This window comes from Stenotrophomonas sp. SMYL41 (assembly GCF_036319965.1).
In the GTDB taxonomy this organism is placed as follows: domain Bacteria; phylum Pseudomonadota; class Gammaproteobacteria; order Xanthomonadales; family Xanthomonadaceae; genus Stenotrophomonas; species Stenotrophomonas maltophilia_R.
On sequence record NZ_JAWIRX010000013.1, the window covers coordinates 54,527 to 149,094 of the forward strand.

A 94,568-nucleotide genomic window follows, 5' to 3' on the forward strand; every position below is an offset into this window, starting at 1 on the left:
GCGCGGCATCAAGCCACTGAAGGCATTGTGCGCGCGGTTGAAGATTCCCACCGAGCACCAGCAGCTGGCAGAAGCGGTCTGCCGCGAACACTTGAACGTGCACCGCATCGACGAACTGCGCGATGCCACCGTGCTGGAACTGCTGGGCCGCTGTGATGCACTGCGCCGGCCAGAACGCGTGGCTCGTATCGCACTGTGCTGCGAGGCCGACAAACGCGGCCGGCTCGGCTTCGAGGACGCCGCTTACCCACAGGGCGAGACGCTCAAGCGGCTGCACCAGGCGGCACTGTCAGTGCAGGCGCGGGACCTGGATACCACGCATCTGAAGGGCCCGGCCATCGGCGAAGCGCTGGCCAAGGCGCGGGTGAAAGCCATCGCCGCTGCCCGCTGAAGCACCTGGTAGTGCCGGCCGCTGGCCGGCACCCAGGCAATCCCTGGACTCAGTGCGCCATGCCGCGGGTGATCGCTGCCGCACGCTGCTTCAGCTGGGCCACGGCATCGGGAATCATCTCCATGCCCACGTCCAGGCCCGGGTTCAGCACCAGGCCGACGCCATCGCCGATACCGGCCAGCAGCGCGTGCACCGCGATCGGCATGGCATGCGCGAACTGCGGCAGCTGCTCGTGCCACAGGCCGGCGCGCTCGGGGGCGGTGAATACCGCGAACATCGGCTCGCCGCTCTCGCTGGTCAGCACCAGCGGCGAGATGCTCTCGTCCCAGGCGCCGTCTTCGCCAATGGCCTTGTCCAGCAGCACGAACGCCGTCGAGGTCAGCAGGCCGTCGAGGAACTGCGATGCGGTCAGCGTGCCGTCCTGGGCCTGCAGCAGGCGCACCTCGAGGTCGTTGAGGGGTTCGAACGGGGTGTCGTGGTCCATGGTCGGTTCCGGTACGTGATTGCAGGCTGCAACTTTAGCAGGCCGGGGGTGAGGCACGGCAGCGCATCGGCAGGGACTCGCGGGGCTTCAGTGGCCGATGTACCAAAGCGCCCAGCGCTCACCGGCCTGGGCCCCGCCATAGGGATTCGGGGCCGTGCGGAAGTCTTGATAGCCTTGGGAGGAAAGCATGGCGGGCAGGATACGGCCGGCCGCAGATGCGACGAACCCTGCTACCCCCTGAACCGTTCGACGGTGGAATTGTTAAGACCTGCTTCGACAGTCTGACGAAATGGTCAATGTGTCCAATTCGCTTGTGACCGTGTGCCGGCGCAGCTCCACTCAATCCTGGAAGGACGTTGAGACTGGCGTGACCAGGAGCTTTGAGCACGGTTGGAGCGGGTCGTATAGTCGGATGACGTAGAGCAATGGAACGCCGATGAACGCTACCTCGCAAGGCCTCGTGCCACAGGCATGCATGGATGGAGGCCAAGGAAGCTGGCAGCACGAGCGGCGCAACCTGTCGCATGTGCCCCGTAACGCGGTACATCGCGCCGTCTTCCTCGGCCATCCCTCCTGTCCAGCCGATCAAGGATCAGGGCAATCCTGCCGGTATCCTCACGCGCAGAGAACCGTGCCCCGCAGTAACCCTGAAGAGGCGCCCCCCCGTAGTACCTCAATCAGCGACACGGACCGCTCATGCTGAAACCCTCCCCCCCCCTCACTCACGTTGTGTTGATCGCCTTGATCACACTGGCCGTTTCTGGATGCAACAAGGAACGCTCATACCCGGTCTATCGCGAGAATCCGGCACCCAAGGATGCGCTACCGATTGTGATTCGGGTCCACGATGCACCTGTGGAGCTCGCTCTCCCGAAGGTTTTCGTCTCCTACGAGATAGATCCGCTCTGCCTCCCGCCGATCAACAACTACGAGGGTGTGCAGTACGCCCCCCAACGGCAGTCAGTAGAGTTCCCAGTACAACGTGTCAGTGCAACCGAGTTCAGCAGCACCGTGTTCGAGGACGGCATGGCAGTCGCTGACTATTACGGGCGCGGGCCATGCGAATGGAAACCCAGCATCATTCGAGCTTCATTCCCAGTCATTTCCGAGGGACACGAAGGCTTCATATCAGTTGCCGTCCACCATCTCGAACTGAAGAAACTACTCACGTCGATTTCGTACGCAGACAGTCAAATGACCCTGCAAACAGCGAGTTCGACGCCGGGGTGGGTGCGAACGCAGTCCCAGTATGGCTACGACAGATTGTCTGATATCGAGAAGCAGAAGTACTTTCCCATAGAGATATCGTCTCCTTCGAAAGGATTCGTCCCATGAGACCTCTAACCAATGCAGCCCTGGCCAATGCAGCCTACTCCCCACCGTCACATCCAGCCCCAGGTGATAAGGAATCGCTGCGCGTTGATGGTGAAGACTTCGAAGTTCTAGGGCGACGTGATGCAGCCAGCGGCTATCAAGGCGGTGTGTACCGGAACATCAAGACCAACGAGATCATCATCGCCCATCGAGGCACCGAGTTTGATCGCCAGGCCATACTTGATGGCGGCGTCGACGCAGCGATGGTCAGCGCCAGAGTCAACGCACAGATTGATGATGCCCTCGTACTGACCAAGCAGGCAATCAAGCAAGCTGAGGAAAACGGATATGGTCCGGTGTACGTCACTGGACATTCCCTAGGCGGCGCACTCGCGCAGATCACTGCCCACCACTACAACCTCCCGGGCGACGCCTTCAATCCCTACGGCGCTGCCGGGTTGGCGTATCGCCTGCCTGAAGGCCAGCCGGCCAATGCGGCGCCCTTCACCAACCATGTGATGGCGGGCGACCTGGTTAGTGCGGCCGGCCCTCATTACGGCAAGGTTGAGATGTACGCGCTGCCCAAGGAACTGGAGGTCCTGCGCAATGCCGAGCAGGGCCAGCGCATCGCCTCGCTCGGATCGCTTGGGATGAAAAGCGGCCATGTCATGTCCGCTGCGGTTGCGGTCCAGTTGGGTGATTCCCATCGAATGGTTCACTTCATTGACCGTATGACCGACAAGGGTCCAGTGCAGTCCGTGCTGGACGACCCCGAGGCGCGGATCACAGATGCGGAGGACCTGCGCCGGATAGTGGAGTATCGCAAAGACATCCACCAGTTGCGCCTGGGAGCGACCGTACTTGTCGGCGGTGGCCCTGGACTCCTGCGCGACGGGGTCAATTACCTTCGCGGCACCGAGGAAGCCGGAGCATACGTCCGTCGCGAAGCCGAAGCCGTGCAGCGCGCAGAAAACCCATTGAAACCAGGGGAGCGTTTGGTCCAAGAGGCGACCGAAATGGGCTCGCCCTCTCTGAGCAACCCAGGCTTCGCTCCCAAGAGCTCATTGCAGGAGAGCATCGAATCAACCTTGGACAAGGCAGGCCTGGATCCCAGAACGGAAGGCCACCCAGACCATGCGCTCTACCGGCAGATTCGCGATGGTGTATCGGCCGTGGATGCCAGGCACGGGCGCAGCTTCGATGAAACCAGTGAGCGTGTGACGGCCGGCCTGCTTGCAACGGCCAAGCGCAGCGGCCTGGAACGCGTCGATCATGTTGTCTTGGGCAACACCCCCAGCGATGGTTCAGGCCCTCGCATGTTCGTCGTGCAGGGAGCGCTCGACAATCCGGCACACCTGCGGGCATCGATTGCGGTCAGCGAGGCCGTCAATACACCCGTAGAGCAGTCGCTCGCCAAGGTCGAGCAGATTTCGCAGGCACATCAGGTCGCTCAGCAAGAGCAAACCCAAGAGCAGACCCGAACAGCGATGCGCATGGGCTAGGCCAGCGTGAATTGCTTGGCTCCACCCGAGGCTAGCGCCCACTGGAACGGCCTGCTGAGGCTATGTCGGCCCCCCTCTCCCTAGGAGGAATACAGGTTCCGCCACATCCATCCGGCCACCGCCAGCCCAGCGACCACCACCAGCATCAGCGGCAGCCCGAAGCGGTGCCGCCACGGGATCGGCACCCCGCCCAGCTGCTGGTCCATGGTCTCGGTATCGAGCACCCAGCCGTGCTCGCAGCGGGTACAGGCCAGTTCGTAGCGGCGCTGGTAGGTGAAGCCAAACAGCAGGTCGATGCGCGCCATCTTGTAGCGTAGCTGCGGGGCGAACTCGGTTTCCGCCTGGCAGCGCAGGCAGTGGTGCGCTTCGGTGGGGCCGACGATCACCACCCGTTCCTGTTGGCCGATCAGGATCATGGGTCAGCGCGCCTGGCAGGCGGGCTGGGCCAGCAGCCAGGCCTGCGCGGCGGCCACGGTAGCTGCATCACCTTCGATGCGCTGGTCCGGTTCGATCTTCAGCCCATCCCCCTGGCCGTTGCGGTCCTGCATCACGCTGGTGGTCAGCAGCAGCGCGCTGCCATCGACCAGCGGCCGCATCACGTTGGCGGTGGAAAGCCCCGAGGTGGCCAGGCCAAAACTGCGCGTCTGCGGGCGACCGCGGAAGGCAAGCACGGTCGCTTCGCCGGAACTGGCGGTGCGCGGCCCGGTCAGTACGGCCACGGGCGCTCCCGGGTGCTTCAGCAGATGGCCGGGCCCGCCAAGATCAATCCGCACGCGCCCGCCGAGGCGCACGCTGGTCGTAGTCAGCTGCCAGCGCGAAGGACCGTCCACAGTGGCGAAGGAACCCACGTCCTCTTCGGCGCCGGGCGTGGTCCGCAGCAGCGGCGCCGCGCCCAGCAGCATCGGCCACATGTTGCCGCCGGTGTTGCCACGCAGATCAACGATCCAGCCGCAACGGAGGCCGCTGTCCTGGTCACGGATGATCGCCTGCCAGCGCTGCGCACGTTCCTTCATCTGCTGATGCGCGGTAGGGCCCTGCATGACACCGTAGCCCCCGATCTCCACCCGACCGATGCGCGGGTCCAGTGATTCAGCCGGGGCAGTCGTTGCGCCCGAGGCTGGCGCCGATGCGCCATTGGCGCGTGCCAGGCGCTCTGCCTTCGCCTGCAGCTGCTTCGCGCTGATCCAGGCACCATGCCCTCCGGAACTGCGGCCGGTGGCCTCCCGCAGCAGCTCGCGGGTCTTGGCCGGATCGTTCTGCGCCGCCTTCAGGCGCGTACGGATGGCGGGCCAGTCCACGCGGTCGCGGTGCAGCGATTCCTTCTCAAGCATGTCCAGCAGCTGGGCCTGCGCCTGTGCTGTCGGCAGGTCGATGGCATCCGGGGCGGCGGCCTGTGCGCTGCTGCAGAACAAGACACCCAGTGCAGCGGCCATCACGCGGAGATCAAGAGGCATTCGACGTTCCTTCGTCGTGGATGAGTACCGCAGCATACGCGTTCGCCACCATCGTTGTGTGCCGGCTTTGGCATGCGCCGTGCGGGAGGCGATTTACAGTTGCTCATGGAAGATGCGCTGACCGAAGCCATCGAGCAGGCGCCCATCCGCATTCTTCGCGCGGTTGCGCGGCATCGCACACAACCACGCAGCCGATGGTCAGGCGTGGCGCGAACGGCAACTCAGCGAGGCGCGTGCCCGGGAACTGGCCGAGGCCACGCGGTGCCTCACGGCGGTATCCGCCTGTGGGGGTGTGTTCCTGGCGGCGCAGCCGGCCCGCGAGATGGAGGATGCGCCGGCGCAGTGCCCGCCGCAGGTGGAGGAAGGCCTGCTGCACGCGGTGGTGGTGCTGGCCGATCATGCGGGTGGGCCGGAGGCGCCGGGTGCGCGCGCGGCATCGTGACGCCGCTGGATTCGTGTCGACCAAGGTCGACACCCACCAGAGCGGATTATGGCGCCGGTTGGAATCCAGAGCGGATCGGCGCGTCGGTTGGAACCCGGAGCGGATCATGGCTGTGATGGGGTGAGTGCCGACCCAGGTCGGCACCTACCCAAGCCTGCGGTTGTCACCAATCCGCGCGCAGGCCGATGTTGCCTTCAATGATGCGGCGCTTCTCGTTGCGGTCGCTGCCCAGCTCGCGCGTGTAATCGGCCACGGCATAAGCGCTGATGGTGCGATTGAAGCGACCTACCACACCCACACCGGCTTCCAGCGCGCGCGAGCGCTGCGAATTGACGATCACGTCGTCGTCGAAGCGGATCCGATCCTCGCCGGAACGGCCATGCCAGTAATTGAGCTTGAAATACGGCTGCCAGCCGTTGTCGGCCAACTGGTAATCACCGGCCAGGCGCAGGCCCACGCGGCCGGTCCAGGCGTTGTCGTTGTCGAAGCGCACGCTCGAAACTTCATCGCGGCGGTCATCCAGCGCGGTGCGTTGCCAGATCACCTGCACCTGCGGTTCCAGCCACCACGAGGACTGGCCAAAATGCAGCAGCGGCTTTCCCGCTTCCACCGACGCACTGGTGCCGTCGCCGCTCAGGCCGAAGCCGAGCCCACGCGAGGAACGCACGCGGCCGTCGTAGCGGCTCTGCATCGCCACCGCGTCGATGTACCCCCCGCTGCTGTCGGTGAGCGTCCAGTACAGGCCCACGTGCTTGTCGTCCAGGCGGTTCTGGCCCACCTGCACGTTCTCCCACCCCAATGCCAGGCCGGTGGTCTTGCCCTGCGCGCGGGTGCGGCCGACGAACACGCCGATCTGGTTGCGATGGTTGTCAGAAGCAGCAGCCCACACATCCAGACCGGCCTGCAGGCCCATCACATCGCCATCGAAACCCGGCTGTGCATCGCCCTTCCAGTGGATCTCGCTGCTCTGGCCCACCAACCGGCCCCAAGCGGTGCGGAATGCGCCCTGGTTGTACAGCAGGCGTTGTTCGCCCTGCCGCTCGTGGAACGTGCCGAGACTGGCCAGCGAAGTCTCGCGCAGCAGTGGCGGCACCACGGCGTAAGCGGCGGTCTCCACGCGGTACAGCGGTACCACTGCGCCTTCGGCCGGGCGTGCACCCGGCGTCGGCGGTTGCCCGGTACCGGGCAATGCACCGCCGGCCACAGGCACGTCCGGCACTGCCGGATCGCTGGGCGGCGCCACCGGTGCCGGTTCCGGCGGCGGCGGTGGCGGCGCGGTCTCGCCCGCGGTCAGGTCCGGATCGGTGGCGCCTTCGGGCGGCGGCGGCGGTGCCGGGGTGATCGGCGGCGGTGGGGCTACCGGCGGCGTCAATGGCGGTGGCGTGGCACTACCGCCGCCGTTGGGTGCCGGCGTCGGCCCGGTCACCAGCGTCGAGCGCAGGTACCAGTTCTCGCTGGTACCGGCGCTGACACCGCCCTTGAACAGGAAGTACTCGTAGGCACCGGCCGCGACCGGTGCAAACAACGAAAACGCGCCCGGCGCGGTGCGGCCACCATTCAAGGCCTGCACCACCAGGATGCCATCGGCCAGCGTGGCCGCGCCGCTGCCGCCAGCATTGAGCACACCGATGCCGGTAGTCCCGGTGGCAGTACCGCCATCGATCACCAGGCGGTCGCTGGTGGAATCGTCCGCACCCAGCACGGTGCGCAGGTACAGGCCACCGCCATCACCGCGATAGTTGCCACGCACGGTGAACACATCGCCAGCGCCAGTACCGGTCAGGTCGATACGCCCGGCATTGACCATCTCCACCAGGGCACCACCGTTGAGCGGACGGATGGCGTGGCCACCACTGCCCGCGTAGACGGTGCTGGTGTCATCTACGGTCAGCGTGCCAGTGCCGGATGCGCTGTCGCCGAGCACCAGGTCGCCATCGAAGGCCAGTTCGGTGCTGTTGGCCAGGCGAATCGTCTCCCAGTTCTGGAATCGGCCCACGCCCTCGGTCTTGACGTTGCTGAAGTTGAGCTGGTCGATGCCGCTGCCACCGTCGAACAGCGGCACTGCACCGAGGTTGCCCTGGTTGAGGTTGCTGAAGTTGGCCACGTCGTTGTCCGGGCCCATGTCGATCGCGCCGTAGACGATGCCGCCGCCATTCCAGTTGAAGGTGTCGTCACCGGTACTGAGCAGCACCTGGCCGCGCACGGTGCCATCGGTGATGGTCACGCTGTCGGCGCCGCCACTGACGCTGATGTTGCCGCCGATATACGCCGTACCCGAGATGATGATGGTGTCGGTATCGAAGCCGGTCACCACGTTGCCGTCCACGGTGCCGCCGGACTGGTCCCACAGGTTCTTGTCCAGCTTCATGTTGACGCGGCCGATGCGCCCACCGGTCATCCACGCCTGGTCGCCATCCTCGAACGCGCCGATGATGCGGCCAGCGCTCATGCGGAACGTATCGATATTGTCGCCCTGCTGCAGCGCGCCGATCGTGCCGCCACTCATGACGAAATCATCGCGGCCACTGCCCTGCGCCACCACGCCGGTGACGGTGCCGCCAGTGACGGTCATCTGGTCATCGCCGCTGCCCTGGTCGACGCTGTCGATGGTGCCATTGCTCAGCAGCAGCACATCGTTGCCATCGCCCTGCAGGACGCCGCCGGAGATGCTGCCTGCCTGCATCTCCAGGCGATCATTGCCGGCGCCGAACTGCACGCCGCTGCGCCCACTGATCGTTCCGCTGTTGACCAGCACGCTGTCGCCTGCGCCAACGAACTGCAGGGCAGTGTTGTTGCCGGTGCTGATGCTGCCGGTATTTTCGACGCGGCTGCCACCGCCCAGCTGCACCGCCACACCGCCCGCCGAACTGATCGCGCCCTGGTTTGACAACAGGTGGCCGCCTGCGCCGACCAGGGCGATGGCCGATCCACCACCGCTTTGCTGCAACTGGGCACCGTTGGCGACGTTGACGGTGATGCCGGCCGCGCCATTGGCGGTGACGGGAACGGTCTGCGGATTCGGCGCGTTGGCGTCGCAGGTGACCGTCTGGCCGGCGGCCGGGGTGGCATTGTCACAGCCGGCCCAGGCGGCACTGGCGGTCAACAGCATGACGGACGGGACGGCCAGGGCCTGCAGCAGGGAAACAGTGAGGCGGCGTGGACGGAAAGCGCGCGGGGCGGCACGGGACATACAGTACTCCTGTACAGGGGATCAGGAACTGCAGAACTGCGCGGGCAGTGTGACGTGTGGTGAACGGTTTCGATAGGTGAATTTGCGTGCCACTTATCACAGTTCAGATTCGAACCTGATCGGGCATCACTTCGCTTCTACCTGGCTGAAATCGTTCATCTTTGCAGCGATCATGAATCAGTGGAGAGCATTTGCGCATGGCGTCATCTACCGGACATTCCACTTCCACCGCGCCACCTCCATCGCGTTCGCCCCGTGTACAGGCCGAACCGCGCCATGCATGGATGACGCGCCATCAGATCTTCAGATAGATCTTCCGCCGGTCCAGCCACCACGCCACACCCCACCACAGTGCGACGAACGCCAGCGCCTGCAGCATTGACGCCAGTTCCAGCGCCTGCGGCATCACGTTGGCCAGCTGCTGCCAGATCCAGCCCCAGGCGCCGGTCGCCATCAGCACCACCGACATCGCCGATGCCCCCAGATACGCGGTGATCGCGTTGACCCCGAAGCGCCGGCCCAACGCCGGCCAGCCCTTCTGGTCGATCAGCACGTGCCCCAGCCACAGCGCCAGCGCGGCCAGGCCGCCGGTCCACAGCACATAGCTGGGCGTCCATAGCTGCTTGTTCAGCGGCAGCACCGTAGCCAGCAGCAGGCCCAGCACAGCAGTCGCCACACCCAGGCCGGCCAATGCTGCCGGACGCCCGTTGCGCAGCAGGCCACCGGCCAACAGGCCGAGTACGGTGCTGGCCAGGGCGCCCAAGGTGCTCAGCAATCCTTCCGGATCATGACCGAGCCCGGTATCGGCGTGCCACTGGTAGATCCACGGTGCGAACAGCGTGGTATCCAGGCGGCTGGCCGGGTTGGTCCATGGCGCCAGATCACCGATACCCAGCAGCAGCACGGTATACCCCACCAGCAGCGTGACCAGCACGGCCGCCTGTGCGCGCGGGCGGGCATACACGGCCAGCACGCCCACCAGCGCCGCACATGCCGCAATCCGCTGCAGCACGCCCCAGATGCGGAAGTGAGGGGTGTGCAGTGCCCACCAGATCAACAGGTGCAGCAATGCGCCGGCCAGCAGGATGCGCAGTGCACGCTCCAGCACGCCGCGTACCAAGGCCGGCCGTGCCAGCGCATCCAGCGCGCGTGGTGCCACGCTGAACGCCATCGACACGCCGACCAGGAACAGGAAGAACGGGAACACCAGGTCGGTAGGCGTGCAGCCGTGCCATTCCGAATGACGCAGCGGCGCGAACACCGCACTCCAGTCGCCCGGGTTGTTGACCAGCAGCATTGCCGCCACGGTGATGCCGCGCAGGGCATCGATCGAGCCCAAGCGGCGCGGCGGCATGCCATTCATCAGGCGGCCTCGTACTGTCCGGCAATCCAGGTGCCGCGCACCTGCAAGGCGTCATCCAGCTGCACCAGGTCGGCCTGGTAGCCCTCGGCGATGTGGCCGAGGCGGTCGTCGACGTTGAGGAACTGCGCCGGGTAGGTCGAGGCCATGCGTGCGGCTTCGGCCAGCGGCTGGCCGAGCAGCTGCACGGTGTTGCGCACGGCGGTGGCCATGTCCAGCGCAGAGCCGGCCAGCGAACCGGCGGCATTGCGCACCACGCCATCGATGGCAGTGATGGTTTCGCCATACAGCACGTAGCTGGGATCATCCGCACCGACCGGCGGCATCGCATCGGTCACCAGCAGCAGGCGGCCGCGCGGCTTGGCCGCCAATGCCACGCGCAGGCTGGCCGGATGCACATGCACGCCATCGACGATGATGCCGATCCAGCTGTCGCGGTCTTCCAGCGCAGCGCCCACCGCGCCGGGCTCACGGCCCTGCAGCGGCGACATCGCGTTGTACAGATGGGTGAAGCCACGCACGCCGGCATCCAGGCCGGCACGGATTTCCTCGTACGTTCCAGCGGTATGGCCAGCGGCAACGATCACGCCACGCTCGACCAGCGCACGGATGGTCTCCAGCGGCACGCGTTCGGGCGCCAGGGTCAGCAGGGTCACGCCGTTGTCGAGCGATGCGGCCAGCGTGATCTCCTCTTCGTCCGGCACGCGGAACTTGCTGGCATCGTGCGTGCCCTTGCGCGCCGGCGCGATGTACGGGCCTTCCAGATGGATACCGATCACACCCGGCACACCCTGCTCGATCGCATCGCGCATCGCGCTGATGGCTTCGCGCATCACGCCCACGTCGTCGCTGATCAGCGTCGGCAGCATCGCGGTGGTACCGAAGCGGCGGTGCGCCTGCGCGATGGTGCGCAGCGACGCCACGTCCGGCGTGTTGTTGAACAGCGCGCCGCCGCCACCATTGACCTGCACGTCGATGAAGCCGGGCAGCAGCCAGCCACCGCCCAGATCGACCTGCTCGGCCGCCTGGCCCAGCTGCGGCGCTGCATCGGGCAGCAGCGCGCTGATGCGGCCATTCTCGATCACTACCGCCAGATCGTCGCGGAACTCATCGCCCGCAAGGATGCGGGCGTTGCGCAGGACCGTTGCCATTACACCGTCTCCGTAACCTTGTTCAGGTGCGGCGGCAGGTCCGGGTTGAAGCCACGGCGCAGCGCCAGCGCATTGATCGCGCGATAGAAGCTCTGCACGGTCAGCAACGGTGCGCACAGCGGATGCGGCGCGGCAGCCACCGGCAGGTTGCCACCGGCACCGGCCATCCACACCTGCGCGCCGCGCGAAGTAAATTCTTCGACCACCGCACGGGTACCGGCGCCGGTCTCGTCCGGCTGGGCGAAGGCCAGCACCGGGAAACCGCGATCGACAAGGGCCATCGGGCCATGCTTGACCTCGGCCGAGCTGTAGGCTTCGGCATGCAGGCTGCACGTTTCCTTGAACTTCAATGCCGCCTCCTGCGCCGCGCCCAGGCCCAGGCCACGGCCGAGCACGAACAGGTTGGTGGCATCGACCAGGCCCTCGGTCACCGCACTCCAGTCGCACTGCCAGGCCTCGCGCATCGCGTCCGGCAGCAGATCCAGCGCCGCACGCAGGCTGCTGTCCTGCTTCCAGTACGTGGCCAGCTGCAGCAGTGCCGCCAGCGAAGCCAGGTAGCTCTTGGTGGCCGCCACGCTCTTCTCGGCACCGGCATGCAGCGGAATGACCGTATCGGCCAGCTGCGCCAGCGGCGAATCCTCGACGTTGACCAGCGCGACCACGCGCGCACCGGCGGCCTTGGCAGCTTCCGCATTGCGCAGCAGGTCCGGGCTCTTGCCCGACTGCGAGATGACGATGAACAGCGCACCACGCAGCTGCAGCGGAGCAGCGTAGACCGACCCCACCGACGGCGAGGCCGAGGCAACCACCAGGCCCAGCTGGGTCTCCAGCAGGTACTTGCCATAGGTGGCGGCATGGTCGGAGCTGCCGCGTGCGCAGGTGACCACGAACGGCGGCGGCGCGGCGCGCAGGCTGGCGGCCAGGGTTTCCATGGTGGCGTGGTTGCGCGAGAACTGGCGCGCGACCACGTCGGCCGCTTCAGCGGCCTCGGCGAACATCAGGGTGGACGTGGGGTCTGACAGCGACATGGCAGGCTCAGGCAGGATCGGAAGGAAGGGGGCGTGCGCCGGCCGGACGCATCGGCGCGGTCGAACCGCGCACCACCAGCTGCGGCACGAAGCCCTGGTTGTGCAGCGGTGCCGGCGCATCGTCGTAGGCATCGCTGCGCAGCTGCGCGATCAGCAGGCGCGCAGCGTGGCGGGCGATGTCCTCGGTGGCCTGCTTGGCGGTGGTCAGCGGCGGCCACGACTGGCGGGAGAACGGGCTGTCCTCGAAACCGGCAATCGACAGGTCATACGGCACGTTCATGCCGGCCGACTTCGCGGCGGCCAGCACGCCGGCGGCGATTTCGTCGTTGGAACCGAAGATGGCGGTGGGCGGCTCGCGCAGCGCCAGCAGGCGGCGCGCGCCTCGGAAGCCATCGTCGAAGGTGTAGTCGCCCTGCACCACCAGGTGCTTGTCCACGGTCATGCCGTAGTCCTTCAGCGCGGCTTCGTAACCGGCATAGCGCTCGCCCGAGGACCGGTGCGAGATGCCGCCCCAGAGGAAGCCGATGCGCTGGTGACCCAGCTGGATCAGGTGCTCGGTGATCTCGTAGGCGGCTTCGCGGTCGTCGACGAATACGCAGGCACCGTCGGCGGGGTCTTCGGTGGCCGCAATGATGCGCACCAGCTTGATGCCACGCGCGGTCAGCGCCTGGATCAGGTCGCGGCGCTCGGACATCGGCGCGGTCAGCACCAGCCCGGCCAGCCGCGAACGCTGCACCCAGTCGGCCAGTTCATCGGCCAGCAGCGGCGAGCTGGAATCGCAGGGATGGATCTGCAGGCCGAAGCCGGTTTCGCGGCAGGCAGCGAGCACGCCGTTCTGCACGCCGATGATGTGGTACGGGTTCGGGTTGTCGTAGACCAGCCCGATCACGAAGGTGGTGCCGCTGCGCAGGTTGCGCGCGGACGGATCGGGCTCGTAATCGAGCTCGGCGATGGCACGCAGCACCCGTGCACGGGTGGCCTGCATCACCGAAGGTTCGTTGTTGATCACCCGCGAGACCGTCTTCAGCGAGACCTTGGCCTTCTCCGCAACGTCCTTGATGGTCGCTCTGCGCATGGGTTTTCCCTGGGGTTGGCTGCCGTCCATCATCGCCGATCAGGCCTTGTCCTGCGGCAGGCCGGCGCGATGGCCGATCACCGAGTAGAACAGGATGTACAGGTAGCACGGCACCATCAGCAGCACGAACACCAGCTGGAAGTCGATGTGCTGCTTGAGCACGGCGAACAGCTGCGGAATGATCGCGCCACCGGCGATGCCCATCACCAGCAAGGCCGAGCCGGTCTCGGTGAAGCGCCCCAGGCCGCGGATCGCCAGCGGGAAGATCGCCGGCCACATCATCGCGTTGGCGAAGCCCAACAGGGCCACGAAGGCCACCGATACGTAGCCGTGGGTGGCCCAGGCGCCCAGGCAGAACACCACGCCCAGCACGGCAGAGAAGGTCAGGTAGCGCGACTGCGAAACGACCTTGGGGATCAACAGCAGGCCGACCACATAGCCGACCAGCATCGCGCCAAGGGTAAGCGAGGTGAACATCTTGGTCTGGTCCAGCGGCAGGTCGAAACCATGGCCGTAGGTACCGATCGCATCACCGGCCATCACCTCCACGCCCACGTAGACGAACAGGCACAGCACGCCCAGCCACAGGTGCGGGAACTGGAAGATGCTGCGGCGCTCGGCGGCACCGGCAGCCGCCGGCGTGGCGTTGGCTTCGGACGACTTGATTTCCGGCAGCGGCGAGAACAGCACCGCCACCGCCAGCACCACCAGCAGCGCAGCCATCGCCAGGTACGGGGTGTGGATCTTGGCGGCAAACTCGTTCAGCAGCGCGGCCTTGGTGACCGCATCTGCCGCCTGCACCTGCGCATCGAGGTCACCGATGCCGTGCAGCACCAGCGTGCCGATCAGCACCGGCGCCAGCATGCCGGCGATCTTGTTGCAGATGCCCATCAGCGCAATGCGGCGTGCCGCCGTCTCGATCGGGCCGAGGATGGAGATGTAGGGGTTGATCGCGGTCTGCAGCAGCGCCAAGCCGCTGCCGATCACGAACAGGCCGCCGAGCGCCCCCGGATACCAGCGCTGGGTGGCGAACTCACCGAACAACGCGGCACCACCGGCCATCACCAGCAGGCTCAGGCTCAGGCCCTTCTTCATGCCGGTGCGGCGCAGGATCCACGAGGCCGGCAGGGCCAGGAAGAAGTAGGACAGGTAGAACACCATCAGCACCAGGAAGGCGCCGACCTCGCTGAGTTCGAAGGCGAGCTTGACGAAGGTGATCAGCGGGCCGTTGAGCCAGGTGAAGAAGCCGATCAGGAAGAACAACACGCCGACGATGGCGATGGAGGTGGCCACGTTCGGGCGCGCGCTTGCAGCGGGGACGGCGGACATCAGGAGGGCTCCTGCGGCGACGGCCGCAGAACGCGGCGTCGGAGAGTGGCTGGGAACAACGTTGTCACATTCTTTCGATGGACAACCGCGGTTTGTCAACTTCCGTGCACGCCCCCATCAACCTCGTGCTGCACTGCGCAAGCCGATTGCCGCGCACCGCACTGAATGCGCGATAGCCCTTGAACCCCATGCGGCAACGGCTCCCGTGTGAATCCAGCACTCACGTCATGTAAACGTTTACTGCCTGCCGCATTCGTTGCGGCGCAGCAACGAAAGTGTCACGAACTCGTTGACATCGTTGTCAGCAGGGTTACAGACTCCGCCCCAATCGCCGCCCCCGATCCCGGGGTCGGCCCCACCTGCAGCAGGAGCCCGCGTGACCGCCAGCCACCCCGCCCCGGCCCATGTCCTGTCCCGCGTCGCGCCCTCGTTCCTGGCCGCGGACGTCGGTGGCACCCATGTGCGCGTGGCCCGGGTCCAGGCCAGCGGTGATGCCGCCCACCCGGTGCAGGTGCTGGAGTACCGCAAGTACCGCAATGCCGACCACGCTGGCCTCAGCGCGATCCTGTCCGACTTCCTCGGCGAAGGCCCGCGGCCCACGCATTGCGTGGTCGCCAGCGCCGGCTACGCCCGCGAGGACGGCACGGTGATCACCGCCAACCTGCCGTGGCCGCTGTCGGCGCGCCAGGTGGAAGCCGACGTCGGCCTGCAGCGGGTCTACATCGTCAACGACTTCGAAGCGGTGGCCTATGCCGCCGCGCAGGTGGACGCCAGCGGCGTGCTGCACCTGTGCGGGCCGGATACCGCCGCGCGTGGCCCGACCCTGGTGGTCGGCCCCGGTACAGGCCTCGGTGCGGCCCTGTGGATTCCCACTGCACATGGCCCGGTGGTGCTTCCCACCGAAGCCGGCCAGCCAACCCTGGCGGCCAGCACCGAACTGGAAATGGCCATCGTCCGCCACATGCAGCGCGACCGCGCGCACGTGTCGATCGAGCATGCGATCTCCGGCCCAGGCCTGATGAACCTGTACCGCGCGGTGTGTGCGCTGCAGGGCCAGGCGCCGACCCTGGCCAGCCCCGACGCGGTCACCGCTGCGGCAATGGCCGACAGCGATGCACATGCGCGCCAGGCGCTGGATGTGTTCTGCGGCCTGCTCGGCAGCACCATCGGCGACATGGCGCTGTTCTACGGCGCCCATGGTGGCGTCTACCTGGCCGGCGGCATCCTGCCGCAGATCCGCGAGTACCTGCACGCCAGCACCTTCGTCGAACGCTACCTGCAGAAGGGGCCGATGGGCGAAGCGCTGGCACGCATCCCGGTGAAGGTCGTCGAGCACGGCCAGCTGGGCGTGGTCGGCGCTGCCAGCTGGTACCTGCAGCAGTCGGCCGCCTGACACCGCAACAGGCTTCAACGCAATCGCAGCACGCTGTACGTGGCACGCCAACGCACGGGACTTCGCCGCCGCCCCGCGCCTGTCATCGCAACCGCAACCGAACACCGCCGCCGGCATCCAATCGAGTGATGAGGAGAGACATCATGAACACCCGCAAGACCCTGCTTTCGGCCGCCATCGTCAGCTGCATCGCCTTCAGTGCGCACGCGCAGCAGGCCGCCCCGACCGCCACCGACCTGGACACCGTGACTGTCACGGGCATCCGTGGCTCGATGGAAAAGTCGCTGGACACCAAGCGCGAAGCCAATGCGCGCGTGGAAGTGGTCACCGCCGAAGACGTGGGCAAGCTGCCGGCGCACAACGTCGCCGACACCCTGCAGCGCCTGCCGGGCGTGAACATCAGCTCGTCCAGCGCCGACGAAGGCGGCTTCGACGAAGCCGACCGTGTCAGCCTGCGCGGCACCAGCCCGAGCCTGACCCAGACCCTGATCAACGGCCACACCGTCGGCTCGGCCGACTGGTTCGTGCTCAGCCAGGGCAACAACGTCGGCCGCAGCGTCAGCTACTCGCTGCTGCCGTCGGAACTGGTCAGCTCGGTGGAAGTGAACAAGTCCTCGCAGGCCAAGCTGCAGGACGGCGGCACCACCGGTACCGTCAACATCATCACCCGCAAGCCGCTGGAATTCTCCAAGCCGTTCACCGCTGAAGGCTCGATCGGCATGGTGCGTTCGGACCAGGCCAAGTCGAACGACCCGCAGCTGTCGGCCCTGTTCAACTACAAGAACGACGAAGGCACCTTCGGCGTGATGCTGCAGGCCTTCAGCCAGAAGCGCGAGCTGCGCCGCGAAGCGCAGGAAATCCCGGGTGGCTTCTTCACCATTGAAGCCAATGATCCGGTCGCCCAGACCAATCCGGATCTGGTCGGCGTTCAGGTCCCGGGCCTGCTGGGCTCCACCCTGTTCGAACAGACCCGCAAGCGCACCGGCGGCTTGGTTTCGCTGCAGTTCAAGCCGACCGATGACCTGAGCTTCGTACTCAGCGGCTTCAGCTCCAAGTTGGAAGCGAACAACTACAATCGCAACTTCATGATGTTCGGCAACAGCTTCGGCAAGTCGCAGGCACCTGATCCCGGATACGTGGTCAAGGATGGCGTGCTGACCCAGGCCAGCTATGCAGGCAAGCCGGGCACCAACTACGCGGTGTACGACATGATTTACCGCGAGTCGACGGCCAAGACCAACTACATCACCCTGGATGCCGACTGGCAGGTCAGCGACAACCTGACCGCGAAGTTCCAGGCCGGTACCACCAAGGGCACTGGCGAAACGCCGCGCCAGTACATCGCCGAGCTGTTGACCGCAAACGGGGGTGGCGCCAGCTGGACCACTCATGGCAACGGCTCGCCGGTGGATTGGAATGTGGGGGGCGACATCAGCCCCGCCGGCGCCAGCTGGGGCGGCACCTGGGGTAACCAGCAGGTCACTGCAATCGACAAGGAAAAGTGGGCCAACGTTGATTTCAGCCAGTATTTCAACGCGGGCGTGTTGAGCTCGATCGATTTCGGCGCACGCTACGCCGACCACACGCGTGAAGCAAAGTCGCCGGAAGGCGCCACTCCCGGCAACATCTGGGACGCCCTGCGTGGCAGCCCGACCGCCAACTATCCGGGTGGCTTCGCCGACGATATCGGCGGCAACTTCCCGCGCAACATCTGGTACTACACCCCAGCAGCGCTGCGCAATGCGGTGACCAACAATTCCGAATGGCTGTCCGGCAACGATGGTCCCGACGGCCGCCACAACTACGGCGCGGAATGGAAGGTGACCGAGAAGAACTTCGCTGCCTACGTGCAGGGCAACTTCAGTGGCGACCGCTGGAGCGGCAACGTCGGCCTGCGCTACGTCAATATCAAGCAGGATATCGACACTTACGCCACGGCGACAGGTTCGACCGTGCCGGACGTGAGGAGCCTGTTCGGCGCATGGACCCGCGAGGCCTTCGAGAACAAGCACAACCGCGTGCTGCCGAGCGCCAACTTCAAGTACGATCTGCGCGACGATCTGGTGCTGCGCCTCGCCGCCTCTCAGACCCAGACCCTGCCCGACTACTCCGCACTGGGTGCGTCTTCGTACGGCTCGGATCTGAACCGCAAGGGCGGCGGCGGCAATCCGAAGCTGAAGCCGGTGATCTCGACCAACTTCGACGCCAACCTGGAGTGGTACTTCATGCCCCGCGGCATGCTGTCGGTTGGTGCATACTCGATGCGCCTGAAGGACTACGTGGCCTTCAGCACCGAGAAGCAGATGCTGTTCAGCGAGCTGACCAACCAGCTCGAGGAGTACGACATCTCCCGTCCGAAGAACGCCGACGGCAAGGTGCGCGGCATCGAAGTGGCCTACGAGCAGCCGATCGGCGAGTACTTCGGCGTCAACGCCAACTACACCTACGCCGATGGCAGCACCGAACACACCTGGGCCGACGGAACCGACAACCTGCTGGGCACTTCGAAGAACACCTACAACGTGGGAGCCTACTTCGAGAACGACACCTTCGGTGCGCGTGTCAGCTACACCCGCCGTTCGTCGTTCCTGATCGGCCTGTCCGGCGCCAACCCGTACTACCAGGATGACTTCGGCACGCTGTCGGCATCGCTGAGCTACAAGGCCACCGACTGGCTGAGCATCAGCTTCGATGCGCTCAACCTCAACAACCCGACCTACAAGTACTACCAGACCGCGGCCATCCCGACCTCGTTCTACAGCAACGGTCGCCAGTACTACCTCAACTTCCGCTTCAAGTACTGATCCAGCGGCGGCAACATCGCCGAGTCGTGCACGCACGCCGGGCCTGGGTCATTCCGGGCCCGGCGTTTTTCATGTATAGCGTTCATCGCACCGTTCCAAGGAGTCGTTCCGATGGTCAAGCCTTCCCGCGCCCGGATGCGCAGCGCACTGCTGCTGGGCAGCCTGCTCGCGATGTTGCCGGCGCTGCCGGCACTCGCCGCCGATCCCACGCCCGCCGCTGAAGCACCTGGTCCGCAGCTGCGTGCCGGCAGCCTGATGCTGATTCCCGCCCCGGCCACCGTGCAGCCCGGCCAGGGCAGCGGCATCACCGTGCGCGCCGATACCGTGCTGCGCGCCGAAGGCGAGGCCGCACAGCGGGTCGCCACCCAGTTCGCCGACCTGCTGGCCCGCAGTGGCGGCCCGCGTCTTGCACTGGCCAAGGGCAAGGCTGCTGGCAAGTCGGGCAGCATCCGCTTCCAGATCGTGCCCACCTTCCGCGACAGCGGCGAAGGCTACACGCTGGAAAGCACCGCGCAGGGCGTGGTGATCCAGGCTGGCAACGAAACCGGCCTGTTCTATGGCGCCACCACGCTCGCCCAGCTCGCCACCGGCGGCAGCAACGGCGTGCTTCCAGCGGTGCAGATCCAGGATGCACCGCGCTTCAGCTGGCGCGGTTTCATGCTCGACTCGGCACGGCATTTCCAGAGCCTGGACGAGATCAAGCGCGTGCTCGACACGATGGCCGCGCACAAGCTCAACACCTTCCACTGGCACCTCACCGATGACCAGGGCTGGCGCATGGAGATCAAGCGCTACCCGAAGCTGACCGAGGTGGGCAGCTGCCGCCTGCCGGCCGGCGACGGTGGCATCGACCCGGTCAGTGGCCAGGAGCACCCGTACTGCGGCTTCTACACGCAGGAGCAGATCCGCGAGGTGATCGCCTATGCCGCCGCGCTGCATATCCAGGTCATTCCAGAAATCGACGTACCCGGCCACGCGACCGCAGCGATTGCCGCGTACCCGGAACTGGGCTCGATCAGCACCCCGCTGAAGCCGATCAGCGAATGGGGCGTGTTCCCGAACCTGTTCAACGTGGAAGACAGCACCGTCACCTTCCTCGAGAACGTACTGGAGGAAGTGATCGAACTGTTCCCGGCCAGGTACGTGCACGTGGGCGGCGACGAGGCAGTGAAGGACCAGTGGGAAGCCTCCAGGCAGGTGCAGCAGCGCATGCGTGCACTGGGCATCAAGGATGAGATGGCCATGCAGAGCCACATCATCAAGCGCCTGGAAACGTTCCTTGAGGAACACGACCGGCGCCTGATCGGTTGGGACGAAATCCTCGAAGGTGGCCTGCCGCCGCAGGCCACGGTGATGTCGTGGCAGGGCACCGAAGGCGGACTGGCTGCGGCCAGCGCCGGCCATGACGTGATCATGTCACCGGTCGGCTACCTGTACCTGGACTACCTGCAGACCGCCTCCCCAAATGAACCGCCGGGCCGCCCGGCCCAGGTCAACCTCGGCAAGCTGTACAACTTCGAACCGGTACCGGCTGAACTGGCTGCCGACAAGCGCGGGCACATCCTCGGCCTGCAGGCCAACATGTTCACCGAGCACACGCGCAGCTACGCACGCCTGCAGCACAACCTGTTCCCACGCCTGGCCGCGGTGGCCGAAACCGGCTGGAGCACGCAGGAACATCGTGACTTCCGCGATTTCCTCGCACGCCTGCCGGCGCAGCTGCAACGCTACCGCGCCTGGGGCCTGGCGTATGCGCAGACCCCATTCGAAGTGGGCGTGGACTACACCGATGATCGTGCGAAGAACACCGTAACCGTTTCGCTGGCCAACCCGCTGGGCTATGAAGTGCGCTACAGCACTGATGGCCAGCCGGTGACCGCGCAGTCGCCGCTGTACCAGCAGCCGCTGACCGCGACGCTGCCCGCCACCGTGCAGGCCGCCGCGTTCTACCAGGGCCAGATGCTGGCCGCGAAGCCGACGGTCGCGGACTTCACTGCGCAGTCGCTGCTCAGCCGCCGCAGTGATGAACTGCTCAGCTGCGTAGGCAAGAAGGGGCTGGTGCTGCGCCTGGAAGACGATGGCCCGCGCGAGGGAACGCGCGCGGTGTTCAACGTCGACATTTTCCAGCCGTGCTGGCGCTGGCCGCAGGCACAGCTGGACGGCATCGGCAGCGTCGAGGTCCGCGCGGGCCGTATTCCGTACTACTTCCAGCTGGCCCATGACGAACCCAAGCGTCGCTTCGAGAAGGCCAAGCGCGCGCATGGCGAGATGCGGGTGCGTCGCGGCGACTGCAGCGGCAAGGTGCTGGCCGAAGTGCCGCTGCCGGCCAAGCCGGATGCCGATGGCTTCGTGACGCTGCGTGCGACGCTGCCGAAGGGAACCCAGGGCACCGGTGACCTGTGCATCAACTTCACCGGCGACACGCGCCCGGCGATGTGGGTGCTGGACGAGGTCACGCTGGGGAAATGACGGCAGGTCCGTCCTGGTGGGTGCCGACCCTGGTCGGCACCTCGGGCAGTTCATCCACGCACGGCGTGGATCTACGGGTAGGTGCCAACCTTGGTTGGCACGCCTTTACCCGCGCCAGCGCAACAGCAGGTCGCGCAGCGGGGTCAATGCGGTAGCCATGCCGGCCAGCACGCCGATCGTATTGGCGAGCGCATCCACCGGGTCGGCGGTGCGATTGCTGGTCAGCGCGCCCTGCGCGAACTCGATGCCGACACCCATCAGCACCAGGCCCACGCCCACCCACAGCAGCGGACGTCCGCGACGGAACAGCTGCACCGCACTGCCGGCCAGGATGAAATAGGCGAGGAAATGCTCGCCCTTGTCGCTGTTCTCCGGCAACGGAATCGGCGGCGGTGGAATCAGGCAGACCACGATCACCAGCAGCACCGCCGACACCCACAGTGTGGCCCACAGGCGCGGCCGACGCAGCGGCTTGGTCACCGGCTGCGCATCACTCACAGGCGCCAGCTCAGGTCACCCAGCTCGAAGGCCGGCTCGAAGTCGACGCCACGCTGCAGGCCAATTGCCTGGAAGCGCTCGCCCATCTCGGTCGGCAGGGTCAGCTTCTTCACTTGGTCGCGCAGCTGGATGCGGCCGACCTCATCAGTACGCTCTTCGGCCAGCAGCAGCACCTGGTCCAGGCCATTACCGAGCAGGAAGCTGGCCTGGCTGCAGTAGCCGGCCAGCTCGAAACCACCGTGCAGGCCGGCCTCGGCCATCGCGGTGAAATCCACCGACGCGGTGATGTCCTGCAGGCCCGGCCAACGATGCACGTCGTTGTGCACGTGGTGGCGGTAGAACGCGCGCACGGTGCCATCGTCACGGTCGTGCTGGTAGAACTCGCCGCGGTTGTAGCCGTAATCGACGAACAACATCGCGCCGCGCTGCAGGCCGCCAGCCACCGCCTGCAGCCAGTACGGCAGCTGCGGCAGCACCTCGGAGCGGTAGCCCTCGGCGAAGGGCTTCTCCAGGTAGCGCTCGATATGACGCACCGCCCCGTTGAGCAGGATGTCGGCCGGCTGCGCGCCGCGGATGAAATTGCCTTCACCATCAAGTTCGACGGTTTCCTCGTAGACCTCGCCGTCCCTGATCAGGAAGCGCGGGGTCGGCAGCGCATCGATCACCTCGTTGGCGAACACCACGCCTTCCCAGTCCTCTTCAAACGGGCGATCAACCCAGTCCACGCGCGCGGCCAGCTCGGCCGGCAGGTTCTGCTGCAGGCGTTGCTGCTGGCGCTCGCGCAGGTCCGCACTGGGTTCGAGGATGGCGTAGCGTGATGGCAGCGCGTCCAGCTCGGCCAGCCGCAGCAGCACGGCCTCGGCGAAGGCGCCGGTACCACCGCCCAGTTCCAGCATGCGCGCCTGCGCACCCAACTGGGCGAACACCGGCGCCAACGCATTGGCCACGCTGCCGGCAAACAGGCTGCCGAGCTCGGGCGCGGTGGTGAAGTCGCCGCTGCCGCCGAACTTGCTGGCACCGGCGCTGTAATAGCCCCAGCCCGGGGTATACAGGCACAGCTCCATGAAGCGGGAGAACGGCATCGCCCCACCCTGCGCAAGGATTTCGGCACGCAGGGCGGCGGCCAGCTGGTCGCTGTGGGCCAGGGCATCGGCTTCGGGCAGGGGGAAGGTGGGCTGCATGGCGTCTTCGAATGCGGTGACAATGGTGCACAGGATAGCCGAGCCTTGGAGGACCCTCGATGAGCGACACCCACCCTGTGGTGCTGATCACCGGCAGCGCGCGCCGGATCGGTGCGGCCATCGCCCGCCAGTTCCACGCCTGTGGCTGGTCGGTGGTGCTGCACGCCAACACCTCCAGCGCCGAGCTGCAACAGGCCGCGTTCGATTTCGACAACGTGCGCCCGGGCAGCGTGCTGGCCCTGCAGGCCGACCTGCGTGACGCTGACGCCCTGCCCGACCTGGTGGAACAGGCCGTCACCCACTTCGGCCGGCTGGATGCGCTGGTCAACAACGCCTCCAACTTCTTCCCCACCCCGCTCGGCCAGGTCACCGCCGAGGCGATGGACGAGCTGTATGCGGTCAATGCACGCGCGCCGCTGCTGCTGTCACAGGCGGCGGCGCCCTACCTGCGCCGCCAGCAGGGCAGCATCGTCAACCTGACCGACCTGCACGGCACCGACCCGATGCGCGACCACATCGCCTACACCATGGCCAAGGCCGCGCTGGAAATGGCCACCCGCTCGCTGGCGCTGGAGCTGGCGCCGAAGGTGCGGGTGAATGCGGTGGCGCCGGGCGCGATCCTGTGGCCGGAACAGGGCAAGGACGATTTCGCGCGTGAGGCGCTGCTGGCACGCACCCCGCTGGCACGGATCGGCACCGTCGAGGAGATCGCCGAGGCGGTGTACTGGCTGGTGGCCGAGGCCAGCTTCGTCACCGGCCACACCCTGCGCGTGGATGGCGGGCGTACGGTCAGCTGAAAGGTTGCCGGGATCCACAACGGGGTCAGATCCCTTTTCCCGCCGGGAAAAGGGATCTGACCCCGTCACTCACCATCATTCGAGGTCCACCACCTCGAACGCTTCGCCGAACTGCGAGTGCGCACGCCACAGCGTAGCCAGGTCCAGCCCGCTGACCGGGTCGATGAAGCCCGGCGCGATGTCGGCCAGCGGCTTCAGCACGAAGGCATGCTTCAGCTCCGGGCGCGGAATGCGCAGGTGGCCGGGGCCCTCCACCACCAGATCCCCGTAGAACACCACGTCGATGTCCAGCGTCCGGTCGGAGAAGCGCGGCCCGCTGCGGTCGCGGCCGTGTGCGTCTTCCAGCGCATGCAGCCAGTCATCCAGTTCCTGCAGCGGCAGGTCGGTCTCGATTGCTACTGCGTTGTTGAGGAAGGCCGGGCCATCGAAGCCGACCGCGGCGGTACGGTAAGCCGGTGATACCTGCAGCGCGCCGAAGCGCTCGCGCAGGGCCGCCACCGCGGCGTGGAGGTAGCGGCGGGGCTGGACATTGCTGCCCAGGCTCAGGAGCACGGTCGTCATGCGGTTCAGGTGGCAGCGATGGGGGGCGTGGACATGCCGTCGTCACGGCGGCCTGCCTACAATCCGGGACGCACATGATAGGGCACCGACATGACCTATTGCGTTGGAATCGAGGTGGACGAGGGCCTGGTCTTCGCCGCCGACACCCGGACCAATGCCTCGCTGGACGATGTGCGCGTGCATCGCAAGCTGCACGTGTTCGAATATCCCGGCCAGGCAGCCTACGTGCTGATGGCGGCTGGCAACCTGGCCACCACCCAGCTGCTGGTGTCGCGCTTGGGACGCGATGCCGACGAACGGCGCGCGCCCAACCTGCGCGACATGACCCACCTGTTCGAAGCCGCCGAGTACGTCGGCCAGCTGCTGGTGGACAGCCAGGTGCGCAGCAGCCACAGCGAACACGGCCACGACGGGGTCAACACCCAGGCCACGCTGATCTTCGGCGGCCAGATCGCCGGCGAGCGTCCCGGGCTGTACATGATCTACCCGCTCGGCAACGCCATCGCCGCCTCGCCGGAGACACCCTACCTGCAGATTGGTGAATCCAAGTACGGCAAGCCGATCCTCGACCGCATCCTCAGCCCGGCCACGCGCCTGGAGGATGCGGCCCGCACCGCCATCGTCTCGCTGGACTCCACCATCCGGTCCAACCTGTCGGTGGGCCTGCCGATCGACCTGGCGCTGCTGCGCGACGGTGAACTGCGCATCGCCCAGCAGCTGCGGCTGGGCGCGGATTCAGCGCTGTATGCCGATATCCACCAGAACTGGTCGCGGCGGCTGGAGCAGGCGGTGGACGCCCTGCCGCGGTTCCCGTGGGAAACCGTCCTGTAGAACCCCAGCGGCATCAGCCCAGCGCTTCGGCCACCGCGCGGAACACCTGCTGCATCTGCAGCGGCTTGCGCAGCACATGCACCTCCACACCGGCCGGGAATGCATCGGCGGGCACCGCAATCGCCGCATCCTCCAGCACCAGTGCCGGGCCGCGATAGCCCAGCGTGGCCATCTCGCCCAGCAGCTGGCTGGCCGGCAGCAATTTCGAGCCGGCATCGGCAATCACCAGCGCCGGCATCGCCTCCTGCTGCATCCAACGCAGCGCTGCCGGGCCATCGGAGGCCAGCTGCAGCTGGTAACCCTGGCTGGACAGCGCATTGCCGAGCAGCGACAGGCGCGTGGCCTCGCCGTCGACCACCAGGATCGACTGGCCGCTGCCCAGCGCCACCAGCTGCTCGATCGGCTCGCTGCCGTCGCTGGCTTCGTGCATCGGCAAGCGCAGCTCGAAACAGGTGCCCTGCCCCGGCTGGCTGCTGACATGGATGCTGCCGCCGGCACCTTCGACGATGCGCTTGCAGGAAATCAGGCCCAGGCCGGTGCCATCGGCCTTGGTGGTGAAGAACGGATTGAACAGGTGCGACAGCGTGTCCGCATCCATGCCGATGCCTTCATCGGCCACGCAGATCCGCATCCAGTCCACGCCATCGCGCTCGCCGGCATGGCTGGCGGTCAGGCTCAGGCGGCCGCCGTTGGGCATCGCCTGGATCGCATTGAGCGCCAGGTTCAACATCACCTGCTGCAGCTCGGTGTAATTGGCATCGACCGCCAGGCCTTCGTCCTGAACCTGCAGTTCCAGGCGCACAGCATCGGGTACGTTGCTGCGCAACAGCAGTGCCACGGCATCGAACAGGCCATCGATCTCGATGCGCTCGCTCGGCTTGCGCGAACCGCGCACGAACGACAGCATCGATTCGGCCATCTCGTGGCCGCGGCGGCCGCACTCGGCGATGACGTCGGCCAGGTGGTGCAGCTGCGGATCCTCGGTGCGCGCCTTCAGCAGGTCAGGCATGATCAGCAACGGCTGCAGGATGTTGCGCAGGTCGTGGCTGAGGCCGGCGGCAAGCAGCGACAGGCTTTCCAGGCGCTGCGCGCGCATCAGTTCGGTTTCCACGCGTGCACGCTCCACCGCGCTGCGTGCATCGCGGATCGCACGCGCCACCGCCGACGGCAGGCGCGCCGGCAGATGCTTGATGATGTAGTCATTGGCGCCCTTCTGCAGCGCCGCCACCGCGTTCTCCTCACCCATGGTGCCGGAGACGAAGATGAAGGGTACGTCCGGGGAGGTCTCGCGCACGATGCGCAGCGCGTCATCACCGGAGAACCCCGGCATGCTCAGGTCGGACAGCACGATGTCCGGCTGGAACGCAGCCAGTGCCTGGCGCAGTTCCGCCTCGCTCTCGACACGCTCGAAGCGGGCGTCCAGGCCCGCGTCGAGCATCTGTTCGGACATCAGCTCGGCATCTTCCGGTGAGTCCTCCACCAGCAGGATGCGCAGCGCCCCCAGGGCGGGACCGGTCAGGGGCATGGGCTCACTCGAGTTCCGGTGCCTGGTTGATCAACGCCCAGAACTTGCCCAGTGTCTGCACCGCGCCGAAGAACTGGTCCACGTCCACCGGCTTGACCACGTAGGCGTTCACGCCCATGTCCCAGCTGCGGGCCAGATCGCTTTCCTCGCGCGAGGACGACAGGATCACCACCGGCAGGCGCTTGAGTTCTTCGTGCTCGCGGATCTGCCGCAGCACCTCCAGGCCATCCATGCGCGGCATCTTGATGTCCAGCAGCAGTACCGCCGGCAGGCCTTCCTCGCGGCTGGCGAAGGCGCCGCGGCGCAGCAGGTAGTCCATCACTTCCACGCCGTCTTCGACGTGCACGATGGGATTGGCCAGACGCGCCTCTTCCAGGGCGTCGATCGCCATTTCGGCATCGGCCGGGCTGTCTTCGGCGAGAAGAATGGTGCGCAGAGTGGTCATGCAGAGGGCCCTTGTTTGTCCGCGTCGATCGCGGGAGGCAGGTAGAAGTGGAAGGTGGCGCCGACGTCCGGTTCGGCCTCGGCCCAGATACGGCCGCCATGGCGGGTCAGAACGCGGCGCACGCTGGCCAGGCCGATGCCGGTACCCGGGTAGTCGCTGGCCTTGTGCAGGCGCTGGAACACACCAAACAGCTTGCCGGCGTAGGCCATGTCAAAGCCTGCACCATTGTCGCTGACCGTGAACTGATGGCCACCATCGGGCTGCTGCTGGTAATCCACGCGGATCTTCGCCGGCTCGCGGTTGCCCGAGTACTTCACCGCGTTGCCGAGCAGGTTCAGCCAGACCTGGCGGATCATGTTCTCGTCGCCCACCACGATCGGCAGCGGTGCGATGCTCCACTCCACCTGGTGCGCATGGCCGCTGTTCTCGGCCTCGGCCTGCAGGTTGGAATCGAGCATGGCGCGGGTATCGGCCACCAGCGACTGCATGTCCACCGCCTGCTGGCGCATCGCCACGCGGCCCAGCCGCGAATAGACCAGCAGGTCGTCGATCAGCGCCGCCATGCGCCGGGCCGAACTGGAGATCACCTCCAGGTAGTGGCGGCTCTTGTCGTCGGCCTGCTCGCCAAGGTGGCGCGACAGCTTGTCGGAGAATCCGGCCACATGCCGCAGCGGCGCGCGCAGATCGTGCGAGACGGAATAGCTGAAGGCCTCCAGTTCCCTGTTGACCTCGGACACCTGCGCAACCTTGCCTTCCAGCTGGCGGTTCAGCTCTTCCACCCGCAGCTGCACCGCGCGTTGCATGGTGACGTCGCTGATGGTCAGCAGCACCACTTCGTCATCGGTGTCGGGCAGCGGCATGCGCCGTGCATTGAGCAACATGTAGCGCACCATGCCGTCGGCGGTGCGCTGCTCGTGCTCGAAGTCCCAGAGTTCGCGGCCACGCGACAGTACGTCGGACAGCCGCTGCCGCACCACCGGATCCTGCCAGGCATTGTCGCCAACCGTCTCCAGCAACAGGCCATCAGCGCGCTCGTCCTGCAGGCCGTACAGCTCGGCGAATGCCGGGTTGTGCAGCTGCACGCGCAGGTCGCGGTCGAGCAGCACGATCGGTTCGCGTACGGTCTGCAGCACCGAGGCCGCACGCGCGGCCGAGCGCAGCGATTGCCGCTCCGCTTGCAGGCGGCGGCCGATCTGCCGCTGCAACAGCCAAAGCACCAGTCCGAGCAGCGCCAGCTGGATCACCAGCGAACTCCACGACACCAGTTCGGTCTGCTTGCGCTGGCGCGCGGCCTGCTCGGCACGAAGCGTGAGCAGCTTCTGCTCGCTGGCCTGCAGCTCTTCCACCAGCCCACGAATCGGATAACGCGTGCTCAGGTCCTGTACCAGCTCATGCTGGTCGGAGTTCGGTTCGGACCTGGCCAGATCGCGGGCCACGGCCAAGCGGCCCTCCAGCATCGATTCAATGCGGCCGATCCGGATCAGCTGATCCGGATTGTCGCGTGTCATCCGCCCCAGTTCGGCCAGGCGCCCGGGAATCTCGTCGGCCCTGGCCATGCGCTCGCGCAGGCCGGGGGCATCCACACCCTTGGACAGGGTCAATGCCGCCGATTCGACATCGCGCACGTCGGCCTGCAGTTGCTGCAGCGCCACGCCAACGGCCTGGGTGTGGTTGACCCAGGCCATCGCTTGTTCACTGTCCTGCTGCAGTTTGCGCAGGGTCAACCACGGCACCACGATGATCGCGGCAGCGGCCAGCGCCAGGGCCGGCAACCGCCAGCGGTCCCAGATGTCGTCACTGAAAACCAGCGCCATAGTTCCTCGTCAGCTCAGCCGCGAAGCGTTGGCCGGGACGAACCCGGCTGCGGCGGAACCGGCAATATAGCGCAGGCGGTCACAACTCTGGAGTTTCCAGCCGGGTTGCCTGAACAGGTTATGGGAACCCCATGCAGCGGGCGCCCCGCACCGGGGCGCCCGCCCGGTTCAGCGCTTGGCTGCGGCGCTGACCTTCAATGCCGCAGCATCCACGCGGGTCACGCCTTTGATGCTCTTGGCGGTGGTGACCGCCTTGTCCTTCTCGGCCTGGGTCGCCACGGCACCGCTCAGGCTGACCACGCCGTTCACGGTTTCCACCTTGATTTCAGTGCCCGGGACGTTGCTGCTGGCCAGCAGGTCGGCCTTCACCTTGGTGGTGATCCAGCTGTCGGTCACCGGCTCATTGGAGTCATGGCGATCGGCATGCGTCGTCGGATGGGTGCTGGTCGGCGGGCTCTTCGCGGCCGGGTCCTTGGCGAATGCAGCCGAGGAGGACAGCGCCAGGCCCAGCGTCAGGGCAGAAGCAATCAGCGTGCGGGTAGTGTTGCTCATCGTGTCGTACTCCTTCGGAATGTGCTGCCAGTCTGGACAAGCGGCCGTAGAGCAGGCGTGGCGTTGCGGTCATGCCGCCGTGAATCGAAGCGTTTCCAACGGCAACGGTTCAGTTTTGGCCTGTCCGCCGCCGTCGTTTACCCTGCCCTTCCCCATTGCCGGAGCCCTCTGCCATGCGCCCCGACCTGCAACTGGCCCTGGTCGGCTACGGCCTCGCCGGCCGCGTCTTCCATGCGCCGCTGATCCAGCACACACCGGGCCTGGCGCTGCACAGCATCGTCAGTTCGCAACGCGACACCCTGTTGCGCGTGTTCAGCGACGTGCACGTGCGCGCCACGCCCCAGGACGTGTTCGACGATCCAGCAGTGGATGCGGTGGTGATCGCCACACCGAACGCGCAACACGCGCCGCTGGCGATCGCCGCGCTGGCGGCGGGCAAGCACGTGCTGGTCGACAAGCCGTTCGCACTGGATGTGGCCGAAGCGGAAACGGTGCTGGCTGCAGCGCGCGACGCCGGACGCATCGTCACCGTGTTCCAGAACCGGCGCTTCGACGCCGACTTCCTCACCCTGCAGGCGCTGCTGTCCGAAGGCGCGCTGGGCGACGTCGCCGAGTGCCATGCACATTTCGATCGCTACCGGCCTCAGGTGCGCGACCGCTGGCGCGAACAGAACGGTCCGGGAAGCGGCTTGTGGTACGACCTTGGCCCGCATCTGCTGGACCAGATGCTGGTGCTGTTCGGCTGGCCCGAGGCGATCGATGCCGATCTGGCCGTGCAGCGCGAAGGCGGCAGCGGCATCGATTACTTCCACGCGGTGCTGCACTACCCGCAGCACCGCGCGATCGTGCACGCCGGTTCGATGGTGGCTGCACCCACGCCGCACTTCGCAGTGCATGGCCGCGATGGCAGCTGGATCAAGCACGGACTGGATGTGCAGGAGGCGCAGCTGCGCCGTGGCGTGGCACCGGGAGCGCCGGGCTGGGGCATTGATCCGCGGCATGGCGAGCTGCTGCGTTGCGACGCCGAGGACAACGTGCAACGCACGACGGTCGACAACCTGCCGGGCGATTACCGGCGGCTGTATGCGCAGTTCGCTGCAGCGATGCAGGGCGATGGCGAGCCGGCGGTCAGTCCGGTGCAGGCGCTGCAGCTGATGCGGTTGCTGCAGGCCGGCATGGACAGCGCGCGCGAAGGGCGGCGAATCGCGTTGGATTGACCAGTAGATCCACGCCATGCGTGGATGACGTGGGAACGATCGGAGAAGGCTTTTGTAGAGTCGAGCCATGCTCGACTGGCTGTATGGGGTCAGAGCCCTTTCCTGCGAAAAGGGATCCGACCCCGATCTGCCTGGGATCAGAGCCCTTCGGCGTTGCCGAAGGGCTCTGACCCCACCGCACCGCGGTGCTTACGACTTCTTGATGGCGTGGCCGCCGAATTCATTGCGCATCGCCGACAGCAGGCGATCAGTGAACGAATTGGATTCACGCGAACGCAGGCGTTCCAGCAGCGACAGCGTGATCACCGGTGCCGGCACATCGAGCGCGATGGCTTCGGCGACAGTCCAGCGGCCTTCGCCGGAATCCTCCACATACGGCGCGATGCCATCCAGCGACGGATTGCGCTTGAGGGCTTCGGTGCTCAGGTCCAGCAGCCACGAACGCACCACGCTGCCGTGGCGCCACACCTCGGCCACCTGGGCCAGGTCCAGCTCCATCTCCTGCTTGCGCTCCATCAGCGCGAAGCCTTCGGCATAGGCCTGCATCATTCCGTACTCGATGCCGTTGTGGACCATCTTGGTGAAGTGGCCGGCGCCGGACGGGCCGACACGCCCCCAGCCACGATCCTCGGCCGGAGCCAGCGTGCGCAGCAACGGTGCAATCTGCTCCACCACCGAGGCTTCGCCACCGACCATCAGGCTGTAGCCTTCCTGCAGGCCCCACACGCCACCACTGGTGCCGCAGTCGACATAGCCCAGATCGTCCTCGGCCAGCGCCTTGGCGCGGCGGATCGAGTCCTGGTAGTTGGAGTTGCCGCCGTCGATGACGATGTCACCCTCGGCCAGGTGCGGGGTCAGCTGGCCCAGCGTCTGGTCGACGGTTTCGCCGGCCGGCACCATCAGCCACACCACGCGCGGTACCGGCAGCGCGGCCACGGCGGCGGCCAGCGAATCAACCACCTCCAGGCCGGCCTCGGCGGCGCGCTGGCGGGCACCTTCGCCCGGGTCGTAGCCGACCACGCGGTGGCCGCCGCGATGCAGGCGCTGGGCCATGTTGGCGCCCATGCGGCCGAGGCCGATCATTGCAATATCCATTGTTTCACCTTCAGTTGGGGTCTAGGGTCAGGCTGCCTGGCCTGCCGGTAGCCGCGCAGTGGCGCAGCTGCGCCTCGCGCCAACGCCGGTAGAGCGTGGTATGCAGATTGTGCACCGCCAGGTCGATCGAAAACGGCGTGCGCGGGTTGCGATCGAGCAGGCGGGCGATGTGGTAGCCAATCGGACGTATACCGCGCGGATGCACATAGATCACGAACTGCCGATAGAACGGATCGTCCAGCAAGTGGTCCATGCGTGCCAGCGTATCGTGGTAGCGCGGCGCCAGCCGTGCACGCAGGCGAGGGTCGCGCTCGAAAAGCAGTCGCTCGAAGTAGCGCTGGCCGATGCGCGGGATGCCCTGCGCCAGGGTCCACAATTCGGCATTGCGCTGGTCGTACCAGGCCAGGCCGCCGTGCTGCGCCAGGGCCTGCGCAGCGCCCTCGCCGACGTCGACCACCACGAAGTTCTCGGCCTGGTTGCTCAGGTCATCCAGGGTGCCCTTGTCGTACACGTGCTCAATGAAACCAGGCACGCCGACAAAGGCCTGGCGTCCCATCGCCGATGTGCGCACTGCCTTGCCATCGGCGAAGAAATCACCGGCATGCGCGCCGAGCAGGATGCTGTCGGTCTCGTGCAGCGCCAGGAAGGTACCGATCGACAGCTCATCCGCAGCGAACTCAGCATCGAACGCGGTATCGCCATACAGCTCGCGCTGGGCGGCCAGCTGCGCAACCTGGCGGCCGACACCGCACTCGGCACGCACGGCACCGCTGTAGAACGCCTGCAGCGCCTGGCTGTTGCCCGCACTGGGCACGAAGCCACGGCCGAAACTGCGCGTGCGCTGCCAGCCTTGTGCCGGCGCGCCGTGCAGGCCAAAGCCGATCCAGCCCAACTGCGGGCCGGAGAAGCGGAACGAGGGATTGCCCTGCAATGCAGAGGTCGCGCGCCGCGTGGCCGCCCCCAGCTCGAAGGCATGGGCGCAGACCGTGGCCGGGTCATCCAGCAGCTGCTGCAGCAGTGCCTGCCGCGCGCCGGCGGGCAGCGCAGCCGGCCACCGCACGCGCAGGTCACCGGCCGCCTGTGAAGCAGCCAGAGAAGCACGCGTGCACACAGGCCCTCCCTGCACCTGCGGTGCACCGAGCGACGCTTCTTCGAAGCGCCATCCCAGCCGCTGCAGCAGGCCCTGCGCACAGTCCGGAGATGGCGCTGCCCCGACCCACGCGGGCGCCAGCAGCAGGGCTGCAATCAGCCACCTGCCGCGCACGCTCAACCCTGGTCCGTGACCGCCGCTGCGGGTTCCGGCGCCGCTTCCGGCGATAGCGATGGCGATGGCGATGGCGCAGGTTTGCCCGTCGCCGCCGGCAGGTACTGCTGCAGGCGCTGGAAGAAGCGACGATAGAACTCGGCGTCGGTGACCGTGCTGCTGGCCACCTTCACCAGCGAATCGTCATTGCTGCCGAACGGCAGCGATACCGAACCCAGCGCGCCCACGCCGACGCTGGCCGACGTCGGGCTCTTCTTCAGGGCGTAGCGGTCCTGCACCGCGCTGACGAACACCAGCGCCTGGCTGCCACGCGGCGCACAGGAGATGCGCAGCACCAGCTGCTCATGGTCATCCTCGCGCGGCTGGAAGTTCTTGTTGCCCTCCACCTGCGCCTCGTCGGAGCGGGCAATCGCATAGCCCTGGCTGAGCAGGGTGCGCCGCGCCGCCTCGCAGGCATCGGCGGGGCGTCCATCGACCGTGCGCGAGAAGGTATCTCCGGAGTCGAAGGATTCGCGCAGCAGGGTGCTGTCGGCGGCACGGCCACCACAGGCCGAGAGGATCAGGGCGCTGGTGAGTGCCACGGCAGCGCCGGAACGACGGGAGGCCCGCATGGGTACTCCTGCGAGAACGGAAGTACCAAGGGTAGTCCCGCCCCCGTGTGCGGCAGGTCGTCATGGCCTCCCACGTTGCTCCCGGTTCATGCACGTAAAAGGGGACGGAGGGAATTAAGTCGTTTCTGCCACAAACGACTTAATTCCCTCCGTCCCCTTTTACGGTCCCTTTTTACGCCGAGGGGCCGGCAATGCCGGCCCCTCGGGTATCACATGCCGTCGCCGGCTCAGTCCGCCCAGCGGCCGGCGCCGGTGGACTGCGGCAGCACCTGTGCGGACAGCGGACGGTCGTTGGCCAGCAGGTTCACCGCGTCGGCCAGGATCGAGGCCGACTCGCGCAGCAGCGGGTCCGGACGCTTCTCGGCAGCCTTCTCGCGCGCGGCATCCTTGACGATGTCACGCTCGTTGCCGGTCAGGCCATCGTCGCTGCTGTCATCAGCCAACGGATCCAGGGCCAGGCCCAGCTCCTTGCGCATCACCTGGCGCTCCTTGCGCTGGGTGTCCTGGCGCTCACGCTCGGTGCGGCGCGTGGCCTCGTTGAGCGAGATGTACTTCTTCGCGGCCTCGGTGCGGAACTGCTGCACATCCTCGTTCCACCACTGGAATTCCTTGTCGGCGGCAATGCGCGCGTCATGGCGGGTTTCCAGCTTCGGCAGCAGCGGCGCGAAGTTGCCGTACTGGGTGTGCGGCACGGCGGCGATGCGGGTCCACGGCAAGGCGTTGTCGTAGGTGCTTTCGCCGAACTCGGTGGCATCGACGCTGGCCGGGAAGGCCAGGTCCGGCACCACACCCTTGTGCTGGGTGCTGCTGCCGCTGATGCGGAAGAACTGGGCGATGGTCAGCTTGACCTGGCCGAAGCGCTGGGTCTCGCCGCTCGGCCAACGATCAAGGTCGACGATGTTCTGCACGGTGCCCTTGCCGAAGCTGGTTTCACCGATCACCAGGCCACGACCGTAATCCTGGATGGCACCGGCGAAGATCTCCGAGGCCGAGGCCGAACCACGGTTGATCAATACCGCCAGCGGGCCGTCCCACGCCACGCCCTGGTTACGGTCGCTGTTGACGGTGATGCGGCCACCGGACTCGCGCACCTGCACCACCGGGCCCTGCTCGATGAACAGGCCGGTCAGTTCGATGGCTTCATCCAGCGAACCACCACCGTTGTTGCGCAGGTCCAGCACCACACCGTCCAGCTTGTCGTTCTTGAAACCGGCCAGCAGCTTGGCCACGTCGCGGGTCGCCGAGGCGTAGTCGGTGGCATTGCGGCGACGGCCTTCGAAGTCCTGGTAGAAGGTCGGCAGCTTGATCACGCCGATCTTCCGCGCCGGTTCGCCATTGGCAGCCGGAATACTCATGGTCTCGCCCTTGGCAGCCTGTTCGGCCAGGCGCACCTTCTGGCGGGTCAGCACCAGCGTGTGGTGCTTGCCGTCGGCACCTTCGGCAGCCGGAATGAATTCCAGCTTGACCTGGGTGTCCTTGGCGCCGCGGATCTTGGCCACGACATCGTCGATGCGCCAGCCGATCACGTCCTCGACCAGGCCGGACTTGCCCTGGCCAACGCCGACAATGCGGTCACCCGGCTTCAGCGTGCCGTCCACCGCAGCCGGACCGCCGGCGATGATCTCGCGGATCACCACCACATCGTCCTGGCGCTGCAGCTGCGCACCGATGCCTTCCAGCGACAGCGACATCGCCTGGTTGAAGTTCTCGGCGGTGCGGGGGGTGAAGTAGTCGGTATGCGGATCGACCGCGCTGGTGTACGAGTTCATGAAGAACTGGAAGACATCTTCGCCCTTCAGCTCGTTGACCGACTTCTCCAGCGTCGCGTAGCGCTTGTCCAGCGTCTTGCGGATGTCGTCCGGCTTCTTGCCGGCCAGCTTCAGGCGCAGCCAATCGTTCTTGACCGACTTGCGCCACAGTTCATCCAGCTCGGCGCTGCTGGCCGCCCACGGCACCTTCTTGCGGTCGTATTCGAAGCGCTCGTCGGTGGTGAAGTCCGGCTCCTGCCTGAGCAGCTTGCGCGCATAGGCCACGCGTTCGCCGACACGCTGCTTGTAGACCGCGAACACCTGGAACGCCGGCTCAAGCTCGCCGCCACGGATGGCCGAGGAAATGTTCGCTTCGAACGGCGCGAAGCGCGCCACATCGGCCTGGGTGAAGTACTGCTTGCCGCCGTCCAGCGTCTCCAGGTAGCGCTTGAATACGTCCTTGGAGGTGGCCTCGTCCAGCGCGCGCGGGCGGTAGGCGTAGCGGCTGTCGGACAACAGGCCGTACACCAGCTTGGAGGTGGTCACCTGATCGGCGGTGGCCGCCGCGGGCAATGCGGGCGAGTCGGCCTTGGCCGCCAGCGCCAGCGGCGCGACCAGCGCCAGGGCCATCAGGAATGCGGGGGCTTTGAATTTCATTGACGTGCTCGAAGGCGCCTTGCCAAGGGAGAGACTGCGGGGTGTTAAGACACCACGACAGTGCCGAAAGTTGCCGGGTTTGTCACCCGGCCGCGCTCGGTGGAAAACCAGCCTAGCGGGGCCGGTGTAGCAAATTGTGAATGCAGGCAAAGGCGTGCGGGCCAGCGGTCCGCGCCCACCATGGTGGTGGCCCCCATTGGCAGCGCCGGGCCATGGCTGGCGAAGGCGTACGGACCAACGGTCCGCACCCACCTCAGGAAATGCCGGCGCCCTTGGCCTGCACGTCGGCGTGGTACGACGAGCGCACCATCGGGCCGGACGCCACGTGGCTGAAGCCCAGCTCGTAGCCGTAGTCTTCCAGCGCCTTGTAGTCTTCGGGGGTCCAGTACTTCAGCACCGGGTGGTGATGCGCGGTCGGCTGCAGGTACTGGCCGATGGTGATCATGTCCACGTCGTGCGCGCGCAGATCGCGCATGGTGGCCTTGATCTGTTCGAACTCTTCGCCCAGGCCCAGCATGATGCCGCTCTTGGTCGGCACCTCCGGGTGCTGCGCCTTGAAGTTCTTCAGCAGGTTCAGCGACCACTGGTAGTCCGCACCCGGGCGCACGTTGCGGTACAGGTCCGGCACGGTCTCGATGTTGTGGTTGAACACATCCGGCGGGTTCTGCGCCAGGATTTCCAGCGCGCGCTCCATGCGGCCCTTGCCGCGGAAGTCCGGCGTCAGCACTTCGATGCGGGTACCCGGCGACTTCGCGCGGATGGCGGTGATGCAGTCGACGAAGTGCTGGGCACCGCCATCGCGCAGGTCATCGCGGTCGACGCTGGTCACCACCACGTACTTCAGGCCCATGTCGGCCACGGTCTGGCCGAGGCTGGCCGGCTCGTTGGCATCCGGCGGCTTCGGGCGGCCGTGGGCCACGTCGCAGAACGAGCAGCGGCGGGTGCAGACCTCGCCGAGGATCATGAAGGTGGCGGTGCCATGGCCGAAGCATTCGTGGATGTTCGGGCAGCTGGCTTCCTCGCACACCGTCACCAGGCGGTTCTCGCGCAGCTTGGCCTTCAGGTTCTGCACGGCATTGCCCGAGGGAATGCGCACGCGGATCCAGGAAGGCTTGCGCAGCACCGGTGCGTCGGCGAACTGCACCGGCGAACGGTTGATCTTGTCACCGCCCAGCTGCTTGACCCCGGCCTGCAACGGCGCGGCGGACGGGGAGTCGCCCTGCACGATCTGCAGGGGAATGGAACGGGCGGTGGTTTCAGTCATGGCAGTTCCGGGGGGCGGTCAGGCGGCCGCAGAAAGATCGGGCAGTTCCGGCGTGTGCTGCAGCAGCAGGCCGAACTGGCGGGCCAGGTGGTCCAGCAGCACCGGCTTGACGGCATCCATCCCTGAGGGGCCGCCCAAGTCTACCACCGAGGTCACCTGCAACCCCTGATAGCCACAGGGGTTGATGCGGTGGAAGGGTTCCAGGTCCATGGACACGTTGAACGCCAGGCCATGGAAGGTGCATCCCCGGCGCACGCGGATGCCGAGCGCGGCGATCTTGGCGCCACCGACATAGACGCCCGGGGCGCCCTCGCGGCGCTCGGCGCCGATGTTCCACTCGGCCAGGGTATCGATGAGGGCCTGCTCGATGCGGCACACGTAGTCGCGCACGCCGATGCCCAGCCGCGGCAGGCGCAGCAATGGATAGACCACGATCTGGCCGGGGCCGTGATAGGTCACCTGGCCGCCGCGGTCCACGTGCAGCACCGGGATCTCGCCCGGCGCCAGCACATGCTCGTCCTTGCCGGCCTGGCCCAGGGTGAACACCGGATCGTGTTCCACCACCCACAGCTCGTCGGCATCGGCGTCGCTGCGCTGGTCGGTGAAGCGCTGCATCGCGCGCCACACCGGTTCATAAGCCTGGCGGCCGAGGTCACGGACCACCGCCGGACGCGGCGCGCGGTCTTCCGGGGCGGCTTCGGCCGGGCAGCTGTCGGCTACAGCGTCCACTTCACTTCCGGGTGGTCGCGCAGTGCCTGGTGCGCCAGGTCGTACTGCTCGCGGCTCTCGGCCTTGAACACGATACGCACGGACACGTACTTGCCGTTGGACGAGTGCTTCCAGCTGATGCGTTCGTTCACCACATCAATGCCGGCAGCCAGCAGCAGACGGGGAAGCTCATGCTCCAGGCCGCGGTTGGCCGGGCCCATGGCACTGAGCTCGAACTGGCCGGGGAACTGGAAGCCGTGGTCGGGGTTGTCGGACTTGATTTCCATGGCCCCATTATCGGGCCGCAGGGCAACAAACCCAAGAGTATTCATCAACGTCAAAGACGGCACCGGCGGCCTGCTGCGTTGCAGGTGCCCCCGGATGTCCGGGCCAAAGCCAAACAACAGCTGACTGGAATCCCCTGTCCCGCACTGGGCCCGGCACCGTGCGGGCGTCCCTGCGGTCGCCTTCACACCAGGCCCGCGGCGCGTGCGCGGGTAACGAATTGTGTCCGCCGGACAATGTTGTTTTCGGAACAGACAAGTGATCCGAACGTGCTCGTTCCGGGACGCGGGCGCGAGTACCGTAACGTTGCAGAAAACGACAGAAAATCGCCCCCTTCCCCATGAGCATTCCATCCATGCGTAGTGTCGCAGCCCTCGGGCTGGCCGGCCTGATGGCCGCTACCCTCCCCCTTGCCGCCCAGGCGGCCGAACAATGTGGCCCGGACGCAATGCGCGATCACCCGCCGCAGGTCAATTTCCGCGTCGACAACGATCTGTTTGGCGGCCGCCACCAGGACCAGGGCTATACCAACGGTGCGCTGTTGACCCTGGTCTCGCCCAATCTGGTCGATTACACCGACGACCCATGCCTGCCGCGCATGGCGCGCTGGGTGAACCGGTACCTGGAAGGCCTGCATCCGGGCAGGTTCGAACAGCAGAACATGATCTTCAGCATTGGCCAGGGCATCTTCACCCCGACCGATTTCAGCCGCAGGGACCTGATCGAGGATGACCGCCCTTACGCCGGCGTACTGATCGCAAACTTCGGTTTCAATGCGCGCAGCGGCGACCGCCTGCAGACCACCCAGCTGACGCTGGGCGTGGTTGGCCCGTGGGCACAGGGAAGGCAGGTGCAGAATGCCGTGCACGAAGTGCTGGGCGACGAGAAATTCAAGGGCTGGGACAACCAGCTGCACAACGAGCCGCTCTTCATGCTGACCCATGAGCGCATGCGCCGCTGGCCGGGTGATGCCAGCATCAATGCCGACGGCTGGGGTTGGGACGCGATCAGCCACTACGGCGGCTCCATCGGCAACCTGGAAACCAAGGCCAACTTCGGCGGTGAAGTGCGCTTCGGCTGGAAGCTGCCGGACGACTTCGGCAGCACGCCGTTGCGCCCGGCCGGTGAAAACACGGCACCGACCCGTGGCGGTCGCCCCAATGGCTGGTCATGGCACCTGTTCGCGACCTCGGACGTCGCCTGGGTGATCCGCGACATCACGCTGGACGGCAACACCTTCCGCAACAGTCACAGCGTGGACAAGCGCCATGTGGTGGCCTACGGCGGCTACGGCGTGGCCGTGATGCGTGGGCGCTGGAAGTTTGCAATGGCGCGTTACCACAGCACGCGCGAGTTCAACGGCCAGCGCGAAGCGCCGGTGTTCGGCAGTTTCACCATCAGCCGCGCGCTGTAATGTGAGTGGCGGCCGCTGGCCGGCACACCGGATCCAACAAAAAAAGGCCGGCTTTCGCCGGCCTTTTCGTTCACCGCGCCTGGGCGTGGTCCGGCGCTACCGCTTTACCAGCTGAAACCCGCACCGGCGGAAACACTCTGGTCACTACCACTGAAGGCGCCGCCCAAGGACACCGAGACGTTCTTCTTCTCGCCCAGTATCCGCTGGTAACCCACGGCCAACGCCGAACGCCCGTTCTGCGAACCGACACCCGCACCCAAACGGTTGTTGCCGCTCAAGCCGGCGGTGTTGATCGCCATGCCCGCATAGGCCGCGCTGATCGCCCCCATGCGGTCAAGCCGCTTGTCCATCGCGTTGAAGCGGCCATCGGTGTACTCGCGTTCGGCCTTGAAGCGATCATCCATCTGCTGCACGTTCACGGCATCGGTCGGGCGTACACCGGCCGCGACATTGCTGACGACGCGCTCATTACCCTGGGAGCCTACCGAGAACTCACTGTCGCGGTCAGCCGTAGATCCGGCACCGACAGCAACCGAGTTGTTGCCCGTCGCACTGGCGCCTTCGCCCATGGCAACCGAGCCCGTGCCCGAGGCCACACTGCCCTCGCCCACGGCCACCGAGCCAGCGCCGGATGCCGCACTTCCATTGCCGAGGCCGATCGCGCCCTTGCCGGAGGCATCGCTCCCTTCGCCAATGGCCACCGATCCCTCACCGGTACCGGGGGAGACACCGGGATTGCCCGTGCCGGGATCTCCGGTGCCCGGGCCACCAATGGAACCCTCCTCGATCCCACGTTCGATCGAACCCAGCCGGTCGTCCATCTGTCGCCACTGGGCTTCCCAGTTGGCATTCATCTGCCACAGCTGGCTGCCATTGACGGCTTCCATGCTGAACTGGCCAATCTGGCCTGCGGCGACCTTGTCCAGCACGGTGCCCCCCGTTCCGCCGAGCGAGGCCCTGGACAGGCTTGCATCGTCGTAGGTGAGTACGCTCAGCGTCTCACCGCTGACCGGGTCAATCGCGCCCGCCGCCCGCAGCTGCGCAATGGTCACCACATCATCATCGTTGAGGCCATTGGCCACGCCACTCAGGCGCCGGTTGCCATCCCCCCCTGCGAAATCCACCACAGTGCCGCCCTTGCCGGCCGCCACGCTCACCACACCTGTAGCGGAATCATGGGTCACGATGCCGGAGGAGCCGTCAGCAAGGCCTGCGACGTCACCACTCAGCGTCTTCAGCGAGCCTTCTGCGCCGGACATGCGCGCCTGCAATCCGCCAACGTCGCTTCCCAGCGAATCCACCCGGGCACCCAGCTTCGAGGCATCGTCCTTGATCGTATCGACGTCACTCTCTACCCGCTCAACGCGCTCGTTGGTCGAGAACAGCTGCGCGCCGGTGATGGCATCGGTACTGCCTGCAGCAATCGTACCGTCAGCCATATTGGTGATGCGGCGATTGTCGACGCCATTGCCCACCGATACCGTATTGTCCGCATGGGTGGTCGCCCCGGCTCCCAGCGCCACACTGTTGCTGTGGCTGGCGGTCGCTTCATAGCCCACTGCCACGCCACCTTCGGCCGAAACAGTGCTGGCATTGCCCAAGGCTACCGCCTTCATCTTGGTGGTTGCGGCGCCGTCCACGCTGGCGCCGCCGCCCAGCGCCAGCGAACCTCCGCCCGCCACCTCTGCACCGGGTCCGATCGCAATCGAGTAGTCAGGCGAATCAGTGCCCGGCGAGCGTGAGCTGTCCGTCTTCGCGAAATTGCCGATGGCAATATCGCGCGCGCCCCCCGCTACGGCGCCATCGCCAAGTTCAACCTTGGTGGCAAGCACACTCGACCTGGTCAGCCCCTGGTCACGGGTGCAGCGCTCACGCTCCGCATTGGTTGCTTCATTGGCGCAGTCCCCGTGGTCCGCTGCTGCGACAGCCAGGGCTGCCGGCAGCATCAAGGCTCCCGCCAGCGCCACTGCCAGCGGGGTGCGGCGCGCAGCGCAACGCGTCGTTGGGGAAATCACGGATATCAGTGTGCGCATGGTCATTGGCGTGTACTCCTCTGGGATGGGACGGACAGCCGCAATGCCCGGCAGTCCTGATGCGCACATGCTCGACCGGACACGCTGGCAAACCCATCGGACGTGTACCAATTCCACGTACCTGACCCGGCCCGACAGCGCCGATACAGGCAAAAAAAAGGCCGGCATTCGCCGGCCTTTTCCGTTCACCACGCCGGGACGTGGATCATTCCGATTCCCACCACATCCAGAAGCTGTCCCACAGGCGCTTGAAGAAGCCGGCCTGCTCGACGGCGGCCACCGCTACCAGCGGTGCCTCGGCGATGACCTTTCCATCCAGGGTGACCTTCACGGTGCCGATCTGCTGGCCGGCGGTGAACGGGGCTTCCAGGGTCTTGGGCACATCGATGCTCGGCTTCAGGTCGTTGTAGCGGCCGCGCGGCACGCTCACCAGCATCGGCTGGGCCACGCCCAGCTGCACCTTGTCGCTGGTGCCCTTCCAGACCTTGTGCTCGGCCACGGCCTTGCCCGGTTCGTACAGGCGGTGGGTCTCGAAGAAGCGGAAGCCCCAGTTCAACAGGGCCAGGCTGTCGTCGGCACGCTGCTTCTCCGACGCGCCGCCCAGCACCACGGCGATCAGGCGCTGGTCGCCACGCTGGGCCGAGCTCATCAGGCAGTAGCCGGCTTCGGACGTGTGGCCGGTCTTGATGCCGTCCACGCTGCCATCGCGCCACAGCAGCAGGTTGCGGTTCGGCTGCTTGATGTTGCCGACCTGGAATTCCTTGATCTTGTTGTACGCGTAGGTTTCCGGGTAATCACGCACCATCGCGCGACCCAGCAGCGCCAGGTCATAGGCGGTGCTGTGGTGGCCTTCGGCGGTCAGGCCGTGGGCGTTGACGAAGTGCGAGTTTTTCATGCCGATCTTGGCGGCGTAGCTGTTCATCAGCGACGCAAAGGCTTCTTCGCTGCCGGCCACGTGCTCGGCCAGGGCGATCGCGGCGTCATTGCCGGACTGGATCGCCATGCCCTTTTCCATGTCCTCCAGGCGTGCGGTCTGGTTGACCGGGAAGCCGCTGTAGCTGCCGTCGGTGCCGGCGCCACCTTCGCGCCAGGCGCGCTCGCTCATCATCACCTGGTCATCCGCACGGACCTTGCCGTTCTTGACCTCGGCGGCGATCACGTAGGACGTCATCACCTTGGTGATGCTGGCCGGTGCCAGCTGCTCGTGAACGTTCTCGCCAGCCAGCACCTGGCCGGTGGCGTAGTCCATCAGGATCCAGGCCTTGGACACGCTCGGTGCCGGGGCCGGCGGGGTGGCGACGGTGGCCGGGGCAGCGGCGGCAGGCGCCGGCGTGGCCGGGGTCGGCAGCGGTGTCTGGGCGGAAGCCAGGCCCACCACCAGGGTGGCGGCCAGGGCGGTGGCGGCGGAACGGAAATTCATTGGACAGCAGGCTCCAGGGGACGGCCAGGAATGGAGGGTGGAACGTAACGGCCATTGTAAGGCCGGGGGAGCATGGGCCGGCAGCACCGGCCCAGGCGGATCAATCCTTGACGATCTGCGGCGAACCCAGGCCCAGACCGGCGATGCGCCCGACAAGTTCCGCGGCACTGGCATGGTCGCTGGCGGGAACGCGCAGGCGGAACAAGGTGCGGCCACCGGCGGCAATGTCGCTGATGGTCGCACCGACTATGCCAGCGGCGTTGAGCTGCCCCATCGCGCGGTTGGCATTGTCGCGGTTGGAGAAGCTGGCGACCTGTACCATCACCGCGCCCACCACCTGCTGCGACAGGCTGGGTGCCGCCGGCGTGGCGGCGCGCACCGGTGCGGGCGCGACGGCGCGCGGCGCGGCACTGGCGACCGCAACCGGTGCCGGCGCGGTGCTGCGCGGCGGCGGCGCACTCGGCGGCAGGCTGCTGACCGCCACATCCGGCACGGCGCTGGCCACACCCTGGGTGGTGGCCGGCTGGCCACGCGCAGGCATGCCGTCGGCCGGCAGGCGCTTGACCAGGCGATCGATATCGCTGTCGGCGGTGCCGCGCGCGGTCGCTGCGGGCCGCGCGCTGGTCACTGCGGCAGCCGCTTCGGCGGCACGACGCTCGCGGCGTGACGGCTTCTGCGCCATCAGGTTGCTCTCGCCCGGCTGCAGCGCGCGCACTTCGACGTTGCCGGTACCGCGTTGGGTGATGCCCAGGCGCACGGCGGCGGCATAGCTGAGATCGACCACGCGGCCATCATGGAACGGGCCGCGATCGTTGACGCGCACGATCACCGATTCGCCATTGTCCAGGTTGGTCACGCGGGCGAAGCTGGGCAACGGCAGCGTCTTGTGCGCGGCGGTGAACTGGTACATGTCGTAGACCTCGCGGTTGGAGGTCAGGCGGCCATGGAACTTGGCGCCGTAGTACGACGCGGTGCCGCGCTCGACGTAGTTGCGGGTATCGTCGAGCACCTTGTACGACTTGCCCAGCACCACGTACGGCGACTTGTTGCCGATCGCCGAGCGTTGCTCGGCGGTCACTTCCGGCTCGGGAATGCAGGCGACGTTCGGAACGTAGTCCGGCGTGCTGTCACGCACGCCCGGCTTGTACAGGCCACCGGCGGTGTAATTACCGCGGGTGCTCAGGTCTTCCTTGGCCGCCGCGTACGGCGACCCTTCAGGGCAGTGCGCCGGGCGCGAGCCACGCCCCTGCACCAGCGTGCCGCCGGACTTGCCACCATGGCCGGCCGTGGCCGGCTTCTTCGGCGCGCTGCTGCAGGCAGCCAACGCGAGGACGATCAAGCCTGGAACCAGCCATCTGATGTTCATGCCGGGGGCAGCTCCTGTCCGGCGATGGCCTGGGACAACTGGAACACGGCCATCGCGTACATCTTCGAAAGGTTGTAGCGGGTGATCGCGTAATAGTTCTGGAAGCCCAGCCAGTACTGCTTGCCGGCGCTGCCTTCCAGCGTGACCGGGGTGGCGGTGGCACCCGGCTGCACCGCTGCGCTCGGCTGGTAGCCGCGCTGCGCCAGGTCGGCCAGCGACCAGGTCGGCATCCATTCGGTCGGGTTGAATTCCTCGCGGCCCGGCGCCAGCGTGGCCGGCACGGCCACCTGCCCGCCACGCACCCAGCCGCCCTTCTTCACGAAGTAGTTGGCGATGGACGAGAACACATCGTCGTAGCTGGTGAACAGGTCGCGACGGCCATCACCATTACCGTCCACGGCGTAATCGAGGTAACTGGACGGCATGAACTGGCCCATGCCCATCGCGCCGGCATAGCTGCCCTTGAGCGTAGTGATGTCCAGTTTCTCTTCGCGGCCCAGCTCGAACAGCTTGGCCAGCTCATCGCGGAAGAACAGCTCGCGGCGCACTTCGCGTTCCAGCTTGGCCGGGTCGCCGCTACGCGGGTAATAGAACGCCAGCGTATACAGCGCATCCAGCACGCGATGGCTGCCTGCGTTCTTGCCGTAACTGGTTTCCACGCCAATGATCGCCACGATCACTTCGGCCGGGACGCCGGTGCGCTGCTGCACGCGATCCAGTTCGGCACGGTGCTGGGCCATGAACGCACGACCGCCGTCGATGCGTGCCTTGCTGATGAACATCGGCCGGTACTCGTTCCACGGCTTGACCCGCTCGGCCGGGCGCGACATCGCCGCGATGATCGGCTGGCGCACCTGCGCCTGGTCGAGCACGTTGCTGATCTGCTCCGGCTTCAGGCCATAGCGCTTGGCGGTATCGGCAATGAAGCGGGCCCGCGCGACCTCGAACGGCACCGGGGCGAGATCGACCGGCGGCGCAGTGGCGGCAGTGGCTTCGGGTGCGGCCTCGGCCGGGCCATGGGCCTTGGCGGCGGGCTGGCGCGGCGTACTGCTGGCCTGAGGTGAAGACGGTGGGGACTTCGGCTGGGTCGCGCAGGCGACCAGGCCGAGGGTGAGCATGCAGGCCAGAGTGCGTCGAATCATCGTCGCAGGTTAGCAGGTCATGGATGAATTAAAACCCCTAACACCATGAATCACAACGATTTGCCCGCGTTCAGCGGGAAATGTGAAGACGTCGTGATCACCCCGCCCCATTCAGATAGAGGTTGCCGGTTGCGTCCCCATCCCCGCAGACGCAACCGGCGACCGGATCCGGTCGGTACCTGCGCGGCTGCCGCTCCCCAGTGGCAGTGCCCCGCGCTCCCTGTACCCGTTGGATCAGTACTGCTTCCCGCCCGACGCCCCCTCGCGCTGCAACGATTGACGGCGCGCCGTGCCGAACGGGCCGCCATTGTGCAGGCCGATTACGACAAGTCCATTGATCAAGATCAACGCGCTGTAAAAATGTGAACCAGCTAACATTTTTTATGGAATTTGGTCAGAGCGCGTGTTGCTGTGCGGCGTTGTGAGAACGCTTCCACAACGGGCATTGCGCAGAGTCAGGAAGGCTCCAGCCAACGGCGCAGCCCCTCGTGTGTGGCCGCGCAAAGCAGTTCAGGGGTGAGGCCAGGTTCCGTGCGCGTCTATTCACGGAGAAGAAAGAGAAGATCAAAAGCGGGTCGCGGCGCTGCGCTTGCTCGTGAGCCGAGCACTGCTATGCCGGTCGTCCTGACCGGCACCCTTCGGGCCGTCGCCATGGGCGACGTTGGCAGCGGCTCCTGCCGCTGCCTTCGGCGCTGCAGGATGCAATGAAGCGGGCGGCCAAGCTGGTTTTGCTTTTGATCTTCTTCTTCTTTTCCGTGGGCGGACGCGCCCGAAAACTGTCAGGGGGCGGGCGCGGTGGGTTCGCGGGACCGTTGGCGCCATGGATGGCGCCATCGAGCCCCCAAGGACGGGTTTACGGCGTGTCCCGCGAACCCACCGTGCCCGCCCCACACATGAGCCGCGTTACGCGACCACCCACGAGGGGCTGCGCCGTTGGCTGGAAACCCTATCCCCCGTGCACGGGCCGGTGCCCACGCACCGCCATCACCAGCCCGATGCCGGCCAACAGCGAGACCGCCGAGGTCCCGCCGTAACTGATCAGCGGCATCGGAATGCCCACCACCGGCAGCAGGCCGGAAATCATTCCACCGTTCACCAGCACGTAGACGAAGAACGCCAGCCCCAGGCTGCCGGCCAGCAACCGCGCATGGGTGTCGCGCGCATGCACTGCAATCCACAGGCAACGGCCGACCACGAACAGGTACAGCGCGAACAGCGTTGCCACGCCCAGCCAGCCGAACTCTTCGGCCAGCACCGAAAATGCGAAGTCGGTGGTGTACTCGGGCAGGAAATCCAGCGTGGCCTGCGTGCCCTGACCCCAGCCACGTCCCTCCCAGCCACCGGAGCCGATCGCGATGCGCGACTGCAGGATGTTCCATCCCGTACCAAGCGGGTCCGCTGCCGGGTCGAGGAAGGTCAGTACGCGATCCTTCTGGTATTGCCGCAACAGGCCGAACCACGCCAGCGGTGCGGCCACCGACAGCCCCGCCGCGCCGGTGGCCACCCAGCCCCAGTGCAGTCCGGCCAGCAACAATGCGAACACGCCGCTGGCAGTCACCAATGTGGCGGTGCCGAGGTTGGGCTGCATCAGGATCAGCACCGCAGGCACGCCGATCAGCACTGCGGCCGTCAGCACCGTGCGCGGCGAAGGGGGCAGCGGTTGCCGGTGCAGGTACCACGCCATCATCAGCGGCAGGCTGAGCTTGAGCAGCTCGGACGGCTGCAGGTAGAACACGCCCAGGTTGAGCCAGCGCTGCCCGTACTTTCCGGTGCCGATCACGTACACCGCCACCAGCGGCAGCATCGACAAGGCATACAACGCCGGTGTCCATGCGCGCAGGCGCAGCAGCGAAACACGCGACAGCAGCCACATGGCCAGCAGCCCACCGGCAAAGCGCGCCGCCTGCCCGGCCACTGGCCCGGACACGCTGTGCAGCACCGCCAGGCCCGCGCCCATCAGCATCAACAAGGCGACCAGCAACGGCAGATCGATCGTGCGCACCACCTCACGGCAGCCGCCAAGCAGTCGTTTCCATTCCACGCGCAGCACGCTAGCAACGGGCGCTTGCGTGAAGCTGTCATGGTGCCTGGACGCTACAGAAGCGCGCGGCCCGGGTTACCCGTAGCCGCCGTGCACCGGGTTGTGACTGCGCACGGCCATCACCAACCCGAAGCCGGCCAGCAGCGATACCGCCGAGGTTCCGCCGTAGCTGATCAGCGGCATCGGCACGCCCACTACCGGCAGCAGGCCGGAGATCATCCCGCCGTTCACCAGCACGTAGACGAAGAACGCCAGGCCGGTGGCGCCGGCCAGCAGGCGCGAATAGGAATCGCGCGACTGGCTGGCAATCCACAGGCAGCGCCCGATCACCACCAGGTACAGCGCCAGCACGGTGGCCACACCGATCCAGCCGAATTCCTCGCTCAGCACCGAGAACGCGAAGTCGGTGGTCTGTTCGGGAATGAAGTTCAGGTGCGACTGCGAGCCCTCGCCCCAGCCCTTGCCGTCGAAGCCGCCGGAACCGATCGCGATCTTCGACTGGATGATGTTCCAGCCGGCCCCCAGCGCATCCATCTCCGGGTCCAGGAACATCATGATGCGGTCCTTCTGGTACGGCCGCAGCAGCCAGAACCAGGCCACCGGAGCGACCGCCGCGACGCCGCCCACGCCCAGACCGACCCACCACCATGGCAGGCCCGCCAGCAGCAGCGCGAACACGCCGCTGGCGGCGATCAGCACGCCGGTGCCAAAGTCCGGCTGCAGCATCACCAGGCCGGTGGGCACGCCGATGATGACCAGCGCGGTCAGCACGGTACTGAAGCGCGGTGGCAGCGGCATCTTGTGCAGGTACCAGGCCACCATCATCGGCAGGCTGACCTTCAACAGCTCGGCCGGCTGCAGGTAGAAGAATTTCAGGTCCAGCCACTGCCGGCCGTACTTGCCGGTGCCGAGCACGAACACCGCCAGCAACGGGATCATCGAGATCCCGTAGATCATCGGCGTGGCCGAGCGGATGCGCAGGATCGGTACCCTCGAGATGCCCCACAGCGCGGCCATGCCCACCGCGAAGCGCACGCCCTGGGCCATCACCAGGCCGTCGCCACCGGCGCTCTTCAAGGTGGCCAGGCCAATCACCATCAGCGCGCCCAAGGCGAGGCACAGCACCCAGTCCAGCGTGCTGAAGAAGCGGCGCAGCATGTCGCCGGCCCAGCGCAGGAACACTCTCATCGTGCGGGCTCCGCGGGGGTCGGGCGCGTCGTGGCCGGCAGCGCGGCGGCGGCCGGCGTTCCCGGCTGCGGTGCGGGCGCGGGTTCGGGCGCAGGCACGCCGACCAGCACCGGATGCTCACCCAACTGCGCCGCGGCGAGGTCACCCGCCTGGCGCGCGCCCACATCTTCGTTGTCGAATGCAGTGGCGCCGATGGCGGTGGTGCCGCGCTCGCTGTCCAGCGGCTGCATGCCTTCGGGCATCTTGCCGAGCAGGTAGGCGTCGAACACCTTGCGGGCGATCGGCGCGGCCGCGGCGCCGCCGTAACCACCGCCCTCCACCGCGATCGCCAGCGCGATCACCGGCCGGTCCACCGGCGCAAAGCCAACGAACAGCGCGCGGTGGCGCAGGTGCATCGGCAAGCTCTTGGGATTCACCGCGGCGGTGCCCTTGCGGCTGATGACCTGCGCGGTTCCGGTCTTGCCGGCCATCGTGTACGGAGCGCCGGCCGCCATGCGTGCGGCACTGCCACCGGGCAGCATGGTGGCCATCATGCCTTCGCGCACCGCCTGCAGGTTGTTCGGGTTCGGGCTGATCGGCTTGCTCTCGCCCGGGTCGGTCGCCACCCAGTCATGGTCGAACCCCGCGCGCTGCTGGATCACCAGATGGGGCGTGCGCAGCTGCCCGTCGGCCAGTCCACTGACACCCCGCGCCAGCTGCAGCGGGGTGACCTTCCAGTCGCCCTGGCCGATGCTGATGTTGACCGTGTCGCCGGGGTACCAGGCTTCCTTGCGGCTCTTCCGCTTGTAGGCCGGCGAAGGCAGGATGCCGCCGATCTCGCCGGTCAGGTCGATCCCGGTCGGCTGGCCGAAGCCGTAGTACTCCATGTAATGGTCGAAACGCTCGATGCCCAGGTCCAGCGCCAGCTTGTAGTAGTACGTGTTGACCGACTGCGCGATGGATTTGCGCAGGTCGGTCCAGCCATGGCCGCCGCGGTGCGAGTCACCCCAGCCGCGCGAAGTACCGGGCAGGTAGAACATGCCGGTGGAAAGCACTTTGTCTTCGGGCCGGCGCACGCCCGAATCGAGGCCGGCCAGTCCGATCAGCGGCTTCAACGTGGAACCGGGGGCGACGCCACCCAGCACCAGGCGGTTGAACTGCGGCCGCGAGGGATTGTCGTTCAGTGCCTTGAAGTCGGCATGCGAAATGCCGTTGACGAACAGGTTGGGGTCATAGGATGGCAGGCTGACCATCGCCAGCACTTCGCCGGTACGCGGGTCCATCGCCACCGCCGAGCCTTCCTGGTCGCCGAAAGCGGCCACCATGGCGCGCTGCAGGTCGGCGTCGATCGACAGCCGCAGGTCGGCACCGGACTGCGCGGCGACGCGGCCGATGGTGCGGATCGCACGGCCCTGCACGTTGGTCTCGACCTGCTCGTAGCCGACCTTGCCGCGCAGCTGCTGCTCGTAGTAGCGCTCCAGGCCGGACTTGCCGATGTGGGTCAGCGCGGCATTGCCTTCGCCGAGAATCTCCAGGTCCTTGTCATCGACGCGGCCGACGTAGCCGATGATGTGCGCGAACAGATCGCCATACGGGTAGCGGCGGGTCAGGTAGGGCTCCAGCTCGACGCCGGGGAAGCGCCAGCGATCAACCGCGAAGCGCGCCATCTCCTCGTCGCTCATGCGCAGCTTCAGCGTGACCGGCAGGAACTTGCGGCGCGCCTTGCGCGACTTGTTGAACGCTTCCAGCTCTTCCGGGCTGATGTTGATGATCTTCGCCAGCCCTTCCAGGGTGGCGTCCATGTCCTTGACCTTGTCCGGGGTCACGTCCAGGCGGAAGGCCGGCACGTTCTCGGCCAGAAGGCGGCCGTTGCGGTCGTAGATCATGCCGCGCCCGGGCACCACCGGCCGCGGCTTGATGCGGTTGGCTTCCGAGCGCGTGGCGTAGACGTCATGGTCCAGCACCTGCAGCTTGAAGTACCAGCCACCCAGGCCCAGCAGGCAGACCAGCACGCCCAGGAAGCCCAGCGCCGCGCGACGGCGGAACTGTTCGGCTTCGGCGTGCGGGTTCTTGACCTGGCGGCGCGGGATCATGGCTCAGCGCCCGCGCTTGCCGAATCGCACCGCGTCCAGCAGCACGAACACCAGCGGCCACAGGCCCATGCCCAGTAGCGGTGCCCACCAGTACGACCACGGCAGGGTGGGTTCACCCACCAGGATGTGCACCAGCGCGCTGACGATGCGGTCGTTGAACAGCAGGCCGCCGATGGCCAGCATCTGCTGCGACATCGGGAAGAAGCGGATGCGGGCGCGGAAGCGCTGCAGGATGAAGGCCAGCATCACCAGCCGCAGCGCCTGTTCGCCGAGCACGCCGCCGTACAGCAGGTCGGCAACCACGCCGCTGGCGAAGGCGATGCCCAGGCCGACGCGCTCGGGGGCTTCGATCACCCAGTACGCCAGCACCAGCGCCAGCCAGTACGGGCGCAACGGCTGCAGCAGCGCCGGCAACGGCAGCAGGCCCAGCAGCAGCGCCACCACCAGGCTGGCCGGCAGCACCCACGGATTGTCGCGCAGGCGGCTCATCGCTGGGCCTCCGGCTGCGGCTGGGTGGGTTGCGGTTGCAGGCCAGCGGCCGGCACTACCGTAGAGCCGGCTGGAGTGGAGCCCCCTTGTTGTTGAAGGGGGCGCGCCGACGGCGCGGGGTTAAGGGAGGATGCGGGGGCAACCGGCTTCGTCGAAGACGGAGCCGGTTGCCGGCCAGCGGCCGGCACTACCGTCGCCGACCCAGCATCGGGTGGAGAGCCCCCCTCTTGTTGAGGGGGACGCGCCGAAGGCGCGGGGGTAAGGGAGGATGCGCGGGCCGGTTGCGCCGAAGGTGCGGTCGGCTGCAATTCGCTCGCCGCAGGCAAGCGAATTGCAGCCCCCGGGCGCAGCAGCAGCACGTCGCGACCGCGGTCGAGCTGCGCCGCCGGCTTCAGTTCGCCGACCAGGAAAGCATGGGTATCGTCCGGGCGCAGGCCGGTGATGGTGCCGACCGGGAAGCCGGCCGGGAAACGCCCGCCGAGGCCGGAGGTGACGATCTCATCACCCACTTCCACCCCGGCGCTGAGCGGGATGTCGCGCAGCTCCAGCGTGTCGCCGCGACCGTAGACGATCAGGCGCACGCCGTTGCGGGCCACGGTGACCGGCACCGCGTGGTCGGGGTCGGTCAGCAGCAGCACGGTGGAAGTGCCGCCGGTGACGCTGATCACCTGCCCCATCAAGCCGCCGGCATCGATCACCGCCTGGCCGACGTGCACGCCCTCGCGGGTACCTGCATCGAGCACCAGGCGTTGCTTCACCGGGTCCAGGTCGATATCCAGGATCGGCGCCAGCTGCACGTCCAGGCCACTGCGCTCGGCCACATTCAGCAGTTCGCGCAGCTGGGCGTTGTCCAGCGCGGCGGTCTGCAGGCGGGTCAGGCGCGCGTTGGCCAGCAGCAACTGGTTGCGCAGTTCGCGGTTCTCGGTCACCAGCTGGGTGTGGCTGGCGGCGGAATCCTTCACCTGGTTGCCAAGTTTGCCGGGCAGGCCAGCCAGTGCCCATACCGGCTGCACCAGGCTGTTGGCCTGCTCGCGCAGGCGCGCCAGCCAGCCGGCCTGGTCGTCGAGCACGATCAGGGTGATGGCCAATGCGAGATAAGCCAGCAACCGCAAGGGGCTGGCGGCATCACCGGATCGGGAAGCGACGGGAGGACCGGCGTAGGGCGGCACGGCAACGATTCAACTGGCAGAAGGCGGAAGGGAAACACGCGGGCGCCCCGCCGGTGCCGGCCCGCCATCACAGCGGGCCGCACCCCGGAAGGGCGCGGCGGGCAGGAACGGCCGGGACGGCTTATTCCGGCGCAAAGAACTCGTTGCCGTGCATGTCCACCAGCTCCAGCGCACGACCGCCACCGCGGGCCACGCAGGTCAGCGGATCGTCGGCCACCTGCACGTGCAGGCCGGTTTCCTCGGAGATCAGGCGGTCCAGGTCACGCAGCAGGGCGCCGCCACCGGTCAGCACGATGCCGCGTTCGGCGACGTCGGCGCACAGCTCCGGCGGGGTCTGCTCCAGCGCAAGCTTGACCGCGCTGACGATGCCCGACAGCGGCTCGTGCAGGGCCTCGAGCACCTCGTTGGAGCTGATCTTGATCATCTTCGGCACGCCCTCGGCGAGGTTGCGGCCGGAGATTTCCATCTCGATCACTTCCGCCTGCGGGTAGGCGCAGCCCAGCTCGACCTTGATGCGTTCGGCGGTGGCTTCACCGATCAGCATGCCGTGGTTGCGGCGCACGTAGTTGGTGATCGACTCGTCGAAGCGGTCGCCGCCGATGCGGACCGAGGCCGAGTAGACGATGCCGTTGAGCGAGATCACCGCCACTTCGGTGGTGCCGCCGCCGATGTCGATGACCATCGAGCCACGGGCTTCGGTGACCGGCATGCCGGCGCCGATCGCAGCCGCCATCGGTTCTTCGATCAGGAACACGTCGCGGGCACCGGCTTCCTCGGCCGATTCCTTGATCGCGCGGCGCTCGACCTGGGTCGAGCCGGCCGGCACGCAGACCAGCACGCGCGGGCTCGGGCGCAGCACGCGCGACTTGTGCACCTTCTTGATGAAATGCTTGAGCATCGCCTCGGTGTAGGTGAAGTCGGCGATGACGCCATCCTTCATCGGGCGGATGGTGGTGATGTGGCCCGGGGTACGGCCCAGCATCTGCTTGGCTTCGGCGCCCACGGCTGCCACCGAGCGGGTGCCACCGATGGCACGGTCCTGGCGCACGGCCACGACCGACGGCTCGTTCAGCACGATCCCCTGCCCGCGCACGTAGATGAGGGTGTTGGCCGTGCCCAGGTCGATGGACAGGTCATTGGAGAACATGCCACGGAGTTTCTTGAACATCTGAGGAAGGAGTCCTGAGGGGTGTCGTGCCCGCCGCGGGATGGCGAAAAAATGGGCAGAAATCGAGGCCGACAAGCCTAGCAACCCGCCTGCCGCCGAGCAAGGAAAAAACTAGCTGAACCCGCGTCTTCACAGGCTTTCGGCCTGATCGGGCCTCACCCGGTTCTGGCCCTGAGCGGCACCAGCGGGTAACCTTTGCGCCGTCGGGCGCCCAAGGGCGCCGTTTGCTTGCCCGCTGAACCGGGCCGGCCCACCCCAAAATTCACCGCATAGGCTTACATCGATGTCCGCTCTGATCTGTGGTTCTCTTGCCTTCGACACCATCATGGTGTTCCCGGACCAGTTCAAGAATCACATCCTGCCGGACAAGGTGCACATCCTGAACGTGTCTTTCCTGGTGCCGCGCATGCGCCGCGAGTTCGGCGGCTGCGCCGGCAACATCGCCTACAACCTGCACCTGCTGGGCGGCCAGCCGATCCCGATGGGCACCGTGGGTTCGGACTTCGGCCCGTACCGCGAATACTTCGATGGCCTGGGCATCGACCTGTCGCGCGTGCGCGTGATCGATGAGCTGTTCACCCCGCAGGCGTTCATCACCACCGACCACGACAACAACCAGATCACCGCCTTCCACCCGGGCGCGATGATGCGTTCCTACGAGAACCACGTGCGCGGCGTGCCGGGCGTGACCCTGGGCCTGGTCGGCCCTGACGGCCGCGAGGGCATGATCCAGAACGCGCAGGAATTCCACGAAGACGGCATCCCGTTCATCTTCGACCCGGGCCAGGCCATGCCGCTGTTCAACGGCCCGGAATTGCGTGCCTTCATCGACCAGGCCGACTACGTGGTGGTCAACGACTACGAGTCGAACCTGCTGCAGGAACGCACCGGCTGGGACGAGAAGGAGATCGTCAGCCGGGTGAAGGCCTACATCACCACCCGCGGCCCGAAGGGCGCGGTCATCCACACCCCGGAAAAGAGCTACGACATCCCGCCGGCGCACGAGCGCCGTGTGGTCGACCCGACCGGCTGTGGCGACGCTTTCCGCGCCGGCCTGATCTACGGCATCCAGAAGGGCTACGACTGGCTGACCATCGGCCGCATGGGCAACCTGATGGGCGCGCTGAAGGTCGAGCACCCGGGCACGCAGAACCAGCGCTTCACCTTTGATGAGTTCAACGAGCAGTTCAAGCAGCAGTTCGGTTACGCGCTGGGCGCGTAAACCGAACTGCCCGCGCATCTGCTCGGTGGGTGTCGACCTTGGTCGACACGCTGTGCTCTGGCAGGTGCCGACCCTGGTCGGCACTGCCGGCCAGCGGCCGGCACTACCCCCTGCGCTGCCAGGCGGCCAATAAGTCGCGGCAATCAGCGAAATGCCAGTCGGCGTGGTCCGGCCACGGGTTCTCCGGCAGGTTGACCAGCACGGTGTGGGTGCCCGCAGCGCGGCCGCACTCCAGGTCGTAGGCGTGGTCTCCGACCATCACCGCCTCCGCAGCCCCGATTCCCCAGCGACGAAGGTGCTGCTGCAAGCCATCCGGCGACGGCTTGGGTACCGCCTCGTCGCGGCCGATGATGTCGGCATCGTCGAACAACGCCCCGACCCCGATCGCGTCCAGCGTCAGCTTCGCCAATGCATGATCGTTGCGGGTCAGGATGCCCAGCCGGCAACCAGCCTCCGCCAGCGCGCGCAGCAGCGCCACCGCGCCCGGCGCCGGGAGCGCGTCCTCGGCCAGCGCACGTTCGTGATCCAGCAACCACTCCCGCTTGGCCTGCGCCGGTGCGTCCGGCAGCGCTGCGATATGGTCGAGGATGTCTTCCTCGGCCGCGATCTGCAGCGCGCGGCGGATCGCGGCGAAATCATGCACGGCCACCGTCAGCGTGCCGTCCATGTCGAACACCCAGTGCCTGATCGCGGACAACGCGTGCACTGCGCTGCCCGTCGCGATCATCACTGCCACCACTGCGGCATGCGACTGGCGTCGACACCACCGGTTTCGAACACGGCCGTACGCGTGCCGCCGGCCTTGACCGGAAACTCGATGCTGATCGACTTGCCCTTGCGCGCCAGCTTCCACAGTGCCTTCTGGTCGGTGATGAACAGGGCGATGGCTTCATCGGTCTTCGGCCGCCAGGCCGCCATCGACACCGGCTTGCCGTCGTCCACGGTCACTTTTACCGTGCACTGCGGGCAGCGGAAATCGCCGGCCTGCAGCACCAGGTAGGCGTGCCGCTTCCACTCCGGGTGATCGCGGAACACCAGCTGCACCGGCTTGGCGCCACTGCCATCCACGTCCACCCGTTCCTTGCTGTAGATCTGCGCCGAAACCTGGTTGCCCTTGCTGCCCACCGGGATCTGGTTGTACTGCCACAGCGCCTGCATGCGGCGCAGGTCGCGCGCGGCATCGCCCTTGGCCTTGACCTCGTCGAAGCCGGCAGCGATGCGCTCGGCGGCGGCGGTGTCCTTGTACTGGTCCAGCAGCGAGGCGCCGTGCAGGCGCGCGCGTTCCCAGTCCTGCGCGGCCACGGCCATGTCGTACTGCTTGGCCACATCCTCGGCCTTGGCTTCCTTCTGCGCCTGCACGGCGGCCGCGGCGGCTTCCTGCGCCTTGCGCTCTTCCTCGGGGTTGCTGCAGGCGGCCAGGGCCAGGGTGCAGGCGGTGAGCAGGATCAGTCGTTTCATGGCGGAGGTCCTTTGCGAGTGCATCCCGATTCTATCGGCAGCGAAAAGCGGATACACCAACGGCGGGTTTCCCCGCCGTTGGTGGTGAAGCAGTGACCGGTTGCCAGCCAGCGGCCGGCACTACCGCTTACTTGGCTTCAGCCTTGGCCAGCATGTCCTGGACCGAGGCGGTGGTGATCGGGTGATAGCCCGGCTTGGCCTTTTCAAAGGCCTGCTTGGCCAGCTCCAGTCCCTTCGGGGTCTTCACCAGTTCGGCGTAGATCGGCATGATCAGCTTGCGACGACCGACGCGCTCGATGAACGCGGCTGCGCCTTCATTGGCCTGCTCGTAGCCGCTGCGGATCGCCAGCGGGTACCAGCGCATGGCGATCTCGCCATTCGGGGTGCCGGTGAAGTGGAAGGCCTTGTCCAGCGTGGCCAGCTTGTCCAGCGGCTGGGTGGCGCCCAGGCCGTCGATGAAGCGCACCCATTCCTGCGTGCTCCAGTCGGCGATGACCTGGCTGCTCGGCACGGTGCCGGCGCTGGCGAAGGCGATGCGCGCAGTATCGACGCTGCTGAAGTTGCGCGACTGCGCCTTGGCCGCGAACGCCGGAATGCCCGGCTCGTCCAGCCATGCCTTCAGTTCGGCCTCGGTCACTGCCGACGGATTCTTCGGCAGCAGGTTCTTCTTCATGTACTCGACGAACTGGTCGGTGTTCGCGCTCTGGAACGCGTGGTCATCGAACCAGCCGCGCAGGAACGGATCGAAGGTCTCGCGGCCGAAGCGCTGCTCGAGGAATTCCAGGAACCACGAACCCTTGACGTAGGCCACCTGGCTGAGGGCTTCGTCGGGGTCGCGCTCGTTCAGCGGCGGCAGCGCCAGCGCCTGGTCGGCCGGGCTCATGTCCTTCACTTCGGCCAGCAGGTCGGTCTGGTCGATCTGCTTCTCCATCTCGGCCATCTCCTTGCCGTACAGGGCTTCGGTGATGCGGCCCTGGACGTAGGTGGTGAAGCCTTCATTGAGCCAGATGTCCTTCCAGCTGGCGTTGGTCACCAGGTTGCCCGACCAGCTGTGCGCCAGTTCGTGGGCGACCAGCGAAACCAGCGACTTGTCGCCGACGATCACGGTCGGGGTGGCGAAGGTCAGGCGCGGGTTCTCCATGCCACCGAACGGGAACGAAGGCGGCAGCACCAGCATGTCGTAGCGGCCCCAGCGGTATTCGCCGTACAGCTTCTCGGCGGCACCGATCATCTTCTCGGTGTCTTCGAATTCCTTGGCGGCCTTGTTGACCATGGTCGGCTCGGCCCAGACGCCGGAGCGGCCGGAAATCGGCTCGAACACCAGGTCGCCGGCGGCGATGGCCAGCAGGTACGACGGAATCGGCTGCGGCATCTTGAAGGTGTAGTCACCGTCACGCGCGGCCTTCGGATCGTTGTCGGCGCTCATCAGCACCATCACGTCCGGTCGCGAGACCACGTGCGCACTGTAGGTGAAGCGCACGCTCGGGGTGTCCTGCAGCGGCACCCAGGAACGGGCGTGGATGGCCTGCGACTGGCTGAACATGAAGGGCAGCTTCTTGCCCTCGGTCATCGACGGCGCCAGCCACTGCAGGCCCGAGGCGGTCGGTGCGGTGTGGTAGGTCACTTCCACCTTGGCCGGCTGTTCCGGGGCCTCGATGGTCAGCTTGCTGCCGAACACCTTGTCGACCGGGGCCAGCTCGAACTTCAGCGCGCTGCGCGCGCCATCGGCGGCGACGGCCTCCACCTTGGACACGGTCAGCTCGCGGGTGTCGAGCACCAGCTGCTTGGCGTCCTTCTGCTTCCATTCCAGGGTGTAGGTGGCGGTACCGCCGATCTGCTTCTGGTCGAAGTCCAGCTTCAGATCCAGCGCGATGTCCTTGATGACGACCTTGTCCGGCTCGGCGTACGAGCTTTCGTCGTGGCTGCGGTTCTCGGCGTTCACGGGAGCGGCGGGGGCCTTTGCGGCAGTCGGGGCGGCGGCGGGCGCGGCCGCCTCCTGGGAGCAGCCGGCGGCCAGGGCCACGGCCAGCGGAAGGAGCATCAGCGGATTACGCATGAATCGGGACCGTTACGGGGATCAAACCCCAATGGTACCTCCCTCCGGCCCGGCAGGCGTTGCGCGGTGCGGGGTAATGGCGGGCGGGAGCGCAGGCGCCGCGCCTTGGTGGGTGCCAACCTTGGTTGGCACGGATCCATCAACGCTCGCGTCAAGCCGGTGCCGACCAAGGTCGGCACCCGCCAGAGTAGATACCGGCAGCTGCTTTGCCGACCAAGGTTGGCACCCACCAGAGCAGGTACCGGGGTTTCCCCCGTCCAGGGCTTACAGCTTGTAGCCGGAGTGGATCGAAACGATGCCGCCGGTCAGGTTCTTGTAGTGGCAGCGCTCGAAACCGGCCTGTCCCATCATCGCCTTCAGCTCGTCCTGCGGCGGGTGCTTGCGGATGCTCTCGGCCAGGTACTGGTAGCTGTCCGAATCATTGGCGAACAGCTTGCCCAGCTTGGGCAGGATCTTGAACGAGTGGAAGTCGTAGATCGGCTTGAACCAGTCCGCAGTGACTTCTGAGAACTCCAGCACGCGGGCCTGGCCGCCGACCTTCAGCACGCGGTACATCTCGCGCAGGCCAGCGTCCTTGTCGGTGACATTGCGCAGGCCGAAGGCGATGGTGACCAGGTCGAAGCTGTTGTCCGGGAACGGCAGGGCTTCGGCGTTGCACTGCACGTAGTCCAGGCCGAGCACCAGGCCGCGGTTGGTCAGGCGGTCACGGCCGACCGACAGCATGCCGGCGTTGATGTCGCCCAGCACCACCGAGCCCTCGGCGCCGACGCGCTCCTTCAGCAGGGCGGCGATGTCGCCGGTGCCGCCGGCCAGGTCGAGCACGCGGTCGCCCGGCTTCACCTGCGCGGTCGCCACGTAGTAGCGCTTCCACGCCCGGTGCACGCCCAGGCTCATCAGGTCGTTCATCAGGTCGTAGTTGCGCGCGACCGAGGTGAACACCTGGCCGACCAGCTTCTGCTTGTCCTTGGCGGCGACGTCGCGGAACCCGAAATGGGTCGTACCGGCTTTGTAGGGGGATTCGCTCATGCCCCCGATTATCGCACCGCCGGGGGCCAGCGGCACCCCCTGCCCGTATCATGGCGGGCCACGACTTACCGGAGCCCCGCATGATCACCACGCCCGACTACCAGGCCCTGCTGCAGACCGCCATCGCCGAAGCCCGCCAGGGCCTGGCCGAAGGCGGCGTGCCGATCGGCGCGGCGCTGTACCACAACGATGGCCGCCTGCTCGGCTGCGGCCACAACCGCCGCGTGCAGGAAGGCGACCCGTCGGTGCACGGCGAAACCGACGCCTTCCGCAAGGCCGGGCGCCAGCGCCGTTACCAGGACACCATCATGGTCACCACCCTGGCCCCGTGCTGGTACTGCTCGGGCCTGGTGCGCCAGTTCAACATCGGCACCGTGGTGGTGGGCGAATCGCGCACCTTCCAGGGCGGCATCGACTGGCTGCGCGAAAACGGCGTCAACGTGATCGACCTGGACAGCCAGGAATGCGTGGACCTGCTGGGCGGCTTCATTGCGCAGCATCCGGAGATCTGGAACGAAGACATCGGTGAATGAACACCGCGCAGTGTCCTGTTGAACCCGCTTAATGAACGCTTCAGTGCCGGCCTGCCCTAGTGCCGGCAGCGTTTGCGGCCATTGCTGTGAACCCGCGCACAGTCAGCTGCGCTGCGTGCATACGCTGCGGTAACACCCCACCCGGCCGAGGCGCCTAGGGTGGGGTTACCGGGGCCTTCTCTCCCCCGGCGGAGCCAGCCATGTGCGCGCATGCCGTCCGCCCCACGCCCGACCCGATGCTTGATGCCATCCGCGAGCGCCTGCAGCAGCAGTACGCGCTGCACCAGCGCGGCGCGCTGTTCTGGACCGCCTACCAGGGCCTGCAGCTGGAACTGGTGCGTGGCCATCCGCTCGACCATGAGCGCCTGTGCAATGCGATGGCCAACATGGCCGAAGACCTCGGCGCGGTCCAGCATGCGCAGTTGATAGGCAATCGCAACGCCGGCTCCACATCTCGCTGACGCGGCATCCACTGCCTCATCGGCCACACTCGGATGAACCCCCACTCCCTTTCCACTCAACCGAACTGGATTGTCATGCACGCTGAAGTCCCCACCATTCCCCCGGTCATCAATGTTGACGCCGAACTTGACCACTGGCGCCGCCAGCATGCCGACGGCGCACTGCCGCACAACTCGTTCGGCTCCTACGTGCCGTGGATCAAGTTCGCCTGCGACTCGCTGATTACCCAGCCGCGCGCCAGCAATGCGCAGCGCGACGAGATGTTCCAGACCCAGTACGCGCTGCAGATCATGCCGCGCCTGAGCGAAGCCCAGGCCCGCGAATTCGTCGACCGTTGCTGGCAGCACGTCTACCAGACCAGCCCGGTGCGCCTGCAGGACGCTCCGCGCCTGCGTGCCTGAGCTGCGGCGCGACGGCTGCACGGCCCCTGCACGAGCCACCGCCGATCATCCTCGTCACCTGAGTGGGACGACGACGATGAAAGCACGAAACCTGTTCAATACGATCGCCAAGAAGGCTGCGGCCGCCACCGGTTCGCCGTGGACCTTCCTGGCTGCGGTGGCGATCGTGGTGATCTGGGGCATCAGTGGTCCGGTGTTCGGTTTCAACGACACCTGGCAGCTGGTGATCAACACCGGTACCACCATCATCACCTTCCTGATGGTGTTCCTGATCCAGCACACGCAGAACGCGGATACCGCCGCAATGCAGATCAAGCTGGACGAGCTGATCCGCGCGACGGCCGAAGCCAACAACGAACTGTTGGATCTGGAAGAACTGGACGAGGAGCGGCTGGAAGAAATCCGCCGTGAGTACGAGCAGATGGCGCGCGAAGCCGGCGACGCACTGGCACGCGTTCGCGCCTGCCATGCCGCGCGCCGCGATGATGAAGCGGTGTAGCAGGCCCTGAAATGACAATGCCGGCCAGCGGCCGGCACTACCATCGATCATCAGGGTAGGTGCCAACCTTGGTTGGCACGGATGCGTCAGCGCAGGCGGCTGGCCCTGTGCCAACCAAGGTTGGCACCTACCAGAAGCGCTGCTTACCCGCGCTCGTGCCAGCCGCCGCCCAGCACCTTGTACAGGGTGATGCGGTTGGCCTGCTGGGCCAGCTGCGCCTGCAGCTGGGTCTGCTGCGCGTTGTAGGCGGTACGCCGCGCATCGAGCAGGGTCACGAAGCTGTCCAGCCCAGCGTCGTAGCGTGCCTGCGACAGGCGGTTGGCCTGTTCGGCCGCTTCCACCAGGCGCTGCTGTGAACTCACCTGCTCATCCAGGCTGACGTTCAACGCCAGTGCGTCGGCGGTTTCGCGGAAGCCCACCTGGATCGCCTTTTCGTACTGCGCGAGCGCGATGTCACGGTCTGCATTGGCGATGGCGAGGTTGGCGCGCAGCTTGCCGCCCTGGAAGATCGGCAGCGTGATCTTCGGCAGGAAGCTCCACACACGGGTGCCGCTGTCGAACAGATTGGACAGTTCGCTTGAGCCACTGCCGATGCTGCCGGTCAGCGAGATGCTCGGGAAGAAGGCGGCACGTGCCGCGCCGATGTTGGCGTTGGCCGCCAGCAGCTGGTGCTCGGCGGCCATGATGTCCGGGCGCTGCAGCAGCACGTCGCTGGGCAGGCCGGCTGGCGGCGGTGCGAGTGCAAGCAGCTGCGGTTCGATGCTGTCAGGCAGCAGCGCCGGATCCAGCTGGCCACCGGCCAGCAGCGCCAGCGCATTGCGGTCCTGGGCCAGCTGGCCACGCAGCCGGGCGGCATCGGTGCGCGCGGTCTCGACCAGGGTACGGGTCTGGATCAGTTCCAGCCCCGAACTGCCGCCCCGTTCGTGGCGGGCCTCGGCCAGGCGCAGCGAATCCTCGTAGGTCTTCAGCGTCGCGTCGGCGATCTTCAGCCGCTGCGCATCAGCCCCGTAGGTCAACCACGCCGTGGCAGTCTCGGCCACCAGGCTCAACTGCGCGTTGCGACGGTTGGCGGCCACAGCAAAGTACTGCTGCAGTGCCGCCTCGCTGAGGTTGCGCACGCGGCCGAACAGGTCGAGCTCGAACTCGGCCACACCGACACCGGCGGTGAACTGCTCGGTGACACCAGCGTCGGTGCCTCGACGATCCATCTGGCCGGTGACGGCTACGCCCGGCACGCGATCAGCGCGCTGTACGCGATACTGGCCGCGCGCACGTTCAACATTCAGCACGGCCACGCGCAGGTCGCGGTTGTTCTGCAGCGACTGGTCGATCACCTGCTGCAGGCGCGCATCGGTGAAGAAGTCGCGCCAGCCGACGGCGGCAACATCGGCCACCTGGCCCTGCGTGGCCTCGGCCGGCCATTGCGCCGGAATGGCCGGAGCAACGGCGGTGTTCTTCGGCACCAGGGTGGAGCAGCCGGCCAGCGCGAGCGCAGCGGCAATGGAAACAGCAATGGAATGAAGCTTCATGGCAACACCTTGGGGGTCACGGTGGTAGCGCCGGGCCATGCCCGGCGGCTACGCGGTGAGACATCCGCCGGGCACGGCCCGGCGCTACCGGATTTCATCACTCGGCGGTCTTGCGCTTGAACACGCGCTGCACCACTACGAAGAACAGCGGTACGAAGAACACGCCGAGCACGGTGCCGACGATCATGCCGCCGAGCACGCCGGTGCCGATCGCCTGCTTTGCGCCGGAACCGGCACCAGTGGAGATCGCCAGCGGCACCACGCCCATGCCGAAGGCCAGCGAGGTCATCACGATCGGGCGCAGGCGGTCACGCACGGCGTGCATGATCGATTCGATCAGACCTGCACCCTTCTCCAGGTTTTCCTTGGCGAACTCGACGATCAGGATCGCGTTCTTGCTGGTCAGGCCCACCGTGGTCAGCATCGCCACCTGGAAGTAGATGTCGCGTTCCAGGCCCTTGAAGGTGTTGGCCAGCACCGCGCCGAGGATACCCAGCGGGGCCGCCAGCAGCACCGCGGTCGGCACGCTCCAGCTTTCGTACATCGCGGCCAGGCACAGGAACACGATCATCAGCGACAGCGTGTACAGCAGCGGCGTCTGCGAGCCGGCCTGTCGTTCCTGGTAGGACATCGCCGTCCACTCGATACCAAAGCCCGCCGGCAGTTGCTTGGCCAGCTGCTCGATCTCGGTCATGGCGTCACCGGAGGCGACACCCGGGGCCGGTTCGCCCTGGATTTCCATCGCCGACACGCCGTTGTAGCGTTCCAGGCGCGGCGAGCCGTAGTCCCAGTGCTTGGTGGCGAAGGCGCTGAACGGCACCATCTCACCCTTGTCGTTCTTCACCGACCAGAGATCGAAGTCCTCCGGCACCATGCGGAACGCCTGGTCGGCCTGCACGAACACACGCTTGACGCGGCCACGATCGACGAAGTCGTCGATGTACGAGCTGCCCCACGCGGCGGCCAGCGTGCCGTTGATCTGGTCGATCGACAGCCCCAGCGAAGTCGCCTTGGCCGCATCGATGTCGATGCGGAACTGCGGCGTGTCTTCCTGGCCATTCGGGCGCACGTTGGCCAGCTTCTTGCTGCCGGCAGCGAGGCCGAGCAGCTGGTTGCGCGCGGCCACCAGTGCCTCGTGGCCCTGGCCGCTGTTGTCCTTCAGGAAGAAGGTGTAGCCCGAAGCGGTACCCAGTTCCGGGATGGCCGGCGGCGGGAAGGCGAAGATGAAGGCATCCTTGATCTGGCCCAGGGCCGCCATGGCGCGGCCGGTGATCGGCATCACGCCGTTGTCGGCGTCACGCTCGCTCCAGTCCTTCAGCTTGACGAATGCCATGCCGGCGTTCTGGCCCATGCCGGCGAAGCTGAAGCCCTGCACCGAGAACACCGAGTCCACCGCATCCTTCTCGTTCTGTAGGAAGTGGTTTTCCAGCGCCGCGATCGATTCCAGCGTACGTTCCTGGGTGGCACCGACCGGGGCCTGCACCAACGCCATCAGCACGCCCTGGTCCTCGTTGGGCAGGAACGAGCTGGGCAGGCGCACGAACAGCACGCCCATCAGCACGAACAGCGCCGCCACGATGCCCATGAAGCGCCACGGACGGTGGATGATGCCGCGCACGCCGCGCTGGTAGCTTTCGCTGGTGCGGTCGAAGCCGCGGTTGAAGCCGTTGAAGAAACGACCGGCCAGGCCACGGTGGGCCACGTGGTGCTCACCCTTCTTCAGCGGCTTGAGCATGGTCGCGCACAGCGCCGGGGTCAGCACGATCGCCACCAGCACCGACAACGCCATCGCCGAGACGATCGTGGCCGAGAACTGGCGATAGATCACGCCGGTGGAGCCGCTCATGAAGGCCATCGGCACGAACACCGCCGACAGCACCAGGCCGATGCCCACCAGCGCACCGGTGATCTGGCCCATCGACTTGCGGGTGGCCTCCAGCGGCGACAGTCCTTCTTCGGACATGATGCGCTCGACGTTCTCCACCACCACGATGGCATCGTCCACCAGCAGGCCGATCGCCAGCACCATCGCGAACATGGTCAGCATGTTCACCGAGAAGCCCAGCATCGCCAGCACGCCGAAGGTACCCAGCAGCACCACCGGCACGGCGATGGTCGGGATCAGGGTGGCGCGGAAGTTCTGCAGGAACAGGTACATCACCACGAACACCAGCACGATCGCTTCGATTAGGGTCTGCACCACGCCCTTGATCGACACGCGCACGAACGGGGTGGTGTCGTACGGGATCTCGGCCTTCAGGCCGGCCGGGAAGAAGCCCTTCATGTCCTGCAGCGCGGCATCCACGCCGGCCGCAGTGTCCAGCGCGTTGGCGCCGGTAGCCAGGGTGACCGCCAGGCCGCTGGCCGGCTGGCCGTTGTAGCGGGTGACGAAGTCGTAGGACTCGGCACCCAGTTCGACGCGGGCAACATCACCCAGGCGCAGCTCGGCACCATCCTGCGCGCCGCGCACGATGATGTTGCGGAACTGTTCCGGGGTCTGCAGGCGCGACTGCGCATTGATGGTGGCGTTGAGCTGCTGGCCCTTCACCGACGGCGCGCCGCCGAGCTGGCCGATCGCCACCTGTGCGTTCTGCGCCTTGACCGCGGCGGTCACTTCCGCAACGGACAGGCCGTAGGTGTGCAGCTTGTTCGGGTCCAGCCAGATACGCATGGCGTACTTGCCACCGAACACCTGGATGTTGCCTACGCCCGGCACGCGGCTCAGACGGTCGACGACATTGGAACCGACGTAGTCAGCGATGTCGTTGGCGTCCATGCTGCCGTCCTCGGACACGAACGCGATGACGTTCAGGAAGCCCGAGCTGGACTTGGCCACGTTGATGCCCTGGCGCTGCACTTCCTGCGGCAGCAGCGGCATGGCCAGCTGCAGCTTGTTCTGCACCTGCACCTGGGCGATGTCCGGGTTGGTGCCGCTCTCGAAGGTCAGAGTGATGGTGGCCTGGCCGTTGGACGAGCTGTTGGAGGAGAAGTAGATCAGGCCATCAAGGCCCTTCATGTTCTGCTCGATGATCTGCGTCACCGAGTCCTCGACCACCTTGGCCGATGCACCCGGGTAGGTGGCGCTGATTTCCACCGCCGGCGGCGCGACGTTGGGATACATCGAGACCGGCAGCTTGAACAGGGCCAGGCCGCCGGCGAGCATGATGATGATGGCGATCACCCATGCAAAGATGGGTCGATCGATGAAAAAGCGTGCCATGGGGTTCTCCGCTTACTTCGCGTCGCCGGCCGGGGCGGCAGGCTGGGCGGTGGCCGCCGGCTTGGCCGGAGCAGCGCCCTTCTCGGTGGCCTTGACCGGCATGCCGGGGCCGATCTTCTGCAGGCCTTCGACAATGACCTTGTCGCCGGCCTTCAGGCCATCCTCGACCAGCCACTTGTCGCCGACCGTGCGGCTGACCTTGACCGGGCGCACTTCGACCTTGTTGTCCTTGCCGACCACCATCGCCGTGGTGTCGCCCTTCGGATCGCGGGCGATGCCCTGCATCGGCACCAGCACCGCATCGCTGCGCACGCCGCCACCGATCACCGCGCGCACGTACGTGCCCGGCATCAGCAGGCCGTCCGGATTGTCCACCTTCACGCGCAGGCCGAAGCTGCCGGTGGCCGGGTCGACGCTGACTTCGGAGAATTCCAGCGTGCCCTTGTGTTCGAAGGTGCTGCCGTCTTCCATCAGGATGCTGACCGGCAGCGCCTGGTTGTCCTGCAGGCGGCCCGCGGCCAGCTCACGGCGCAGCTGCAGCAGCTCGGCCGAGGACTGGGTCAGGTCGACATAGATCGGGTCCAGCTGCTGCACGGTGGCCAGTGCGTTGGCCTGGCCGGCGCTGACCAGCGCACCCTGGGTGACGCTGGACTTGCCGATGCGGCCACTGATAGGGGCGGTGATGCGGGCGTAGCCCAGGGTGACGTTGGCCGCATCCAGCGAGGCCTTGGCGGCGCCGACGTCTGCCTCGGCCTGCTTCTGCGCGGCCACGGCGTTTTCCAGGTCCTGCTGGCTGACCGCATCGACCTTGGCCAGCTCGGTGATGCGCTTGGCGCTCAGGCGCGCGGCGTTGGCGGTGGCCTCGGCCCGCGCCAGCTGGGCACGGGCACTGTTGGCCTGCGCGCGGTAGCTGGCGTCCTCGATCTGGTACAGCGGCTCGCCGGCCTTGACCATGCCACCCTCGGTGAACAGGCGCTTGGCGACGATGCCGTTGACCTGCGGACGCACTTCGGCGACCAGGAAGGCGTTGGTACGGCCCGGCAGCTCGCGGGTCAGGCCCACGGTCTCGGACTTCAGCGTGACCACGGTGACCTCGCCCGGGCCCTGCTCGGGGGCCTGGGGTTGGCCGCCACAGGCAGCCACGGTCGCGGCGATCGCCAGCGACAGTGCAAAGGGTCGGATTCGGCTCAGCAACATGACGGAAAGGCTCTTGGAGGAAGGAATCTCAGAGAGCGCCGATACGACGAGGCTTCCCGTTGTTCCGGTGAAAGCCCCGCAGATCGCGCCCACCCGGGCGGAGCGGGAGCCGGACCGGCCTGCCACGCACACGACGGGAATGATGGGTGCGAAATATACATACATGCTTGTTTGTTTGTAAACCGGTACAATTCAGCCACGTTTCACCCGCACTCGTACCCACACCCATGGCCCGCAAGACCAAAGAGGACACCCAGGCAACCCGGGAAGGCATCCTTGACGCCGCCGAAGCCTGCTTCCATGAACACGGCGTGGCCCGTACCACGCTGGAGATGATCGGTGCCCGCGCCGGCTATACCCGTGGCGCGGTCTACTGGCATTTCAAGAACAAGAGCGAGGTGCTGGCCGCGATCGTCGAGCGCGTGCACCTGCCCTTCATGCAGGAACTGGAGCGTACCTCCACCGAGCAGCGCGATACCCCGGTGCACGACCTGCGCGCGGTGATGATCCACTCGTTCATCGAGCTGTCCGAGGACGAGCGCCTGCGCAAGACCATGGAGATCATGCTGCGCAGCGATGCCTCGGCTGACACCAAGGTGCTGACCGAAATGCAGCAGGCCGGTTTCCGCGATGCGCTGGACCGGATGGAGCGCGCCCTGCGCCGTGCCCGCGATCTGGGCCAGCTGCGCGAGGGTGCCGACCCGAAGATCGCCGCGCGCATGCTGCATGCCACCGTGCTGGGCGTGCTGCACGGCGCGATGGTCGAACCGGAACTGATGGACCTCAAGCGCGACGGCATGCTCGCGCTGGACATGACCCTGGCCGCCTACGTGAAGGAAGGCGTATTCGTGCCCGGAACGGTGCCCGAGCCGTTGCCCGAAGCGTGAGCGGCATTGCTGCCGCCACCGCGGCACTGCACGATCTCTACCTGCCCGCAGGGCTGCAGTTGACCGGACCGATCGTGGCGGAAGCGGAAAGCGCAGAGTACGGTGCCTGCCGCTTTGCCCTTGAGGGTCACAGCATCGTGTTCCGCGTCGCGAAGATCACCCCCACCAAGACCGGCCAGTTCGTAACCCTGTGGAAACGCCCCGCCCCCGGTGCTGATATCGCTCCATTGGATGCAGCCGATGCTGTGCAGTTCGTGGTGATCGCGGTCTTCGACGGAACACAGCGCGGGTAGTTCATCTTCAGCCGCGACCTGCTGATCGAGCGCGGCGTGATGTCGCGCGATGGCAAGGGCGGAAAGCGCGCCCTCCGTGTCTATCCGCCGTGGAGCACGCCGACAGCAAAGGACGCGATCCGGACCCGGCAGTGGCAGCTGCGTTGCTTCCTGCCCACCGGTGCCGATATCTCCGCCTCCGCCGGTGATCGATTACGCTCACTGTTGGGTTGAACCCGGCGGACCTTTCCTTCTCTGGACGCATCGTGATGATCCTGGACAACGTGGTGTGGGGCTTCATCGGCTGCGGCAGCGTCACCGAGAAGAAGAGTGGCCCCGCCCTGGCCAGCACGCCCGGCTCACGGGTGGCAGCGGTCATGCGCCGCACTGCCGCATTGGCCGAGGACTACGCACGGCGCCACGCGATTCCCCGCTGGTACGCGGACGCCGATGCGCTCATCGCCGATCCGGAAGTGAACGCGGTGTACGTCGCTACGCCGCCCTCCACGCACATGCAGTACGCGCTGCAGGCGATCGCCGCGGGCAAGCCGGTCTACATCGAAAAGCCGATGGCCATGGACCACGGCGAGTGCCAGCGCATCATCGCGGCCAGCGCCCGCAGCGGTGTGCCGGTGTTCGTGGCCTATTACCGCCGTGCCCTGCCCCGCTTCGCACAGGTGAAGCAGCTGCTGGACCGCGGCGCGATCGGCACAGCGCGCAGCGTGCGCGCGACCCTGCATCGGCCGCATTCGGCGAATGCCGCATCGCCGGACTTCTGGCGGACGAATCCGGCCATCGCCGGCGGCGGGCTGTTCGTCGACCTGGGCTCGCATACCCTGGACCTGCTCGACCATCTGCTGGGACCGCTGAGCGATGTGCGTGGCCTGGCCAGTTCGTTGACCGGCGCCTACGCCGCCGAGGACAGCGTCTCGATGTGCTTCCGCACCGGCACGGGTGCGCACGGTATCGCGCAATGGAGCTTCTGCGCATTCCGCCGCCAGGATGAGATCGAAATCACTGGCGACCGGGGGCAGCTGCGCTTTGCCACCTTCGAGGATGTTCCGGTGGTACTGGAAACCGAAGCCGGCGTGCAGAGGTTCGACATCCCCAACCCGCCATCGATCCAGCAGCCGTTGATCGCGACCCTGGTGGATGAGTTGCGCGGCAGCGGCCACTCGCCGTCGAATGGCGTCAGCGCCGCCCGCACCAGTGCGGTGATGGATCATGTACTGCAGGCCTACCGCACCCGGCACACGCGCTGACGGCACAAAAAAAGGCCGCCTTGCGGCGGCCTCGATCTTTGCAGAGCCGGGGATTACAGGATGTAGCGGCTCAGGTCAGGATCCTGCACCAGCTCACCCAGGTGCGCATCGACGTAGGCACTGTCGATGGCCAGGGTTTCGCCATCGCGGTCCGGCGCCTCGTAGCTGAGCGAATCCAGCAGGCGCTCCAGCACCGTGTGCAGGCGGCGCGCACCAATGTTCTCCTGGCGCTCGTTCACCTGGAAGGCGATCTCGGCCAGACGATCAATGGCATCGGCGGTGAAGCTGACCTTGACGCCCTCGGTGGCCAGCAGCGCTTCGTACTGCTTGGTCAGCGCAGCCTTCGGCTCGGTCAGGATGCGCACGAAATCACCCTTGCTCAGCGCACCCAGCTCCACGCGGATCGGGAAGCGGCCCTGCAGCTCCGGGATCAGGTCGCTGGGCTTGGCCAGGTGGAACGCGCCGGAGGCAATGAACAGGATGTGGTCGGTCTTGATCGTGCCGTACTTGGTCGACACGTTGGAGCCTTCCACCAACGGCAGCAGGTCGCGCTGCACGCCTTCGCGCGACACGTCGCCACCCCCCACGTTGTCACCACGCTTGGCGACCTTGTCGATCTCGTCGATGAAGACGATGCCGTGCTGCTCGCAGGCTTCGATCGCCGCGGTGCGGATATCGTCCTCGTTGACCAGCTTGCCGGCTTCCTCCTCGATCAGCAGCGGACGCGCGGCCTTGATGGTCAGCGTTCGCTTATGCGCCTTGGCGCCGCCGCCGAGGTTGGCGAACATCGACTTCAGCTGCTGGCCCATTTCCTCCATGCCCGGCGGGGTCATGATGTCCATGCTGACGTTGGCGGCCAGGTCGAGCTCGATCTCGCGCTCGTCCAGCTCGCCATTGCGCAGCATCTTGCGGAACTTGATGCGGGTCTCGTTGTCCTGCGCCGACGGTTCGTTGCGGGCGACCTCCGGATCGAACCCGATGCCGCCGCTGCGACGCGGCAGCAGCGCATCGAGGATGCGGTCTTCGGCACGCTCTTCGGCCTGGGTCCGCACGCGCACCTTGGCCTGTTCGCGGTACAGCTTGACCGCGGTATCGGCCAGGTCGCGGATGATCTGCTCGACGTCCTTGCCGACATAGCCCACTTCGGTGAAGCGGGTGGCTTCGACCTTCACGAACGGTGCGTTGGCCAACGTGGCCAGGCGGCGCGCGATTTCGGTCTTGCCGACGCCGGTCGGGCCGATCATCAGGATGTTCTTCGGCATCACTTCATTGCGCAGCTCGGGCACCAGCTGCATGCGGCGCCAGCGGTTGCGCAGGGCGATGGCCACTGCACGCTTGGCGTCGTGCTGGCCGACGATGTGCCGGTCCAGTTCCTGCACGATCTCGCGCGGGGTCATGGTGGCGGAGGAAACTTCGATCTTCGACATGGATGTGCTCACGGATTCGTTGTCGGTAGCGCCGGGCCATGCCCGACGGATCGGGAGGCGTTACAGCTCCTCGACCACCACGTTGCGGTTGGTGTAGATGCAGATGTCGCCGGCAATGCCGATCGCTTCGCTGGCGATGGTGCGCGCGTCCAGATCGGTGTGCGCCATCAGCGCGCGGGCGGCCGACAGTGCGTAGGAACCACCGGAACCGATGGCGATGATGCCATCCTCCGGCTCGATCACATCGCCGGTGCCGCTGATGATCAGCGAGGTTTCCTTGTCGGCCACCGCCAGCAGGGCCTCCAGCTTGCCCAGGCGGCGCTCGGTGCGCCAATCCTTTGCCAGTTCGACCGCAGCGCGCTGCAGCTGGCCGTGCTTTTCCAGCTTGGCCTCGAACAGCTCGAACAGGGTGAAGGCATCGGCCGCGGCACCGGCGAAGCCGGCCAGCACCTGGCCATCACGGCCGAGGCGGCGCACCTTGCGCGCATTGCCCTTCATCACGGTGTGGCCCAGCGTGACCTGGCCGTCGCCGGCAATGGCCACGTGCTCGCCGCGGCGGACGCAGACGATGGTGGTGGCGTGGAAAACGTTGGGGTTCTGACTGGGGTCCATGCGGCCTCCGATAGCTGTTCACGGGACATGGGGACAGCGCCGGGTGCGATCAAGCCTGCGCGGATGGCTGCCGTTCAGCGCTTGGCGTGCGATGGCCGGTCCGGATTCGGCTCGATGCCCCAGGCGATGTACCAGTCTTCACCCTGCGTCTCGATCGGATGCTGGGTGCGGCCGGAGCCATTGCCGCAGGCCAGCGCGTCGGCCGCGCAGTAGCGGTCGCAGCCCCAGCAGATGCGCTCGGGGTGTTTGGGATGCAACGGTATGGGCTTCGCCATGGCGGCGGTGTCCTCGTGGCCTGCGGCCACGGTGCGCCGGTTGCATCCGACCTGCCCTGATCCAGATCAAGGGCGGGCTATTCGGCCTTGTCGTCCTTGCTGCGGCGCTTGGCGCGCGGATGCGCAGCGTCGTAGACCTTGGCCAGGTGCTGGAAGTCGAGGTGGGTGTAGATCTGCGTGGTGGCGATGTCAGCGTGGCCCAGCAGCTCCTGCACGCCGCGCAGGTCGCCGGACGATTCCAGGATGTGGCTGGCGAAACTGTGCCGCAGCATGTGCGGGTGCACGTGCTTGAACAGGCCCTGGCGCTGCGCCAACTGGCGGATGCGGATCTGCACCGCGCGCTGGCTGATCGGCCCGTTACGGCCGGGGAACACCGGCGCGGCCGGGCCGCCGCCACTTTCCGCGCGCCACGCCTGCAGCGCTTCGCGTGCGGGCCGGCCGAACGGTACCCGGCGCTGGCGGTTGCCCTTGCCCAGCACGTTGACCAGGCCGCTGTCGAAATCCAGGTCACGCCAGGTCAGCGCGCAGACTTCGCTCAGGCGCAGGCCGGAGGAATAGAACAGTTCCAGCAGCGCGCGGTCGCGGCGGCCGAGTTCACCTTCCGGCTCAAGTTCGACCAGCTGCACGGCTTCATCGGCATCGAGCACCTGGGGCAAGCGGCGCGGTGCGCGCGGCGCCTTCAGCGTCGCCGCCGGACTGACCTCGATGCGGCCATGCTTGAGCAGCCAGGCATAGAAGCTGCGGCAGGCCGACAAGCGGCGTTGCAGGCTCTTGGCCGACAGGCCGCGACGGTGCTCATCGGCGACGAACTGGCGCAGCGCGTCAGCATCCAGTGCCTCCACTGCCATGCCACGCGGCCCGGCCCAGGCCGACAGCGCGTCCAGGTCGCGGCGGTAGGCGTCGAGCGTATGTGCCGACATCCGCCGCTCCACCTGCAGGTGCTGCAGGAAGGCCTGTACCGCGCTCATCGCCGTCGTGCCCTGCTCAGTCCTGGAATCGCTTCAAGCCGGTAACCAGGGCGTCACCCATCATGCGCAGGAACAGCGTCCCCATGCCCGGATAGAAGCGGTTCGGATCGTGGCTGCCCACGGCGATCAGACCGACGCCCGGCAGCGGCAGCAGTGCGGTGGTCTGCACCTCCTCGCTGCGCACGCCATACAGCACGGCGTTCTTTTCAGGCTGCAGGCGGCCGCAGATCGGCTCACCGTCGTTCAGGCAATCGCGGAACGGGCCCAGCTGCGCATCATCGGCGGCGATTACCTGCAGCCAGTCGGCCTGTTCCAGTCCGGCCACCGGCGTGTGCACCACCAATCGCACCAGGTCGCCGGCGAAATCTTCCTGCAGCGATGCCGCCATCGCACGCAGGGTGTCGGCGGCGTTGTCCTGCTTCATCAGCGCCAACGTCAGCTGATGCGTGCGCACTGCCAGGCGTTCATTGACCTGGGCGGTGGCCCCCAGGTCGGCCAACCGTCGTGCCAGCTCGCGGTTCTTCTCGCGCAGCACTTCCAGCTGGTAGCTGGCCAGCGATGCGGTCGGGCCATCATCGCGCGGCACCACCAGGGTCAGGGCCAGGTCCGGGAACTGCTTGAGGAAGCCGGGATGACGCCGCAACCAGGCAGCGACTTCATGGGCCCCGAGCTTGTCGACGGTTTCGGTCATGCCATCCACTCCCCTTCGAAGACGAATGCGGTCGGGCCAGCCATCACCACCGGCTGGCCATCGCCCGGCCACTGGATGCGCAGGTCACCACCGGGCAGGCTGATGCGTGCATCGCGCTGCAGGCGGCCGCGCTGCATCAGGGTCACCGCGGCGGCACAGGCACCACTGCCGCAGGCCAGGGTCTCGCCGACGCCGCGCTCGAACACGCGCAGGCGGGCATGCGCCGGGCTCATCACCTGGGCGAAGCCCACGTTCACCGAGCGCGGGAACGACGCATGCTGCTGCAGCAGCGCACCGACGCGCTCGACCGGTGCGGCATCGATCAGGCCCACTTCGATCACCGCATGCGGGTTGCCCATCGACACCGCGGCGAAGCGTACGCTCTCGCCCTGCAGCGGCAGCAGGTATTCCTCGCGCGGGTGCGCAAAGCCCATCAGCGGCACGTTGGCCGGCTCGAAGGCGGGCACGCCCATGGTTACCGCGAATTGCCCATCACCGATCACCTTCACTTCATGGCTGGCCAGCGGGCTGTCGATGACGAATGCATCGCCCTGCGCACTGCCCTCGCGCACCAGCCAGGCCGCGATGCAGCGCGCGCCGTTGCCGCACTGCTCGGAATTGGAACCGTCGGCATTCCAGATGCGGTACGAGGCCACCGAGCCTTCCGCGCGCGGCGCCTCGATGGTCAGGATCTGGTCACAGCCAACGCCGGTATGGCGATCAGCCAGGCGTGCGGCCAGCTCGGGCGTGGGCGGTGCGGTGCCGTCACGCAGGTCGATCACTACGAAATCATTGCCCGCGCCATGCATCTTGCTGAAGCGCAGGGCCTTGGAACCGGCCTTACTCATTCCCGCTGCCCGCCTTCTTCGCTGGCGCGGGTGCCGGCTGGGTGGTCGGTGCGGCCGGCTCCAGGGTCGTGGCCGGGGTGCCGCTGCCCTGGGTCTCCACCGGGGTTGCTTCGGTGGCGGGCTCGGCAGCGGGTTCGACGGCTTCTTCCACCGGCACCGGCTTCTGCGGCAGCACCAGCGGGCCCTTGTTGCCGCAGGCGGCGAGGAGCAGCAGCGAGGCCGCTGCCAACGGAATCAGGATGGCGTTTCGATGGGGGATCTTCATGCCCCGAGTATAGCCATTGGCGGCTGAGCGGTTGGTGCAGGGGATCGGGTCGCCGGCCAGCGGCCGGCACTATCGCTCCGGCGGTGGCAACGGCCGGGTCCACAGCCAGATCGCCACCACGGTCATGCTGCCGATCGAGAACCACTTCACCCAGGCGATCGGCACGCACCACAGCATGATGCCGGCACACACCGCCATGGTGATCGTGGCCATCCATTTGCCGTAGCGGCTGACCGCTCCGTGCGCCTGCCAGTTGGCAATGGCCGGGCCGAAGCGCGGATGCTGCAGCAGCCAGGTGTGCAGGCGCTCGGAGCCGCGCGAGGCGGCCCAGGCCGAGATCAGGATGAATACGGTGGTCGGCAGGCCCGGCACAAAGATGCCGACGATGCCGGTACCGAGGCTGACATACGCCAGCAGCCACCATGCCCAGCGGAAACGCACCACGCGCGGTGGCGTGGCGCTATCGCGCGGTGCGGATGGCTCGGGCAGGCTCATGGCCGCAAGGATACCGGTTCGGGGTGCCAGGCTACGCCCGGCACCCCTTCGCCATTACGGCTGGGCGATGCCCAGCTGCTGCAGCACGAACGCGTACGACTCGGACAGCTCGCGGTAGCGCTGGAAGCGCCCCGACTTGCCACCGTGGCCGGCCTCCATGTTGGTGCGGAACAGGATCGGGTAGTGGCCGATGTTGTCGTCACGCAGCTTGGCCACCCACTTGGCCGGCTCCCAGTACTGCACCTGCGAATCCCACAGGCCGGTGCCCACGAACAGCGCCGGATACGCCTGCTGCTTCACGTTGTCGTAGGGTGAGTAGGACAGCATGTAGTCGTAGTACGGCTTCTGTTCCGGGTTGCCCCATTCGTCGTACTCGTTGGTGGTCAGCGGAATGGTCGGGTCAAGCATGGTGGTGACCACGTCGACGAACGGTACCTGCGCCACCATCACCCGGTAATCCTGCGGTGCCTGGTTGGCCACTGCACCCATCAGCAGGCCACCGGCGCTGCCACCGGACGCGGCCACGCGATCCTTCGCCGCCCAGCCCTGTGCGACCAGGCCACGGGTAACGTCGATGAAGTCGTTGAAGGTGTTCTGCTTGTGCAGCAGCTTGCCGTTCTCGTACCAGTCGCGGCCCATTTCCTGGCCGCCGCGGATGTGGGCGATGGCATACACCACGCCACGATCGAGCAGGCTTACCGCGGTCTGGTTGAAGTACGGATCCATCGACATGCCGTAGCTGCCGTAGGCGTACTGGAACAGTGCGCCCTTGCCGTCCTTCTGGTAACCCTTGCGGTAGACCAGCGACACCGGCACCTTCACGCCATCGCGCGCGGTGATCCAGACGCGGTCGGTCTCGTACTTCGAGGCGTCATAGCCGATCACCGGCTGCTGCTTCAGCTGGCGGCGCTCGCCGGTGGCGGTGTTCAGCTCGAACACCGTGGTCGGGGTGGTCATCGAGGTGTAGACGTAGCGCAGCCACGGCGTATCGGCCTCGGTGTTGTCGCCCAGGCCCATCGAATACGCCGGCTCGTCGGCCTTCACGTAGTCGCTGCGGCCATCCTTGAACAGCAGGCGGATGCGCTCCAGGCCCTCGGAGCGTTCGGCGATGGCCGTGTACCCATCGAACAGCTCGAAACCTTCGATGAACACCGCATCGTCATGCGCGATCCAGTCTTTCCATTGCGCACGCGAGGTGGCGTCGGTCGGCGCGGTGACCAACTTGAAGTTCTTGGCACCGTCGTTGGTGCGGATCACCCAGCGGCCATCGTAGTGGTCGGCGTCGTACTCGACATCGCGCTGGCGCGGCGCCAGCACGGTGAAGGTGGTCGGGTCGCTGGCCGGCGCGTAGCGCTCTTCCGAGGACACGGTGCTGTGCACGCCGATGGTGATGAAGCGATCGTCGCGGGTGCGGCCGATGCCCATGTAGAAGCTGTCGTCCTTCTCTTCGTAGACGACGGTGTCGGCGCTGGCCGGGGTGCCCAGTACGTGCTTCTTCACCCGCACGGTCAGCAGCGTTTCCGGATCGTTCTCGACGTACAGCACGGTGCGGTTGTCGTCGGCCCAGACCAGGTCGCCGGAGCTGCCGGTGATCACGTCGGGCAGCACCTGGCCGGTGCGCAGGTCCTTGAAGCGGATCGTGTACTGGCGGCGGCCGACGTCATCATCGGCCCAGGCCAGCAGCTGGTTGTCCTGGCTTACTTCCATCGCGCCGACGCTGAAGTAGCCCTTGCCGGCGGCCATCGCATTGACATCCAGCAGGATTTCCTCGGCCGCATCCATGCTGCCCTTGCGGCGCGCATGGATCGGGTAGTCCTGGCCGGTCTCGAAGCGGCTGTAGTACCAGTAGCCGCGCTCGCGCGCCGGCACGCTGGAATCGTCCTGCTTGATGCGGCCGACGATCTCCGCGTACAGGGTGTCTTCCAGCGGCTTCAGCGGTGCCAGCAGCTGGTCGGCATAGGCATTCTCGGCCTGCAGGTAGGCCAGCATGTCCTTGTTCTCGCGCTTGTCGTCGCGCAGCCAGTAATAGTCATCGTTGCGGGTCGCGCCGAACGGCGCCTTGACCACATGCGGATGCCTGGCGGCATCCGGCGGAACGGGCGGCGTGGCGGCGGTAGCAGTCGTGGTCATCAGGCTGGCGAGTAACAGGCAGAGGGTGGATTTCATGAGATAAGGTTCCAGGCGCATCAATGCAATGGTCTTCGGCGGGGTCAGATCCCTTTTCCCGAAAAGGGATCTGACCCCAATCGCGGCCAAGCGGCAACCCTGCGGATCGTCATGGGCCATGTCGACCGGCGTACCATGGGCTCCATGAGTACCCTGCCCCACACGCCGGGCTACAGCCGGCGCAGCCATGAAATCGCTCCGTTCCACGTGATGTCCCTGCTGGCCCGCGCGCAGGCGCTGGAACAGGCCGGCCACGATGTGATCCACCTTGAAATCGGCGAACCGGACTTCACTACCGCCGAACCCGTCGTGCGTGCCGGTCAGGCCGCACTGGCTGCCGGCCACACCCGCTACACCGCAGCGCGTGGCCTGCCCGCGCTGCGCCAGGCGATCAGCGGCTTCTATCGCAGCCACTATGGGCTGGATATCGATCCCGAACGCATCCTGGTCACCCCGGGTGGGTCCGGTGCGCTGCTGCTGGCCAGCAGCCTGCTGGTCGATCCCGGCCGCCACTGGCTGCTGGCCGACCCCGGTTACCCGTGCAACCGCCACTTCCTGCGCCTTGTTGAAGGCGGCGCACAACTGGTACCGGTCGGCCCGGACACTGCCTACCAGCTGACCCCGGCGCTGGTGGAACAGCACTGGAATGCCGACAGCGTCGGCGCGCTGGTCGCGTCCCCAGCCAACCCGACCGGCACCGTGCTGTCCGCCGATGAACTGGCCGCGCTGTCGCAGACCCTGCACGCGCGCGGCGGCCACCTGGTGGTGGACGAGATCTATCATGGCCTGACCTACGGCCTGGATGCACCCAGCGTGCTGCAGGTGGACGACAGCGCATTCGTGCTGAACAGTTTTTCCAAGTACTTCGGCATGACCGGCTGGCGGCTGGGCTGGCTGGTGGCACCACCGGCCGCAGTCCCGGACCTGGAAAAGCTGGCGCAGAACCTGTACATCAGCGCCTCGAGCATCGCCCAGCACGCCGCACTGGCCTGCTTCAGCGAGGAATCAATGGCGATCTTCGAGCAGCGCCGCGAAGCGTTCCGCCAGCGCCGCGACTTCCTGCTGCCCGCGTTGCGCGAGCTGGGCTTCCGGATTGAAGTCGAGCCGCAGGGTGCGTTCTACCTGTACGCCGATGTCAGCGCGTTCACCGACGACGCGCAGGCGTTCTGCGCACACTTCCTGGAAACCGAGCACGTGGCGTTCACCCCGGGCCTGGACTTCGGCTTCCACCGCGCCAACCAGCATGTGCGGCTGGCCTATACCCAGGAAGTGCCGCGGTTGCAGGAGGCGGTGGCGCGGATTTCGCGCGGGTTGAAGCGCTGGCAAGGATCACGTTGACGGTAGTGCCGGCCGGCACTACCGGTAAAGAAAAACGCCGCCCTGGGGCGGCGTTTTTCATTCCATCACTTGCCGCCCAACCGCTCCCACAGGAAGCTGTAGGCCAGTGCCGACATGTGCGCGGCCTGCGCGTTGTTGGCTGCGCCGCCGTGGCCACCTTCGATGTTCTCGTAGTAGGTCACGTCCTTGCCGGCGTCGATCATCTTCGCCGCCATCTTGCGGGCGTGGCCCGGGTGCACGCGGTCATCGCGGGTGGAGGTGGTGAACAGCACCGGCGGGTAGTTCTTCTTCGCGTTGAACAGGTGGTACGGCGAGAAGGTCTTGATGAAGTCCCAGTCGCTGGTATCCGGGTTGCCGTACTCGGCCATCCACGAAGCGCCGGCCAACAGGTGGCTGTAGCGCTTCATGTCCAGCAGCGGCACCTGCACCACCACTGCACCGAACAGTTCCGGGTACTGGGTCAGCATGTTGCCGGTCAGCAGGCCACCATTGCTGCCGCCCTGCACGCCCAGGTGCTTGGCGGAGGTGATCTTGCGCTTGACCAGATCGCGCGCCACGGCGGCCATGTCTTCATAGGCCTTGTGGCGGTTCTGCTTCAGCGCCGCCTGGTGCCAGCGCGGGCCGTACTCGCCGCCGCCACGGATGTTGGCGACCACGTACACGCCGCCCTTCTCCAGCCAGGCGCGGCCCATGCCACCGGAATAGCTCGGCGTCAGCGAAATCTCGAAACCACCGTAGCCGTACAGCAGGGTCGGATTGGAGCCATCGAGCTTCATCGCCCTGTCGTGCACCACGAAGTACGGCACGCGGGTGCCGTCCTTGCTGGTGGCGAAGTGCTGCTCGATCACCTTGCCCTTGGCATCGAAGAAGGCCGGCATGGTCTTCAACGTTTCCGGCGCCTGGCCGATCTCGGCCAGGGCCAGCGTGGTCGGGGTCAGGTAGTCGGTGGCGGTCAGCCACACCGCGTCGCTGTCGTTGCTGTCTACTGCGGCCACGCCCAGCGTGCCGAAGGCCGGGGCACCAACGAAGCGGCTGGTCTGCCAGCCATCGGCGCCCGGGGTCAGCACCGACAGGCGGTTCTTGACGTCATCCAGCACGTTCAGCACCAGATGGTTTTTGGTCCAGGTGGCGCTGGCCAGCGAGGTGGTCGCGGTCGGGGTGAACAGCACCTCGAAGTCACGCTTGCCGGCCAGGAAGTCGTCCAGCTTGGTCGCCAGCAGCGAACCGGACGCGTAGGTCTTGCCACCCACGGTCCACGGATCGCGCAGTTCCAGGGTCAGCCACTGCTTGTGCAGGCCCTTCTCGGCCGAGTTCGGCGCGTCGATCCTGGTCAGCGTGCCGTCGTCGCCACGCAGGTAGAGCTCGTTGTTGTAGAACGCCAGCGTGCGGCTGACCAGGTTGCGCTCGAAGCCCGGGGTGTCATCGTGCATCGCCGCGATGTACATGTCTTCCGGCTTGCCTTCGTACACCACGGTGGCCGAGGCCATCGGCGTGCCACGCTTCCACAGCTTGGCCACGCGCGGATAGCCGGACGTGGTCATCGAGCCGGCACCGAAGTCGGTGTAGACGAACACGGTGTCGCGGTCGACCCAGTTGAGGCCACCCTTCGACTCCGGACGGAAGAAGCCGTCCTTGATCCAGGTCTTGTTGGCCAGGTCGAACTCACGGGTGACGTCGGCGTCGGCGCCGCCGCGCGACAGCGCGATCAGGCAGCGGCTGTAATCCGGGCGCAGGCAATCAGCGCCATGCCAGACCCAGTTCTCACCCTCGGCCTTGTTCAGTGCATCCAGGTCGAGCACGGTCTCCCACTGCGGCGAGGCCTTGCGGTACTCGGCCAGGGTGGTGCGGCGCCACAGGCCGCGCTCGTGCTGCTGGTCCTTCCAGAAGTTGTAGTAGTAGTCGCCGATCTTCTGCACGCCGGGAATCTTGGCATCGGAGTCGAGCACCTCGCGGATGCTGGTCTCCATCTGCTTGAAGGTCGGGGTCTGCGCCAGGCGCGCCTCGGACTTGGCATTCTGTTCCTTGACCCAGGACAGCGGCTTGTCGCCGGTGACGTCCTCCAGCCATGCGTAGCGATCGGTGTCTTCAGCGGCCACGGCGGTCCCCACCGAGGCAGCGGTCATCATGCCGGCCAACAGGCAGGCGGAAGCGAGTCGTGACATTGCAGCTCCAGGCAGTCATAAGCCGTGGAACGCTAGCACGGAATGCCGCGGCCTCCCCCGTGTCGAAGGTCAGGCCGTGGCCGCCGGACTGCGCCGGCTGCGTGCGGCGGGAGCCGGCCGGCGGCGTGCCTGTCCACCGGTACGCCGCGCCCGCCGCCGCCATGACAGGTGGGGCAGCGGAAAGCGCAGCAGCGCCCACCAGGCCGCGAACGGCATGCCCACCAGCCACATCGGCAGCCAGCCCAGCCACGCACTGCTGCCACGTGCCGCCGGCCAGACCAGTACCAGCGCCAGCCCGGCCAGGGCCAGCTGCCGCACGCCGCGCAGCAGGCGTGGGTCGGCGCATTCGATGACGCGTTCAGTTGCAGGACGACGGACGGAACGAGCGTTCATGGGGCTTCTCCGGTAGACAATGCAACACAGCTTGGGCAAGCCCCTTCTCACAGGATGCGACACCATTGACGGATCGCGTGCACACAGTCGACCATGCGCGTGCAAGCCCACTGGAGCCCGCTCCCGCATGACTTCGATCCGCCCGTTCTGCGCCGTGCTGCTGGCTCTGTCCCTGGCAGGTCCTGCCATGGCCGCCAGTGAGCCGCCGTCGCCCCGCGCCAGCGCCACCGACGCGGCCGACCCGGGGGCGCCGATCGACCTGAAGCGCTTCATGGGCACCTGGTATGTGATCGGCCGCGTGCCGAACTTCATCGAACGCGGGCATGTCGCCAGCGTCAACGAGTACGAGCTGCGTGACGAGCACAAGGTCGGCATCACCTACCGCTACCGTGATGGCTTTGGTGAACCGCTGCAGGAAATACGCGCACGTGCCAGCGTCGATCCCGACAGCGGCAACCATGGCTGGCGAACCTGGTTCTATCGCGTCGTGCCGACCCACTCGCGGGTACTGGAAGTGGCCCCGGACTATTCATGGGCACTGATCGGTTATCCGGGCCGCGAGATGGCCTGGATCTTCGCGCGCAAGCCGGACATGGACAAAGCCCTGTACAAGGAGCTGGCCGAGCGCCTGCGCGACGAGTACGGCGTGAACACCGACAAGCTCAAGCGCGTACCGCAGCGTCCGGAACAGGTCGGCAAGCTGGGCTACGAAGTACCGAACGCGCGTTGATCGGATCGCGGGTGCGGAGCCGGGTCCGAGCGCCCGGACTTCACGCCGCGCGTGGCTGCACCCGGCGTTCGATTTCGCTGCGCGTTGGCAATGTCTTGAGATCGTAGGCCGCCTGCATCGCGAGCCAGGACGCGGCATCCCCACCAAAATGCCGCGCCAGCCGCGCTGCAGTGTCCGCCGAAATGCTGCGTTGGCCGTGCACGATGGCGTGCAGTCGCGTTGCGGGCACATCCAGGGCCTTCGCCAGCGCATTCACGCTCAGCGCCAGGGGCAGCAGGAACTCTTCGCGCAGGATCTCGCCAGGATGGATGGCGCGCATGCCGTTATGGGGACGCTTCATGGCGGACACCTCAGTGATAGTCAACAATTTCCACGGCATCGGCGCCGCGGTCGGTCCAGGAAAAGCAGAGCCGCCATTGATCGTTGATGCGAAGGCTGTACTGGCCTCTTCGATCGCCTGACAGCGCCTCGAGGCGGTTCCCGGGCGGGCTGCGGAGGAAGGCCAACGTCTGTGCCGAGTCGAGCAGTTGCAGTTTGCGTTCCGCCACTCGCCGGATCTGGCGCCAGGCGCGTGGGCAGGTTCCTTCAAACAGGGCGCGGGTCTGCTTGCAGCGGAATGAACGGATCATTCCGCAAAACGTATTACGTTGAGCGGAACATACCAAGGAACGCGTTGTGCTGCCAGTCCCAGTCTGACGATATCGATTCCTGATGGGCGTGGCCGCTTCCAGAGCCTGGCGCTATGACAGGCACACTGTCGACACTCTGCAGGCTGCCGGCTTGCCGGCCAGCGGCCGGCACTACCCGAACGAGATGCCGGGCGCCGCCCGGCGTTCTGTTATCTGCGGCTGTAATGCGCGACCAGGCGGTCGCCGAGCATCTGCAGCAGCTGCACCAGGACCAGCAGCAGGACCACGGTGACCAGGGCCACGTCGGTGTGCGAACGCTGGTAGCCATCGCGGAACGCCAGGTCACCAAGGCCACCGGAACCGATCGCACCGCCCATCGCAGTGAAGCCGATCAGGGCCACGGTGGTGACGGTCGCACCGGCAATCAGGCCCGGACGTGCCTCGGGCAGCAGCACCCGGGTGACCAGCTGCCAGGTGGTGGCGCCCATCGCCTGGGTCGCCTCGATCACGCCACGATCCACTTCGCGCAGCGCGGTCTCGACAAGGCGCGCGTAGAACGGCGCCGCGCCGATCACCAGCGGCACGATCGCACCGCGCACGCCCAGCGACGTTCCCATCAGGAACAGCGTGACCGGGATCAGCACGATCATCAGGATGATGAAGGGCACCGAGCGCAGCAGGTTCACCACCAACGCCAGCACACCGTAGGCAAACGGACGGCGCTTCATCTGCGGCGCGCCGAACAGGTACAGCAGCACGCCCAGCGGCAGGCCGATGGCCAAGGTCAGCGGCAACGAACCGAGCAGCATCAGCAGGGTGTCGATGGTGGCCTGGCCGATGTCGGCCCACTTGCCCGCATCCAGGTGGCGGAAGAAACCGCCGGCAGTGGCGATGATCATCGACGCAGCTCCTCAACGTGCACGCCGGCAGCCACGAAGGCGGCCTGCGCGGCGGACTGGTCACCGCCCACCAGGGCGACCACCAGCTGGCCATAGGGGGTGTCCTTGATCCGGTCGATACGGCCGGACAGGATGTTGTAGTCGACCCCGGTCTGGCGCGCGACGCTGCCGAGCAGGGGTTCGTAGGTGTCGCCACCGAGGAAGGTCAGGCGCACGATGCGACCGCCCACCACGTCGAAATCGCGGTGCAATGCCCCTTCATCCACGTGCTCCGATTCGCTGACGAAACGGCGCGTGGTCGGGTGCTGCGGATGCAGGAACACCCGGGTAACCGGTCCGGTCTCGACCATCTGGCCGGCATCGAGCACAGCAACGCGATCGCAGACACGGCGGATCACATCCATCTCGTGGGTGATCAACACGATGGTCAGGCCCAGCTCGCGGTTGATCTTCGACAGCAGCGACAGCACCGAGGCCGTGGTCTGCGGGTCGAGCGCACTGGTGGCTTCGTCACACAGCAGGATCTGCGGTCGAGTCGCCAGCGCACGGGCGATGCCGACGCGCTGCTTCTGGCCACCGGACAGCTGCGCCGGATACTTCTGCGCATGCGCTTCCAGGCCCACGGTCTGCAGCAGCTCGGCCACGCGCGCGTCGATCTCCGCCTTCGGCGTGCCGGCCAGCTCCAGCGGGAAGGCGACATTGCCAGCCACTGTGCGCGACGACAGCAGGTTGAAGTGCTGGAAGATCATGCCGATGCGCCTGCGCAGCGCGCGCAGGCCATCCGCGTCCAGCGCGGTGACATCCTCACCGCCGATCAGCAGCCGCCCGCCACTGGGTTCTTCCAGGCGGTTGATCATGCGGATCAGGGTCGACTTGCCGGCGCCGGAATGGCCGATGATGCCGAATACCTCCCCGGCCTCGATGGTCAGGTCCAGCGGTTGCAGCGCGCTGACTTCGCGGCCGGCAACGGCATAGGATTTGTGCAGGCGCTGGAACTCGATCACGGGCGTGGCTCACCGGCTGGGTGACGGAAGGGGGCGTGCAGCCTACCAGCGCGGGCGGTCGCGCGCCCGCGCCATGGGCCAGAATGTTATTCCTTTTGGTTCTAAGGCGCCCGCACCGGCGCGTTGGCTGGGGTCGGATTCCCGCAGGGGCTCTGACCCCGTTCCCTGGCCCAACCAACTCAGGGATGATCCAGCGGCTTCGGCGGTTCCTGCCGGTTCACCCGCTCGCGATGCAGCAGGTACAGGCCCGAGGCGACGATGATCGCCGCGCCCACCCAGGTATAGCCATCGGGCAGCTGGCCCCAGAAGGCCAGATCCCAGCCGATCACCCAGACCAGTCCGCTGTACTCCAGCGGCGCGATCATCGACGCCTCGCCCAGCTGGAACGCCCTGGTCAGCGCGATCTGGCCCAGCGCCCCGGCCAGGCCCATGCCGGCGATCAGCGGCGCATGCGCCAGTTGCAGCGGTACCCAGCCGGGAATCGACAGGAGGCCGGCGCCGATGGCCATGATCACCAGGAACCAGACCACCATCGACTGCGAGGAATCGGTGCGGGTCAGCAGGCTGACCGTGATCGCCGCCACGGCATAGGCAGTGGCGGCGGCCAGCACCATCAGGCCGGGCACCGAAATGAAACCGTCCACACCCGGCCGCAGCACCACCAGCACGCCGACCAGGCCGATGCCGATGGCGACCCAGCGCCGCGGCCCGACCCGCTCACCCAGCAGCGGCACCGACAGCGCAGCGATCAGCAGCGGGGCGACGAAATAGATGGTGTAGGCGGTGGACAGCGGCAGGTCGCGCAGGGCGAACACGAAACAGCCGATCATCGCCATGCCCAGCGCGCCACGCAGCAGGTGCAGGCCCCAGCGGCGCGGCACCAGCGAACGCGGCCCGGCGCTGGCCAGCACCCAGACCAGCACGAACGGCAACGAGGCAGCGCCGCGCAGGAAGGTCACTTCCAACGTTGGATAGCTGGCCGACAGCTGCTTCATGCCAGCGTCCATCAGCGAGAAGCAGGCGACCGCAGCGACCATCCAGGCCACCGCACGCGAGGGGGAGCGTTGCACGTTCATGACCCATTATCGCCGACCGCACCGGATTGTAGAGTCGAGATTGCTCAACGGGCGGACCTGTAGAGTCGAGCCAGGACCGACGCCTCTTCACAGGATAGCCGAGCATGGCTCGGCTACAGAAAGCAGGCATGCAGGCCGGCACGATAGAATGGCCACCACTGAATCCTGCGGAGCATCGCCCATGCCTTCCTTCGACGTCGTGTCCGAAGTCGACACCCACGAGCTGACCAACGCCATCGACCAGGCCAACCGCGAATTGAGCACCCGCTTCGACTTCAAGGGCGTGGACGCCAAGTTCGAGCGCGATGGCGATGTCATCAACCAGACCGCACCAACCGAGTTCCAGCTCAAGCAGATGAACGACATCCTGCGCGCACGCCTGGCCGCACGCGGCATCGACGTGCTCAGCCTGGAGTTCGGCGACATCGAGACCAACCTGGCCCAGGCCCGGCAGAAGATCACCGTCAAACAGGGCATCGAGCAGAAGATCGCCAAGAAAATCGCGGCGGCACTGAAGGATGCCAAGCTGAAGGTGGAAAGCCAGATCAACGGCGACAAGCTGCGCGTGCAGGGCAAGAAGCGCGACGACCTGCAGGACGCCATCGCCGTGCTCAAGGCCGGCAAGTTCGAGCTGCCGCTGCAGTTCAACAACTTCCGCGACTGAGGCATCCGCCGGGCACGCCCCGGCGCTGCCAGCGGCAGGTACGACGGCGCGTTGCTGGCGAGGCGCCTACAATGGCGGCCCCGCCAGCCGACGTGCCCGCCATGACCGATGCCCACCTGCCCACTGATGACCCGATCGCCGCCACCCGCCTGTGGCTGGAGCGCATCGTCATCGGCCTGAACCTGTGCCCGTTCGCCAAGGCGGTGTATGTGAAGGACCAGGTACGCATCGTGCTCAGCGATGCGACCACGCCGGAAGCGTTGGTTGAGCAGCTGGCCGAGGAACTGGTGCTGCTGCGCGATACGCCGGCCGAACAGATCGATACCACGCTGATCGTGCATCCGCAGGTGCTGACCGAGTTCCTCGACTACAACGACTTCCTCGACAACGCCGACGCGGCGATCGAGGCGCTGGACCTGCAGGGCATCCTGCAGGTGGCCAGCTTCCACCCGGACTACCAGTTCGATGGCGTGGCCGCGGACGACGCCAGCAACTACACCAATCGCGCGCCCTTCCCCACCCTGCACCTGCTGCGCGAAGACAGCGTGGCGCGCGCGGTGGATGTCTATCCGGACCCTGACGTGATCGTCGAGCGCAACATCCAGACCCTGGACCGCATCGGCGTGGACGGCTGGCATCGCCGCCTGCGTGGCGAAGACCTGACGTGAGCACGGTGCCGCCGATTACCGCATGGCCGGCCGCGCCGCTGTCGGGCAAGGTGGTGCTGGTCACCGGCGGTGCCAACGGCATCGGTCGCGGTATTGCCCAGGCCGTGCTCGGTGCCGGTGGACGCGTGCTGATCGGCGACCTGGACGTGGAGGCCGGCGAGGCATGTCTGGCGGAATGGCAGCGCGGTGAGGATGCCGCATTCCAACGCCTGGATATCACCGACGAAGCCAGCGTGCGCGATTTCATCGCCATGGCCCTGCAGCGTTTCGGCCGCATCGACGGGCTGGCCAACAACGCGGGCATCGCCGGCCCGCATGGCACGCTGCTGCAGGACATGGACTGGGACGAGTGGCAGCGCCGCCTGTCCTCGCTGCATGGTGCGTTCCTGTGCAGCAAGCACGCACTACCGGCGCTGGCGGCCAATGCCGCTGGTGCGATCATCAACATCGCCTCCACCCGCGCCTGGCAATCCGAAGCGCACAGCGAGGCCTATGCTGCGGCTAAGGGTGGGCTGGTGGCCTTCACCCATGCACTGGCGATCAGTGCCGGCCCGGCGGTGCGGGTCAACAGCATCAGTCCGGGCTGGATCGGCACCACCGCCTGGCAGGCCCCCTCCCGGCGACACGCACCGGAGTACTCGGCCATCGACCAGGCACAACACCCGGTCGGCCGGGTCGGCCGCCCCGAAGACATCGGCGCGTTGGCCGTTTACCTGCTGTCGTCGCTGTCCGGTTTCAGCACCGGCCAGGACTTCATCGTCGACGGCGGCATGACCCGGAAGATGATCTACGCCGAATAGAAAAAGGGGACGGAGGGGATTAAGTCGTTTGTGCACAAACGACTTAATCCCCTCCGTCCCCTTTTTGCGCTTACGCCATGCCCGAATGACGCAGCAGCGCGTCGATCTGCGGTGCGCGGCCGCGGAAGGCCTTGAAGTTCTCCGCCGCCGGGCGGCTGCCACCGCGCGACAGGATTTCATCGCGGAAGCGTGCACCGGTTTCAGCCAGTGCCTGCGGCGCTTCCTCGAACGCAGCATAGGCATCGGCACTGAGCACTTCGGCCCACTTGTAGCTGTAGTAACCCGCAGCGTAACCACCGGCGAAGATGTGGCTGAACTGGTGCGGGAAGCGGTTCCAGGCCGGCGGGTGGTTCACCGCCACTTCCGCGCGCACGCGGTCGAGCAGCGCCAGCACGCTGTCCTGCGCCGGTTCGAACTGGCTGTGCAGCAGCATGTCGAACAGGCCGAACTCCAGCTGGCGCACCGTGGCCATGCCGCTATGGAAATTGCGCGCGGCCAGCATGCGCTCGTACAGCGCGCGCGGCAGCGGCTCGCCACTGTCCACGTGCGCGGTCATGCCCTGCAGGTGGTCCCATTCCCAGCAGAAGTTCTCCATGAACTGGCTGGGCAGCTCCACCGCGTCCCATTCCACGCCGTTGATGCCGGCCACGCCCAGCTCGCCGATGCGGGTCAACAGCTGGTGCAGGCCATGGCCCATCTCGTGGAACAGAGTGGTCACTTCGTTGTGGCTGAAAGTCGCCGGCTTGCCGTTGGCACCACGGCCGAAGTTGCACACCAGGTAGACCAGCGGGGTCTGCACGCTGCGGTCGCTACGCACGCGACGGTTGCGGCAATCGTCCATCCACGCACCGCCGCGCTTGCCCTCGCGTGCGTACAGGTCCAGGTAGAACTGGCCGACCAGCGCGCCCTGCGCATCGACCAGCCGGAAGAAGCGCACGTCTTCATGCCAGACCGGCGCACTGTCTTCCTGCACGCGCAGGCCGTACAGCTGCTCGATCACCGAGAACAGGCCGCCCAGCACCTTCGGTTCGCTGAAGTACTGCTTTACCTCCTGCTCGGAATAGCTGTAGCGCGCCTGCTTCAGGCGGTCGGCGGCGAATGCCAGGTCCCAGGCCTGCAGTGTCTCGATGCCCAACTGTTCGCGCGCGAACTGCTCCAGCTCGGCACGATCCTTGGCGGCAAACGGCTTGGCGCGCGAGGCCAGGTCGCGCAGGAAACCCAGCACTTCGGCCGGGTCCTGCGCCATCTTGGTCGCCACCGAATAATCGCCGTACGAAGCGAAGCCGAGCAGCGTTGCCAGTTCCGCGCGCAAGGCGAGGATGCGGTCGATGTTGCCGCTGTTGTCCAGCGCGTCATCGCCGAATTCGGAGGCTCGCTGCGCGCTGGCGCGGTACAGGATCTCGCGCAGGTCGCGGTCTTCGGCCCAGGTCTGCACCGGCAGGTAGCACGGCATCTGCAGGGTCAGCTTCCAACCGGTCTGGCCGTCCTTCTGTGCTGCGGCGTGCGCGGCGGCCTTCACGTCTTCCGGCACGCCCTTCAGTCGCGCTTCGTCCTCGATGATCAGCGACCAGGCATCGGTAGCGTCGAGCACGTTCTGCGAGAACTTCGCCGACAGCGCCGACAGTTCTTCCTTGATCGCAGCAAAGCGCTGCTGCGCCTCGGGCGCCAGCTCGGCACCGCCCAGGCGGAAATCACGCAGCGTGTTGTCCAGTACCTTGCGCTGGGCCTCGTCGAAATCCGCAGCCTCGGGGCTTGCGGCCAGTGCCTGGTACTGGCGGTACAGCGCCAGGTTCTGGCCCAGCGCACTGGCGAAGCGGGTCACCCGCGGCAGGTTGCTGTTGTAGGCCTCGCGCAGCTCCGGGGTGTTGACCACGGCCTGCAGGTGGCCGACCAGGCCCCAGGCGCGCCACAGGCGCTCGGTGGCATCGTCCAGCGGGGCGACGAAGGTCTCCCAGCGCACCGACTGCACCTGCTCGGCCTTGCTGACGGCGGCTTCGGCCTCGGCCAGCAGCACATCCAGCGCCGGTGCGACATGCTCGGGGCGGATCGCCTCGAAGCGCGGCAGGCCGGAAACATCGAGCAGGGGGTTGGCAACGGTCACGGCAGATCTCCAGGGAACGGGCCCGGCAGGCGGGCAGCCCTGTAGATATGGCGCTGGCAGGCGTGACTGACAAGGGGGCACGGCATTCACATCGGCCTTACGCTGGCGCACCGAAGCTCTGGCTGCGGGGGAGTCCGCAGCAGCAGGTACCGAACGAGGCCCCACATGGAAGGTCTGGCTGAAGTTGCATCCGCCTCACCGGCGCGGTCGCTGGCGCTGTCTGCCAGCCCGGCCGAACTGACCTGGATCGCGGCGCTGTGCGATGCCGGCGATGACGCCCCGCGCCACCTGCAACAGCTGCAGGCGGTGCTGCAGCAGGGCGGCACGTTCAATGATGCCCAGGAGTGGTACCCGTTCGAAGTGGTCGAGCGCGGCGCCAGCCAGCTGCAGCTGGGCCATGAGCGCGAGTTCGTGATCTGCGTGCTGCTGTGGCTGCAGGCCCTGGCCCAGGGCCGCGCCAGCATCCTGGACCCGAGCCTGCACCTGGATGACCGTGCGATGGACATCGAGGCCTTGCCCGATGCACTGCGCGATGTGGTGCTGGACGCGTTCACCGCAGCAGGGTATTGATCGGGGGTGCGACACACCGCCGCGGTCGCCGCCGGGCATGGCCCGGCGGAAATGCCAGCCGGCTACAGCGCTTCCAGGCTGCACCACGGCAGTTCCGGCAGCCCCTGCCCGGCCACCGCCGCCGCCAGCTGCGCATCGGCGCCGTCGACATCGATCCCTTGCCGCGCGTACCACGCCGGATCGTAGTAGCTCTGCGCGTAGCGCTCGCCGCTGTCGCACAGGATGCTGACGATGCTGCCCTGGTGGCCAGCCTCGCGCATCCACTGCGCGGCCTGCAGCACGCCGATGAAGTTGGTGCCGGTAGAGCCGCCGACACGGCGGCCGAGCTGGCGGCTGACATGACGCATCGCGGCCAGGCTCAGCGCGTCAGGCACCTTCACCATCGCATCGACACTGGTCGGGATGAAACTCGGCTCCACCCGTGGCCGTCCGATGCCTTCCACGCGCGAACCGCCGCTGCAGGTCAGTCCACGCCAGTCCAGTTCACCGGCCACTGCCGCCTTGTAGCCGTCGAAGAACACCGACACTTCCGGGTCCGCGCACAGGATGCGGGTGTCATGCCGGCGGTAGCTGACATAACGGCCCAGCGTGGCTGCGGTACCGCCGGTACCGGGGCTGCACACGATCCATTCGGGAACCGGGCTGGGTTCTTCGGCCATCTGCTTGAAGATGGATTCAGCGATGTTGTTGTTGGCACGCCAGTCGGTAGCGCGCTCGGCATAGGTGAACTGGTCCATGAAGTGGCCACCGGTTTCGCGGGCCAGCTTCTCCGATTCACAGTTGAGTTCGCAGGCACGCTCGACCAGGTGGCAGCGTCCCCCGTGGAACTCAATCGCGGCGATCTTTTCCGGCGAGGTGGTCGCCGGGATCACGGCAATGAATGGCAGGCCGAGCAGGCGCGCGAAATAGGCTTCGGACACCGCGGTCGAGCCGCTGGAAGCCTCGATCACTGGCCGGCCCTCGCGCAACCAGCCGTTGGTCAACGCATACAGGAACAGCGAGCGTGCCAACCGGTGCTTGAGGCTGCCGGTGGGATGGCTCGATTCGTCCTTGAGGTACAGATCAATGCCCTCGAACCCGGGCAGCGCCAGCGGGATCAGGTGGGTATCGGCGGAACGGTTGAAATCGGCTTCGATCTTGCGGATGGCGGCGGCCACCCATTCACGCTGCGACATGGCGGGCAATGCTCAGAACGGAACGGTGCGATCCGCCCATTGTACGTCGCGGTGCCGTCAGCTGACGGCCGGTAGAATAGCCCCATCCGGCCGGCAACGGCCCCGTCTGAAGGACCTCCCCCATGACCATTCCCGCCCTGCGCGATGTCCCCGGCGTCGCCGCCCAGGCCCCGGCCGAAACCACTGGCTTCGTGTTCAACCACACCATGCTGCGGGTGAAGGACATCACCGCCTCGCTGGACTTCTACACCCGCGTGCTCGGCTACCAGCTGATCGACAAGCGCGACTTCCCGGACGCCCGGTTCAGCCTGTACTTCCTGGCCTACGTGCCGGCCGGTGCGGTCGTACCGGAAGACGACAACCAGCGCCGCGTGTGGATGGCCGGCCTGCCGGGCGTCCTGGAACTGACCCACAACCACGGTACCGAGAGCCAGGACGGCGCGGTCTACCACGACGGCAACAGCGATCCGCGCGGCTTCGGCCACATCTGCGTGTCGGTGCCGGACATCGAGGCCGCCTGCCAGCGCTTCGAAGACCTCGGCGTGGCCTTCCAGAAGCGCCTGACCGACGGCCGCATGAAGAACCTGGCCTTCATCAAGGACCCGGACGGCTACTGGGTCGAGATCATCGCCAACTGACAAAAAGGGGACGGAGGGGATTAAGCCGTTTCTGGCACTATTAGGCCGCAAGCGACTTAATCCCCTCCGTCCCCTTTTTTTGCGAGGTTGGTATGGAAACGATGGAACTGCACCGCGGACGACTGATCGACCACATCCAGCTGGTCGTACGCGACCTGGCCGCCAGCCGCCGCTTCTACCAGGCGGTGTTCGAGACGATCGGCATCCCGATCGCCGGCGAAGGTGATGATTACTTCTGGGCCGACGAGCTGTTCATTTCCAACGCCAGCAGCGAGGCCGCCGCCGGCCAGTTGACCGGCCGCCACCATCTGGCCTTCCAGGCGCGCGACCGCGCCACCGTCGACGCCTTCCATACCGCCGCGATCGCCGCCGGCGGCACCGACAACGGCGCGCCGGGCGAACGCCCTTACCATCCGGGCTACTACGGCGCGTTCGTGATTGATCCGGATGGCAACAACATCGAAGTGGTCTACCACGGCCCAGCGAACTACAGCGCCGACTCGGTGAAGGTCACTTTCTGATATCACCGAAACCGTGAACGAAGAAGCCGGGCAATGCCCGGCTTCTCTGCATCCAAGGGTCAAGCCCTCAGTGGGCGGCCATGTAGATGTCCTGCAGCACGGCCTTTTCCAGTTCCAGCTCGCCCAGCAGGTTCTTCACGATGTCACCCAGGCTGAGGATGCCAACCAGTCGGGTGCCTTCGGTAACCATCAGATGACGGCGCCGCGAGTATGTCATCAGCGACATGGCCTGCTTCAGCGTGGCGTCCGGCGCAATGCCTTCCAGGCCGGTGGACGGCAGGCTGGAGATCACCCGGCGGCCGGCCTGCGGGCCGTCGTCGGCCAGGGTGCGCACGATGTCCTTTTCGGAAATGATGCCGACCGGGGCATCGTCCTTCATCACCACCAGCGCAGCGATCTTGTTCGCGCTCATCTTGTGGGCGGCGGCACCGATGGTGTCTTCGGCGTCGATGGTGATGACAGCTTCTTTCTTGGATTGCAGGAGTTCGCGGACGTTCATTCTTGTTTCCTGGTGCAGGTCACTGAAGTCAAAAAGTGTGCTCTTCCGATACGCCCCCTCCCCGGGAACAGACCTTTCAGCGCACGTCTGGCGCACCCGGCTGCCGCTTGGAACGGATTGGCAGACGATGTGCTGCAACGCGAACGAGGTGGGCTCAACCGCTCAACCCGGACCTCGGACAAATCGATTCTACGACTGCGACCATCGGTCACTACCGGCATCGATAGGACAGTTCGTCGTGGGAACCAACTGACGATCCAGAGAATGGCACCGCGGCTGAAACCGCCGCTGAATACAGCCGATGCCGTGCATTGAAGATTGATTGCCTGCTGCCGATGGCGGACAGAACACCTGGCGGCTGTCCCACTTCGCACTCCCGTCGGCACAAACGAAAGGGGCCTCGTGGGCCCCTTTTGCATGCAGCATCCAATGGATCCGACGGGCTTACTCCACCGTCACGCTCTTGGCGAGGTTACGCGGCTTGTCCACGTCAGTCCCACGCGCCAGCGCGGTGTGGTAAGCCAGCAGCTGCACCGGGATGGTGTGCACGATGGGGCTGAGCACGCCGGCATGGCGCGGCGTACGGATCACATGCACGCCTTCGGACTCGTTGAAGTTGCTGTCCTGGTCGGCGAACACGAACAGCTCGCCTCCGCGCGCACGCACTTCCTGCATGTTCGACTTCACCTTCTCCAGCAGGCTGTCGTTGGGCGCGATCACCACCACCGGCATGTCCTCGTCCACCAGCGCCAGCGGGCCGTGCTTCAGCTCGCCCGCCGGGTAGGCCTCGGCGTGGATGTAGGAGATTTCCTTGAGCTTGAGCGCGCCTTCCAGCGCGATCGGGTAATGCAGGCCACGCCCCAGGAACAGCGCGCTGCTCTTGCGCGCGAAACGCTCGGCCCAGGCGGCGATCTGCGGCTCCATGTTCAGCGCGTGCTGCACGCTGCCCGGCAGGAAGCGCAGCTGCTCCAGGTAGTCCGCTTCCTGCG

At 66.6% G+C, this 94,568-nt stretch carries 86 protein-coding genes and 1 pseudogene (1 of these 87 cut by a window edge); 27 read left to right on the plus strand and 60 right to left on the minus strand.

Annotated elements, in window-relative coordinates:
* Positions 1–391, plus strand: partial view of a multifunctional CCA addition/repair protein gene (locus tag V3B30_RS15280; RefSeq protein ID WP_262083667.1) — the end only. Its footprint begins 830 nt before the window's first position; the window shows 391 of its 1,221 coding nt (coding positions 831–1,221); its start codon lies beyond the left edge, outside the window; the stop codon is at positions 389–391.
* Between the two features lie 49 nt (positions 392–440).
* On the opposite strand, the gene V3B30_RS15285 is transcribed toward V3B30_RS15280, so the two are convergent.
* Complete coding sequence (locus tag V3B30_RS15285; protein ID WP_005411035.1) at positions 441–875, minus strand: SseB family protein; 435 nt, start codon at positions 873–875, stop codon at positions 441–443.
* A 696-nt stretch (positions 876–1,571) separates the two neighbouring features.
* Between V3B30_RS15285 and V3B30_RS15290 the strand changes: the two genes are divergently transcribed.
* Entirely contained in the window at positions 1,572–2,210 is a 639-nt protein-coding gene (locus V3B30_RS15290; protein ID WP_262083666.1) for a hypothetical protein, read from the plus strand.
* Positions 2,207–3,691, plus strand: coding sequence for an XVIPCD domain-containing protein (locus V3B30_RS15295; RefSeq protein ID WP_262083665.1), 1,485 nt, complete (start codon positions 2,207–2,209; stop codon positions 3,689–3,691). Before V3B30_RS15290 ends, V3B30_RS15295 begins: the two co-directional genes overlap by 4 nt.
* Positions 3,692–3,771: 80 nt before the next feature.
* Here the strand turns inward: V3B30_RS15295 and V3B30_RS15300 are convergent, their stop codons facing one another.
* Together V3B30_RS15300 and V3B30_RS15305 are read right to left on the minus strand one after the other, a co-directional pair.
* Positions 3,772–4,107, minus strand: coding sequence for a hypothetical protein (locus V3B30_RS15300; protein WP_262083664.1), 336 nt, complete (start codon positions 4,105–4,107; stop codon positions 3,772–3,774).
* A gap of 3 nt (positions 4,108–4,110) precedes the next feature.
* A complete protein-coding gene (locus tag V3B30_RS15305; protein ID WP_100473920.1) occupies positions 4,111–5,145 on the minus strand; it encodes a S41 family peptidase in 1,035 nt (344 codons plus the stop codon).
* A gap of 163 nt (positions 5,146–5,308) precedes the next feature.
* On the opposite strand from V3B30_RS15305, the gene V3B30_RS15310 reads away from it, so the two are divergent.
* Positions 5,309–5,587, plus strand: coding sequence for a hypothetical protein (locus tag V3B30_RS15310; protein WP_262083663.1), 279 nt, complete (start codon positions 5,309–5,311; stop codon positions 5,585–5,587).
* 163 nt (positions 5,588–5,750) lie between these two features.
* Here the strand turns inward: V3B30_RS15310 and V3B30_RS15315 are convergent, their stop codons facing one another.
* From V3B30_RS15315 to V3B30_RS15340, 6 genes are all read right to left on the minus strand, one after another.
* A complete protein-coding gene (locus V3B30_RS15315; protein WP_262083662.1) occupies positions 5,751–8,777 on the minus strand; it encodes an autotransporter outer membrane beta-barrel domain-containing protein in 3,027 nt (1,008 codons plus the stop codon).
* A gap of 295 nt (positions 8,778–9,072) precedes the next feature.
* A complete protein-coding gene (locus V3B30_RS15320) occupies positions 9,073–10,140 on the minus strand; it encodes a heparan-alpha-glucosaminide N-acetyltransferase domain-containing protein (protein ID WP_262083661.1) in 1,068 nt (355 codons plus the stop codon).
* A complete protein-coding gene (gene nagA, locus V3B30_RS15325; protein WP_262083660.1) occupies positions 10,140–11,288 on the minus strand; it encodes an N-acetylglucosamine-6-phosphate deacetylase in 1,149 nt (382 codons plus the stop codon). Before nagA ends, V3B30_RS15320 begins: the two co-directional genes overlap by 1 nt.
* Positions 11,288–12,316, minus strand: a complete 1,029-nt coding sequence (locus V3B30_RS15330) for an SIS domain-containing protein (RefSeq protein WP_262083659.1) — start codon at positions 12,314–12,316, stop codon at positions 11,288–11,290. The genes nagA and V3B30_RS15330 overlap by 1 nt, the downstream gene beginning before the upstream one ends.
* A gap of 7 nt (positions 12,317–12,323) precedes the next feature.
* The gene (locus V3B30_RS15335; RefSeq protein ID WP_006391719.1) at positions 12,324–13,391 is read right to left on the minus strand and encodes a LacI family DNA-binding transcriptional regulator; all 1,068 of its coding nucleotides are present in this window, start codon (positions 13,389–13,391) and stop codon (positions 12,324–12,326) included.
* Positions 13,392–13,430: 39 nt separating this feature from the next.
* Positions 13,431–14,720 (minus strand): sugar MFS transporter, encoded by a 1,290-nt coding sequence (locus V3B30_RS15340; protein ID WP_262083658.1) that lies wholly within the window; start codon positions 14,718–14,720, stop codon positions 13,431–13,433.
* A 376-nt stretch (positions 14,721–15,096) separates the two neighbouring features.
* On the opposite strand from V3B30_RS15340, the gene V3B30_RS15345 reads away from it, so the two are divergent.
* The 3 genes from V3B30_RS15345 (at position 15,097) to V3B30_RS15355 (ending at position 21,386) form a co-directional block, all read left to right on the plus strand.
* Positions 15,097–16,113, plus strand: coding sequence for a glucokinase family protein (locus V3B30_RS15345; protein ID WP_262083657.1), 1,017 nt, complete (start codon positions 15,097–15,099; stop codon positions 16,111–16,113).
* 143 nt (positions 16,114–16,256) lie between these two features.
* Positions 16,257–18,917 (plus strand): TonB-dependent receptor, encoded by a 2,661-nt coding sequence (locus V3B30_RS15350; RefSeq protein ID WP_100473927.1) that lies wholly within the window; start codon positions 16,257–16,259, stop codon positions 18,915–18,917.
* A 111-nt stretch (positions 18,918–19,028) separates the two neighbouring features.
* The gene (locus tag V3B30_RS15355) at positions 19,029–21,386 is read left to right on the plus strand and encodes a family 20 glycosylhydrolase (protein ID WP_262083656.1); all 2,358 of its coding nucleotides are present in this window, start codon (positions 19,029–19,031) and stop codon (positions 21,384–21,386) included.
* 105 nt (positions 21,387–21,491) lie between these two features.
* Here the strand turns inward: V3B30_RS15355 and V3B30_RS15360 are convergent, their stop codons facing one another.
* Entirely contained in the window at positions 21,492–21,884 is a 393-nt protein-coding gene (locus V3B30_RS15360; protein WP_262083655.1) for a VanZ family protein, read from the minus strand.
* Positions 21,881–23,065, minus strand: a complete 1,185-nt coding sequence (locus tag V3B30_RS15365; protein ID WP_262083654.1) for an SAM-dependent methyltransferase — start codon at positions 23,063–23,065, stop codon at positions 21,881–21,883. Before V3B30_RS15365 ends, V3B30_RS15360 begins: the two co-directional genes overlap by 4 nt.
* A gap of 59 nt (positions 23,066–23,124) precedes the next feature.
* On the opposite strand from V3B30_RS15365, the gene V3B30_RS15370 reads away from it, so the two are divergent.
* The gene (locus V3B30_RS15370) at positions 23,125–23,862 is read left to right on the plus strand and encodes a pteridine reductase (protein ID WP_100473931.1); all 738 of its coding nucleotides are present in this window, start codon (positions 23,125–23,127) and stop codon (positions 23,860–23,862) included.
* 75 nt (positions 23,863–23,937) lie between these two features.
* Here V3B30_RS15370 and folK read toward each other — a convergent pair whose 3' ends face one another.
* Entirely contained in the window at positions 23,938–24,423 is a 486-nt protein-coding gene (gene folK / locus V3B30_RS15375) for a 2-amino-4-hydroxy-6-hydroxymethyldihydropteridine diphosphokinase (RefSeq protein ID WP_262083653.1), read from the minus strand.
* A gap of 90 nt (positions 24,424–24,513) precedes the next feature.
* Between folK and V3B30_RS15380 the strand changes: the two genes are divergently transcribed.
* Entirely contained in the window at positions 24,514–25,254 is a 741-nt protein-coding gene (locus tag V3B30_RS15380; protein ID WP_262083652.1) for a 20S proteasome subunit A/B, read from the plus strand.
* A gap of 13 nt (positions 25,255–25,267) precedes the next feature.
* Here the strand turns inward: V3B30_RS15380 and V3B30_RS15385 are convergent, their stop codons facing one another.
* The 4 genes from V3B30_RS15385 to V3B30_RS15400 all read right to left on the minus strand — a co-directional run bounded on the left by V3B30_RS15385 (position 25,268) and on the right by V3B30_RS15400 (position 29,590).
* A complete protein-coding gene (locus V3B30_RS15385) occupies positions 25,268–26,779 on the minus strand; it encodes an ATP-binding protein (protein ID WP_100473933.1) in 1,512 nt (503 codons plus the stop codon).
* 4 nt (positions 26,780–26,783) lie between these two features.
* Positions 26,784–27,224, minus strand: a complete 441-nt coding sequence (locus V3B30_RS15390) for a response regulator (protein WP_087923644.1) — start codon at positions 27,222–27,224, stop codon at positions 26,784–26,786.
* The gene (locus V3B30_RS15395) at positions 27,221–29,038 is read right to left on the minus strand and encodes an ATP-binding protein (RefSeq protein WP_100473934.1); all 1,818 of its coding nucleotides are present in this window, start codon (positions 29,036–29,038) and stop codon (positions 27,221–27,223) included. The genes V3B30_RS15390 and V3B30_RS15395 overlap by 4 nt, the downstream gene beginning before the upstream one ends.
* 168 nt (positions 29,039–29,206) lie before the next feature.
* The gene (locus tag V3B30_RS15400; RefSeq protein ID WP_262083651.1) at positions 29,207–29,590 is read right to left on the minus strand and encodes a BON domain-containing protein; all 384 of its coding nucleotides are present in this window, start codon (positions 29,588–29,590) and stop codon (positions 29,207–29,209) included.
* A 173-nt stretch (positions 29,591–29,763) separates the two neighbouring features.
* On the opposite strand from V3B30_RS15400, the gene V3B30_RS15405 reads away from it, so the two are divergent.
* Positions 29,764–30,807 (plus strand): oxidoreductase, encoded by a 1,044-nt coding sequence (locus V3B30_RS15405; protein ID WP_262083650.1) that lies wholly within the window; start codon positions 29,764–29,766, stop codon positions 30,805–30,807.
* Between the two features lie 189 nt (positions 30,808–30,996).
* Here V3B30_RS15405 and gnd read toward each other — a convergent pair whose 3' ends face one another.
* The 7 genes from gnd to V3B30_RS15440 all read right to left on the minus strand — a co-directional run bounded on the left by gnd (position 30,997) and on the right by V3B30_RS15440 (position 38,441).
* Positions 30,997–31,902, minus strand: a complete 906-nt coding sequence (gene gnd / locus V3B30_RS15410) for a phosphogluconate dehydrogenase (NAD(+)-dependent, decarboxylating) (protein WP_014648435.1) — start codon at positions 31,900–31,902, stop codon at positions 30,997–30,999.
* 10 nt (positions 31,903–31,912) lie between these two features.
* Positions 31,913–33,166, minus strand: coding sequence for a hypothetical protein (locus V3B30_RS15415; RefSeq protein ID WP_262083785.1), 1,254 nt, complete (start codon positions 33,164–33,166; stop codon positions 31,913–31,915).
* Between the two features lie 2 nt (positions 33,167–33,168).
* Complete coding sequence (locus V3B30_RS15420; RefSeq protein ID WP_262083649.1) at positions 33,169–33,777, minus strand: DUF2242 domain-containing protein; 609 nt, start codon at positions 33,775–33,777, stop codon at positions 33,169–33,171.
* Positions 33,778–34,004: 227 nt separating this feature from the next.
* The gene (locus V3B30_RS15425; protein ID WP_100473938.1) at positions 34,005–36,182 is read right to left on the minus strand and encodes a carboxy terminal-processing peptidase; all 2,178 of its coding nucleotides are present in this window, start codon (positions 36,180–36,182) and stop codon (positions 34,005–34,007) included.
* A 253-nt stretch (positions 36,183–36,435) separates the two neighbouring features.
* Positions 36,436–37,446 (minus strand): lipoyl synthase, encoded by a 1,011-nt coding sequence (gene lipA / locus V3B30_RS15430; RefSeq protein ID WP_100473939.1) that lies wholly within the window; start codon positions 37,444–37,446, stop codon positions 36,436–36,438.
* Between the two features lie 18 nt (positions 37,447–37,464).
* Positions 37,465–38,175: a lipoyl(octanoyl) transferase LipB gene (lipB, locus tag V3B30_RS15435; protein ID WP_197607636.1), complete on the minus strand. Its 711-nt coding sequence runs from the start codon at positions 38,173–38,175 to the stop codon at positions 37,465–37,467.
* Positions 38,163–38,441 (minus strand): YbeD family protein, encoded by a 279-nt coding sequence (locus V3B30_RS15440; RefSeq protein WP_005411067.1) that lies wholly within the window; start codon positions 38,439–38,441, stop codon positions 38,163–38,165. The genes lipB and V3B30_RS15440 overlap by 13 nt, the downstream gene beginning before the upstream one ends.
* Before the next feature lie 353 nt (positions 38,442–38,794).
* Here V3B30_RS15440 and V3B30_RS15445 point away from each other — a divergent pair, with 353 nt between their 5' ends.
* Positions 38,795–39,853, plus strand: a complete 1,059-nt coding sequence (locus V3B30_RS15445) for a lipid A deacylase LpxR family protein (RefSeq protein WP_202908128.1) — start codon at positions 38,795–38,797, stop codon at positions 39,851–39,853.
* Positions 39,854–39,957: 104 nt separating this feature from the next.
* Here V3B30_RS15445 and V3B30_RS15450 read toward each other — a convergent pair whose 3' ends face one another.
* The 10 genes from V3B30_RS15450 to V3B30_RS15495 form a co-directional block, all read right to left on the minus strand.
* Positions 39,958–42,054, minus strand: coding sequence for a YadA-like family protein (locus V3B30_RS15450; RefSeq protein WP_262083648.1), 2,097 nt, complete (start codon positions 42,052–42,054; stop codon positions 39,958–39,960).
* 37 nt (positions 42,055–42,091) lie between these two features.
* The gene (locus V3B30_RS15455) at positions 42,092–43,306 is read right to left on the minus strand and encodes a D-alanyl-D-alanine carboxypeptidase family protein (protein ID WP_100473942.1); all 1,215 of its coding nucleotides are present in this window, start codon (positions 43,304–43,306) and stop codon (positions 42,092–42,094) included.
* A 100-nt stretch (positions 43,307–43,406) separates the two neighbouring features.
* Positions 43,407–44,672, minus strand: a complete 1,266-nt coding sequence (locus V3B30_RS15460; protein ID WP_262083647.1) for a septal ring lytic transglycosylase RlpA family protein — start codon at positions 44,670–44,672, stop codon at positions 43,407–43,409.
* On the minus strand, positions 44,669–45,814 hold the full coding sequence (mltB, locus tag V3B30_RS15465; protein ID WP_262083646.1) for a lytic murein transglycosylase B: 1,146 nt from the start codon (positions 45,812–45,814) through the stop codon (positions 44,669–44,671). The genes V3B30_RS15460 and mltB overlap by 4 nt, the downstream gene beginning before the upstream one ends.
* Before the next feature lie 946 nt (positions 45,815–46,760).
* The gene (gene rodA / locus V3B30_RS15470; RefSeq protein ID WP_262083784.1) at positions 46,761–47,855 is read right to left on the minus strand and encodes a rod shape-determining protein RodA; all 1,095 of its coding nucleotides are present in this window, start codon (positions 47,853–47,855) and stop codon (positions 46,761–46,763) included.
* 75 nt (positions 47,856–47,930) lie between these two features.
* Entirely contained in the window at positions 47,931–49,043 is a 1,113-nt protein-coding gene (rodA, locus tag V3B30_RS15475) for a rod shape-determining protein RodA (RefSeq protein ID WP_262083645.1), read from the minus strand.
* Positions 49,040–51,115, minus strand: coding sequence for a penicillin-binding protein 2 (gene mrdA, locus V3B30_RS15480; protein WP_262083644.1), 2,076 nt, complete (start codon positions 51,113–51,115; stop codon positions 49,040–49,042). Before mrdA ends, rodA (V3B30_RS15475) begins: the two co-directional genes overlap by 4 nt.
* A gap of 3 nt (positions 51,116–51,118) precedes the next feature.
* A complete protein-coding gene (gene mreD / locus V3B30_RS15485; protein WP_049470244.1) occupies positions 51,119–51,604 on the minus strand; it encodes a rod shape-determining protein MreD in 486 nt (161 codons plus the stop codon).
* Positions 51,601–52,773: a rod shape-determining protein MreC gene (gene mreC, locus V3B30_RS15490; RefSeq protein ID WP_262083643.1), complete on the minus strand. Its 1,173-nt coding sequence runs from the start codon at positions 52,771–52,773 to the stop codon at positions 51,601–51,603. The genes mreD and mreC overlap by 4 nt, the downstream gene beginning before the upstream one ends.
* Before the next feature lie 121 nt (positions 52,774–52,894).
* Entirely contained in the window at positions 52,895–53,941 is a 1,047-nt protein-coding gene (locus V3B30_RS15495; protein WP_005419402.1) for a rod shape-determining protein, read from the minus strand.
* A gap of 283 nt (positions 53,942–54,224) precedes the next feature.
* Here V3B30_RS15495 and V3B30_RS15500 point away from each other — a divergent pair, with 283 nt between their 5' ends.
* Positions 54,225–55,163, plus strand: a complete 939-nt coding sequence (locus tag V3B30_RS15500; protein WP_049463230.1) for a carbohydrate kinase family protein — start codon at positions 54,225–54,227, stop codon at positions 55,161–55,163.
* A 103-nt stretch (positions 55,164–55,266) separates the two neighbouring features.
* On the opposite strand, the gene V3B30_RS15505 is transcribed toward V3B30_RS15500, so the two are convergent.
* The 4 genes from V3B30_RS15505 to ubiE all read right to left on the minus strand — a co-directional run bounded on the left by V3B30_RS15505 (position 55,267) and on the right by ubiE (position 59,703).
* On the minus strand, positions 55,267–55,890 hold the full coding sequence (locus tag V3B30_RS15505) for an HAD family hydrolase (protein WP_100473949.1): 624 nt from the start codon (positions 55,888–55,890) through the stop codon (positions 55,267–55,269).
* A complete protein-coding gene (locus V3B30_RS15510; RefSeq protein WP_005419405.1) occupies positions 55,890–56,621 on the minus strand; it encodes a hypothetical protein in 732 nt (243 codons plus the stop codon). The genes V3B30_RS15505 and V3B30_RS15510 overlap by 1 nt, the downstream gene beginning before the upstream one ends.
* Before the next feature lie 127 nt (positions 56,622–56,748).
* Complete coding sequence (locus V3B30_RS15515) at positions 56,749–58,677, minus strand: M1 family metallopeptidase (protein WP_014038524.1); 1,929 nt, start codon at positions 58,675–58,677, stop codon at positions 56,749–56,751.
* 264 nt (positions 58,678–58,941) lie between these two features.
* Positions 58,942–59,703: a bifunctional demethylmenaquinone methyltransferase/2-methoxy-6-polyprenyl-1,4-benzoquinol methylase UbiE gene (gene ubiE, locus V3B30_RS15520; RefSeq protein ID WP_005411082.1), complete on the minus strand. Its 762-nt coding sequence runs from the start codon at positions 59,701–59,703 to the stop codon at positions 58,942–58,944.
* Positions 59,704–59,783: 80 nt separating this feature from the next.
* On the opposite strand from ubiE, the gene V3B30_RS15525 reads away from it, so the two are divergent.
* The 4 genes from V3B30_RS15525 (at position 59,784) to V3B30_RS15540 (ending at position 61,598) form a co-directional block, all read left to right on the plus strand.
* On the plus strand, positions 59,784–60,236 hold the full coding sequence (locus V3B30_RS15525; protein WP_005411083.1) for a nucleoside deaminase: 453 nt from the start codon (positions 59,784–59,786) through the stop codon (positions 60,234–60,236).
* A 200-nt stretch (positions 60,237–60,436) separates the two neighbouring features.
* Complete coding sequence (locus V3B30_RS15530) at positions 60,437–60,697, plus strand: hypothetical protein (protein ID WP_106469156.1); 261 nt, start codon at positions 60,437–60,439, stop codon at positions 60,695–60,697.
* 75 nt (positions 60,698–60,772) lie between these two features.
* Positions 60,773–61,099 (plus strand): hypothetical protein, encoded by a 327-nt coding sequence (locus tag V3B30_RS15535; RefSeq protein ID WP_014038526.1) that lies wholly within the window; start codon positions 60,773–60,775, stop codon positions 61,097–61,099.
* 76 nt (positions 61,100–61,175) lie between these two features.
* Positions 61,176–61,598 (plus strand): low affinity iron permease family protein, encoded by a 423-nt coding sequence (locus tag V3B30_RS15540; RefSeq protein ID WP_032129005.1) that lies wholly within the window; start codon positions 61,176–61,178, stop codon positions 61,596–61,598.
* A gap of 143 nt (positions 61,599–61,741) precedes the next feature.
* Here the strand turns inward: V3B30_RS15540 and smeF are convergent, their stop codons facing one another.
* From smeF to smeD, 3 genes are all read right to left on the minus strand, one after another.
* Complete coding sequence (gene smeF / locus V3B30_RS15545) at positions 61,742–63,127, minus strand: multidrug efflux RND transporter outer membrane subunit SmeF (RefSeq protein ID WP_262083642.1); 1,386 nt, start codon at positions 63,125–63,127, stop codon at positions 61,742–61,744.
* Between the two features lie 97 nt (positions 63,128–63,224).
* Entirely contained in the window at positions 63,225–66,347 is a 3,123-nt protein-coding gene (smeE, locus tag V3B30_RS15550) for a multidrug efflux RND transporter permease subunit SmeE (RefSeq protein ID WP_262083641.1), read from the minus strand.
* Between the two features lie 12 nt (positions 66,348–66,359).
* Entirely contained in the window at positions 66,360–67,544 is a 1,185-nt protein-coding gene (gene smeD / locus V3B30_RS15555) for a multidrug efflux RND transporter periplasmic adaptor subunit SmeD (protein WP_262083640.1), read from the minus strand.
* Between the two features lie 227 nt (positions 67,545–67,771).
* On the opposite strand from smeD, the gene smeT reads away from it, so the two are divergent.
* The 3 genes and pseudogenes from smeT to V3B30_RS15570 all read left to right on the plus strand — a co-directional run bounded on the left by smeT (position 67,772) and on the right by V3B30_RS15570 (position 69,965).
* Positions 67,772–68,431, plus strand: a complete 660-nt coding sequence (smeT, locus tag V3B30_RS15560) for an efflux transporter SmeDEF transcriptional repressor SmeT (RefSeq protein WP_100473956.1) — start codon at positions 67,772–67,774, stop codon at positions 68,429–68,431.
* 74 nt (positions 68,432–68,505) lie between these two features.
* A pseudogene (locus tag V3B30_RS15565) lies at positions 68,506–68,937 on the plus strand (MepB family protein).
* Between the two features lie 35 nt (positions 68,938–68,972).
* Entirely contained in the window at positions 68,973–69,965 is a 993-nt protein-coding gene (locus tag V3B30_RS15570) for a Gfo/Idh/MocA family oxidoreductase (protein WP_262083639.1), read from the plus strand.
* A gap of 53 nt (positions 69,966–70,018) precedes the next feature.
* On the opposite strand, the gene hslU is transcribed toward V3B30_RS15570, so the two are convergent.
* The 9 genes from hslU to V3B30_RS15615 all read right to left on the minus strand — a co-directional run bounded on the left by hslU (position 70,019) and on the right by V3B30_RS15615 (position 77,712).
* Positions 70,019–71,392, minus strand: coding sequence for an ATP-dependent protease ATPase subunit HslU (gene hslU, locus V3B30_RS15575; protein WP_014038532.1), 1,374 nt, complete (start codon positions 71,390–71,392; stop codon positions 70,019–70,021).
* A gap of 60 nt (positions 71,393–71,452) precedes the next feature.
* On the minus strand, positions 71,453–72,004 hold the full coding sequence (hslV, locus tag V3B30_RS15580) for an ATP-dependent protease subunit HslV (protein WP_235649089.1): 552 nt from the start codon (positions 72,002–72,004) through the stop codon (positions 71,453–71,455).
* 74 nt (positions 72,005–72,078) lie between these two features.
* Entirely contained in the window at positions 72,079–72,279 is a 201-nt protein-coding gene (locus V3B30_RS15585; RefSeq protein ID WP_024957056.1) for a DUF3079 domain-containing protein, read from the minus strand.
* A 77-nt stretch (positions 72,280–72,356) separates the two neighbouring features.
* Positions 72,357–73,247 carry a tyrosine recombinase XerC gene (xerC, locus tag V3B30_RS15590; protein WP_100473960.1) on the minus strand — a complete coding sequence of 297 codons (891 nt, stop codon included), beginning with the start codon at positions 73,245–73,247 and terminating at the stop codon, positions 72,357–72,359.
* A 16-nt stretch (positions 73,248–73,263) separates the two neighbouring features.
* Positions 73,264–73,938 (minus strand): DUF484 family protein, encoded by a 675-nt coding sequence (locus V3B30_RS15595; RefSeq protein WP_100473961.1) that lies wholly within the window; start codon positions 73,936–73,938, stop codon positions 73,264–73,266.
* Positions 73,935–74,786, minus strand: coding sequence for a diaminopimelate epimerase (gene dapF, locus V3B30_RS15600; RefSeq protein WP_262083638.1), 852 nt, complete (start codon positions 74,784–74,786; stop codon positions 73,935–73,937). The genes V3B30_RS15595 and dapF overlap by 4 nt, the downstream gene beginning before the upstream one ends.
* Positions 74,779–75,051 (minus strand): lipoprotein, encoded by a 273-nt coding sequence (locus V3B30_RS15605; protein ID WP_262083637.1) that lies wholly within the window; start codon positions 75,049–75,051, stop codon positions 74,779–74,781. Before V3B30_RS15605 ends, dapF begins: the two co-directional genes overlap by 8 nt.
* A 69-nt stretch (positions 75,052–75,120) precedes the next feature.
* A complete protein-coding gene (locus V3B30_RS15610) occupies positions 75,121–75,546 on the minus strand; it encodes a YbaN family protein (protein ID WP_262083636.1) in 426 nt (141 codons plus the stop codon).
* A 54-nt stretch (positions 75,547–75,600) separates the two neighbouring features.
* The gene (locus V3B30_RS15615; RefSeq protein ID WP_262083635.1) at positions 75,601–77,712 is read right to left on the minus strand and encodes a S9 family peptidase; all 2,112 of its coding nucleotides are present in this window, start codon (positions 77,710–77,712) and stop codon (positions 75,601–75,603) included.
* A 144-nt stretch (positions 77,713–77,856) separates the two neighbouring features.
* On the opposite strand from V3B30_RS15615, the gene V3B30_RS15620 reads away from it, so the two are divergent.
* On the plus strand, positions 77,857–79,050 hold the full coding sequence (locus V3B30_RS15620) for a pyridoxal phosphate-dependent aminotransferase (RefSeq protein WP_202908129.1): 1,194 nt from the start codon (positions 77,857–77,859) through the stop codon (positions 79,048–79,050).
* Positions 79,051–79,115: 65 nt separating this feature from the next.
* On the opposite strand, the gene V3B30_RS15625 is transcribed toward V3B30_RS15620, so the two are convergent.
* On the minus strand, positions 79,116–81,212 hold the full coding sequence (locus V3B30_RS15625) for a prolyl oligopeptidase family serine peptidase (protein WP_262083634.1): 2,097 nt from the start codon (positions 81,210–81,212) through the stop codon (positions 79,116–79,118).
* Between the two features lie 69 nt (positions 81,213–81,281).
* Positions 81,282–81,605, minus strand: a complete 324-nt coding sequence (locus V3B30_RS15630) for a hypothetical protein (protein WP_262083633.1) — start codon at positions 81,603–81,605, stop codon at positions 81,282–81,284.
* Positions 81,606–81,732: 127 nt separating this feature from the next.
* Between V3B30_RS15630 and V3B30_RS15635 the strand changes: the two genes are divergently transcribed.
* Positions 81,733–82,335 carry a lipocalin family protein gene (locus V3B30_RS15635; RefSeq protein WP_100473968.1) on the plus strand — a complete coding sequence of 201 codons (603 nt, stop codon included), beginning with the start codon at positions 81,733–81,735 and terminating at the stop codon, positions 82,333–82,335.
* 40 nt (positions 82,336–82,375) lie between these two features.
* Here V3B30_RS15635 and V3B30_RS15640 read toward each other — a convergent pair whose 3' ends face one another.
* From V3B30_RS15640 to V3B30_RS15660, 5 genes are all read right to left on the minus strand, one after another.
* Entirely contained in the window at positions 82,376–82,675 is a 300-nt protein-coding gene (locus V3B30_RS15640) for a HigA family addiction module antitoxin (RefSeq protein ID WP_006471116.1), read from the minus strand.
* Between the two features lie 10 nt (positions 82,676–82,685).
* Positions 82,686–82,964, minus strand: coding sequence for a type II toxin-antitoxin system RelE/ParE family toxin (locus V3B30_RS15645; RefSeq protein ID WP_100473969.1), 279 nt, complete (start codon positions 82,962–82,964; stop codon positions 82,686–82,688).
* A gap of 209 nt (positions 82,965–83,173) precedes the next feature.
* Positions 83,174–83,863, minus strand: a complete 690-nt coding sequence (locus V3B30_RS15650) for a methionine ABC transporter permease (protein WP_032961215.1) — start codon at positions 83,861–83,863, stop codon at positions 83,174–83,176.
* Entirely contained in the window at positions 83,860–84,867 is a 1,008-nt protein-coding gene (locus tag V3B30_RS15655) for a methionine ABC transporter ATP-binding protein (protein ID WP_010481369.1), read from the minus strand. The genes V3B30_RS15650 and V3B30_RS15655 overlap by 4 nt, the downstream gene beginning before the upstream one ends.
* Positions 84,868–85,046: 179 nt before the next feature.
* Positions 85,047–85,943, minus strand: a complete 897-nt coding sequence (locus V3B30_RS15660) for a DMT family transporter (RefSeq protein ID WP_262083632.1) — start codon at positions 85,941–85,943, stop codon at positions 85,047–85,049.
* Positions 85,944–86,124: 181 nt separating this feature from the next.
* On the opposite strand from V3B30_RS15660, the gene V3B30_RS15665 reads away from it, so the two are divergent.
* From V3B30_RS15665 to V3B30_RS15675, 3 genes are all read left to right on the plus strand, one after another.
* The gene (locus tag V3B30_RS15665) at positions 86,125–86,607 is read left to right on the plus strand and encodes a YajQ family cyclic di-GMP-binding protein (RefSeq protein WP_014038547.1); all 483 of its coding nucleotides are present in this window, start codon (positions 86,125–86,127) and stop codon (positions 86,605–86,607) included.
* Positions 86,608–86,708: 101 nt separating this feature from the next.
* Positions 86,709–87,275, plus strand: a complete 567-nt coding sequence (locus V3B30_RS15670; RefSeq protein ID WP_100473971.1) for a DUF1415 domain-containing protein — start codon at positions 86,709–86,711, stop codon at positions 87,273–87,275.
* Positions 87,272–88,075, plus strand: a complete 804-nt coding sequence (locus V3B30_RS15675) for an SDR family oxidoreductase (protein ID WP_262083631.1) — start codon at positions 87,272–87,274, stop codon at positions 88,073–88,075. Before V3B30_RS15670 ends, V3B30_RS15675 begins: the two co-directional genes overlap by 4 nt.
* A 70-nt stretch (positions 88,076–88,145) precedes the next feature.
* Here V3B30_RS15675 and V3B30_RS15680 read toward each other — a convergent pair whose 3' ends face one another.
* Complete coding sequence (locus V3B30_RS15680; protein ID WP_262083630.1) at positions 88,146–90,176, minus strand: M3 family metallopeptidase; 2,031 nt, start codon at positions 90,174–90,176, stop codon at positions 88,146–88,148.
* Between the two features lie 165 nt (positions 90,177–90,341).
* Here V3B30_RS15680 and V3B30_RS15685 point away from each other — a divergent pair, with 165 nt between their 5' ends.
* Positions 90,342–90,746, plus strand: a complete 405-nt coding sequence (locus V3B30_RS15685; RefSeq protein ID WP_100473974.1) for a hypothetical protein — start codon at positions 90,342–90,344, stop codon at positions 90,744–90,746.
* A 62-nt stretch (positions 90,747–90,808) separates the two neighbouring features.
* On the opposite strand, the gene V3B30_RS15690 is transcribed toward V3B30_RS15685, so the two are convergent.
* Positions 90,809–91,921, minus strand: coding sequence for a PLP-dependent cysteine synthase family protein (locus V3B30_RS15690; protein ID WP_100473975.1), 1,113 nt, complete (start codon positions 91,919–91,921; stop codon positions 90,809–90,811).
* A gap of 122 nt (positions 91,922–92,043) precedes the next feature.
* Here V3B30_RS15690 and gloA point away from each other — a divergent pair, with 122 nt between their 5' ends.
* Together gloA and V3B30_RS15700 are read left to right on the plus strand one after the other, a co-directional pair.
* Positions 92,044–92,559 (plus strand): lactoylglutathione lyase, encoded by a 516-nt coding sequence (gloA, locus tag V3B30_RS15695; protein WP_262083629.1) that lies wholly within the window; start codon positions 92,044–92,046, stop codon positions 92,557–92,559.
* A gap of 92 nt (positions 92,560–92,651) precedes the next feature.
* Positions 92,652–93,080, plus strand: coding sequence for a VOC family protein (locus V3B30_RS15700; RefSeq protein WP_100473977.1), 429 nt, complete (start codon positions 92,652–92,654; stop codon positions 93,078–93,080).
* A 67-nt stretch (positions 93,081–93,147) separates the two neighbouring features.
* On the opposite strand, the gene V3B30_RS15705 is transcribed toward V3B30_RS15700, so the two are convergent.
* Together V3B30_RS15705 and V3B30_RS15710 are read right to left on the minus strand one after the other, a co-directional pair.
* Positions 93,148–93,579, minus strand: coding sequence for a CBS domain-containing protein (locus tag V3B30_RS15705; RefSeq protein WP_100473978.1), 432 nt, complete (start codon positions 93,577–93,579; stop codon positions 93,148–93,150).
* Between the two features lie 444 nt (positions 93,580–94,023).
* Positions 94,024–94,568, minus strand: a 545-nt coding sequence (locus tag V3B30_RS15710; protein WP_329809690.1) for an SIS domain-containing protein, incomplete at its 5' end; no start/stop codon positions are given.

Coding starts and splice junctions, on each gene's coding strand:
- V3B30_RS15285 (WP_005411035.1), bottom strand. CDS start 875: ATGGACCACGACACCCCGTTCGAACCCCTCAACGACCTCGAGGTGCGC.
- V3B30_RS15290 (WP_262083666.1), top strand. CDS start 1,572: ATGCTGAAACCCTCCCCCCCCCTCACTCACGTTGTGTTGATCGCCTTG.
- V3B30_RS15295 (WP_262083665.1), top strand. CDS start 2,207: ATGAGACCTCTAACCAATGCAGCCCTGGCCAATGCAGCCTACTCCCCA.
- V3B30_RS15300 (WP_262083664.1), bottom strand. CDS start 4,107: ATGATCCTGATCGGCCAACAGGAACGGGTGGTGATCGTCGGCCCCACC.
- V3B30_RS15305 (WP_100473920.1), bottom strand. CDS start 5,145: ATGCCTCTTGATCTCCGCGTGATGGCCGCTGCACTGGGTGTCTTGTTC.
- V3B30_RS15315 (WP_262083662.1), bottom strand. CDS start 8,777: ATGTCCCGTGCCGCCCCGCGCGCTTTCCGTCCACGCCGCCTCACTGTT.
- V3B30_RS15320 (WP_262083661.1), bottom strand. CDS start 10,140: ATGAATGGCATGCCGCCGCGCCGCTTGGGCTCGATCGATGCCCTGCGC.
- nagA (WP_262083660.1), bottom strand. CDS start 11,288: ATGGCAACGGTCCTGCGCAACGCCCGCATCCTTGCGGGCGATGAGTTC.
- V3B30_RS15330 (WP_262083659.1), bottom strand. CDS start 12,316: ATGTCGCTGTCAGACCCCACGTCCACCCTGATGTTCGCCGAGGCCGCT.
- V3B30_RS15335 (WP_006391719.1), bottom strand. CDS start 13,391: ATGCGCAGAGCGACCATCAAGGACGTTGCGGAGAAGGCCAAGGTCTCG.
- V3B30_RS15340 (WP_262083658.1), bottom strand. CDS start 14,720: ATGTCCGCCGTCCCCGCTGCAAGCGCGCGCCCGAACGTGGCCACCTCC.
- V3B30_RS15350 (WP_100473927.1), top strand. CDS start 16,257: ATGAACACCCGCAAGACCCTGCTTTCGGCCGCCATCGTCAGCTGCATC.
- V3B30_RS15355 (WP_262083656.1), top strand. CDS start 19,029: ATGGTCAAGCCTTCCCGCGCCCGGATGCGCAGCGCACTGCTGCTGGGC.
- V3B30_RS15365 (WP_262083654.1), bottom strand. CDS start 23,065: ATGCAGCCCACCTTCCCCCTGCCCGAAGCCGATGCCCTGGCCCACAGC.
- V3B30_RS15370 (WP_100473931.1), top strand. CDS start 23,125: ATGAGCGACACCCACCCTGTGGTGCTGATCACCGGCAGCGCGCGCCGG.
- folK (WP_262083653.1), bottom strand. CDS start 24,423: ATGACGACCGTGCTCCTGAGCCTGGGCAGCAATGTCCAGCCCCGCCGC.
- V3B30_RS15380 (WP_262083652.1), top strand. CDS start 24,514: ATGACCTATTGCGTTGGAATCGAGGTGGACGAGGGCCTGGTCTTCGCC.
- V3B30_RS15385 (WP_100473933.1), bottom strand. CDS start 26,779: ATGCCCCTGACCGGTCCCGCCCTGGGGGCGCTGCGCATCCTGCTGGTG.
- V3B30_RS15390 (WP_087923644.1), bottom strand. CDS start 27,224: ATGACCACTCTGCGCACCATTCTTCTCGCCGAAGACAGCCCGGCCGAT.
- V3B30_RS15395 (WP_100473934.1), bottom strand. CDS start 29,038: ATGGCGCTGGTTTTCAGTGACGACATCTGGGACCGCTGGCGGTTGCCG.
- V3B30_RS15400 (WP_262083651.1), bottom strand. CDS start 29,590: ATGAGCAACACTACCCGCACGCTGATTGCTTCTGCCCTGACGCTGGGC.
- V3B30_RS15405 (WP_262083650.1), top strand. CDS start 29,764: ATGCGCCCCGACCTGCAACTGGCCCTGGTCGGCTACGGCCTCGCCGGC.
- gnd (WP_014648435.1), bottom strand. CDS start 31,902: ATGGATATTGCAATGATCGGCCTCGGCCGCATGGGCGCCAACATGGCC.
- V3B30_RS15420 (WP_262083649.1), bottom strand. CDS start 33,777: ATGCGGGCCTCCCGTCGTTCCGGCGCTGCCGTGGCACTCACCAGCGCC.
- V3B30_RS15425 (WP_100473938.1), bottom strand. CDS start 36,182: ATGAAATTCAAAGCCCCCGCATTCCTGATGGCCCTGGCGCTGGTCGCG.
- lipA (WP_100473939.1), bottom strand. CDS start 37,446: ATGACTGAAACCACCGCCCGTTCCATTCCCCTGCAGATCGTGCAGGGC.
- V3B30_RS15440 (WP_005411067.1), bottom strand. CDS start 38,441: ATGGAAATCAAGTCCGACAACCCCGACCACGGCTTCCAGTTCCCCGGC.
- V3B30_RS15445 (WP_202908128.1), top strand. CDS start 38,795: ATGCGTAGTGTCGCAGCCCTCGGGCTGGCCGGCCTGATGGCCGCTACC.
- V3B30_RS15450 (WP_262083648.1), bottom strand. CDS start 42,054: ATGCCGGCCTTTTTTTTGCCTGTATCGGCGCTGTCGGGCCGGGTCAGG.
- V3B30_RS15455 (WP_100473942.1), bottom strand. CDS start 43,306: ATGAATTTCCGTTCCGCCGCCACCGCCCTGGCCGCCACCCTGGTGGTG.
- V3B30_RS15460 (WP_262083647.1), bottom strand. CDS start 44,672: ATGAACATCAGATGGCTGGTTCCAGGCTTGATCGTCCTCGCGTTGGCT.
- mltB (WP_262083646.1), bottom strand. CDS start 45,814: ATGATTCGACGCACTCTGGCCTGCATGCTCACCCTCGGCCTGGTCGCC.
- rodA (WP_262083645.1), bottom strand. CDS start 49,043: ATGAGAGTGTTCCTGCGCTGGGCCGGCGACATGCTGCGCCGCTTCTTC.
- mrdA (WP_262083644.1), bottom strand. CDS start 51,115: ATGATCCCGCGCCGCCAGGTCAAGAACCCGCACGCCGAAGCCGAACAG.
- mreD (WP_049470244.1), bottom strand. CDS start 51,604: ATGAGCCGCCTGCGCGACAATCCGTGGGTGCTGCCGGCCAGCCTGGTG.
- V3B30_RS15495 (WP_005419402.1), bottom strand. CDS start 53,941: ATGTTCAAGAAACTCCGTGGCATGTTCTCCAATGACCTGTCCATCGAC.
- V3B30_RS15500 (WP_049463230.1), top strand. CDS start 54,225: ATGTCCGCTCTGATCTGTGGTTCTCTTGCCTTCGACACCATCATGGTG.
- V3B30_RS15505 (WP_100473949.1), bottom strand. CDS start 55,890: ATGATCGCGACGGGCAGCGCAGTGCACGCGTTGTCCGCGATCAGGCAC.
- V3B30_RS15510 (WP_005419405.1), bottom strand. CDS start 56,621: ATGAAACGACTGATCCTGCTCACCGCCTGCACCCTGGCCCTGGCCGCC.
- V3B30_RS15515 (WP_014038524.1), bottom strand. CDS start 58,677: ATGCGTAATCCGCTGATGCTCCTTCCGCTGGCCGTGGCCCTGGCCGCC.
- ubiE (WP_005411082.1), bottom strand. CDS start 59,703: ATGAGCGAATCCCCCTACAAAGCCGGTACGACCCATTTCGGGTTCCGC.
- V3B30_RS15525 (WP_005411083.1), top strand. CDS start 59,784: ATGATCACCACGCCCGACTACCAGGCCCTGCTGCAGACCGCCATCGCC.
- V3B30_RS15530 (WP_106469156.1), top strand. CDS start 60,437: ATGTGCGCGCATGCCGTCCGCCCCACGCCCGACCCGATGCTTGATGCC.
- V3B30_RS15535 (WP_014038526.1), top strand. CDS start 60,773: ATGCACGCTGAAGTCCCCACCATTCCCCCGGTCATCAATGTTGACGCC.
- V3B30_RS15540 (WP_032129005.1), top strand. CDS start 61,176: ATGAAAGCACGAAACCTGTTCAATACGATCGCCAAGAAGGCTGCGGCC.
- smeF (WP_262083642.1), bottom strand. CDS start 63,127: ATGAAGCTTCATTCCATTGCTGTTTCCATTGCCGCTGCGCTCGCGCTG.
- smeE (WP_262083641.1), bottom strand. CDS start 66,347: ATGGCACGCTTTTTCATCGATCGACCCATCTTTGCATGGGTGATCGCC.
- smeD (WP_262083640.1), bottom strand. CDS start 67,544: ATGTTGCTGAGCCGAATCCGACCCTTTGCACTGTCGCTGGCGATCGCC.
- smeT (WP_100473956.1), top strand. CDS start 67,772: ATGGCCCGCAAGACCAAAGAGGACACCCAGGCAACCCGGGAAGGCATC.
- V3B30_RS15570 (WP_262083639.1), top strand. CDS start 68,973: ATGATCCTGGACAACGTGGTGTGGGGCTTCATCGGCTGCGGCAGCGTC.
- hslU (WP_014038532.1), bottom strand. CDS start 71,392: ATGTCGAAGATCGAAGTTTCCTCCGCCACCATGACCCCGCGCGAGATC.
- hslV (WP_235649089.1), bottom strand. CDS start 72,004: ATGGACCCCAGTCAGAACCCCAACGTTTTCCACGCCACCACCATCGTC.
- V3B30_RS15585 (WP_024957056.1), bottom strand. CDS start 72,279: ATGGCGAAGCCCATACCGTTGCATCCCAAACACCCCGAGCGCATCTGC.
- xerC (WP_100473960.1), bottom strand. CDS start 73,247: ATGAGCGCGGTACAGGCCTTCCTGCAGCACCTGCAGGTGGAGCGGCGG.
- V3B30_RS15595 (WP_100473961.1), bottom strand. CDS start 73,938: ATGACCGAAACCGTCGACAAGCTCGGGGCCCATGAAGTCGCTGCCTGG.
- dapF (WP_262083638.1), bottom strand. CDS start 74,786: ATGAGTAAGGCCGGTTCCAAGGCCCTGCGCTTCAGCAAGATGCATGGC.
- V3B30_RS15605 (WP_262083637.1), bottom strand. CDS start 75,051: ATGAAGATCCCCCATCGAAACGCCATCCTGATTCCGTTGGCAGCGGCC.
- V3B30_RS15610 (WP_262083636.1), bottom strand. CDS start 75,546: ATGAGCCTGCCCGAGCCATCCGCACCGCGCGATAGCGCCACGCCACCG.
- V3B30_RS15615 (WP_262083635.1), bottom strand. CDS start 77,712: ATGAAATCCACCCTCTGCCTGTTACTCGCCAGCCTGATGACCACGACT.
- V3B30_RS15620 (WP_202908129.1), top strand. CDS start 77,857: ATGAGTACCCTGCCCCACACGCCGGGCTACAGCCGGCGCAGCCATGAA.
- V3B30_RS15625 (WP_262083634.1), bottom strand. CDS start 81,212: ATGTCACGACTCGCTTCCGCCTGCCTGTTGGCCGGCATGATGACCGCT.
- V3B30_RS15630 (WP_262083633.1), bottom strand. CDS start 81,605: ATGAACGCTCGTTCCGTCCGTCGTCCTGCAACTGAACGCGTCATCGAA.
- V3B30_RS15635 (WP_100473968.1), top strand. CDS start 81,733: ATGACTTCGATCCGCCCGTTCTGCGCCGTGCTGCTGGCTCTGTCCCTG.
- V3B30_RS15640 (WP_006471116.1), bottom strand. CDS start 82,675: ATGAAGCGTCCCCATAACGGCATGCGCGCCATCCATCCTGGCGAGATC.
- V3B30_RS15645 (WP_100473969.1), bottom strand. CDS start 82,964: ATGATCCGTTCATTCCGCTGCAAGCAGACCCGCGCCCTGTTTGAAGGA.
- V3B30_RS15650 (WP_032961215.1), bottom strand. CDS start 83,863: ATGATCATCGCCACTGCCGGCGGTTTCTTCCGCCACCTGGATGCGGGC.
- V3B30_RS15660 (WP_262083632.1), bottom strand. CDS start 85,943: ATGAACGTGCAACGCTCCCCCTCGCGTGCGGTGGCCTGGATGGTCGCT.
- V3B30_RS15665 (WP_014038547.1), top strand. CDS start 86,125: ATGCCTTCCTTCGACGTCGTGTCCGAAGTCGACACCCACGAGCTGACC.
- V3B30_RS15670 (WP_100473971.1), top strand. CDS start 86,709: ATGACCGATGCCCACCTGCCCACTGATGACCCGATCGCCGCCACCCGC.
- V3B30_RS15685 (WP_100473974.1), top strand. CDS start 90,342: ATGGAAGGTCTGGCTGAAGTTGCATCCGCCTCACCGGCGCGGTCGCTG.
- V3B30_RS15690 (WP_100473975.1), bottom strand. CDS start 91,921: ATGTCGCAGCGTGAATGGGTGGCCGCCGCCATCCGCAAGATCGAAGCC.
- gloA (WP_262083629.1), top strand. CDS start 92,044: ATGACCATTCCCGCCCTGCGCGATGTCCCCGGCGTCGCCGCCCAGGCC.
- V3B30_RS15700 (WP_100473977.1), top strand. CDS start 92,652: ATGGAAACGATGGAACTGCACCGCGGACGACTGATCGACCACATCCAG.
- V3B30_RS15705 (WP_100473978.1), bottom strand. CDS start 93,579: ATGAACGTCCGCGAACTCCTGCAATCCAAGAAAGAAGCTGTCATCACC.